The 87,284-nt window shown below is 66.8% G+C and carries 79 protein-coding genes and 3 tRNA genes (1 of these 82 only partly in view); 53 read left to right on the top strand and 29 right to left on the bottom strand.

The window, feature by feature from the left end:
- The 5 genes from ACE3RQ_RS09125 to ACE3RQ_RS09105 form a co-directional block, all read right to left on the bottom strand.
- Positions 1 to 100 (bottom strand): CoA-transferase (locus ACE3RQ_RS09125; protein ID WP_374521659.1); only part of this gene is annotated, 100 nt, incomplete at its 3' end.
- Positions 101 to 183: 83 nt separating this feature from the next.
- Positions 184 to 1,098, bottom strand: a complete 915-nt coding sequence (locus ACE3RQ_RS09120) for a dioxygenase (protein ID WP_374521654.1) — start codon at positions 1,096 to 1,098, stop codon at positions 184 to 186.
- 34 nt (positions 1,099 to 1,132) lie between these two features.
- Positions 1,133 to 2,125, bottom strand: coding sequence for a tripartite tricarboxylate transporter substrate binding protein (locus ACE3RQ_RS09115; RefSeq protein ID WP_374521653.1), 993 nt, complete (start codon positions 2,123 to 2,125; stop codon positions 1,133 to 1,135).
- 40 nt (positions 2,126 to 2,165) lie between these two features.
- Positions 2,166 to 2,444, bottom strand: a complete 279-nt coding sequence (catC, locus tag ACE3RQ_RS09110) for a muconolactone Delta-isomerase (RefSeq protein ID WP_374521652.1) — start codon at positions 2,442 to 2,444, stop codon at positions 2,166 to 2,168.
- A 25-nt stretch (positions 2,445 to 2,469) separates the two neighbouring features.
- Positions 2,470 to 3,654, bottom strand: coding sequence for a muconate cycloisomerase family protein (locus tag ACE3RQ_RS09105; RefSeq protein WP_374521651.1), 1,185 nt, complete (start codon positions 3,652 to 3,654; stop codon positions 2,470 to 2,472).
- A gap of 129 nt (positions 3,655 to 3,783) precedes the next feature.
- Between ACE3RQ_RS09105 and cynR the strand changes: the two genes are divergently transcribed.
- Positions 3,784 to 4,704, top strand: a complete 921-nt coding sequence (gene cynR, locus ACE3RQ_RS09100) for a transcriptional regulator CynR (protein WP_374521650.1) — start codon at positions 3,784 to 3,786, stop codon at positions 4,702 to 4,704.
- Here the strand turns inward: cynR and ACE3RQ_RS09095 are convergent.
- Positions 4,673 to 5,446: an alpha/beta fold hydrolase gene (locus tag ACE3RQ_RS09095; RefSeq protein WP_374521649.1), complete on the bottom strand. Its 774-nt coding sequence runs from the start codon at positions 5,444 to 5,446 to the stop codon at positions 4,673 to 4,675. The genes cynR and ACE3RQ_RS09095 overlap by 32 nt on opposite strands.
- 201 nt (positions 5,447 to 5,647) lie before the next feature.
- Here ACE3RQ_RS09095 and ACE3RQ_RS09090 point away from each other — a divergent pair, with 201 nt between their 5' ends.
- Entirely contained in the window at positions 5,648 to 6,502 is an 855-nt protein-coding gene (locus ACE3RQ_RS09090; protein ID WP_374521648.1) for an NAD(P)-dependent oxidoreductase, read from the top strand.
- A 10-nt stretch (positions 6,503 to 6,512) separates the two neighbouring features.
- Here the strand turns inward: ACE3RQ_RS09090 and ACE3RQ_RS09085 are convergent, their stop codons facing one another.
- Both ACE3RQ_RS09085 and hpnC read right to left on the bottom strand, forming a co-directional pair.
- Positions 6,513 to 7,271, bottom strand: coding sequence for a YoaK family protein (locus ACE3RQ_RS09085; protein ID WP_374521647.1), 759 nt, complete (start codon positions 7,269 to 7,271; stop codon positions 6,513 to 6,515).
- Between the two features lie 27 nt (positions 7,272 to 7,298).
- Positions 7,299 to 8,207, bottom strand: coding sequence for a squalene synthase HpnC (gene hpnC, locus ACE3RQ_RS09080; RefSeq protein ID WP_374521646.1), 909 nt, complete (start codon positions 8,205 to 8,207; stop codon positions 7,299 to 7,301).
- Between the two features lie 84 nt (positions 8,208 to 8,291).
- Here hpnC and ACE3RQ_RS09075 point away from each other — a divergent pair, with 84 nt between their 5' ends.
- From ACE3RQ_RS09075 to ACE3RQ_RS09065, 3 genes are all read left to right on the top strand, one after another.
- Complete coding sequence (locus ACE3RQ_RS09075; RefSeq protein ID WP_374521645.1) at positions 8,292 to 9,392, top strand: efflux RND transporter periplasmic adaptor subunit; 1,101 nt, start codon at positions 8,292 to 8,294, stop codon at positions 9,390 to 9,392.
- A 7-nt stretch (positions 9,393 to 9,399) separates the two neighbouring features.
- Entirely contained in the window at positions 9,400 to 12,543 is a 3,144-nt protein-coding gene (locus tag ACE3RQ_RS09070) for an efflux RND transporter permease subunit (RefSeq protein ID WP_374521644.1), read from the top strand.
- Between the two features lie 136 nt (positions 12,544 to 12,679).
- The gene (locus tag ACE3RQ_RS09065; protein WP_374521643.1) at positions 12,680 to 13,579 is read left to right on the top strand and encodes a LysR family transcriptional regulator; all 900 of its coding nucleotides are present in this window, start codon (positions 12,680 to 12,682) and stop codon (positions 13,577 to 13,579) included.
- On the opposite strand, the gene ACE3RQ_RS09060 is transcribed toward ACE3RQ_RS09065, so the two are convergent.
- The gene (locus tag ACE3RQ_RS09060; RefSeq protein WP_374521642.1) at positions 13,539 to 14,834 is read right to left on the bottom strand and encodes a D-amino acid dehydrogenase; all 1,296 of its coding nucleotides are present in this window, start codon (positions 14,832 to 14,834) and stop codon (positions 13,539 to 13,541) included. The genes ACE3RQ_RS09065 and ACE3RQ_RS09060 overlap by 41 nt on opposite strands.
- A 154-nt stretch (positions 14,835 to 14,988) precedes the next feature.
- Between ACE3RQ_RS09060 and ACE3RQ_RS09055 the strand changes: the two genes are divergently transcribed.
- From ACE3RQ_RS09055 to ACE3RQ_RS09010, 10 genes are all read left to right on the top strand, one after another.
- A complete protein-coding gene (locus ACE3RQ_RS09055; protein WP_374521641.1) occupies positions 14,989 to 16,341 on the top strand; it encodes an aspartate aminotransferase family protein in 1,353 nt (450 codons plus the stop codon).
- A gap of 147 nt (positions 16,342 to 16,488) precedes the next feature.
- Positions 16,489 to 17,466 (top strand): TAXI family TRAP transporter solute-binding subunit, encoded by a 978-nt coding sequence (locus ACE3RQ_RS09050; protein ID WP_374521640.1) that lies wholly within the window; start codon positions 16,489 to 16,491, stop codon positions 17,464 to 17,466.
- Positions 17,467 to 17,579: 113 nt separating this feature from the next.
- A complete protein-coding gene (locus ACE3RQ_RS09045; protein ID WP_374521639.1) occupies positions 17,580 to 20,159 on the top strand; it encodes a TRAP transporter permease in 2,580 nt (859 codons plus the stop codon).
- A 121-nt stretch (positions 20,160 to 20,280) separates the two neighbouring features.
- A tRNA-Leu gene (locus ACE3RQ_RS09040) sits at positions 20,281 to 20,367 on the top strand.
- Between the two features lie 65 nt (positions 20,368 to 20,432).
- Positions 20,433 to 21,743, top strand: coding sequence for a trigger factor (gene tig / locus ACE3RQ_RS09035; RefSeq protein ID WP_374521638.1), 1,311 nt, complete (start codon positions 20,433 to 20,435; stop codon positions 21,741 to 21,743).
- A 144-nt stretch (positions 21,744 to 21,887) separates the two neighbouring features.
- Positions 21,888 to 22,505 carry an ATP-dependent Clp endopeptidase proteolytic subunit ClpP gene (clpP, locus tag ACE3RQ_RS09030; protein ID WP_374521637.1) on the top strand — a complete coding sequence of 206 codons (618 nt, stop codon included), beginning with the start codon at positions 21,888 to 21,890 and terminating at the stop codon, positions 22,503 to 22,505.
- Positions 22,506 to 22,636: 131 nt separating this feature from the next.
- Entirely contained in the window at positions 22,637 to 23,902 is a 1,266-nt protein-coding gene (clpX, locus tag ACE3RQ_RS09025) for an ATP-dependent Clp protease ATP-binding subunit ClpX (RefSeq protein ID WP_374521636.1), read from the top strand.
- Positions 23,903 to 23,995: 93 nt separating this feature from the next.
- Positions 23,996 to 26,428, top strand: coding sequence for an endopeptidase La (gene lon / locus ACE3RQ_RS09020; protein ID WP_374521635.1), 2,433 nt, complete (start codon positions 23,996 to 23,998; stop codon positions 26,426 to 26,428).
- 82 nt (positions 26,429 to 26,510) lie between these two features.
- Positions 26,511 to 26,586 (top strand) — tRNA-Gly (locus ACE3RQ_RS09015).
- A 49-nt stretch (positions 26,587 to 26,635) separates the two neighbouring features.
- A tRNA-Cys gene (locus tag ACE3RQ_RS09010) sits at positions 26,636 to 26,709 on the top strand.
- Positions 26,710 to 26,921: 212 nt separating this feature from the next.
- Here the strand turns inward: ACE3RQ_RS09010 and ACE3RQ_RS09005 are convergent.
- Complete coding sequence (locus ACE3RQ_RS09005; protein WP_374521634.1) at positions 26,922 to 27,479, bottom strand: C40 family peptidase; 558 nt, start codon at positions 27,477 to 27,479, stop codon at positions 26,922 to 26,924.
- 213 nt (positions 27,480 to 27,692) lie between these two features.
- Here ACE3RQ_RS09005 and ACE3RQ_RS09000 point away from each other — a divergent pair, with 213 nt between their 5' ends.
- The 7 genes from ACE3RQ_RS09000 to zapE all read left to right on the top strand — a co-directional run bounded on the left by ACE3RQ_RS09000 (position 27,693) and on the right by zapE (position 37,743).
- The gene (locus ACE3RQ_RS09000; protein ID WP_374521633.1) at positions 27,693 to 28,292 is read left to right on the top strand and encodes an isochorismatase family protein; all 600 of its coding nucleotides are present in this window, start codon (positions 27,693 to 27,695) and stop codon (positions 28,290 to 28,292) included.
- A gap of 108 nt (positions 28,293 to 28,400) precedes the next feature.
- Positions 28,401 to 30,302, top strand: a complete 1,902-nt coding sequence (locus ACE3RQ_RS08995; RefSeq protein ID WP_374521632.1) for a propionate--CoA ligase — start codon at positions 28,401 to 28,403, stop codon at positions 30,300 to 30,302.
- A gap of 67 nt (positions 30,303 to 30,369) precedes the next feature.
- Positions 30,370 to 30,744 (top strand): ArsR/SmtB family transcription factor, encoded by a 375-nt coding sequence (locus tag ACE3RQ_RS08990; protein ID WP_374521631.1) that lies wholly within the window; start codon positions 30,370 to 30,372, stop codon positions 30,742 to 30,744.
- Between the two features lie 159 nt (positions 30,745 to 30,903).
- Positions 30,904 to 33,795 (top strand): 2-oxoglutarate dehydrogenase E1 component, encoded by a 2,892-nt coding sequence (locus ACE3RQ_RS08985; RefSeq protein ID WP_374521630.1) that lies wholly within the window; start codon positions 30,904 to 30,906, stop codon positions 33,793 to 33,795.
- Between the two features lie 90 nt (positions 33,796 to 33,885).
- A complete protein-coding gene (gene odhB / locus ACE3RQ_RS08980; RefSeq protein ID WP_374521629.1) occupies positions 33,886 to 35,139 on the top strand; it encodes a 2-oxoglutarate dehydrogenase complex dihydrolipoyllysine-residue succinyltransferase in 1,254 nt (417 codons plus the stop codon).
- A gap of 68 nt (positions 35,140 to 35,207) precedes the next feature.
- Positions 35,208 to 36,635: a dihydrolipoyl dehydrogenase gene (gene lpdA, locus ACE3RQ_RS08975; RefSeq protein WP_374521628.1), complete on the top strand. Its 1,428-nt coding sequence runs from the start codon at positions 35,208 to 35,210 to the stop codon at positions 36,633 to 36,635.
- Between the two features lie 4 nt (positions 36,636 to 36,639).
- Positions 36,640 to 37,743, top strand: a complete 1,104-nt coding sequence (gene zapE, locus ACE3RQ_RS08970; protein ID WP_374521658.1) for a cell division protein ZapE — start codon at positions 36,640 to 36,642, stop codon at positions 37,741 to 37,743.
- 44 nt (positions 37,744 to 37,787) lie between these two features.
- Here zapE and ACE3RQ_RS08965 read toward each other — a convergent pair whose 3' ends face one another.
- Positions 37,788 to 38,546, bottom strand: a complete 759-nt coding sequence (locus tag ACE3RQ_RS08965) for a PP2C family serine/threonine-protein phosphatase (RefSeq protein ID WP_374521627.1) — start codon at positions 38,544 to 38,546, stop codon at positions 37,788 to 37,790.
- Positions 38,547 to 38,619: 73 nt separating this feature from the next.
- Between ACE3RQ_RS08965 and ACE3RQ_RS08960 the strand changes: the two genes are divergently transcribed.
- Entirely contained in the window at positions 38,620 to 40,644 is a 2,025-nt protein-coding gene (locus ACE3RQ_RS08960; protein ID WP_374521626.1) for an ATP-dependent DNA helicase, read from the top strand.
- Here ACE3RQ_RS08960 and ACE3RQ_RS08955 read toward each other — a convergent pair.
- The gene (locus ACE3RQ_RS08955; protein ID WP_374521625.1) at positions 40,607 to 41,416 is read right to left on the bottom strand and encodes an outer membrane protein assembly factor BamD; all 810 of its coding nucleotides are present in this window, start codon (positions 41,414 to 41,416) and stop codon (positions 40,607 to 40,609) included. The two genes, ACE3RQ_RS08960 and ACE3RQ_RS08955, sit on opposite strands and share 38 nt — an antisense overlap.
- A 28-nt stretch (positions 41,417 to 41,444) precedes the next feature.
- Here ACE3RQ_RS08955 and ACE3RQ_RS08950 point away from each other — a divergent pair, with 28 nt between their 5' ends.
- The 22 genes from ACE3RQ_RS08950 (at position 41,445) to ACE3RQ_RS08845 (ending at position 62,559) form a co-directional block, all read left to right on the top strand.
- Complete coding sequence (locus ACE3RQ_RS08950) at positions 41,445 to 42,470, top strand: RluA family pseudouridine synthase (RefSeq protein WP_374521624.1); 1,026 nt, start codon at positions 41,445 to 41,447, stop codon at positions 42,468 to 42,470.
- 112 nt (positions 42,471 to 42,582) lie between these two features.
- A complete protein-coding gene (gene scpB, locus ACE3RQ_RS08945) occupies positions 42,583 to 43,290 on the top strand; it encodes an SMC-Scp complex subunit ScpB (protein WP_374521623.1) in 708 nt (235 codons plus the stop codon).
- Positions 43,247 to 44,485 (top strand): pseudouridine synthase, encoded by a 1,239-nt coding sequence (locus ACE3RQ_RS08940; protein ID WP_374521622.1) that lies wholly within the window; start codon positions 43,247 to 43,249, stop codon positions 44,483 to 44,485. The genes scpB and ACE3RQ_RS08940 overlap by 44 nt, the downstream gene beginning before the upstream one ends.
- A gap of 83 nt (positions 44,486 to 44,568) precedes the next feature.
- Positions 44,569 to 44,994, top strand: a complete 426-nt coding sequence (ndk, locus tag ACE3RQ_RS08935; protein ID WP_374521621.1) for a nucleoside-diphosphate kinase — start codon at positions 44,569 to 44,571, stop codon at positions 44,992 to 44,994.
- A 23-nt stretch (positions 44,995 to 45,017) separates the two neighbouring features.
- Complete coding sequence (rlmN, locus tag ACE3RQ_RS08930; RefSeq protein ID WP_374521620.1) at positions 45,018 to 46,154, top strand: 23S rRNA (adenine(2503)-C(2))-methyltransferase RlmN; 1,137 nt, start codon at positions 45,018 to 45,020, stop codon at positions 46,152 to 46,154.
- Positions 46,151 to 47,005, top strand: a complete 855-nt coding sequence (gene pilW / locus ACE3RQ_RS08925; RefSeq protein WP_374521619.1) for a type IV pilus biogenesis/stability protein PilW — start codon at positions 46,151 to 46,153, stop codon at positions 47,003 to 47,005. Before rlmN ends, pilW begins: the two co-directional genes overlap by 4 nt.
- Positions 46,998 to 47,927 (top strand): helix-turn-helix domain-containing protein, encoded by a 930-nt coding sequence (locus ACE3RQ_RS08920; RefSeq protein WP_374521618.1) that lies wholly within the window; start codon positions 46,998 to 47,000, stop codon positions 47,925 to 47,927. Before pilW ends, ACE3RQ_RS08920 begins: the two co-directional genes overlap by 8 nt.
- Before the next feature lie 2 nt (positions 47,928 to 47,929).
- Positions 47,930 to 49,210 carry a flavodoxin-dependent (E)-4-hydroxy-3-methylbut-2-enyl-diphosphate synthase gene (gene ispG, locus ACE3RQ_RS08915; RefSeq protein ID WP_374521617.1) on the top strand — a complete coding sequence of 427 codons (1,281 nt, stop codon included), beginning with the start codon at positions 47,930 to 47,932 and terminating at the stop codon, positions 49,208 to 49,210.
- Between the two features lie 13 nt (positions 49,211 to 49,223).
- Positions 49,224 to 50,516 (top strand): histidine--tRNA ligase, encoded by a 1,293-nt coding sequence (gene hisS, locus ACE3RQ_RS08910; RefSeq protein WP_374521616.1) that lies wholly within the window; start codon positions 49,224 to 49,226, stop codon positions 50,514 to 50,516.
- Between the two features lie 61 nt (positions 50,517 to 50,577).
- Positions 50,578 to 51,237 carry a YfgM family protein gene (locus ACE3RQ_RS08905; protein WP_374521615.1) on the top strand — a complete coding sequence of 220 codons (660 nt, stop codon included), beginning with the start codon at positions 50,578 to 50,580 and terminating at the stop codon, positions 51,235 to 51,237.
- Positions 51,234 to 52,361: an outer membrane protein assembly factor BamB gene (gene bamB / locus ACE3RQ_RS08900; protein ID WP_374521614.1), complete on the top strand. Its 1,128-nt coding sequence runs from the start codon at positions 51,234 to 51,236 to the stop codon at positions 52,359 to 52,361. Before ACE3RQ_RS08905 ends, bamB begins: the two co-directional genes overlap by 4 nt.
- Before the next feature lie 25 nt (positions 52,362 to 52,386).
- The gene (gene der, locus ACE3RQ_RS08895) at positions 52,387 to 53,724 is read left to right on the top strand and encodes a ribosome biogenesis GTPase Der (protein WP_374521613.1); all 1,338 of its coding nucleotides are present in this window, start codon (positions 52,387 to 52,389) and stop codon (positions 53,722 to 53,724) included.
- Between the two features lie 61 nt (positions 53,725 to 53,785).
- Positions 53,786 to 54,052 carry an RNA chaperone Hfq gene (hfq, locus tag ACE3RQ_RS08890; protein ID WP_374521612.1) on the top strand — a complete coding sequence of 89 codons (267 nt, stop codon included), beginning with the start codon at positions 53,786 to 53,788 and terminating at the stop codon, positions 54,050 to 54,052.
- 82 nt (positions 54,053 to 54,134) lie between these two features.
- On the top strand, positions 54,135 to 55,310 hold the full coding sequence (gene hflX / locus ACE3RQ_RS08885) for a GTPase HflX (protein WP_374521657.1): 1,176 nt from the start codon (positions 54,135 to 54,137) through the stop codon (positions 55,308 to 55,310).
- Positions 55,311 to 55,439: 129 nt separating this feature from the next.
- Complete coding sequence (gene hflK / locus ACE3RQ_RS08880) at positions 55,440 to 56,735, top strand: FtsH protease activity modulator HflK (RefSeq protein ID WP_374521611.1); 1,296 nt, start codon at positions 55,440 to 55,442, stop codon at positions 56,733 to 56,735.
- A gap of 30 nt (positions 56,736 to 56,765) precedes the next feature.
- Positions 56,766 to 57,659 carry a protease modulator HflC gene (hflC, locus tag ACE3RQ_RS08875; RefSeq protein ID WP_374521610.1) on the top strand — a complete coding sequence of 298 codons (894 nt, stop codon included), beginning with the start codon at positions 56,766 to 56,768 and terminating at the stop codon, positions 57,657 to 57,659.
- A 14-nt stretch (positions 57,660 to 57,673) separates the two neighbouring features.
- Positions 57,674 to 57,859 (top strand): DUF2065 domain-containing protein, encoded by a 186-nt coding sequence (locus tag ACE3RQ_RS08870; RefSeq protein ID WP_374521609.1) that lies wholly within the window; start codon positions 57,674 to 57,676, stop codon positions 57,857 to 57,859.
- A gap of 75 nt (positions 57,860 to 57,934) precedes the next feature.
- Positions 57,935 to 59,098 carry an ATP phosphoribosyltransferase regulatory subunit gene (locus ACE3RQ_RS08865; protein ID WP_374521608.1) on the top strand — a complete coding sequence of 388 codons (1,164 nt, stop codon included), beginning with the start codon at positions 57,935 to 57,937 and terminating at the stop codon, positions 59,096 to 59,098.
- A gap of 14 nt (positions 59,099 to 59,112) precedes the next feature.
- Positions 59,113 to 60,501: an adenylosuccinate synthase gene (locus tag ACE3RQ_RS08860; RefSeq protein WP_374521607.1), complete on the top strand. Its 1,389-nt coding sequence runs from the start codon at positions 59,113 to 59,115 to the stop codon at positions 60,499 to 60,501.
- Positions 60,502 to 60,564: 63 nt separating this feature from the next.
- A complete protein-coding gene (locus ACE3RQ_RS08855; protein ID WP_374521606.1) occupies positions 60,565 to 61,089 on the top strand; it encodes a phosphoribosyltransferase in 525 nt (174 codons plus the stop codon).
- 66 nt (positions 61,090 to 61,155) lie between these two features.
- Entirely contained in the window at positions 61,156 to 62,340 is a 1,185-nt protein-coding gene (locus tag ACE3RQ_RS08850) for a PLP-dependent transferase (protein ID WP_374521605.1), read from the top strand.
- A gap of 30 nt (positions 62,341 to 62,370) precedes the next feature.
- A complete protein-coding gene (locus ACE3RQ_RS08845; protein WP_374521604.1) occupies positions 62,371 to 62,559 on the top strand; it encodes a hypothetical protein in 189 nt (62 codons plus the stop codon).
- Positions 62,560 to 62,584: 25 nt separating this feature from the next.
- Here ACE3RQ_RS08845 and mnmH read toward each other — a convergent pair whose 3' ends face one another.
- Positions 62,585 to 63,646, bottom strand: coding sequence for a tRNA 2-selenouridine(34) synthase MnmH (gene mnmH / locus ACE3RQ_RS08840; RefSeq protein ID WP_374521603.1), 1,062 nt, complete (start codon positions 63,644 to 63,646; stop codon positions 62,585 to 62,587).
- Positions 63,647 to 63,652: 6 nt separating this feature from the next.
- Positions 63,653 to 64,264 carry an arylesterase gene (locus tag ACE3RQ_RS08835; RefSeq protein WP_374521602.1) on the bottom strand — a complete coding sequence of 204 codons (612 nt, stop codon included), beginning with the start codon at positions 64,262 to 64,264 and terminating at the stop codon, positions 63,653 to 63,655.
- Between the two features lie 49 nt (positions 64,265 to 64,313).
- Here ACE3RQ_RS08835 and ACE3RQ_RS08830 point away from each other — a divergent pair, with 49 nt between their 5' ends.
- Genes ACE3RQ_RS08830 through ACE3RQ_RS08815 form a run of 4 tightly spaced genes read left to right on the top strand, consistent with a single transcriptional unit; the run spans position 64,314 to position 66,858 of the window.
- Positions 64,314 to 65,006, top strand: a complete 693-nt coding sequence (locus ACE3RQ_RS08830) for an ABC transporter ATP-binding protein (RefSeq protein ID WP_374521601.1) — start codon at positions 64,314 to 64,316, stop codon at positions 65,004 to 65,006.
- A 29-nt stretch (positions 65,007 to 65,035) separates the two neighbouring features.
- Entirely contained in the window at positions 65,036 to 65,797 is a 762-nt protein-coding gene (gene rlmB / locus ACE3RQ_RS08825) for a 23S rRNA (guanosine(2251)-2'-O)-methyltransferase RlmB (protein ID WP_374521600.1), read from the top strand.
- A gap of 5 nt (positions 65,798 to 65,802) precedes the next feature.
- On the top strand, positions 65,803 to 66,522 hold the full coding sequence (locus ACE3RQ_RS08820; RefSeq protein ID WP_374521599.1) for an NAD-dependent deacetylase: 720 nt from the start codon (positions 65,803 to 65,805) through the stop codon (positions 66,520 to 66,522).
- Entirely contained in the window at positions 66,523 to 66,858 is a 336-nt protein-coding gene (locus ACE3RQ_RS08815) for a hypothetical protein (RefSeq protein WP_374521598.1), read from the top strand. It begins immediately after the preceding gene.
- Positions 66,859 to 66,861: 3 nt separating this feature from the next.
- Here the strand turns inward: ACE3RQ_RS08815 and ACE3RQ_RS08810 are convergent, their stop codons facing one another.
- The 7 genes from ACE3RQ_RS08810 to ACE3RQ_RS08780 form a co-directional block, all read right to left on the bottom strand.
- Positions 66,862 to 67,452, bottom strand: a complete 591-nt coding sequence (locus ACE3RQ_RS08810) for a chromate transporter (protein ID WP_374521597.1) — start codon at positions 67,450 to 67,452, stop codon at positions 66,862 to 66,864.
- Positions 67,453 to 67,460: 8 nt separating this feature from the next.
- Positions 67,461 to 68,075, bottom strand: coding sequence for a chromate transporter (locus ACE3RQ_RS08805; protein ID WP_374521596.1), 615 nt, complete (start codon positions 68,073 to 68,075; stop codon positions 67,461 to 67,463).
- Position 68,076: 1 nt separating this feature from the next.
- A complete protein-coding gene (locus ACE3RQ_RS08800; protein ID WP_374521595.1) occupies positions 68,077 to 68,469 on the bottom strand; it encodes a response regulator in 393 nt (130 codons plus the stop codon).
- Complete coding sequence (locus ACE3RQ_RS08795; protein WP_374521594.1) at positions 68,466 to 70,076, bottom strand: ATP-binding protein; 1,611 nt, start codon at positions 70,074 to 70,076, stop codon at positions 68,466 to 68,468. The genes ACE3RQ_RS08800 and ACE3RQ_RS08795 overlap by 4 nt, the downstream gene beginning before the upstream one ends.
- Positions 70,077 to 70,171: 95 nt before the next feature.
- Positions 70,172 to 70,915 (bottom strand): 3-oxoacyl-ACP reductase FabG, encoded by a 744-nt coding sequence (gene fabG, locus ACE3RQ_RS08790; RefSeq protein ID WP_374521593.1) that lies wholly within the window; start codon positions 70,913 to 70,915, stop codon positions 70,172 to 70,174.
- A 19-nt stretch (positions 70,916 to 70,934) separates the two neighbouring features.
- Complete coding sequence (locus tag ACE3RQ_RS08785; protein WP_374521592.1) at positions 70,935 to 73,076, bottom strand: 3-hydroxyacyl-CoA dehydrogenase NAD-binding domain-containing protein; 2,142 nt, start codon at positions 73,074 to 73,076, stop codon at positions 70,935 to 70,937.
- Between the two features lie 13 nt (positions 73,077 to 73,089).
- Positions 73,090 to 74,295: an acetyl-CoA C-acetyltransferase gene (locus ACE3RQ_RS08780; RefSeq protein ID WP_374521591.1), complete on the bottom strand. Its 1,206-nt coding sequence runs from the start codon at positions 74,293 to 74,295 to the stop codon at positions 73,090 to 73,092.
- 127 nt (positions 74,296 to 74,422) lie between these two features.
- Here ACE3RQ_RS08780 and ACE3RQ_RS08775 point away from each other — a divergent pair, with 127 nt between their 5' ends.
- The gene (locus tag ACE3RQ_RS08775) at positions 74,423 to 75,172 is read left to right on the top strand and encodes a metallophosphoesterase (RefSeq protein ID WP_374521590.1); all 750 of its coding nucleotides are present in this window, start codon (positions 74,423 to 74,425) and stop codon (positions 75,170 to 75,172) included.
- A gap of 39 nt (positions 75,173 to 75,211) precedes the next feature.
- A complete protein-coding gene (locus tag ACE3RQ_RS08770; protein WP_374521589.1) occupies positions 75,212 to 76,378 on the top strand; it encodes an acyl-CoA dehydrogenase family protein in 1,167 nt (388 codons plus the stop codon).
- A gap of 18 nt (positions 76,379 to 76,396) precedes the next feature.
- Here ACE3RQ_RS08770 and ACE3RQ_RS08765 read toward each other — a convergent pair whose 3' ends face one another.
- The 5 genes from ACE3RQ_RS08765 to ACE3RQ_RS08745 all read right to left on the bottom strand — a co-directional run bounded on the left by ACE3RQ_RS08765 (position 76,397) and on the right by ACE3RQ_RS08745 (position 81,112).
- Positions 76,397 to 77,026, bottom strand: a complete 630-nt coding sequence (locus ACE3RQ_RS08765) for an ATP-binding cassette domain-containing protein (protein ID WP_374521588.1) — start codon at positions 77,024 to 77,026, stop codon at positions 76,397 to 76,399.
- An 8-nt stretch (positions 77,027 to 77,034) separates the two neighbouring features.
- On the bottom strand, positions 77,035 to 77,760 hold the full coding sequence (locus ACE3RQ_RS08760; protein ID WP_374521587.1) for a general secretion pathway protein GspB: 726 nt from the start codon (positions 77,758 to 77,760) through the stop codon (positions 77,035 to 77,037).
- Positions 77,761 to 77,772: 12 nt separating this feature from the next.
- Positions 77,773 to 79,470 (bottom strand): ExeA family protein, encoded by a 1,698-nt coding sequence (locus tag ACE3RQ_RS08755; RefSeq protein WP_374521586.1) that lies wholly within the window; start codon positions 79,468 to 79,470, stop codon positions 77,773 to 77,775.
- 68 nt (positions 79,471 to 79,538) lie between these two features.
- Complete coding sequence (locus ACE3RQ_RS08750) at positions 79,539 to 80,078, bottom strand: polymer-forming cytoskeletal protein (RefSeq protein ID WP_374521585.1); 540 nt, start codon at positions 80,076 to 80,078, stop codon at positions 79,539 to 79,541.
- Positions 80,079 to 80,197: 119 nt separating this feature from the next.
- Positions 80,198 to 81,112, bottom strand: coding sequence for a crotonase/enoyl-CoA hydratase family protein (locus ACE3RQ_RS08745; protein WP_374521584.1), 915 nt, complete (start codon positions 81,110 to 81,112; stop codon positions 80,198 to 80,200).
- A gap of 197 nt (positions 81,113 to 81,309) precedes the next feature.
- Here ACE3RQ_RS08745 and ACE3RQ_RS08740 point away from each other — a divergent pair, with 197 nt between their 5' ends.
- On the top strand, positions 81,310 to 83,679 hold the full coding sequence (locus ACE3RQ_RS08740) for a YgiQ family radical SAM protein (protein ID WP_374521583.1): 2,370 nt from the start codon (positions 81,310 to 81,312) through the stop codon (positions 83,677 to 83,679).
- A 34-nt stretch (positions 83,680 to 83,713) separates the two neighbouring features.
- Here the strand turns inward: ACE3RQ_RS08740 and ACE3RQ_RS08735 are convergent, their stop codons facing one another.
- Both ACE3RQ_RS08735 and pobA read right to left on the bottom strand, forming a co-directional pair.
- Positions 83,714 to 84,598 (bottom strand): CoA transferase, encoded by an 885-nt coding sequence (locus tag ACE3RQ_RS08735; RefSeq protein WP_374521582.1) that lies wholly within the window; start codon positions 84,596 to 84,598, stop codon positions 83,714 to 83,716.
- 105 nt (positions 84,599 to 84,703) lie between these two features.
- Positions 84,704 to 85,891, bottom strand: a complete 1,188-nt coding sequence (gene pobA / locus ACE3RQ_RS08730) for a 4-hydroxybenzoate 3-monooxygenase (RefSeq protein WP_374521581.1) — start codon at positions 85,889 to 85,891, stop codon at positions 84,704 to 84,706.
- 176 nt (positions 85,892 to 86,067) lie between these two features.
- On the opposite strand from pobA, the gene ACE3RQ_RS08725 reads away from it, so the two are divergent.
- On the top strand, positions 86,068 to 86,850 hold the full coding sequence (locus ACE3RQ_RS08725; RefSeq protein WP_374521580.1) for an IclR family transcriptional regulator C-terminal domain-containing protein: 783 nt from the start codon (positions 86,068 to 86,070) through the stop codon (positions 86,848 to 86,850).
- A 3-nt stretch (positions 86,851 to 86,853) separates the two neighbouring features.
- Here the strand turns inward: ACE3RQ_RS08725 and ACE3RQ_RS08720 are convergent, their stop codons facing one another.
- Positions 86,854 to 87,284, bottom strand: partial view of a flavodoxin domain-containing protein gene (locus ACE3RQ_RS08720; RefSeq protein WP_374521579.1) — the 3' portion only. It continues 46 nt past the right edge of the window; only the last 431 of its 477 coding nucleotides appear in the window; its start codon lies beyond the right edge, outside the window; the stop codon is at positions 86,854 to 86,856.

Genomic DNA, 87,284 nt, shown 5'->3' with positions numbered 1-87,284 from the left:
TGGGAATGCCCGCGGTGCCGAAGCCGCCGATGAGCACGGTGGCGCCGTCTTGCAGCCCGGCCAGGGCGGCCGATACCGAGGGCGCAATTTTGTCGATCATGAGCCATCTCCAAGAAGCGCAGCCGCTCGGGGCGGCTGCGTGAGGGGCCGGCCGCAGCGCGAGCCGGCCAAAGGGGCAGGGCCTCAGGCCTTGACGCGCTCCATGCGGGTCAGGGGCAGGGCCTCGTCTTCGGTCACTGCGTTCTGTAGCACGAAATTGAATCGCGAGCGAACGAATGGCTGGGTGATGCCAAGCGATTCGTAGCCAGCGGGCGCCACGTCGCGCTCGAGTTCCACCACCAGGCCGTCGCGGGTGGCGAAGGCGAAATCGTCGTCGATGTAGGTGTCGCCAGGGATGTTCACCTGCGTGGTCAGCGTGCGCTTGCCCGGGGCCACCACCAGGAAGTGGATGTGCGCGGGGCGGTGGCCGTGGCGGCCCAGGGCCTCGAACAGCTCAGACGTGGGGCTGTTGGGCGGAATGGAATAGCCCGGGGGCAGGGCGGTGCGGAAGCGGTACTGGCCTTGCGCGTCGGTCTCGATGCGGCGGCGCAGTTCGTAGGGCTTCATGCCAGGGAAGAAGTGCGAGTAGCCGCCCTGTTCGTTGGCGTGCCACACGTCCACCATGGCGTGGGGCACGGGCTGGCCGGCCAGGTCCAGCACCTGGCCTTCCATCACGAACACCTCGCCCTTGGGCTCGCCTTCGTCCACGCGCACCTCGGCTTTGGCGGTGGGGGCGCCGGCCACGAACAGCGGGCCTTCGATGGCGCGCGGCGTGCCGCCCACGCGGCCGGCCTTCTGGTCGGCCTCGTCGGCGCGGATGTCGAGCAGGCGGTCAAAGCCCAGGCCGGCGGTGATCAGGCCGGTCTGGCCACTGGCGCCCAGGCGGCTGAGCCAGTCGACGGCGGACCAGAACTCGTCGGCGCTCACGTCCATCTCGTCGATGGTCTTGAACAGGTCGCTCACGATGCGCTGGGTGAGGGCGCGCACGCGGGCATTGCCCGGGGCCACCTGCACGGTGTTCACCAGGTCCAGCAGCTGTTGTTGGGTGTATTCGGCCATGGGGTATCTCCTCGTTCTGGGGTGGCGGGAGGGGTCAGTCGAGCTTGATGCCGCGCTCGGTGATGAGCTTGGTCCACATGGCGGTTTCGCGCGCCAGGTGGGCGGCCATTTCCTCGGGGGTGGAGCCCACGGGCTCGGCGCCGATGGCGTCCAGGCGCTCGATCACGTCGGGCTGCTTCATGGCATCGAGCAGGGCCTTGTTGATCTTGGCCACCACCGCCTTGGGCGTGCCGGCCGGGGCGAACACGGCGAACCAGGGCGACACGTCGTAGCCGGCCACGCCGGCCTCGGCCATGGTGGGCACGTTGGGCAGGGCCTTGGAGCGCTTGGCGGTGGTCACGGCCAGGGCACGCAGCTTGCCCGACTGCAGGTGCGGCTTGGCCGAGGTGATGCTGTCGAACATGTAGTTCACCTGGCCGCCCAGCAGGTCGCTCACGGCCGGGCCGCTGCCCTTGTAGGGCACGTGCAGCATTTCCACCTTGGCCAGCGAGGTGAACATCTCGCCCGCCAGGTGAATGGATGTGCCGTTGCCGGCCGAGGCGTAGGCCAGCTTGCCGGGTTCCTTGCGGGCGGCGGCGATCACGTCGGCCACGCTCTTCACGTTGGGCTGGGTCTGGTTGGTGACCAGCACGTTGGGCACCACGGCCAGCAGGCTCACCGGGGCGAAGTCTTTCACCGGGTCGTAGCTGAGCTTGCCGTACAGCGGCTTGTTGGTGGCCATGCCGATCGACGTGATCATGATGGTGTGGCCATCGGCCGGGGCCTTGGCCACCAGGTCGGCGCCGATGTTGCCGCCCGCGCCGGGCTTGTTCTCGATCACGAAGCTCTGGCCCAGGGTCTTGCCGGCCTTCTCGCCCAGGATGCGGGCGATGGCGTCCATGGCGCCACCGGGCGGGAAGGGCACCACCCAGCGCACCGGCTTGGTGGGCCAGTCGGTGGACTGGGCTTGCGCGGCGAAGGGAGCAAAGGCGCCGGTGGCGGCGGTGGTGGCAACGAGGGCGGCGAGCAGGTGGCGGCGCGAGGTCATGGGGGTTGTCTCCGGGAGCGGGAAAAAGGCAAGGCGGCCGTCAGGCGATGGCCGAGGGGTGCTGGGCCAGCGGCGTGACCGAGATCTTCATGTAGGGGAACAGCGGCAGCTGCGACAGCAGGGTGTGCAGCTCGTCGTTGGAGGCCACGTCGAACACGCTGTAGTTGGCGTATTCGCCCACCACGCGCCACAAGTGGCGCCAGCGGCCGTCGCGCTGCAGGTCTTGCGCGTAGGCCTTCTCGCGGGCCTTGATCTCGTTGGCCTGCTCGGCGGGCATGTCGTTGGGGATGTTCACGTCCATGCGAACGAGGTAGAGCATGTCGGTCCTTTCGGTAGAGGAGGGGTCAGGCCTTGGCGGTGGCCTGGCCCAGGTCGATGTGGGTGGCTTGCAGGCCGGCGCGGCGGCGGTCAAAGCGCTCGAGCTGCGCCAGGTCAATCTCCACGCCGAAGCCCGGGCCGTCGGGCAGTTGCAGTTCAAAGTCGGCAATGGCCATGCGCTCGGTGACGATGTCGTCCACCAGCAGTTGCGGGCCGAACAGCTCGCAGCCGTGGTGCTGGGCGCCCAGGGTGGCGAACACGTGGGCCGAGGCGGCGCTGCCCAGCGAGGTCTCCAGCATGGTGCCGCCGTACCAGCCGATGTCGGCGGCCTCGGCCACCGCGGCCACGGCGCGGGTGCGCAGCAGGCCGCCATGCTTGGCCACCTTCAGCGAGAACACGTGGCTGGCCTGCTCGCGCGCCAGGCGCATGGCGTCTTGCGGGGTGCACACGGTTTCATCCGCCATGATGCTGGCGCGGTCGCCCAGGGTGGCGGTCAGGGTCTTGAGCGCCTCCACGTTCCACTTGGCCACGGGCTGTTCGATCAGCGTGACGCCGGCGTCGATCATTTGGGGCAGGAAGCGGCGCGCGGTGTTGCCGTCCCAGGCCTGGTTCACGTCCACCGTGAGCGTCGCCTTGCCTTGCAGGCTGCGGGCGATCTCGCTCACGTGGGCCACGTCATCGGCCGGGCGGCGCGCGCCGATCTTCATCTTGAAGATGCGGTGGCGCTTTTGCTCCAGGCGCAGGTGGGCTTCTTCAATGTCGCGCTCGATGTGGCCGCTGGCCAGCGTCCAGGCCAGGGGCAGGCTCTCATGGCGCTTGCCGCCCAGCAGCTGCCAGGCCGGCACGCCCAGGGTGCGCGCCACGGCGTCGATCAGGGCCATTTCCACCGCGCTCTTGGCGAAGGCGTTGCCCTTGCACCAGGCGTCCATGCGGGCCAGGGCCGCTTCAATGCGGCGGCCGTCCTGGCCGATCAGGGCCGGGGCCAGGTAGGCCTCGATCGCGTGCTGAATGCTCTCGGGCGATTCTTCGTTCCACGAAGGGCCGCCGATGGTGGCGGCCTCGCCGAAGCCGGTGGCCCCGTTGGCCAGCCAGAGCTGCACGATCACCGGGCTCTGGCGGCTGATGGCGCCGAACGACAGCTTGTGCGGCCGGATGGTGGGGATGTCGAGGATGCGGGCCTCGATGCGTTCGATGAGGAGAGGGCCAGTCATGGGGGCGCGGTGGGGTTGAATCACAAAGCCTGGGCAGGTTAATGACAAGCGAATACCGTTTCCAATGATTTATTCGGCACATACCATTCGATACCATCGAACAGTCTTGCCCACCCACCGGAGCCCGCCATGGAGATGCGCCAACTGCGTTACTTCCTCGACATCGCCCACACCGAGCACCTCACCCTGTCGGCGCGCAACCTCTTTGTCACCCAGTCCACGCTCTCGCACGGCCTGCGCCAACTGGAGCAAGAGCTGGGCGTGAGCCTGTTTGACCGCGTGGGCCGAGGCCTGAAGCTCTCGCAGGCCGGGCTGGCCTTTCGTGACCACGCGCTGCGCGCCCTCAAAGAGCTGGAGGCCGGGCGCATGGCCCTGTCTGAGCTGAACGGCCTGCAAAGTGGGCGGCTTACGGTGGGCGTGTTCCCCACCTTCCTCAACACCCTGGTGCCGGCCACGGTGGCCGCCTTCAGCCAGGCCTACCCGGGCGTCACGGTGGAGGTGCGCGACCTGCGCGCCGGCCCGATCGAAGAGCAGGTGCTCAGCGGCGAGCTGGACCTGGGCATCGCCTTCCACCCCGCGCGCCACGAAGACATCGACACCGAGCACCTGTTCGACGAGCGCCTGCTGCTGGTGCTCAGCCCCGCCCACCCCTGGGCCAAGCGCCGCTCGGTGGAACTGCGCCAGTTGGCCGAGCTGCCGCTGGCCCTGTTGCCGCGCAGCTTCGCCACGCGCCGCCTGATCGATGACCACTTCGCGCAGGCCGGTGTGAAGCCCCTGGTGCGGGTGGAGATGGAATCGGTGGAGGCGCTCATCGGCGTGTGCCGCTGGAGCGAGTTGGCCACCATCGCGCCCGAGCGGGCGGCGGCCCAGGCGCCCGACCTGGTGGCGCTGGCGCTGAAGGCGCCGGTGATCGTGCGCCACGCCGGCGTGCTGTGGCGCCGGGGTTCGTCGCGCAGCGCGGCCGCGCGCGAATTCGCGGCGCTGCTGCGCCCCACCACGCAGCGCGCCGCGGCCAGCCTCAAGCCGGCAGGCCCGCCCAGAACTCGGTGAGCAGGGCCGCGAAGGCCTGGGGTTGCTCGATGGCGCTCAGGTGCGAGGCCGCCAGGTGGCGCAGGCGGGCGCCCGGAATGGTGGCGGCCATGGCTTCGGACATGGCCATGGGCGTGGCGTCGTCGCGCGTGCCACCGATCACCAGCGTGGGGCGGTTGATGCGCGCATTGCCAGCGGCCAGGTCGATCGCGCCCACCGCCAGGCAGGCCTGCACGTAGGCCTCGGGGTCGTTGGCCAGCAGCACGGCGCGCTGCTGCGCCACCAGTGCTGCGCCCTGCGCGTCGGCGCGGAACTCGGGCGTGAACCAGCGCGCCATGGCGCCGTCGGCAATGGCGGCCATGCCCTGGCCGCGCACCGTGTCCACGCGCAACTGCCAGCCGGCGCGGGCGGCCTCGTCGTACTGCTGGGCCGAGTTGGCGATCACCAGGCTGCGCACGGCCGCCGGGTGGCGCGCGGCCAGGGCCTGGGCGGTCATGCCGCCCATCGACAGGCCCACAAAGTGCACCGGGCCCAGGTTCAGGCCGGCGATCAGCTCGGCCGCGTCGTCGGCCATGTCGTCCATGGAGAAAGCGCCCGGCACGATGGGCGAGCGGCCGTGGCCACGGTGGTCGTAGCGCACCACGGTGAAGCGCTCGCGCAGCGCGGCGGCCACGCCGTCCCACATGGACAGGTCACAGCCCAGCGCGTGGCTGAGCACGACGGCGGGGCCTTGGCCCTCGCGAACGGTGTGAAGTTGGGGCATGGGTTGGGTCCTCAGGCGTTGAACGTGGCGCCCGGGGTGGGCGCCCAAAACGGCGGCATTGTGCCCGCAGCCTCGCGCGCACGCGGGGCCGCACGCGAGCGCGATGCGCCCGCGCCACGCCGCGCTGGCGACGCGTCGCCGGACCGCCTACGATGGTCCCCGGGGTATTTGCCCCACACCGCCCACCACCGGGAGCCCTCCATGAACGTGCACCTGATCGGCCTTGGCCACCTCGGCCTGCCCCTGGCCCGTCACCTGGCGGCGCAGGGCCATGAGGTCACCGTGTCAGACACCAGCGCCGCGCGCCAGAACCTCGCGGCTCAGGCCGGTTTGCGGGCGGCCGACACCACCGAGGCCTTGCCCGAATCGCAGGCGGTGGTCACCTGCCTCAGCGACGACGCGGCCCTGCGCGCCGTGTCGTGGAACCTGGCCCGGCAGGCCAGCCCCGGCACCCTGATGCTGGACACCAGCACGGTCTCGCCCGAGGGGTCGGCCGCGGTGGCCGAGCGCCTGGCCCAGGCCCGGTTGCCCTACCTGCGCTGCGCGCTTTCGGGCACCCGCGCCATGGCCGACGCCGGGCGCCTGACGGTGCTGGCCTCCGGCCCGCAGAGCGCCTTCGAGCGGGCGCGGCCCCTGCTGCGCGCCTGGGGGCCCAATGCCTTCTACCTGGGCGATGCCGAGCAGGCGCGCTGGATGAAGCTGGTGCTGGGCCTGATGCAGGCCCACACCCTGGCCATGCTGGCCGAGGGCCTGGCGTTGGGGCAGACGGGCGGCCTCGCTTGGGAAGACATGTGCGACGTGCTGGCCAGCAGCACCGTGGCCTCGCCCCTGGTGCAAGCGCGCCTGCCGGCCCTGCGCGGGCACGATTTCTCGCCCGTGTTCAGCGTGGCCCAAGCCCAGAAAGACCTGGCGCTGGCCTTGGCCGCCGCCCAGGCCAGTGGGGTGGCCACGCCGCATGCGGCCTTGGTGGCCCAGGCCCTGCAGGCCGCCGCCGACGCGGGTTGGGAAGCCGAAGACCAGACCGCCATCGTGAAGCTGGCGGCCAAGGGTGGGTGAGCGCTGAGGCCTAGCCGCGCTGGCGCCAGGGCCGGCGCCGCCAGTCGTCTGCCAGCGGCACGGCGGCCAGGGCCGCCAGCATCAGCGCCAGCGGCACGCTGGACACGTAGCCCAGCTTCTGAAAGCCAAACGCCCCCGCGATGGCACCCGCCGTGAAAGACGCCAGCAGGCCACCCAGCACCACGAAGCGCTGGCGGTTGGCGCGCACGGGCGGTGTGTCGCGCTGGGTGCGGTTCCAGTAGACGAGCTTGCCCAGTTCGATGCCCAGGTCGGTCACCACGCCGGTCATGTGGGTGGTGCGGATCACCGCGCCCGACAGCTTGGTGACCACCGCGTTCTGCAGGCCCATCACGAAGCACAGCAACACCACCGTGGCCGGCAGCAGCAGCACGCCTTCCACCTGCGACAGCCGCGCGCCCATGAGGCCGAACACCAGGATCAGCGCGGCTTCCAGCATCAGCGGCAAGGCGTAGGTGCTGCTCAGGTGGCGCCGCCGCGCGAAGTTCACCAGGAGGGCGCAGGCCATGGCGCCCAGCACGAAGGCCGCCACGCCCACGATCGCGTCCACCACCAGGTTCAGGTGGCCCAGCGCCAGCTCGTCGGCCAGCGACGACAGCCTGCCCGTGACGTGCGAGGTGTAGGTCTGCACCGCCAGAAACCCCCCGGCGTTCAAGGCGCCGGCCACGAAGGCGAGCGTCCAGCCCAGTTGGCGATTGGCGGTGATGGTGCGGTGGCGACCGACGAGAAAGCGCGCGTAATGGACCGGCATGGCCCGAGTGTAAGAACCCGGCCCGATTCAGTGGACCCGGCTCGTGGGCACCGGCTGCCGCCAGGCGCGCCACAGCAGGCGCGGCGCGTCGGCCGGGCTCAGCTTGACGCGCTGTTGCCAGCTGCGGTGGCCCATGGCCGCGATGCGCTCCAGCACCCGCAGCCCGCCGTGCACCACCAGGCGCAGTTCCCAGCCAGCGCGCCCGGGCACCTGGCGCACCAGCGGCGCGCCGGCCAGCATCAGCTCGCGGGCTTGCCCGCACAGCTCGCGCACCAAAGCGGCGCGCGGCACGTCCAGCGCCGGGTCGTCGCGCGAGAAGTCTTCCACCGTGAGGCCATGTGTGGCCAGTGCATCGGCTGGCAGGTAATGGCGCTGGCGCGGCAGGTCCACACTGATGTCTTGCCAGAAGTTGATGAGCTGCAGCGCGCTGCAAATCTGGTCGCTCTGGTGCAGGGCCTGGGCATCGTGCACGCCGTACAGGTGCAACAACAAGCGGCCCACCGGGTTGGCCGAGAGCCGGCAATAGGTCAGCAGCTCGGCGTGGTCGGCGTAGCGGTGGCCACTGGCGGTGTGGCGCACGTCTTGCTCGAAGGCGCTGATCAGGTCGTGCAGCAGGGCGGGGGGCAGGGCGTGTTGCCGCACCGCCTGGGCCAGCGGGCCGAAGAGGTTGGCCCAGCGCGCCGTGGGCTGCCCGGCCAGGGCGGCGTCCAGCGCGGCGCGGTAGGCGGCCAGGTCGGCCAGGCGCTGGGGGGCGTCGGCAGTGCCTTCGTCGGCGATGTCGTCGGCCGTGCGGGCGAAGTGGTACAGCGCGGCCACCGCAGGGCGAAGCCGGGGCGGGCAGAGCACCGATGCCACCGGAAAATTCTCGTAATGGCCCACCTCGCCGCCCAGGGGCATGCGGGTGTTGGCAGAGGGGGAATGGGCCGTTTGGGGCATGGCGGCTAGTCTACAATTTGGCGCTTACTAACCGGTCAGTCAGTAACTGAGCCGCCCTGGGCTGGCTCCCTTTAGAGGTCGCACATGAAAGCACCGTCGCTGTTTTTGCTGTTGAGTGTGTCGTTGGCCCTGGTGGCCTGTTCGCGGCCCGAACCGCCGGCCGAGCCGGTGCGGGCGGTGAAGCTGTTGACGGTGGGCGCAGAGGGCCTGAGCGCCCGCGCCGAGCTGCCGGGCGAGGTGCGCGCGCGCATCGAGTCGCGCCTGGGCTTCCGCGTGGGCGGCAAGCTGGTGCAGCGCCCCGCCCAACTGGGCCAGCGCGTGGCCGCTGGCGAGCTGCTGGCCAGCCTGGACCCGAGCGACCTGGCCCTGGGCAGCCAGGCCGCGCAAGCCGCCGTGGCCGCCGCCCAGACCCAGCGCGACCTGGCCGCCGCCGACCTGAAGCGTTACCAGGAACTGCAGGCCCAGGGCTTTGTGAGCGGGGCCGAGATCGACCGCCGCCAGGCCACCTTGCGCGCGGCCGAGGCCACGCTCAAGCAGGCGCAGGCGCAAAGCGCGGTGCAGGGCAACCAGGCCACCTACGCCCGGCTGATGGCCGACGCCCCGGGCGTGGTGGTGGGCGTGGAGGCCGAGGTGGGGCAGGTGGTGTCCACCGGCGCCACGGTGGTGCGCGTGGCGCGCGACGGCGCCCGCGATGTGGTGATTGCCGTGCCCGAAGACCGGGTGGCCCTGCTGCGCCCGGGCCAGGGCGCCCAGGTGCGCCTGTGGGCAGCGGGCGAGCAGGCCGCGCCGGTGCCGGGCACCGTGCGCGAAGTGGCCGCCAGCGCCGACCCCGTGACCCGCACTTACCAGGTGAAGGTGGGCCTGCCCGATGGGTTGGCCGCGCCACTGGGCGCCACGGCGGTGGTGACGCTGTCGTGGGGCCAGGAAAAGATGCCGCCGGTCATCAAGCTGCCTGGGGCGGCGGTGATGGCCAGCAACGAAGGCGACCGCCAGGGCAGCATGGTGTGGGTGTTTGACCCGGCCACCAGCACGGTGCAGCCGCGCCCGGTGAAGGTGGCCACGGTGGACGGCAACGCCATGGTCATCGCCGAGGGCCTGAAGCTGGGCGAAGAGGTGGTGGCCGCGGGCGGGCACGTGCTCACGCCGGGGCAGAAGGTCACGCGCTTCCAGGCCTCGGGCAAGTGAGGCGGGCATGAGCGTCAATCAACCCTCCACAGGCGACGGCGGCTGGATCTCGCGCTTCAACCTCTCGCAGTGGGCGCTGGACCACCAGGCCCTCACGCGCTACCTCATGATCGTGCTGATGGTGCTGGGCGTGGCCAGCTACTTCCAGCTCGGGCAGGACGAAGACCCACCGTTCACTTTCCGCGCCATGGTGGTGCGGGTGTTCTGGCCTGGCGCCACGGCGCAGCAGGTGGCCGAACAGGTGGCCGACCGCATTGAGCGCACCTTGCAAGAGGTGCCCTATGCCGACAAGATTCGCAGCTACAGCAAGCCCGGCGAGGCGCTGATCATCTTCCAGCTCAAGGACAATTCGCCCCCGGGCGAGGTCCCGCAGCTCTGGTACACGGTGCGCAAGAAGGTGGGCGACATCCGCTCGCAACTGCCCTCGGGCGTGCAGGGGCCGTTTTTCAACGACGAGTTTGGCGACGTGTACGGCGTGATCTACGCCCTGCAAGGCCCGGGCTTCTCGCCGCCTGAACTGAAGCAGGCCGCTGATGACGTGCGCCAGCGCCTGCTGCGCGTGCGCGACGTGAGCAAGGTCGAGCTCTTTGGCGTGCAGCCCGAGAAGGTGTTTGTCGAGATTTCGCAGCAGCGCCTGGCCACCCTGGGCCTGAACCTGCCGCAGGTGCTGGAGCAGCTCGGCCAGCAGAACGCGGTGGCCTCGGCCGGCGCGGTGCAGTCGCCGCAAGACGTGGTGCAGGTGCGCGTGGCCGGCCAGTTCCATTCGGTGCAAGAGCTGCGCTCGCTGCCCATTCGCGCGGGCAACGGCCGCCAGCTTCGCCTGGGCGACATCGCCGAGGTGGTGCGCGGCACCATCGACCCGCCCGAGGTGCTGGTGCGCCACGACGGGCAAGACAGCATCGCCCTGGGCATTTCCATGGCCAAGGGTGGCGACATCATCGCCCTGGGCAAGGCCTTGCAAGGCGCCGTGACCGACATCGAGCGCACCCTGCCGGCCGGCATGAAGCTGGTGCAGGTGCAAGACCAGCCGCGCGCGGTGGCCACCTCGGTGAACGAGTTCGTGAAAGTGCTGATCGAGGCGGTGGTGATCGTGCTGGCGGTGAGCTTTCTCTCGCTGGGCCTGCACCGCCGACCGGGCGGCACCGGCCTGCGCCGCTACATCCTGGACGTGCGCCCCGGCATGGTGGTGTTCATCACCATTCCGCTGGTGCTGGCCATCACCTTCCTGGTGATGCATTACTGGGGCATCGGCCTGCACAAGGTCTCGCTGGGCTCGCTCATCATCGCCCTGGGCCTGCTGGTGGACGACGCCATCATCGCGGTGGAAATGATGGTGCGAAAGCTCGAAGAAGGGCACGACATCTGGCGCGCCGCCACCTTCACCTGGGACGTGACCGCCATGCCCATGCTCACCGGCACGCTCATCACGGCCGCGGGTTTCCTGCCCATCGGCATGGCCAAGTCGAGCACGGGCGAATACACCTTCGCCATCTTCGGCGTCACCGTGGTGGCGCTGGTGGTGTCGTGGCTGGTGGCGGTGATGTTTGTGCCCTACCTGGGCGTGAAGCTGCTGAAGGTGAAGCCGCACACCGGCGCCATTCAAGAGGTGTACGACGGCCCCTTCTACGACCGCTTCCGCGCGCTGGTGGACTGGTGCGTTAAGCACCGCTGGCTCACCATCGGGGCCACCATCCTCACCTTTGTGCTGGGCCTGGCGGGCATGGGCAAAGTGCAGCAGCAGTTTTTCCCTGACTCCAGTCGCCCCGAGATTCTGGTGGACCTGTGGCTGCCAGAAGGCACGCCCGTGCTGGCGGTGGACGAGGTGACGCGCCGCGTGGAAAAGCGCCTGGCGCAAGAGGCCAGCGTGCAGAGCGTGACCACCTGGGTGGGCTCTGGCGTGCCGCGCTTCTACCTGCCGCTGGACCAGATCTTTCCGCAGACCAACGTGGCGCAGCTCATCGTGCTGCCGCATTCCCTGGCTGAGCGCGAGCAATTGCGCAAGGCCTTGCCGCAACTGCTGGCCACCGAGTTCCCCGAGGTGCGTGGGCGCGTGAAGCTGCTGCCCAACGGGCCACCGGTGCCGTACCCGGTGCAGTTCCGCGTGATGGGCCCCGAGCCCGCCACGCTGCGCCTGCTGGCCGACGAGGTGAAGCAGGTGATGCGCCAGAGCCCCAACACCCGCGGCGTGAACGACAACTGGAACGAGCCGGTCAAGCAGTTGCGCCTGGAGATCGACCAGACCAAGGCCCGCGCCCTGGGCGTGAGCAGCCAGAGCATCGCCGAGGCGGCGCGCACCATCCTGAGCGGCACCAACATCGGCCAGTACCGCGAAGGCGACGAACTCATCGACATCGTGCTGCGCCAGCCCCTGAGCGAGCGCGACGCCATCACCGACCTGGCCAACGCCAACCTGGCCACCGCCAGCGGCCAGACCGTGCCGCTGCTGCAGATCGCCCGCCCGGTGCTGGGCTGGGAGCCCGGTGTGCTGTGGCGCGAGAACCGCGAATACGCCATCACCGTGCAGGGCGACGTGGTGGAAGGCATGCAGGGCGCCACCGTCACGGCCGAGCTGTTGCCCGCGCTCCAGACCTTGCAGGCGCGCTGGGCCAGCGAAGGCCGCCTGGGCTACCACATCGAGGTGGCGGGCGCGGTGGAGGAAAGCAGCAAGGGCTCGTCGTCGATTGCCGCTGGCGTGCCGCTGATGCTGTTCATCGTGTTCACCCTGCTGATGCTGCAGTTGCAGAGCTTCAGCCGCGCCATGCTGGTCTTCCTCACCGGCCCGCTGGGCCTGGCGGGTGTGGCCGGTGCGCTGCTGCTGCTCAACCGCCCCTTCGGCTTCGTGGCGCTGCTGGGCGTGATCGCCCTCATGGGCATGATCCAGCGCAACTCGGTGATCCTGATCGACCAGATTGAGCAAGACCGCGCGCGCGGCGTGCCGGCCTGGGACGCCATCGTCGAGGCCGCCGTGCGCCGCATGCGCCCCATCGTGCTGACCGCGGCCGCCGCCGTGCTGGCCATGATCCCGCTGTCTCGCAGCGTGTTCTGGGGCCCGATGGCGGTGGCCATCATGGGCGGGCTGATCGTGGCCACGGTGCTGACCTTGCTGGCGCTGCCGGCGATGTACGCGGCGTGGTTCAGGATTAAACGGTAACCCCCCCGCGCCGCCTTCGGCGTCACCCCCCTCGGGGGGCAACACCCTGCGGCCCGGCGGAGCCGGTTCCGCGGTGTTACTCGACGGCGCGCGCCACCCGGCGCGCGCAAGACGGTTTTGCGCGACACAATTCCGCATGCGCCTGCGTCACATCGAAGTCTTCAACGCCGTCATGCTCACCGGCAGCGTGAGCGCGGCGGCCCGCATGATCAACGTCACCCAGCCGGCGGTGAGTCGCACCTTGCAGCACGCGGAGTTGCAGTTGGGGTTTGCTTTGTTTCACCGGGTGGGCGGGCGGCTGCAGCCCACGGTGGAGGCGCAGACGCTGTACCCGCTGGTGGAGCGCTTGTTCAACCAGTTGGATGAGGTGCAGCGGCTCTCGGCCAGCCTGCGCGGCGGGCGCCGGCAGGGCGAGTTGCGGGTGCTGACCGTGCTGGCCTTGAGCTACGAGGTGTTGCCGCGCGCGGTGCGGCTGTTTCGGGCCAAGTACCCCTCGGTGCACGTGCACCACCAAGGCCTGCACTCGCCGCAGATCGTCTCGGCCCTGCTGCTGCAAGAGGCCGACGTGGGCTATGTGTTCACCACCAGCGCGCACCCCGCGCTGGTCCAAGAGCGCCTGGGCGAACGGCCGGTGGTGGCGGTGGTGCCCAAGGGCCTGCTGACGCCGCGCCAGCGCCAGGCCGGTTCACTGAAGCTGGCCGACCTGGCGGCCTTGCCGGTGATTGGCATCGACGGCCAAGACCCGCTGGGTATGCTGCTGGCGCACGCGCTGCGCGACGTGTCAGACCAGCTCAACACCGTGATGACGGTGCAGACCTACCACGTGGCCCTGGCCCTGGCGCACCACGGCGTGGGCGTGGCCCTGGTGGAAGGCTGTACCGCCGCCTCGGCCCAGGCCGACAAGGTGGACGTGCTGCCGCTGGACCCCGCGCTCAGCACGCCCGTGCAGGCCCTGCGCTCCAGCGCGCGGGCGCAGTCGGTGCACTCGCGGGCTTTTACGCGCTGCATGCAGCAGGCGCTGCAGCAACTGGGCTGACATCGCTGGCACCGCGCCCGTGCAGCAGCGCGCTCAGGCGCGTGGCGCTGCCGGCGGCCAGGGTGAAGCCCAGTGCGCCGTGGCCCACGTTGAACAGCAGGTTGGCCGGGGCCTGGGGCAGGGTGCCCACGATGGGCCGCGCCGTGGGCGTGGCCGGGCGCAGGCCGGCCCAGGGCTGCACCTCGGTGCCGATGTGGGCCTGCGGGAACACCTCGCGCGTTTGCTGAATGAGGCGATCGATGCGGCCTGGCGGAATGTCGCGGTTCTCGCCCACCAACTCGGCCATGCCCGCCACGCGCAGGCGGTCGCCCAGGCGGGCGAACACCAGCTTGCGCTTGGCGTCGGTCACGTTCACCGTGGGCGCGCCCGTGCCCTGGCCGGGCAGGGTGATGCTGTAGCCCTTGAGCGGGTAGATCGGCAGGCGCACGCCCAGTGTGCGGGCCAGCGCCACCGAGCCGGTGCCCAGTGCCAGCACCACGGCATCGGTGTCGATGAAACCCTTGGCCGTCTGCACCGCCGCCACCTGGCCCTGGCGCACCACCAGGCCATCAATGGCCGTGTCCAGCACGAATCGCACGCCGCGCGTGGCCAGCCACCGGTGCAGCGAGCGGCAGACCTGCCCGGCGTCGGCCGCGCATTCGCCAGGGGTGTGAATGCCGCCCGCGTACTGGCTGAGGCTGTCGGCCAGGGCCGGCTCCACCGCCAGGCAGTCGGCCGGGCTGAGTGCATGTTGCTCGGTGCCCAGGGCCTGTTGCAGCGCCAGTTGCTGGCGGGCCGCGGCAAACGACTCGGCCGTGCTGTACATCACCAGCTTGCCGGTGGCGCTGAACTGGCCGTCGCTCAGGCCAGCGGCCAGCAGGTCGGCGCGCAGGGCATCAAAGGCGATTCGGCTCTCGGCCGCCAGGGCCAGCAACTGCGCGGTGGTTTCGCGCGAGACCGAGGCGCGGCAGGCCGCCAGGAACTGCAGGCCCCAGGCCCACTGGGCCGGGTCTAGCTTGATGCGCAGGCTCAAGGGCGAATCCTTGGCCAGCAGCAGCGTGGGCAGCTGGGCCCAGATCGACGGGTCGGCCAGGGGCTGCACGTAGGCGTAGCTCAGTTGCGCGCCGTTGGCCGCGCTGGCGCCGCTGCCGGGCTGGGCACGGTCGATCACGGTGACCTCGTGGCCATCGCGGTGCAGGCGCCAGGCCGTGGCCAGGCCCACGATGCCGGCGCCCAGAACGGCCACGCGGCGGGGAATGCGGTTCGGGTTTTCCATGAGAAAGAACTGTAGGCCGCGCCCACGCTGGGCGGGCATGAGAACTGCGCCGCCGCCCATGCCCGAAAGTTATGGGCTGGCCAGAAAAAAGCATGTGCGCCGCCACGGTGCCTGCATAGACTGCGGCTTTCTTCCCTTGCCCCGTCTTGTTGCCATGACCACGCCCCCCTCCCATGTGTTCCACCGCCAGTTGCGCCATGCCTTGCCCGTTGCCGTGAGCGGGCAGGGCGTCACCCTCACCGATGCGCAGGGCAAGACGTACATCGACGCCTCGGGCGGCGCGGCCGTGTCTTGCCTGGGCCATGGCCACCCCGACGTGGTGGCCGCCATGCACCGCCAGATCGACCAACTGGCCTACGCGCACACCAGCTTCTTCACCACCCAGGTGGCCGAAGAGCTGGCCGACCTGCTCATCGAGACCGCGCCCCAGGGCATGAGCCACGTGTACTTTGTGAGCGGCGGCTCCGAGGCGGTGGAGGCCGCGCTGAAGATGGCGCGCCAGTACTTTGTGGAAATTGGCCAGCCGCAGCGGCGCCATTTCATTGCCCGCCGGCAGAGCTACCACGGCAACACCCTGGGCGCGCTGGCCGTGGGCGGCAACGAATGGCGGCGCGAGCAGTTCAAGCCCCTGCTGATCGACGTGACCCATGTGTCGCCCTGCTACGAATACCGCGACCGCCGCGCCGACGAGACCCCCGAGCAATATGGCCAGCGCCTGGTGCACGAACTGGAACAAGCCATCGAGCAGCTCGGCCCACAGAACGTGATGGCCTTCGTGGCCGAAACCGTGGGTGGCGCCACGGCCGGCGTGCTCACCCCGGTGCCGGGTTACTTCCGCGGCGTGCGCGAGCTGTGCGACCGCCACGGCATCCTGCTCATCCTCGACGAGGTGATGTGCGGCATGGGCCGCACCGGCACCCTGCACGCCTGCGAACAAGACGGCGTGGTGCCCGACCTGCTCACCATTGCCAAGGGCCTGGGTGGCGGTTACCAGCCCATTGGCGCGGTGCTGGCGCAAGGCCGCGTCGTGGAGGCCTTCCGACAGGGCAGTGGCCTGTTCCAGCATGGCCACACCTACCTGGGGCACGCCGTGGCCTGTGCCGCGGCGCTGGCCGTGCAGCGCGTGATTCAGCGCGACGGCCTGCTGGCCCAGGTGCGTGAGCGTGGCGCCCAACTGCAAGCCGCCTTGCAGCGCACCTTTGGCGTGCACCCGAACGTGGGCGACATCCGCGGCCGTGGCCTGTTCTGGGGCATGGAGTTCGTGGCCGATCGCGATTCCAAGCAGTGGTTTGACCCGGCCCTGAAGCTGCACACCCGCCTGAAGGCCGCCGCCATGCGCGAAGGCCTGATGGTCTACCCCATGGGCGGCACGGTGGACGGCCGCTGCGGCGACCACGTGCTCTTGGCCCCCCCGTTCATCAGCACCCCCGAAGACATCGAGCAAATCGTGCAGCGCCTGGAACGCGCCTTGCATGCCACGCTGGCCGAGGTGAAGGCACCGGCTTGAGATGGCCCTTTCAAGCCCGGGTTAAACCCGGGACGATTGGTGCCCTGTGCATGGTGTACTTCGATTAGCATTCGCCCCCTCGTGGCCGGCCCTGATCGGGCGCCCGAATTTCCCAACCCAAGCAGAACCCTGCAGGAGACCCCCAGCATGAAAAAAATCCATGTCGGTTTGAGCGCCCTGGCCGCCGCCGCGGCCCTGATGGCACCGGTGACCCCGGTGCATGCCCAGCAAAAGTTCATCACCATCGGCACCGGTGGCGTCACGGGCGTGTATTACGCCGCGGGCGGCGCCATCTGCCGCCTGGTCAACAAAGACCGCGCCAAGCACGGCATCCGCTGCTCGGTGGAATCCACCGGCGGTTCGGTCTTTAACGTGAACACCATCAAGGCAGGCGAACTCGACATGGGTTTCACCCAGTCCGACGTGCAGTTCAACGCCACCAAGGGCGTGGGCCAGTTCAAGGACGCAGGTGCCTATCCCGACCTGCGCGCCGTTTTTGCCGTGCACCCCGAGCCCTTCACCGTGGTGGCCCGCAAGGAAGCCAACATCACCAAGTTTGAAGACTTCAAGGGCAAGCGCTTCAACGTGGGCAACCCCGGTTCGGGCACCCGCTCGTCCGTGGACGAGCTGCTGGCCACCATGGGCTGGAAGGTCAGCGACTTCTCGCTGGCCTCCGAGCTGAAGGCCGACGAGCACGGCCCGGCCCTGTGCGACGGCAAGATCGACGGCTTCTTCTACGCCGTGGGCCACCCCAGCGCCAACATCCAAGACCCCACCACCTCCTGCGGCGCCAAGCTGGTCTCGCTCACCGGCCCGGCCGTGGACAAGCTGGTGAAGGAAAAGCCGTACTACGCCAAGGTCACGCTGCCTGGTGGCCTGTACCCCAACAACCCGCAACCCACCACCACCTATGGCGTGATGGCCACCGTGGTGTCCTCCACCAAGGTGCCGGCCGACACGGTGTACGCCGTGGTGAAAGCGGTGTTCGACAACTTCGATGAGTTCAAGAAGCTGCACCCGGCCCTGGCCAACCTGCAGCCCGAGAACATGGTGAAAGACGGCCTGAGCGCCCCGCTGCACGAAGGCGCGGCCCGCTACTACAAGGAAAAAGGCTGGATCAAGTGATCGGGCAGGCCCCTCGGGGCCTTCCGGTCTGAGCGTGGCGAAGACTTCTTCGCCATTTTTTTTAGCGCTCCGTTCACGCCTTTCCCCCTTCGCTCAACCAGAGGAGTACTCCCATGAGCACCGACATCGAAAAAGCCCCCGAGGCGCTGCAGCAACTCGTGGCCGACAGCGACACCGGCGGGCGCAAGCCCACTGGCCTGACCGCGGGCATCGTCTTCGCCGCCTCCCTGTTGTGGGCCCTGTTCCAGTTCTGGTACGCCTCGCCGCTGCCCTTTGAACTGGGCTTTGGCATCCTCAACGACACCGAGGCCCGCGCCATTCACCTCGCTTTTGCGCTGTTCCTGGCCTTCCTGGCCTGGCCCGCGTTCAAAGGCTCGCCGCGCCGCTACGTGCCCGTGGCCGACTGGGTGCTGGCCCTGCTGGCGGCCTTCGCCGGCGCCTACATCATGTTGTTCTACGCCGAGCTGGCCACCCGGCCCGGCCAACCCAATACCGTCGACATCGCCGTGGCCTTCGCTGGCCTGGTGCTGCTGCTCGAGGCCACCCGCCGTGCCGTGGGCTGGCCCATGGCCGCGCTGGCCACCATCTTCCTGGCCTACTGCCTGCTCGGGCCCTGGCTGCCCGAGGTGCTGGCGCACAAAGGCGCTTCGGTCAACCGCCTGCTCTCGCACATGTGGCTCACCACCGAAGGCGTGTACGGCATTGCCCTGGGCGTGTCGGCCGGCACCATCTTCGTCTACGTGCTGTTCGGCGCCTTGCTGGACCGCGCCGGTGGCGGCAACTACATGATGCAGGTCAGCTTCGCGGCCCTGGGCCACCTGCGCGGCGGCCCGGCCAAGGTGGCGGTGGTGTCGTCCGCGTTGAACGGCATGATCTCTGGCTCGTCCGTCTCCAACGTGGTGTCCGGCGGCATCTTCACCATCCCCCTGATGAAGAAGGCCGGCTACGGCGGCGTGAAGGCCGGTGCCATCGAGACCATGAGCTCGGTCAACGGCCAGATCATGCCGCCCGTGATGGGCGCGGCCGCCTTCCTGATGGTGGAGTACGTGGGCATCCCGTATTCCGACATCGTCAAGCACGCCTTCCTGCCCGCCACACTGTCCTACATCGGGCTGCTCTACATCGTGCACCTGGAGGCGCTCAAGCTGGGCATGAACCCCATCGTGAACGCCGAGCCCAAGCCCTGGCGCGTGCGCATCATGCGCAACCTGATCGGCATCGCCGGCAGCATCGCGGTGGTGTGCGCCCTGTACTACCTGCTGCAGGGCATTGACGCCGTGCTGGGCGCCGCCGCGCCGTACGCCACCGCTGCCGTGGTGGTGGGCCTGTACCTGTTCTCCATCTTCCAGGCCGCGCGCAGCCCCGACCTGCCCGACGACATCGACGTGGACAACCCCAAGCCGCTGCAGACCTGGCCCACCGTGCGAGCCGGCCTGCACTACCTCATGCCCATCGGCGTGCTGATCTGGTGCCTGATGGTTGAGGAAATGTCGCCCGCGCTCTCGGCCTTCTGGGCCGTGGTGGTGCTGGTGGTGCTCATGGCCACCCAGCGCCCGCTGATCGAGATGTTCCGTGGCCAGCGCAGCGAAGGCGCCTGGACCTCGGGCCTGCGCTCGGTGGTGGACGGCTTCAACGACGGCTCGCGCAACATGATCGGCATCGGTGTGGCCACCGCCACCGCCGGCATCATCGTGGGCGCCATCACGCTCACCGGCCTGGGCTTGCGCATGACCGAGTTCGTGGAGTTCGTGGCCCAGGGCAACGTGATGGCCATGCTGCTGTTCATTGCCTTCGTCTGCCTGGTGCTGGGCCTGGGCGTGCCCACCACCGCCAACTACGTGCTGGTGGCCACGCTCATGGCGCCCGTGGTGGTGGAACTGGGCGCGCAAAGCGGTCTCATCATCCCGCTGATCGCTGTGCACCTGTTCGTCTTTTATTACGGAATCATGGGCGACATCACGCCGCCCGTGGGCCTGGCCACCTTCGCGGCGGCGGCGATTTCGGGCGAAGACTCCATCAAGACCGGCATCCAGGGTTCTGTGTACGCGCTGCGCACCGTGATCCTGCCCTTCATCTGGATCTTCAACCCGCAACTGCTGCTCATCAACGTGCACACCACGGGCGAACTCATCCGCGTGGTGTTGGCCTGCACATTGGCCACGCTGGTGTTTGCGGCGGTCACGATGAACTGGTTCCGCGTGAAGAACCGCTGGTGGGAGGCCCTGGCACTGGCCGTTGCCGTGGTGCTGCTGTTCCGCCCCGACTTCTTCATGGACCGCCTCCACCCCGAGTACCGCGACGTGCCGGCCGCCCAGGTGTTCGACGTGGCGCGAGATCGACCATCGAATGACCGCGTGGTGATGGTCATCAAAGGCACCACCATCGAGGGCGACGACGTCACCAAGACCGTCGCCTTGCAACTGGGCGAGGCCGGCCCCGATGGCCGTAAGCGCCTGATGGACGCCGGCCTGCAACTGGTGCCCCTGGGCGACACGGTGCAGATCGGTGCCATCAAGTTCGGCACCGCCGCTGCCAAGTCGGGCTTCGAACAAGGCTGGGACGTGAGCGCCATCAAGGTGCCCACCGATCGGCCCACGCCGCACTGGTTCTACCTGCCGGCGCTGCTGCTGGTGGCCCTGGTGTGGTGGTCGCAAGGACGGCGCCTTCCCGCAACGCATCGGGCCAGCGCCTGATGCCCCCTGGCGGTGCCCGCCCTGCGGCTACAATCTTGGGTTGCCGTGAGGTGGGCCACCGGCCCCGTGGCGTGCTCTGTTTGACACAAAGCGCGCCACGGTCGGAACAGCACAAACCGGCGCGCGGGTGGCGAAATTGGTAGACGCACCAGGTTTAGGTCCTGACGCCAGCAATGGTGTGGGGGTTCGAGTCCCCCCCCGCGCACCACATCACATGCGAACAGATTCCCCGGGTCGGTCTGCGGGCCGACCTTTTCCCATTTGGAGAAAACCATGACCGTGACCGTTGAAACCCTGGAGAAGCTGGAGCGCAAGATCACGCTGACGCTTCCGGCCGACGTGATCCAGACCGAGGTGAGCAACCGCCTCAAGCGCCTGGCCCGTGGCGTCAAGATGGACGGTTTCCGTCCTGGCAAGGTGCCGATGAACGTGGTGGCCCAGCGCTACGGCTACTCGGTGCACTACGAAGTCATGAACGACAAGGTCGGCGAAGCCTTCGCCGTGGCCGCCAACGAAGCCAAGCTGCGCGTGGCCGGCCAACCCAAGATCACCGAGAAGGAAGGCGCTCCTGAGGGCCAGCTGGCCTTCGACGCCGTGTTCGAGGTGTACCCCGAAGTCAAGATCAACGATCTGACCACCGCCGAGGTGGAAAAGGTCTCGGCCGAGGTGGACGAAGCCGCCATCGACCGCACCGTGGAAATCCTGCGCAAGCAGCGCCGCACCTTCGCCCAGCGCGCCCAAGACCAGGCCGCTCAAGACGGTGACCGCGTCACCATCAACTTCGAAGGCAAGATCGACGGCGAGCCCTTCGAGGGCGGCAAGGCCGAAGGCTTCCAGTTCATCGTCGGCGATGGCCAGATGCTCAAGGAATTCGAAGACGCCGTGCGCGGCATGAAGTCGGGCGAGAGCAAGACCTTCCCGCTGGCCTTCCCGGCCGACTACCACGGCAAGGACGTGGCCGGCAAGACCGCTGACTTCCTGGTCACCGTCAACAAGATCGAAGCCGCCAACCTGCCCGAGATCAACGCCGATTTCGCCAAGTCCCTGGGCATCACTGAGGGCACCGTGGAAGGCCTGCGCGCCGACATCCGCAAGAACCTCGAGCGCGAAGTGAAGTTCCGTCTGCAGGCCCGCAACAAGGCCGCCGTGATGGACGCCCTGATCGCAGCGGCCGAACTCGACCTGCCCAAGTCGGTGGTGCAAGCCGAACTCGACCGCATGGTCGAAGGCGCTCGCGCCGACCTGAAGCAGCGCGGCGTGAAAGACGCCGACAAGGCCCCCATCCCCGAAGAGCTGTTCCGCCCGCAAGCCGAGCGCCGTGTGCGCCTGGGCCTGATCGTGGCCGAGCTGGTGCGCGCCAACGAGCTGTACGCCAAGCCCGAGCAAATCAAGGCCCACATCGACGAACTGGCCGCTTCCTACGAGAAGCCCGCCGACGTGGTGCGCTGGTACCAGGGCGACAACCGCCGCATGGCCGAAGTCGAGGCCATCGTGGTGGAGAACAACGTGGCCGAGTTCGTGCTGTCCAAGGCCAAGATCACCGACAAGGCCCTGGCCTTCGACGAACTGATGGCCCAGGCCTGATCCCGCGCGGTTGCCCCGGGCAACCCGTGACACAGGGCGGAGCGATCCGCCCTTTTTTTTGCCGCTTTGCCCCCCATGTGCGGAGGGCCCCGGGCCGTTGGTTACAGTAGCCCCGTGGCAATACATCAATCGATGGAGAAACGCATGAGCGCAATGGACATTCAGGGCCTGGGCATGGTGCCCATGGTCATCGAGCAGTCGGGCCGGGGCGAGCGCGCCTACGACATTTACTCCCGTCTGCTCAAGGAGCGCGTGGTCTTTCTGGTGGGGCCGGTCAACGACCAGTCGGCCAACCTCGTGGTGGCCCAGCTGCTGTTCCTGGAAAGCGAAAACCCCGACAAGGACATTTCCTTCTACATCAACTCGCCCGGCGGGTCGGTGAGCGCCGGCATGGCGATCTTCGACACCATGAACTTCATCAAGCCCGACGTGTCGACCCTGTGCATCGGCATGGCCGCCAGCATGGGCGCCTTCCTGCTGGCTGCTGGCGCCAAGGGCAAGCGTTTCGCGCTGCCCAACAGCAAGGTCATGATCCACCAGCCGCTGGGCGGCACCCAGGGCCAGGCCACCGAAATCGAGATCCACGCCCGCGAGATCCTCAAGACCCGCGAGCAGCTCAACAAGATCCTGGCCGAGCGCACTGGCCAGCCGCTGGAAAAGATCGAGCGCGACACCGAGCGCGATTACTACCTGAGTGCCGCCGAATCGGCCGAATATGGCCTGATCGACAAAGTCATCGACAAGCGCGGCGCCGCCGCCTGATTCAGGCCTTTTCCCCGGGCAGGGCCCCGGGCCGAAGGCGGAAGACTGCACCGGCGTCGGTGTTTTTCTTCCGTTTCCGGCCCTGGGCCCTGAACTATCATTGCCGTCATCCGTTTACGTTCTTCTCTCCCATGGCCGACAAAAAAGCTGCCTCCAGTGAAAAAGCGCTCTACTGCTCGTTTTGTGGCAAGAGCCAGCACGAGGTCAAGAAGCTGATCGCCGGCCCGTCGGTGTTCATCTGCGACGAGTGCATCGACCTGTGCAACGACATCATCCGGGACGAGCTGCCCGGTCTGGACGCTGCCAAGCCGTCCGCCGATGACCTGCCCACCCCCGCGCAGCTCAAGTCCAACCTTGACCATTACGTGATCGGCCAGGAAGCCGCCAAGCGCGCCCTGGCCGTGGCCGTCTACAACCATTACAAGCGCCTGCGCCACAAGCAGGCCGCTCGCAAGGACGACGTGGAACTGGCCAAGAGCAACATCCTGCTCATCGGCCCCACGGGTTCGGGCAAGACCTTGCTGGCCCAGACCATGGCCCGCATGCTCAACGTGCCTTTCGTCATGGCGGACGCCACCACCCTCACCGAGGCGGGTTACGTGGGCGAAGACGTCGAGAACATCATCGCCAAGCTGCTGCAGAGCTGCAATTACGACGTTGAGCGCGCCCAGCAGGGCATCGTCTACATCGACGAGATCGACAAGATCACCCGCAAGTCCGACAACCCCTCCATCACCCGTGACGTGTCGGGCGAGGGCGTGCAGCAGGCCTTGCTCAAGCTCGTCGAAGGCACCATGGCCAGCGTGCCGCCGCAGGGCGGGCGCAAGCACCCCAACCAAGATTTCCTGCAGGTCGACACCACCAACATCCTGTTCATCTGCGGCGGCGCATTCGCCGGTCTGGAAAAGATCATCGAGAACCGCACCGAGGCGTCCGGCATGGGCTTCGGCGCGGTGGTCAAGAGCAAGAAGCAGCGCTCGCTGACCGAGGCCTTCCGCGAGATCGAGCCCGAAGACCTCATCAAGTTCGGCCTCATTCCCGAACTGGTGGGCCGCCTGCCGGTGATCGCCAGCCTGGCCGAGCTCACCGAAGACGCGCTGGTGCAAATCCTCACCGAGCCCAAGAACGCGGTGGTGAAGCAGTTTGCCCGCCTGCTGTCGATGGAAGGTGCCGAGCTTGAGGTGCGTCCGGCGGCGCTCAAGGCCATTGCACGCAAGGCATTGGCGCGCAAAACCGGTGCTCGCGGTTTGCGCTCCATTCTGGAAAACGCCCTGATCGACACCATGTTCGAACTGCCCGGCATGACGAACGTGGAGAAGGTGGTGGTGGACGAAACCACCATCGACGAAAACAAGCCACCGTTGCTGGTTTACCGCGAAGCGGCCAAACAGGCCTGAGGCCTTGGCATTTCGGCGAAACCTCAACCCCACGGCGCGCGAGCTTGAAGTCTCGCGCGTCCGCCCCATCTGTCCGTTTTCACGAGGTTGATCATGTCCGGACAAACTCCCCTGCCCAGCACCCCGGTGGACCTGCCGCTGTTGCCCCTGCGTGACGTGGTCGTGTTCCCGCACATGGTGATTCCCCTTTTCGTGGGGCGTCCCAAGAGCATCAAGGCCCTGGAATCTGCCATGGAGGCCGAGCGCCGGATCATGCTCGTGGCCCAGAAGGCCGCCGCCAAAGACGAGCCCTCCACCGACGACATGTTCGAGATGGGCTGCGTGGCCACCATCCTGCAGATGCTGAAACTGCCCGATGGCACCGTGAAGGTGCTGGTGGAGGGCGGGCAGCGCGCCAAGGTGCTGAGCATCCGCGAGGGCGAGAGCCACTTCATCGCGCACGTGGCGCCGATTGACCCCGCGCAAGAACGCGAGGCGGCCCAGGCCATTGAGCTCGAAGCCCTGCGCCGCGCGGTGATGCAGCAGTTCGACCAGTACGTCAAGCTCAACAAGAAGATCCCGTCCGAGATCCTCACCTCGATTTCCAGCATCGACGACGCGGGGCGCCTGGCCGACACCATCGCCGCCCACCTCCCGCTCAAGCTGGAATCCAAGCAGGTGGTGCTCGACCTGGACAGCGTCGCCAAGCGCCTGGAAAACCTTTTCGAGCAGCTCGAGCGCGAGGTGGACATTCTCAATGTCGACAAGAAGATTCGCGGGCGCGTGAAGCGCCAGATGGAAAAGAACCAGCGCGACTTCTACCTCAACGAGCAAGTCAAGGCCATCCAGAAGGAACTGGGCGAGGGCGAAGAGGGCGCCGACATCGAAGAGATCGAGAAGAAGATCAAGGCGGCCAAGATGCCCGCCGATGCGCGCAAGAAGGCCGATGCCGAGCTCAAGAAGCTCAAGCTCATGTCGCCCATGTCGGCCGAGGCCACGGTGGTGCGCAACTACATTGACGCGCTCGTGGCGCTGCCCTGGAGCAAGAAGACCAAGATCAAGCACGATCTTTCTTTCGCTGAGGGCGTGTTGAACGAAGACCACTATGGTCTGGAGAAGGTCAAGGACCGCATCCTGGAATACCTCGCGGTGCAACAGCGGGTAGACAAGGTAAAGGCCCCCATCCTCTGCCTGGTGGGCCCACCGGGCGTGGGCAAGACCTCGCTGGGGCAGTCCATCGCCAAGGCCACCGGTCGTAAGTACGTGCGCATGGCCCTGGGCGGCATGCGCGACGAAGCGGAGATTCGCGGGCACCGCCGCACCTACATCGGCGCCATGCCAGGCAAGGTGCTGCAAAGCCTGTCCAAAGTGGGCACGCGCAACCCGCTGTTCCTGCTCGACGAGATCGACAAGCTCGGCACCGACTTCCGCGGTGACCCTTCCAGCGCCTTGCTGGAGGTGCTGGATCCCGAGCAGAACCACACCTTCGGTGACCACTACGTGGAGGTTGATTTCGACCTGTCCGACGTGATGTTCGTGGCGACCTCCAACTCCATGAACATCCCGCCGGCCCTGTTGGACCGCATGGAGGTGATTCGCCTCTCGGGTTACACCGAAGACGAGAAAACCAACATAGCCGTGCGTTACCTGCTGCCCAAGCAGATCAAGAACAACGGCATCAAGGACGGCGAACTCGACGTGCGCGAAGACGCTGTGCGTGACATCGTGCGCTACTACACCCGTGAAGCCGGCGTGCGCTCGCTGGAGCGCGAGCTGTCCAAGATCTGCCGCAAGGTGGTCAAGGGGTTGCTGCTCAAAAAGTACGAGCCCACCGTGGTGGTGACGGCTGAGAACCTCAGCGATTTCCTGGGCGTGCGCAAGTACAGCTACGGCCGCGCCGAGCAGCAGAACCAGGTGGGTCAGGTCGTGGGCCTGGCCTGGACTGAGGTGGGCGGCGACTTGCTGACCATTGAGGTCGCCACCATGCCGGGCAAGGGTGCCACCACGCGCACTGGCTCGCTGGGTGACGTGATGAAAGAGTCGGTCGAGGCCGCTCGCACGGTTGTGCGCAGCCGCTCGCGAGTGCTGGGCATCAAGGACGAGATGTTCGAGAAGCGTGACATCCACATCCACGTGCCTGACGGCGCCACGCCAAAGGATGGCCCGAGTGCGGGCATCGCCATGACAACGGCGCTGGTGTCGGCCCTCACCGGCATTCCGGTGCGCGCCGATGTGGCCATGACGGGCGAAATCACCTTGCGTGGCGAGGTGACGGCCATTGGCGGTCTGAAGGAGAAGCTGCTGGCTGCTCTGCGTGGCGGCATCAAGACGGTGGTCATCCCCGAAGAGAACGTGAAAGACCTGGCGGAGATTCCCGACAACGTCAAGCAGGGCTTGGAGATCGTGCCGGTGAAATGGATCGACAAGGTGCTCGCCATTGCGCTGGAGCGGCAGCCCGTGGCCTTGACGGAAGAGGAAGTGGCGGCCCAGGTGGCCGCAGCCGCGACCCGAGCCGTCCCGGCCGATGCCGATGCGGTGAAGCACTAAAAAATCGCGCGCCCTTGCGGGAGGCGCGATTTTTACGCTATAATTTCAGCTTCTAACGAACACTGCAGTGCAGTTAGAAAACGCGGGAATAGCTCAGTTGGTAGAGCGCAACCTTGCCAAGGTTGAGGTCGCGAGTTCGAGCCTCGTTTCCCGCTCCAATCAAGTTAAAAAAGGGAAGCTAAGCTTCCCTTTTTTACGCAGGTCAGCGGCGCGATAGCAAAGCGGTTATGCCCCGGATTGCAAATCCGGTTAGTCCGGTTCGACTCCGGATCGCGCCTCCAGACAATGCCCATCGAATTGGGCGCCAAGAAGCCCTTCGGGGCTTTTTGTTTTTGGGCGTCGAGCGCGCTATCTGTGCACACCTGGTTTGCCGTTGTTCGGTCTTGACTGCACAAGGCAGGCACCTCAGCGGCGTTGATGGGTATTTGCTGCGCGAACAAAAAAGGACTCTCGATGGAGTCCTTTTTTGGGGAGGGGGCGTGGCCGGCGAGGGTCAGGGCTTGTTGGCTTCGGCGCTCATTGGCACCCGTCTGGCGCCATTAAAACGCGTTTGCCAGTAGCTTTGGCGCATGTCTTCCACACGAACGTGGGAGCCGGCTCGAGGGGAGTGGATGAACTTGCCATCTCCCACGTAAATGCCCACGTGGCTAAAGGCGCGCCGCATGGTGTTGAAGAAGACCAGATCGCCGGGCTTGAGTTCGTTGCGATCGATCACTTCCGTGGCTGCGGCTTGTTCGTCGGACCGGCGTGGCAGCACCTTGCCCACCGACTGTTCAAACACAGCGCGCACGAAGCCGCTGCAATCGAATCCGGTTTCGCTGGAATTGCCGCCGTACCGGTAGGGAACGCCGAGGAAGGCCATGGCGTTGATGACGAGGCTGGATGCCTGTTCGCTCATGGAGTCGCGAGCCTGCTGCACCTGCTCGCCCAAGCGGGTCATGAGGCCTTTTTCTGCCAACAGCGCGTCCATGTCTTCGAAGCGATTGCCGTTGCCTGGTGCAGCCATGGCTTGGGCGACTGACAGGGACAGGACGAGGGCAATCAAACGCATAGGGGAGGAGGGTACCGGCGCAGGCATGCCTCGTCAAGCCCGAAAAGCGGTGCAACACCTTGATTTTTCGAGGGATTTTGCATTCCTTGGCTGGAAGGCCCGTCGAAGCGGATGGGTGGTAGACCTTGGGCGGTTCTCAGCGCTGGCTGCGCCCAAGGGTGTCCGACAGCACGCGACACTGCGACAATGCGGCGTTCATCATCGCCAATGCCTATGTTGCTCGACGTTTCCGAATCTCAGTTGGTCCTGGTTGACTACCAGTCCCGCCTCATGCCGGCCATCGCGGATGCGCCCTTCGTTCTGGCCAATACCCTGCGCTTGGCCCGCATTGCCAAGCTGATGCAAGTGCCCGTGTGGGGCACCGAACAATGCCCTGACAAGCTGGGCAGCAACCCGCCCGAGTTGCGCGATTTGTGCCGAAAAACCCTGGCGAAGCAGCATTTCAGTGCTGTGGCCGATGGCCTGGGCGACTGGCTGCGGCCGCCGGCCCGGCCCGCGGGCAACGCGCGCAGCCTGCCCAAGCACCTGCAGAAACCCGTGAGCCCCATCAATGAGCGCGGCACCATTGTGGTGGCGGGTTGTGAGGCGCATGTGTGTCTGTTGCAGACCGCCCTTGAGCTGCTGGAAGAGGAGTTTGACGTTTGGGTGGTGACCGATGCCTGCGGGTCGCGCACCGAGCGCAACCGCGACGCGGCATTTGATCGCCTGGCTGGTGCTGGGGCCGAGCTGGTGACCACGGAAATGGTGGCCTTTGAATGGATGCGCAGCGCCGATCACCCGGCTTTCCGTGAGGTGCAGGCCTTGATCAAGTGACGGGGCGCGGCGGGCCTGCATGAGGGCCTGCGTCAGCCAGAAGAAAGCCGGGTCACCATAATTATGAATTCACTTTAAATTGACCCGTTGATAGCTCAGGAGACACGCATGGCTTTGCCCTCGACGTACGCCGATTTTTACCGCCGGTCCATCGATGATCGAGACGCGTTCTGGGCCGAGCAAGCGCAGTTGGTGGACTGGCACAAGCCATTCGACCGGGTGTGCAACTACGACAAAGCGCCTTTTGCGCGCTGGTTCGAAGGCGGTCTGACCAACCTGTGTCACAACGCGGTCGACCGCCACCTGAAGGACCGGGCAGATCAGAATGCCTTGATCTTCGTGTCCACCGAGACAGACACCGAAACGGTGTATTCCTACCGCGAGCTGCACGCCGAGGTGCAGCGGATGGCGGCCATTCTGCGCTCCCTCGGCGTGGGCAAAGGCGATCGCGTGCTGATCTACATGCCCATGATCGCTGAGGCATGCTTTGCCATGCTGGCGTGCGCGCGGATCGGCGCCATTCACTCGGTGGTGTTCGGGGGTTTTGCCAGCCACAGCTTGGCCAGCCGCATCGACGACGCACAGCCCAAGCTGGTGATCAGCGCCGATGCTGGCATGCGAAGCGGCAAGGTGGTGCCCTACAAGCACCTGCTCGACGAGGCCATTTCCCTGGCCGTCCACAAGCCCCAGCATGTGCTGATGGTCAACCGTGGTCTCGCGGATTTGGCGCCCGTGGCTGGCCGCGATGTGGACTACGCCAGCCTGCGCCAGCAGCACCTGGGCGCGCAGGTGCCGTGCGAGTGGGTGGACAGCACCCACCCCAGCTACATCCTGTACACCAGTGGCACCACCGGCAAGCCCAAAGGGGTGCAGCGCGACACGGGCGGCTATGCCGTGGCCTTGGCGGCGTCCATGCGCCACATCTACATGGCGCAGCCCGGCGAAACCTACTTCTCCACCAGCGACATCGGATGGGTGGTGGGGCACAGCTACATCATCTACGGGCCGCTGATTAATGGCATGGCCACCATCATGTACGAGGGTCTGCCCACCCGGCCGGATGCCGGCATTTGGTGGAGCTTGGTCGAGAAGTACAAGGTGTCGGTGATGTTCTCGGCCCCCACAGCCGCGCGCGTGCTCAAGAAGCAAGACCCGGCCTACCTCAGTAAGTACGACCTCTCCAGCCTCAAGGCCTTGTTTCTGGCGGGTGAGCCGCTTGATGAGCCCACGGCGACGTGGATCGCCAACGCCATCCAGAAGCCCATCATCGACAACTACTGGCAGACCGAAACGGGCTGGCCGATCATGGCCGTGTGCAATGGCATTGAGCCGGCGCCGACCAAATTCGGCTCGCCCGGCAAGGCGGTGTATGGCTATGACGTGCGCCTGATCGATGAATCCACCGGCGAGGAAATCACCGAGCCCAACAAGAAGGGTGTGATCGCGGTGGAGGGGCCTCTGCCGCCCGGCTGCCTGCAGACGGTTTGGGGTGACGACGCCCGTTATGTGAAGACCTACTGGTCGAGCATACACGGCCGGACCATGTACAGCACCTTCGACTGGGGGGTGCGCGATGCGGACGGCTACTTCTTCATCCTGGGCCGTACCGACGACGTGATCAACGTGGCGGGGCACCGCCTGGGCACGCGCGAGATTGAGGAGAGCATCTCCAGCCACCCGGCGGTGGCTGAGGTGGCGGTGGTAGGCGTGGCCGATCAGCTCAAGGGGCAGGTGGCGGTGGCCTTCGCGGTGCTGAAGGACCCGGCCCTGGCCGCTAGCGAGGCCGATGCGCTCAAGCTAGAGGGCGCGGTCATGAAGGTGGTGGACGAGCAATTGGGCGCAGTGGCTCGGCCTGCGCACGTGCGCTTCGTGTCGGTGTTGCCCAAGACGCGCAGTGGCAAGTTGCTGCGCCGCGCCATTCAGGCGGTGTGTGAAGGGCGCGACCCCGGTGACCTGACCACCATGGACGACCCGACCGCCCTGCAACAGATTCGCGAACTGGTGTCCTGAATTTGTCCCGTCCTTGGGTGACGGTGTCGATATCATTCATGCTTATTCGCTTAAGCATGAGGGGACCATGGACAAAATGATCGGCGCCGACGGGCAGGTGGAAAAAGTGCGGGTTTTTGAGCTGGCCGCCGAGTTGTTTGGCGTGCTGGCCACCCCGATGCGGCTGCGCATCCTGAGCGCCTTGTGCGACCAGGAAAAGTCGGTCTCGCAGTTGCTGCAAGAGATCGACACCACCCAGCCCAATCTTTCGCAGCACCTCAACTTGCTCTACCGCGCCGGGGTGTTGGCCAAGCGCAAAGAGGGCACCCAGGTCATCTATCGCGTGCAGAGCGAGAAGGCCGTGACGCTGTGTCGCACGGTGTGCACGCAGATCGCCATCGAACTGGACGAGCCGACCTCGGTGCCGGCCAGCGAGCGGCTCTCGCCACGCGTCGCTTCGTGAATTAATTTCCCACGGGCTTTGCCCAAGCTGGCACAATGCCGGGCTTGCAGCCAGTCCCTTCCACAGTCACTGTCGCATCCGCCATCCGGTTCAGCCGTGTCGCGGAAGGTTTCTTAACCAGCTAATGCTTCCTTCAGGGAAGCGGAGGTCAGCGGATTCATGAGCGATTCCCAAAGCAACGGGGGCAGCGTCTACGTTGCCTACAACAGCAACTCGTATCTCTTCGGCGGCAACGCGCCCTATGTGGAAGAGATGTACGAGAACTACCTGCAGAACCCGGGCAGCGTGCCCGACAACTGGCGCAGCTACTTTGACGCCCTGCAAAACGTCCCTGCCGCCGACGGCACCGACGCCCGCGATGTGCCCCACCTGCCGGTGGTCAACGCCTTCGCCGAGCGCGCCAAGAAGGGCGGTACCCAGGTGGTCGTGGCCTCTGGCGCCGACTCCGATCTGGGCCGCAAGCGCGTGTCCACCCAACAGCTCATCGCCGCCTACCGCAACGTTGGCCAGCGCTGGGCCGACCTTGACCCCCTGAAGCGCACCGAGCGCCCCGCGATTCCCGAGCTTGAGCCGTCGTTCTATGGCTTCACCGATGCTGACCTGGAGACGGTGTTCAACACGAGCAACACCTTCTTCGGCAAGGAAACGATGCCGCTGCGCGAGTTGCTCAACGCGCTGCGCGAAACCTACTGCGGCACCATCGGCGCCGAGTACATGTACATCAGCGACCAGACGCAAAAGCGCTGGTGGCAGGAGAAGCTGGAAAGCATCCGCAGCAAGCCCGCCTTCACTGCCGACAAGAAGAAGCACATCCTGGATCGCCTGACGGCAGCCGAAGGCCTGGAGCGCTATCTGCACACCAAGTACGTGGGCCAGAAGCGCTTCTCGCTGGAAGGTGGCGAGAGCTTCATCGCGGCCATGGACGAACTGATCCAGCAGGCTGGTGCCAAGGGCATTCAGGAAATCGTGATCGGCATGGCCCACCGCGGTCGCCTGAACGTGCTGGTCAACACCCTGGGCAAGATGCCCAAGGATCTGTTCGCCGAGTTCGACCACACCGCCCCTGAAGACCTGCCCGCTGGTGACGTGAAGTACCACCAGGGCTTCAGCTCCGACGTGTCCACCTCGGGTGGCCCGGTGCACCTGAGCCTGGCTTTCAACCCCTCGCACCTGGAAATCGTGAACCCGGTGGTTGAGGGCTCGGTGCGTGCTCGCATGGACCGCCGTGGTGACGTGCGTGGCAGCCAGGTGTTGCCGGTGCTGGTGCACGGCGATGCCGCTTTTGCCGGCCAGGGTGTCAACCAGGAAACACTGGCGCTGGCCCAGACCCGCGGTTACACCACCGGCGGCACGGTGCACATCATCATCAACAACCAGATCGGCTTCACCACCTCCGATCCGCGCGACCTGCGTTCCACCCTGTACTGCACCGACATCGTCAAGGGCGTGGAAGCGCCGGTGCTGCACGTCAACGGTGACGATCCCGAGGCCGTGGTGCTGGCCACCCAGCTCGCCCTGGAATACCGCCTGGAATTCCGCAAGGACGTGGTGGTGGACATCATCTGCTTCCGCAAGCTGGGCCACAACGAGCAGGACACCCCCAGCCTGACCCAGCCGCTGATGTACAAGAAGATCGGCGCGCACCCTGGCACCCGCAAGCTGTATGCCGACAAGCTGGCGGCGCAAGGCCTGGGCCCCACGCTGGGCGACGACATGGTCAAGGCCTACCGCGCTGCGCTGGACGAAGGCCGCCACACGATCGACCCGGTGCTGACCAACTTCAAGAGCCAGTACGCGGTGGACTGGGCGCCCTATGTGGGCAAGAAGTGGACCGATGCCGCCGAGACCGCCATTCCGCTGACCGAGTGGAAGCGCCTGGCCGAGAAGATCACCACCATCCCTGAGTCGGTGAACCCGCACCAGCTGGTGAAGAAGGTGTACGCCGACCGTGCGGCCATGGGCCGTGGCGAGATCAACGTGGACTGGGGCATGGGCGAGCACATGGCCTTCGCCTCTCTGGTGGCCAGCGGTTATGCCGTGCGCCTGTCGGGCGAGGACAGCGGCCGTGGCACCTTCACGCACCGCCACGCCGTCATCCACGACCAGAACCGCGAGAAGTGGGACGTGGGCACCTATATCCCGCTGCAGAACGTGGCCGAGAACCAGGCCCCGTTCGTGGTGATCGACTCCATCCTGTCGGAAGAGGCGGTGCTGGGCTTCGAGTACGGCTACGCCGGCTCTGACCCGAACAGCCTGGTGATCTGGGAAGCCCAGTTCGGTGACTTCGCCAACGGCGCCCAGGTGGTGATCGACCAGTTCATCGCCTCGGGTGAGGTGAAGTGGGGCCGCCTGAACGGCCTGGTGATGATGCTGCCGCACGGCTACGAAGGGCAGGGCCCTGAGCACAGCTCGGCGCGCGTGGAGCGCTTCATGCAGTTGGCCGCTGACACCAACATGCAGATCGTGCAGCCGACCACGGCCAGCCAGATCTTCCACGTGCTGCGTCGCCAGATGGTTCGCAACCTGCGCAAGCCTCTGGTCATCTTCACGCCCAAGTCGCTGCTGCGCAACAAGGACGCCACCTCGCCGCTGTCCGAGTTCACCAAGGGCGGTTTCCAGACCGTCATCGGCGAACTCAACGAGAACGTGGTGAAGAACGCGGCCAAGGTCAAGCGCGTGATCGCCTGCTCGGGCAAGGTCTACTACGACCTGGTGAAAAAGCGCGAAGAGAAGGGTGCCGACGACGTGGCCATCATCCGCGTCGAGCAGCTCTACCCGTTCCCGCACAAGGCGTTCAGCGCCGAGATGAAGCGTTTCCCCAACGCCACCGATGTGGTGTGGTGCCAGGACGAGCCGCAGAACCAGGGTGCCTGGTTCTTCATTCAGCATCAGATCCACGAGAACATGCTCGATGGTCAGAAGCTGGGCTACGCCGGTCGTGCCGCCTCGGCCTCGCCGGCCGTGGGTTACGCCCACCTGCACCAGGAACAGCAGAAGAACCTGATCGAGGCGGCCTTCGCCAAGCTCAAGGGCTTCATCCTCACCAAGTAATTCCCAGACCCCGTGAGTGCCACAGCGCAGGGGCGGCCCAGGCCGCCCCCGGTGGCCCGCGACGCTGAACGCACCTACCAGGAAAAGAAAATGGCAATCGTTGAAGTGAAAGTCCCGCAGCTCTCCGAGTCGGTGGCCGAGGCCACCCTGCTGCAGTGGAAGAAGAAGGTCGGTGAAGCCGTTACCGCCGACGAAATCCTGATCGAGATCGAGACCGACAAGGTCGTGCTGGAGTGCCCCGCACCCGCTGGCGGCGTGCTGGTGGAAATCCTGCAGGGCGACGGCGCTACCGTGGCCGCCGAGCAGCCCATCGCCCGCATCGACACCGCCGCCGTCGCTGGTGCCGCTGCGGCCGCGCCCGCCGCCGCCCCGGCGCCTGCTGCTGCTCCGGCCCCTGCCGCCGCCGCGGCCGAAGTCTCCAACAGCAAGGCTGGCGTGGCCATGCCTGCTGCCGCCAAGCTCATGGCCGACAACAACCTGGCCGCGGGTTCCGTGGCCGGCACCGGCAAAGACGGTCGCGTGACCAAGGGTGACGTGCTCGCCGCCGTGGCGGCACCGAAGGCCGCTGCCCCTGTGGCCATCCCCACCGGCGCCCCGACCAAGGCCCTGCCGCAGGTCAGCGTGGCCGCTCCGGATCTGGGCAACCGCCCCGAAGAGCGCGTGCCCATGACCCGCCTGCGTGCCCGCGTGGCCGAGCGCCTGCTGCAATCGCAAGCCACCAACGCCATCCTGACCACCTTCAACGAGGTGAACATGGCCCCGGTGATGGAGATGCGCAAGAAGTTCCAGGAGAAGTTCGAGAAAGAGCACGGCGTGAAGCTGGGCTTCATGAGCTTCTTCGTGAAGGCGGCCGTGCACGCGCTCAAGAAGTTCCCCATCTTGAACGCCTCGGTTGACGGCAACGACATCGTCTATCACGGCTACTTCGACATCGGCATCGCCGTGGGTTCGCCCCGCGGCCTGGTGGTGCCCATCATCCGCAACGCCGATCAGCTCAGCTTTGCTGACATCGAGAAGAAGATCGCCGAGTTCGGTCAGAAGGCCAAGGACGGCAAGATCGGTCTGGACGACCTCTCTGGCGGCACCTTCTCCATCTCCAACGGCGGTACCTTCGGCTCGATGCTGTCCACCCCCATCATCAACCCGCCGCAGTCGGCCATCCTGGGCGTGCACGCCACCAAGGACCGCGCCGTGGTGGAGAACGGTCAGATCGTGATCCGCCCGATGAACTACCTGGCCATGTCCTACGACCACCGCATCATCGATGGTCGCGAGGCCGTGCTGGGTCTGGTGGCGATGAAGGAAGCGCTGGAAGACCCGGCTCGCCTGCTGTTCGACATCTGATCCCCGATCACTCACCTTTTGCCAGCGCCCCGTCAGGGGCGTTGGCCCATTGATTCCAGGAATTCACCATGTCCCAAGCATTTGACGTCGTCGTGATCGGTGCCGGCCCCGGCGGTTACATCGCGGCCATCCGCGCCGCGCAGCTCGGCTTCAAGGTCGCGTGCATCGACGAGTGGAAGAACGCCGCAGGCGGCCCCGCACCGGGTGGCACCTGCACCAACGTCGGCTGCATCCCGTCCAAGGCACTGCTGCAGTCCAGCGAGCACTTCGAGCACGCCAACCACCACTTCGCCGACCACGGCATCACCGCCTCCAACGTGAAGATCGACGTGGCCAAGATGATTGGCCGCAAAGACACGGTGGTGAAGCAGAACAACGACGGCATCCTGTACCTCTTCAAGAAGAACAAGGTCACCTTCTTCCATGGCCGGGGTTCCTTCGTGAAGGCTGCCGAGGGTGGCTTTGAAGTGAAGGTGGCGGGCAAGACCGAAGAGACCATCACCGGCAAGCAGGTGATCGTGGCCACCGGCTCCAACGCCCGCGCGCTGCCTGGCGTGCCCTTTGACGAAGAGACCGTGCTGTCCAACGACGGCGCCCTGCGCATCGGTGCCGTGCCCAAGAAGCTGGCGCTGATCGGCTCGGGCGTGATCGGCCTGGAAATGGGCTCGGTCTGGCGCCGTCTAGGCGCCGAGGTCACCATTCTCGAAGGCCTGCCCACTTTCCTGGGCGCGGTGGACGAGCAGATCGCCAAGGAAGCCAAGAAGGCCTTTGACAAGCAGGGCCTGAAGATCGAACTGGGCGTGAAGGTCGGTGAGGTCAAGACCGGCAAGAAGGGCGTGACCGTGGCCTACACCAACGCCAAGGGCGAAGCCCAGACGCTGGAAGCCGACAAGCTCATCGTGTCGATCGGCCGCGTGCCCAACACCAACGGCCTGAACGCCGAAGCCGTGGGCCTGCAGCTCGACGAGCGCGGCGCCATCGTGGTGGACGCCGACTGCCGCACCAACGTGCCGGGCGTCTGGGCCGTGGGCGACGTGGTGCGTGGCCCCATGCTGGCGCACAAGGCCGAGGAAGAGGGCGTGGCCGTGGCCGAGCGCATTGCCGGCCAGCACGGGCATGTCAACTTCAACACCATCCCCTGGGTCATCTACACCAGCCCCGAGATCGCCTGGGTGGGCCGCACCGAGCAGCAGCTCAAGGCCGATGGCGTCGCCTACAAGGCCGGCACCTTCCCCTTCCTGGCCAACGGCCGCGCTCGCGCCCTGGGCGACACCACCGGCATGGTGAAGTTCCTGGCCGATGCCACCACCGACGAAATCCTGGGCGTGCACATCGTGGGCCCGATGGCCTCTGAGCTGATTTCTGAAGCCGTGGTCGCCATGGAGTTCAAGGCCAGCGCCGAAGACATCGCCCGCATCTGCCACGCGCACCCATCGCTGTCGGAAGCCACCAAGGAAGCCGCGCTGGCCGTGGACAAGCGCACGCTCAACTTCTGAGCCCCTGGCCTTGAGCGTTCGCAGCACCTACGAGGCCGCGCTGATTGAGCGCGGCTACACCACCGACCCCGCCCAGCAGCGTGCCATTGACGCGCTGGAGCGGTGTGCGGCCGAGTGGGCCGCCTACAAGCAGAAGCGCTCCAACGCGGTGAAGAAGCTCTTCAACCGCCCTGACATTCCCCGCGGCGTGTACATGTTCGGGGGCGTGGGGCGGGGCAAGAGCTTCCTGATGGACTGCTTCTACCAGGCGGTGCCGATCAAGCGCAAGACACGACTGCACTTCCACGAGTTCATGCGTGAGGTGCACCGCGAACTGCGCGACCTGCAAGGCACGGTGAACCCGCTGGACGAGCTGGGTGCGCGCATCGCCAAGCGCTACAAGCTCATCTGCTTCGATGAGTTCCACGTGGCCGACGTGACCGACGCCATGATCCTGCACCGCCTGTTGGACGCCTTGTTCAAGGCGGGTGTGGGTTTCGTGACCACGTCGAACTTCCACCCTGACGGGCTCTACCCGGACGGGCTGCACCGCGATCGCATCCTGCCGGCGATTGAGCTGCTGAAAGACCGGTTGGAAGTCATCAACGTGGACAACGGCACCGACTACCGTCGGCGCACGCTTAACCACATCCAGCTCTACCACTGCCCCCTTGGCCCCGAGGCCGATGCGGCGCTGGAGGCCACCTTCAACGAACTCGCTGAAGTGGCTGACCAAGACCCGGTGATGACCATCGAGGCCCGCCAGATACGCGCTGTGCGCCGTGCCGGTGGGGTCATCTGGTTCGATTTCCGCACCCTGTGCGGCGGTCCGCGCTCGCAGAACGACTACTTGGAAATCGCCAGTGAGTTCCACACGGTGTTGCTCTCCAACGTGCCGCAGATGTCGGTGCGGCAGGCATCAGAGGCGCGGCGCTTTACCTGGTTGATCGACGTGCTCTATGACCGCCGATGCAAGCTGGTCATGTCGGCCGCCGTGCCGCCTGAGCAGCTTTACCTGGAAGGGCCCATGTCGCACGAGTTTCCGCGCACCGTGTCTCGCCTCAACGAGATGCAGTCGCAGGAATTCCTTGATTTGGAGCACCGGTTGGTGGACACCGGGCTGACCTGATGCCAAAGGGGTGCTGGGCCTGCCAGGCGCCAGGCCCCTTTCCCTCAAAGGATGGGGTCGAACTTCACGATCACCAGCGACAGGTTGTCACCCGCGCCGCGCGCGCGGGTGCGCGCTTTCTGGATCAGGAATTCGCAGGCCTCGCGCGGGGTGAGCATGGCCACCGTGCTGGCCAGTTCTTCGGGCGAGAAGTAGTGCCACAGACCGTCACTGCAGGCCAGCAAGGTATCGCCCGCTTCCAGCTTCGGCACCATGTGCAAGTCCACCGGTGGGTCGTTCTCAGTGCCCAGGCAACCCATCAGGATGTTGGCGTGGGGGTGGTCCAGTGCCTGTTGTTCGGTGAGCTCGCCCTGGTTGATCAGGCTCTGAACATACGAGTGGTCCAGCGTGCGCTTCACCAGCTTGCCTTGGTGGAAGTGGTAGATGCGCGAATCGCCCGCGTGCGCCCAATGGCTCTCACCACTTGGCATCACGATGAAAGCGGCTATGGTGCTGTGCGGCTCTTGCTCGGCCGACACGGCGGTGAGCTTGATGACAATGTGCGCTTCTTCGACGATGCGCTTGAGCAGGCTGACGGGGTCATCGGTGTCAGGATCGAAGCGGTCGAACAGTTGCTTGGCCGTCATCATCACCTGGTCAGAGGCCTTGCGCCCGCCGCTGCGCCCGCCCATGCCGTCGGCCAGCACCGCGAGCAGGCAGCCCTTGTGGCGAGCGTGGCTCAGCAAGCTGACCTGATCTTGTTGGTAGTCTCGGTCGCCCCGGTGAATGCCGGTGGACGCCTGGATGCGAAAGCCTTTGGCCATGAATGTGCTGTGGTGTTAGGCAGACGGAGAATGCCCGCAATGGTACTCGCCATCATTTCCCCCAGGAATGCCCGTGTCTGAGCTTGGCGATACGGTCTGCCGTGCCTTGTCACCAGGCGGTGCGATGGCGCGCGCCCAGGCGGCGCTCAGGGAGCGGCCTGGCCAGTTGGCCATGGCCCGGGCAGTGGCCCATGTGTTGGAGCAGCGCGGAAGCGTGGCTGTCGAGGCAGGTACCGGCGTTGGCAAGACCTATGCCTACCTCGTGCCCCTCTTGCTCAGCGGCAAGCGCGCTCTGCTGTCCACCGCCACACAGGCGCTGCAAGACCAGCTTTTTCATCGCGATATTCCCGCGGTGACGGCGGCCCTTGGCTTGCCGGTGCGCGTGGCCTTGCTCAAAGGCCGCTCCAGCTACCTTTGTCTGCACCGTTTGGCTCTGTGCCAGCAGAGTGGGGCGGCTGGCCGCGACCCTCGACAGGGTGTGGCACTTGAGCGCCTGCAGCGCTGGGCGGCGGTGACGCGCACGGGCGATCTGGCCGAAGTGCCCGGGCTGGACGAGCGCTCACCCTGGCATCGGATGGTGACCTCCACCCGGGAAAATTGCCTCGGGAGTGCCTGTGCCCAGGCCGCTGGCTGCCACGTCAACCGGGCGCGCGAGCAGGCCCTGCAGGCCGACTGGGTGGTCATCAATCACCACGTTTTCATGGCCGACCTGGAGCTGCGGGAAACCGGCGTGGCCTCGCTGGTGCCCCAGGCCGAGGTAGTGGTCTTCGATGAGGCGCACCACTTGGACGACGCCGCGCAGGGATTTCTGGGGCGGCGGGTGAGCTCGGGGCGTCTGCGGGCGCTGGCCAGTGACCTGGCCACACAGGGGCCACTGCTGGCGTCAGGCTGGCGCCCCTGGTCGGCGCTCGCTCTGGGGCTTGAGCAGGCGGCCCGGGGCATTGCGCAAGCAGGACAGGGCGCCAAGGGCGCCGATGGTCGCGTGCCATGGCGCACCGGCGTGCCAGATGGCGTTGAGGCGCTGTGCTGGCACCCGCTGGCCCTTGGCCTGGACCAGGCCCTGGGTGCAGCCGAAGACGCGCTGGCCGCCATTGCCGAGCACGCGCCAGCTTTGAATCGACTGTGGGCGCGGTGCCAAGCCCTCCGGCGCGATTGGCGGGTGTTGGCGGGCGAGGCCGCCGCACCGGGGTTCGTGCGCTGGGTGTCTTGGGAGGGCGGGCGCCAATGGATGGCGGCCGCCACGCCCGTGAATAGTGCGGCCTTGTTCGCCGAACGCCTGCATGACCAGCAGAATGCCCGGCAATGGGTGTTCACGTCCGCGACGCTGGGGCACGACGACAGCCTGTCGTGGTTTACCCACTCGGTGGGACTCGACACCTGGGCCGGGCTGCAGACCTTGCGCGTGCCGAGTGCCTTCGATCATGCCCGTCAGGCGGCGGTCTATGTGCCCCCTGACTTGCCCGATCCAGCCGATGCTTCGCACACGCCCGCCCTGGCCGCCAAGGTGGCGCAATGGGCGGCGCAACTCCAAGGCCGCACACTGGTGCTGACCACCACCTTGCGGGCGGCTCGGCGAATGGCCGACGCCCTGATGCAGGGCGAAGGGCAGGGGTCTGCTATGCGGGTTCTGGCCCAGGGTATGGCCTCGCGCCGGCAGTTGCTGGAGCGCTTTCGGGACTCCAGCGCAGGCCCGTCTGTGCTCATTGCGTCGGCCTCGTTCTGGGAAGGGGTAGACCTGCCCGGCGATGCCTTGCAGCTATTGGTCATTGACAAGCTGCCCTTCGCTCCGCCAGATGACCCGGTGGTGAGTGGGCGCCTGGAAATGGCAAGCGCACGGGGAGACAACGCCTTTGCCGCGGTGACACTGGCCGACGCCGCGATGGCGCTCAAGCAGGGGGCGGGGCGGTTGATCCGCAGCGAGACTGACCGCGGTGTGTTGGTGATTGGCGACCGGCGATTGCTGTCGCGCTCTTACGGGCCAAGCCTGCTGGCGGCCTTGCCGCCCATGCGTTGGCTGGAAGACGAAGCCGCCTTGGCGGCCGAACTGGACGATCTGGTGCTTACCAGACCTTCCACCACGGCTCGTCTTTTTTCTTGAAGCCCTGTGCCAGGTACTCGCTGTTGGGGTAGCTGGCTTTCATCACGCGCTGGGCGTCGTCGCGCAGTTGGGTCATGCCCAGGGCGTCGTACGACCGCACCAGAATGAACAAGGCCTCTTCCAGCGCGGGTGCGTCCTTGTACTCGGACAGGGCAGACTGAGCGCGGTTGATGGCGGCCAAGTAGGCGCCGCGGCTGAAGTAATAGCGGGCGACGTGCACCTCGTATTGCGCCAGCGAGTTCACGATGTACGTCATGCGCGCCGAAGCGTCGGGGGCGTACTTCGATTCTGGGAAGCGGGTGATGAGCTCGCGAAAAGCCTCGAACGATTCCTTGGCGGCCTTCTGGTCGCGTTCGGACAGGTCTTGGCGGGCCAGCGCGCCGAACAGGCCTAGGTTGTCGTTGAAGTTCACCAGGCCGCGCAGGTAGAGCGCATAGTCCATGGCCGGGCTGGCCGGGTGCAGGCGTTGGAAGCGGTCCAGGGCGGCCAACGCCTGAGCCGGCTCGGAGGCCTTGTAGTGCGTGTAGGCCTTGTCAAGTTGGGCTTGCTGGGCCAGCGGCGTGCCGGCGGCGCGCCCTTCAAGCTTCTCCAGCAGCGTGGCCGAGCGCTCGAAATTGCCGGCATTTCGCTCTTCCGTGGCCTCGGTGTAGAGCTTGTTGGGGCTCCAGCCCGCTGTCTCGTCCACCACGGGAGTGCTGCCACAGCCAGACAGCGTCAGCGCCACGGTCAGGGCACCCAGGGCCACGGCCGATAATCTCAAGCTCAATTTCACAGGCGCACCTCAGCGACGGAACAACGGTTTGGAAACGCAAAGTATATCGACGGGCACGTCAGGCCCCGAGCCCGAGGCGGGCGAAGAGTGGCTGGGCGATGCAGAGGGCGAGGTTCGTTCGTTGCTTGTGCCGGCAGAGATGCACGGCTGGCGCCTGGACCGCGCTCTGGTGGCCCTGGTGCAAGGTTTCTCTCGGTCCTGGCTGCAGCAGCTCGTGGCCGATGGTGCGGTGACGCTGCGCGGACGCGCCTGCACCAAGTCGGCCACCAAGGTGAGCGCCGGCGACGCCTGCGCGGTGGAGTTGCGGCCCACGCCCCAGGCCATGGCCTTCGTGCCCGAGCCAATGGCCCTGGCGGTGGTGCACGAAGACGAGCACTTGCTGGTCATCGACAAGCCCGCAGGCCTGGTGGTGCACCCGGCGGCGGGCCATTGGTCGGGCACGATGCTCAATGGCCTGTTGGCGCACCACGCCGCGGCGGCTCAGCTGCCCCGGGCCGGCATCGTGCACCGGCTGGACAAAGACACCTCGGGCCTGATGCTGGTGGCCAAGAGCCGCGCGGCCATGGATGCCCTGGTGCGTGCCATCGCCGCGCGAGAGGTGAACCGCCAATACTTGGCGCTGGGGCAGGGCGCCTGGCGGGGCGAGGCTCAGCGAGAGGTGGACCTGGCCATCGGTCGCGACCCGCAGAACCGCTTGCGCATGGCGGGCCTGCGCACGGGCGGCAAGCCCGCCCAAAGCACCCTTCGGCTGCTGGATGGCAACGATCAGGCCTGTCTGGTGGCCTGCAAACTGCACACCGGCCGCACGCACCAGATCCGCGTGCACATGGCGTCGCTTGGCCACCCATTGGTGGGGGATGCCGTTTACGGCGGCCGACGCCTTTGGGGCATGCAGCGCCAGGCCCTGCACGCGGCGCATTTGCGTCTGTTGCACCCTGTTGGCGGCCAGCCACTGTCTTTCTGGCGCGAACCACCTGCCGATTTCTCCGAGGCCCTGAAAACAGGGGGGCTCCATTACAATCCGCCCAATCCCGGAGACGGCCTGATCGGCTGACACGCTCGCCGGGCGCTCCCAGCCGGCGGCCACGCTGCCCTTCCGGCCCCCTCTCGGGGCTGCACCCTCTCCCTCGTTCCGGCGTGTCGCCGGCCCTAGACCGAGCCAGACCATGAACACCACGGATGCCAAGCGTGTCCTCGAGACGGCCTTGATCTGCGCCTCCCAGCCACTGACGGTGCGCGAGATGGGGGCGTTGTTCGACGAGGCAGTGTCGGCCGACACCCTCAAGATGCTCCTGGCCGAGCTGCAAAAAGAGTGGACCGGTCGGGGCGTGGAGCTGGTGTCCGTGGCCTCGGGCTGGCGTTTCCAGAGCCGCCCCGAAATGCGCCCCTTCCTTGACCGCCTCCACCCTGAGAAACCGCCGAAGTACTCGCGGGCGGCCATGGAAACACTGGCCATCATCGCGTACCGCCAGCCGGTGACGCGGGGTGACATGGAGGACATCCGTGGTGTCACCATCAACTCGCTCATCCTCAAGCAATTGGAAGACCGGGGCTGGATCGAGGTGATCGGCCATCGCGAGACGGTGGGGCGGCCGGCGCTGTTCGCCACCACCCGCCAGTTCCTGGATGACCTCGGCCTGGCTTCGCTGAACCAGCTCCCGCCACTTGAGGCCAGCGAAGTGCAGGAATCGGCCCTGGGCACGCTGGATTTTGAATCGCTGTCCCAGCGCCTGCAGGGCGAGGGCGAGGTCGCCGACGCCACTGAGCCGGCCAACGAAGCGCCACCCGTGCAGGCCACGCCTGCCGACGACGCAACCCTTACCTTATTTGATGAATCCCATGACAACGGCACCCCGACCCCACCACAACCCTGAGGTGCCTGAAGAGGCACCTGCCGCGGCACACACCGGTGCCGAAGAAGCCCTGCGCTTCGACGACGTCGTCAGCGGCGCCTTCGACGCCGAGCAAGCCGACGAGGCATCGCCCGCATTGCCCACCAAGCGCGTGCTGGCGCCGCAGGCCGATTCGCCCAAGCTGCACAAGGTGCTGGCCCAGGCCGGCATGGGCTCGCGCCTGGAGATGGAGCAACTGATTCTGGAGGGACGCATTTCCGTCAACGGTGAGCCGGCCCACGTGGGCCAGCGCATCCAGTACGGCGACGTGATCAAGGTCAATGGCCAGCCGGTGCGCGTGCGCATGACGCCCCCGCCGCCCCGTGTGCTGGCCTACCACAAGCCCGCGGGCGAAGTGGTCAGCCACGACGATCCCCAAAACCGGCCCACCGTGTTCCGCCGCCTGCCTCGGCTGATGCAGGGCAAGTGGCAGTCGGTGGGTCGACTTGACCTCAACACCGAAGGCCTGCTGCTGCTCACCAACTCGGGTGAGCTGGCCAACCGCCTGATGCACCCGCGCTTTGGGTTGCAGCGCGAATACGCGGTGCGTGTGCTTGGCGCCCTGTCCAAGGAAGAAAAACAGCGCCTGCTGGATGGTGTACAGCTCGACGATGGCCCGGCGCAATTCGCGTCCATCGAAGACGGCGGTGGCGAGGGGGCCAACTGCTGGTACCGCGTCACCATTGCCGAGGGCCGCAACCGCGAAGTGCGCCGCATGTTCGAAGCCGTCGGGCACGCCGTTAGCCGCCTGATCCGCATCCGCTACGGGGCCGTGATGCTGCCGCGTGGGCTCAAGCGGGGCGCTTGGCTGGAGTTGGACGAGCGCGACATTGCCCGTCTGACCGCGGCGGCCGGCATGGCGGCGCTGGATGAGCAGCGCACCAGGGGGCCGCGCAGCGGCCCGGCCGCGCGCCAGCCCGTGGGCCGCGGCAAGGGGGGCGCCAAGGTGGGGCGCGGTCCCGCCCGCCCGCGACTGGTGGATGAGGCGCCAGCGCCCCGGCGTGGCAAGGGCCCAGGCAAGCCGGGAACTTCCGCGGGCCAGCCTGACCCGATGAAGACCAGTTACGGCTACATCGGTCAGGACGCGCTTCAGCGCCAGCGCAAGCAGGAAGGTGCGCCCGGGGGGCGGCGGCGCGGTGGCAGCGGTGGGGGTGGCGGACGCGGCGGTAGCCGGTAAGCGCCTCACTCGCGTTGTAGAATTGCGGGCTCTGCGCAATCGTGCGCAACCCATTGAATTTCCATCAAAACTTCAGGACCAACATGGCCATCGAACGCACCCTCTCGATCATCAAACCCGACGCCGTCGCCAAGAACGTGATTGGCCAGATTTACGCCCGCTTCGAGGCCGCCGGCCTGAAGATCGTGGCCGCCAAGATGGCCCACCTGTCGCGCGCCGAAGCCGAGCAGTTCTACGCCGTGCACAAAGAGCGTCCTTTCTTCAAGGACCTGGTGGATTTCATGGTCAGCGGCCCGGTGATGATCCAAGCCCTGGAAGGTGAGGGCGCCATTGCCAAGAACCGCGAGCTGATGGGCGCCACCGATCCCAAGAAGGCCGACAAGGGCACCATCCGCGCCGACTTCGCCGACAGCATCGACGCCAACGCCGTGCACGGTTCGGATTCTGCTGAAAACGCGGCTGTGGAAGTGGCCTTCTTCTTCCCCGGCATGAACGTTTACTCGCGCTGAAACAGCGCGCCGGTCACGGCCCCATGACGGTCAACCTCTTTGATTTCGACCTTGATGGCCTGACCGCGTTTTGCGAGCAGTTGGGCGAGAAGCGCTTTCGCGCCGTCCAACTGTTTCGCTGGATTCACCAGAAGGGCGAATCCGACTTTTCCCGCATGACGGACCTCGCGCGCAGCCTGCGTGAGAAGCTGCCGTCTGCTGCCACCCTCAACACTTTGCCTGTGTTGTCGCGCCAGGATTCGGCCGACGGCACCATCAAGTGGCTGTTTGATGTGGGTGGGGGCAACGCCGTGGAATCGGTGTTCATTCCCGAAGACGACCGGGGCACGCTTTGCGTGTCCTCCCAGGCGGGCTGTGCCGTGGGCTGCCGTTTCTGCTCCACCGGGCACCAAGGCTTTTCGCGCAACCTCACCACGGGTGAAATCCTGGCCCAGCTGTGGCAAGCCGAATTTTTCCTGCGCCAACACCTCAAGCGAACTGACCGCGTCATCACCAACGTGGTGATGATGGGCATGGGTGAGCCGCTGCAGAACTACAGTGCCCTGGTACCGGCGCTGCGCGTCATGCTGGATGACCACGGTTATGGTCTTTCGCGCCGTCGCGTGACGGTCTCCACCTCGGGCGTGGTTCCCATGATGGACCGCCTGGCCCAGGACTGCCCGGTGGCCCTGGCCGTGTCCTTGCATGCGCCCAATGACCCGCTTCGGGACCAGCTGGTGCCGCTGAACCGCAAGTACCCGCTCGCCGAGCTGCTCGACGCCTGCGTGCGCTACCTGCCACACGCCCCGCGCGACTTCATCACCTTCGAGTACTGCATGCTTGACGGTGTGAACGACACGCCAGAGCACGCCCGAGAGCTTTTGCACCTGGTCAAGACCCATGGCGGCCGCGGCGTGCCGTGCAAGATCAACCTCATTCCCTTCAACCCGTTCCCCGACTCCGGTCTGAAGTGCTCCCCCCGCGCGGTGGTGCAGCGTTTCGGCCAGATCTTGAACGAGGGTGGGGTGGTGACCACCATCCGCAAGACCCGGGGTGACGACATTGATGCCGCCTGCGGCCAGTTGGCCGGCGATGTGCTTGATCGCACCAATGCCGCTCAGCGCATGGCCCAGCGCCGCGAAGCACCGATCCGAATCATCCGACCAGAAAGGCCTGCATGACGACACCTCTGTGCGAGCAGCAGACGCGGCACTCGACCGTGCAGCGGTTCGTTCCCTGGGCGGCCCTGGGGTCGGTGGCAATGGCGGTCCTGATGACCGGTTGCGCGCAACAGCCGGTGGCCACATCCGCCACCAACACCTCGCGCGGTGAGCCCATCACCGCCTCGGACGAGCCCGATGCCCGTCGCCGTGCGCGCATTCGCCTGGAGTTGGCGGCCAGTTATTTCGAGCAGGGCCAAACCACGGTGGCGCTGGATGAGATCAAGCTGTCGCTGGCGGCCGATCCCACCTACCCGATGGCTTATGTGCTTCGCGGTTTGGTCTACATGCGCCTGAACGACAGCCGCCTGGCCGAAGAGAGCTTTCAGCGTGCCATCGCACTCAACCCGCGAGACCCGGACGCCCTGCACAACTACGGACTCTTCGCCTGTGAGCAGGGGCGCTATGCGCAGGCGATCGAGCAATTCGATCGTGCCCTGGCCACCGCCACGTACGGCGGCCAAAGCCGAACCTTGCTGGCCAAAGGTGTCTGCCAGGTTCGGGCGGGCCGGCTGGAAGACGCTGAGGCCAGCCTGGCCCGCTCATACGAGCTTGACCCCGGCAACCCGATCACCGCGTACAACCTGGCCAGCCTCCAGTTCCGCCGCGGCGAGCTCACCCGCTCCCAGTTCACCATTCGCCGGGTGAACAACTCGCAGTTCGCCAACGCTGAGACCCTTTGGCTGGGCATCCGGGTGGAGCGCCGACTGGGCAACCAGGCCGTGGTGCAACAGCTTGCCGACCAACTGAGCCGCCGTTTCCCCGATTCCCAAGAGTGGGCCGCCTACCAACGAGGCGCTTTCAATGACTGACGTGACCCCCCAGCCAGAGGCTTTTCCCGTCGCCCCTGAGCTACTTCGCCAAGCCCGCGAGGCGGCTGGCCTGCACATTGCGGCCCTTGCCGCGTCGCTCAAGGTGCCTGTGCGCAAGCTTGAAGCCCTGGAGGCCGGCCGATACGACGAGTTGCCAGACCTTACCTTTGCGCGGGCGCTGGCCTCCAGTGCCTGCCGTCACCTGAAGGTGGACCCGGCACCGGTGCTGGCCCAGATTCCCCACAAGACGGTGGCCGCCCTTGACCAGGTGGGCGCCATCAACGCCCCGTTCAAACCCGGCAATGACGAACCCGCTTCATCGCCGTGGGGCTGGCTGTCCCGTCCGGCCGTGCTGGTGGCCATTGCCCTGTTGCTGGGGGCGGTGGTGATCGTGTTCATGCCCAGCATCGGCTCCCAGACCACCACCCCGGTCATGCCACCTGTCGCCGTTGCAGAAGAGCCCGCGCCCTCGCAGGAGCCCGTGCCCGCCGCCGCGCCCGGCACCGTCACGGAAACGCTGCCGATGGCGGCTTCGCCTGTGTCAGCCACCGTTCCCATTGAGCCCACCCAGCCGCCTGCTTCGCAGCCGGCCACGGCTGTGGTGCCGGCTGCGCCCGCTGCCATTGCTGCGCCTGCGCCTGCGGTAACCACGCCGGTGACCCCGCCTGCCGCCGCAGCCAGTGGCACGCCTACCTTGCTCATCTCCACCAAGGCCGACACTTGGCTTGAAGTCACCAGCCCGGGGGGCGTGGTGCTGACCAAGCGCATGCTCAAGGCCGGCGAATCGGCGGAGTTTGCCGAACCGGCCACGTATTCGGTGTTGCTGGGGCGCGCCGACGGCGCCGAGGTGAAGGTGCGTGGCCGCGCGTTCGACCTCACCCCTTACGTACGCAACAGCGTGGCCCGCTTCGAGGTGAAGTGACCATGAGCGATACCCTTGTCACGCCTGTCGGCTGCACGCCTGTGCCCCTGTTCGAGACGCCGGTGCGCCGCACCCGCCAGGGGGTGATCCGCTGGGGCAGCCACGAGGTCACCGTGGGCGGCAACGCCCCGGTGCGCGTGCAGTCCATGACCAACACCGACACGGCCGACGCCGTGGCCACCGCCATCCAGGTCAAAGAGTTGGCCCAAGCCGGCTCCGAGATGGTGCGCATCACGGTGAACAACGACGAAGCGGCCAAGGCCGTGCCCTACATCCGCGAGCAACTTGACCGCATGGGCGTGCCGGTGCCGCTGATTGGCGACTTCCACTACAACGGTCATCGCCTGCTCACCGACCACCCGGCCTGCGCTGAGGCGCTGTCCAAGTACCGCATCAACCCCGGCAACGTGGGGCGCGGTGAGAAGGGCGATCGGCAGTTTGCGCAGATGGTCGAGATTGCGGCCAGGCATGGCAAGCACGTTCGCATCGGCGTGAACTGGGGCAGCCTTGACCAAGACCTGCTCGCGCGCCTGATGGACGAAAACGCCCAGCGCGCCCAGCCCTGGGACGCCAAGCAGGTGATGTACGAGGCGCTCATTACGTCTGCCGTCGGTTCGGCGCAACGTGCCGAGCAACTTGGTCTGCCGGGCGAGAACATCATCCTCTCTTGCAAGGTGAGCGCCGTGCAGGACCTGATCGCTGTGTACCAGGCCCTGGCCCAGCGCTGCGATTACGCCTTGCACCTCGGTCTCACCGAGGCTGGCATGGGCACCAAGGGTGCCGTGGCGTCCACTGCCGCGCTCTCGGTGCTGCTGCAGCAAGGCATTGGCGACACCATTCGCATCTCGCTTACGCCTCAGCCGGGCGAGTCTCGTACCCAGGAAGTGGTGGTGGGCCTCGAAATTCTGCAGGCCCTGGGCTTGCGCACCTTTGTGCCGGCCGTGACGGCTTGCCCGGGTTGTGGCCGCACCACCAGCACCACCTTCCAGGAGCTCGCCAAGCAGATCGACGACTACCTGCGCGCCTCCATGCCGGCATGGCGTGAGCGCTACCCCGGTGTCGAGGGCCTGAAGGTCGCCGTCATGGGCTGCATCGTGAACGGCCCAGGCGAAAGCAAACACGCCGACATTGGCATCAGCCTGCCCGGCACCGGTGAGGCCCCTGCCGCACCGGTGTTCATCGATGGCCAGAAGGCCATGACGCTGCGTGGCGAGGGCATCGCCCGCGAATTCCAGACCATCGTCGACAACTACATCCAAAAGCGGTTCGGCGCCAACGCCTGAACCCGACGTTTCCATGGCCGACAAACTCACCGCCGTCAAAGGCATGAACGACATTGCCCCTCCGCAGTCTGCGAACTGGGAGTGGCTCGAAGACAAGCTGCGCACGCTGATGCAGCGCTACTGTTACCGCAACCTGCGCACGCCCATCGTGGAGCCCACCGCGCTCTTTGTGCGTGGTCTGGGCGAGGTGACCGATATCGTCGAGAAGGAGATGTACTCCTTCGAAGACCGTCTCAATGGTGAGCAGCTCACGCTGCGCCCGGAGAACACCGCCGGCGTGGTGCGCGCTGCCCTTGAGCACTCGCTGCTGTACGACGGGCCCAAGCGCCTCTATTACATGGGCCCGATGTTCCGGCACGAACGCCCGCAGCGCGGCCGCTACCGCCAGTTCCACCAGTTTGGCGCCGAGGCGCTGGGCTTTGCTGGCCCCGATGTGGATGCCGAACTGATCGTGATGGCCAGTGATCTCTGGGCGGAATTGGGCCTGCAAGGCATCGAATTGGAAATCAACAGCCTGGGCCAGCCGGCCGAGCGCCTGGCCCACCGCCAGGCACTCATCGCCTACCTGGAGGCCCACGCCGAGCAGCTCGACGAAGACGCCAAGCGCCGCCTGCACAGCAACCCGCTGCGCATCCTGGACACCAAGAACCCGGCGATGCAAGACCTGGTCAACGAGGCCCCGCGCCTGATGGACCACCTGGGCGCCGAGTCGCTGGCGCACTTCGAGCGCCTGAAGGCCCTGCTCGATGCCCACGGCATCGGCTACCGCATCAACCCGCGCCTGGTGCGCGGCATGGACTACTACAACCTCACGGTGTTCGAGTTCGTCACCACCCAATTGGGCTCACAGGGCACGGTGTGCGCCGGCGGGCGCTATGACGGCCTGTTCGAGCAGATCGGTGGCAAGGCATCGCCGGCGGTGGGTTGGGCGCTGGGCATGGAGCGAATCCTGGAACTGCTCAAGGAGCAAGGCCTCTTGCCGGAGGCCCCCGCTCCTGATGCCTACGCGGTGGTGCCCGACGTGGCCGCGGTGCCGCAGGTAATGCCGGTGTTGCGCGGCCTGCGCCAGCGAGGTGTGCAGGTGCTGATGCACGCGGCGGGCGCCGAGGGCATGGGCAGCATGAAGTCCCAGTTCAAGAAAGCCGATGGCAGCGGTGCGCGTTTTGCCCTGATTTTTGGCGAGCAAGAGCTGGCCCAGGGAGCGGTGGCGGTGAAGCCCCTGCGGGGTGACCGCGGCGGCAGCGAGCAGGCCATTTGCCCCCTGGCCGATCTTGAAGCCATTGCGGCGCGCCTCTTGTCTCGTTGAGCCCGGCTCGGCCAATGGGCCGGCCCCTACAATCCCCGTTCCTTTTTAGTCTGCACTTTCCATGGCCACCCATCTCGACCTTGAAGAGCAGGAACAGCTCGACCAGTTCAAACATTTCTGGGCCAAGTACGGCAATCTCATCAGTTGGGTGTTGATAGTGGTCTTCGGTGCCATTGCCGCCTGGAACGGGTGGAACTATTGGCAGCGAACCCAGGCCGCCAAGGCGGCGGCCCTGTATGACGCCGTCGAGCAGGCCGCCAGCGCCAAGGACAGCAACCGGCTCGAACAAACGCTGAGCGACATGCAGACGGGCTTTGGCGGCACCACCTACGCGGCGCAGAGCGCCTTGCTGGCGGCCAAGGTGCACATGGAAGCCGGCCAGGCCGACAAGGCCAAGGCCGCGTTGTCCTGGGTGTTGGCCAACAGCAAAGACGACGCCTACGTGGCGGTGGCCCGCCTGCGCCTGGCGGCGTTGGAGCTTGACGCCAAGAACCCAGAGCAAGCCCTGAAGGCGCTTGATGGCAAGGTGCCCGCGTCCTTCGAGCCCCTGGTGGCCGATCGCCGTGGCGATGTCCTCATGGTGCAGGGCAAGGCCGATGAGGCCAAGGCCCAGTACGAAAAAGCCTGGTCAGGGCTGACGCCCGACAATGAGTACCGCCGCCTGGTCGAGGTGAAGCTGGCCTCGCTCGGCGTGAACAAGTCTGTGGGAGATAAGCAATGATCGCCCGTCGCGCGGTGGGCGCCTTCGTGATGGCCGCAGCCGTTGGCGCGCTGGCGGCTTGCTCTTCCTCTCCCAAGGCGCCGCAGCCGGCGCCGCTTGCACCAGTGGCCAACCTCATGGGCACGAGCCTTATCTGGTCTGCCCAGGTGGGCGCCGGCCATGCCGGCCTGCAACCTCTGGTGGCGGGTGGTCGCGTTTGGGCTGCTTCGGCTTCGGGCTCGGTCGTGGCGCTAGACGCAAGCTCGGGCGTGGTGGCCTGGCGCGCCGAGCTAAACACGCCCTTGGCGGCCGGTGTGGGCAGCGATGGCGAAACCGCTGCCGTGGTGACCCGCGAGAACCAATTGGTGGCCCTTCGCGACGGACGTGAAGTGTGGCGAGTTCGCTTGAACGCCCGCAGCTTCACCGCGCCCCTGGTCGCCGGCAAGCGTGTGTTCGTGCTCACGGCCGATCGGTCAATTTCGGCCTACGACAGCGCCAACGGTGCTCGTCTGTGGACCACCACGCGCCCGGCCGATCCGTTGGTGCTCAACCAGCCAGGTGCCTTGCTGGCCGTTGGCGACTCGCTGGTGGCTGGCGTGTCCGGTCGACTGGCGGGCTTCAACCCCGACAACGGTGCCGTGCGCTGGGAGGTGCCGGTGGCCAGCCCGCGCGGCACCAACGAAATCGAGCGCCTGGTCGACATCGTCGGCCCCTTGGCCCGCCTGGGCGCCAGCGTCTGTGCCCGCGCTTATGGGGCCGTGGTGGGCTGCGTGGATGCCTCGCGCGGTACCCCCGTGTGGACCAAGCCCGCACAGGGCACCACCGGTGTGCACGGCGACGACCGCTTGCTGTTCGGCAGCGAAAGCGATGGCCGCTTCGTGGCTTGGCGCCGTGACAGCGGCGAGTCGGCCTGGACCATCGAGCGCCTCAAGCACCGCGAGTTGTCCGCGCCTCTGGCGCTGGGGCGCGTGGTCGCCGTGGGTGACAACACAGGCCTGGTGCACCTTGTTTCGCGCGAGGATGGCAGCGAAATGACCCGACTGAGCACCGATGGCTCTCCCGTGCTGGTCCAGCCTGTGCTGGCCGGCGATGCGTTGGTGGTGCAGACCCGCAATGGTGGGCTGTACGCTTGGCGCCCACAGTGATTCGACAAAAGAAAGACCCGCAATCGTGAAACCCGTCATCGCCCTGGTGGGCCGGCCCAACGTGGGCAAGTCCACCCTGTTCAATCGGCTGACGGGCTCGCGCGATGCCATCGTGGCCGACTTCGCTGGCCTCACCCGAGACCGGCACTATGGCAACGGCCGGGTCGGCCGTCGCGAGTACATCGTCATCGACACCGGCGGTTTTGAGCCCGACGCCAGCGAGGGCATCTACCGCGAAATGGCCAAGCAGACTCGCCAGGCCGTTGCCGAGTCGGATGTGGTCATCTTCGTGGTCGATGCTCGCGCCGGCCTGAGCGCGCAAGACCACGAGATCGCGCAATACCTGCGTCGCCTGGGCAAGCCCTGCGTGCTCGTGGCCAACAAGGCCGAGGGCATGACGCAAGGCCTGCAGTTGGTCGAATTTTTTGAACTGGGCCTGGGCGAGGTGTTGCCGGTGTCCAGCGCCCATGGCCAGGGCGTGCGCTCCATGCTGGAGAAGGCGCTGGAGGCCATTCCCGGTTTGCCGCCCGAAGACGAAGAAGAAGAGCCGGCGCCCAACGACGTGATTCGCTTGGCCGTGGCGGGGCGGCCCAACGTGGGCAAGTCCACGCTCATCAACGCCTGGCTGGGCGAAGAGCGCCTGGTGGCCTTCGACATGCCGGGTACCACCCGCGATGCCATTTCGGTGCCCTTCGAGCGCAACGGTCAGAAGTTCGAGCTGATTGACACTGCGGGCATTCGGCGCAAGGGCCGTGTGTTTGAGGCGATCGAGAAGTTCTCGGTGGTGAAGACGCTGCAGGCCATTGAAAACGCCCATGTGGTGCTGCTGCTGCTCGATGCGACCCAGGGCGTCACCGATCAAGACGCCCACATCGCTGGCTACATTCTGGAGAGCGGCCGCGCCGTGGTGCTGGCCGTGAACAAGTGGGACGCGGTGGACGCCTACCAGCGCCAACAGGTGGAGCGCCAGATCGAAACTCGGCTCGCTTTCCTGAAATTCGCCTCTCTGCACCTGATCTCGGCGGCCAAGCGCCAGGGTCTGGGGCCGCTGTGGAAATCGATCGCGGAAGCCCATGCCTCGGCCATGCGCAAGATGCCCACGCCCTTGCTCACTCGCCTGTTGCAGGAGTCGGTGGCATTCCAGGCGCCGCCCAAGGGCGGCATGTATCGTCCGAAGATGCGGTACGCCCACCAAGGTGGCATGAATCCCCCCGTGATCGTGATCCACGGCAATTCGCTGGAGCACGTGCCCGAGGTCTATCGCCGCTTCCTGGAAGGGCGCTTCCGCAAGGCTTTCAATTTGGTGGGCACGCCCCTGCGCATCGAGTTCCGCACCTCCGAGAATCCCTACAAGGACGAATGAATCGCCCTGTCAGGTCCTCGGAGGCGACGGTGTGGTAAGGTCTGCCCCTCATCAACTTCCATTGAACACGGAGCATATCGTGAGCAATAACAAAGGCCAGCTTTTGCAGGATCCGTTTCTGAACCAACTGCGTCGCGAGCATGTGCCGGTGTCGATCTACCTGGTCAACGGCATCAAGCTGCAGGGCCAAATCGAGTCTTTCGACCAGTACGTGGTGCTGCTGCGCAACACGGTCACCCAGATGGTCTACAAGCACGCCATCTCCACCATCGTCCCGGGCCGTCCGGTGCAGTTCTCGGCCAATCCGCCCGAGGAATCTGCCAGTTGAGTCCTGTTTCCTCCTCCCCGGTGAATCGCCGGGTCTTCGCGGCGCCTGATGGCGCCGCTCACGTCTCTGCCCTTTGAATTCCATCGTCACCCAATCCCGAACCCCACCGTCTGTCGTCTTGGTCGGGGTCGATTTCGGCGTGCCCCATTTCGACGGCGAATTGCTCGAACTGGGCCTCTTGGCGGAAACCGCCGGTTATCGCGTGGCGGGCAGGGTGACCTGTAAGCGCCGCGCTCCCGATCCAGCACTTTTCGTGGGTTCCGGTAAAGCCGACGAAATCCAGCTGTTGGCCCAAAGCACTGGCGCCACCGAGGTGCTGTTCGATCAGGCCCTGAGCCCCGCGCAGCAGCGCAACCTGGAACGCCAGTTGGGTTTGCCTGTCAATGACCGCACCCTGCTGATCCTCGAAATCTTTGCTCAGCGAGCGCGCAGCCACGAGGGCAAGCTCCAGGTCGAGCTGGCCCGCCTGCAATACCTCTCCACCCGCCTGGTGCGCCGCTGGTCTCACCTGGAGCGCCAAAGCGGTGGCATCGGCATGCGTGGCGGCCCTGGCGAGACCCAGATCGAGCTGGACCGTCGCATGATTGGCGAGGCCATCAAGCGGACCAAAGAGCGCCTGGAAAAGGTGAAGAAGCAGCGTGCCACCCAGCGCCGTCAACGCGAGCGCCGTGACGCCTTCAACATCTCCTTGGTGGGCTACACCAACGCCGGCAAGAGTTCGCTGTTCAATGCGCTGGTCAAGGCGCGCACTTATGCGGCTGACCAATTGTTCGCCACCCTGGACACCACCACCCGCCAGCTTTACCTCGGTGAAGCCGGGCGCTCCGTGTCCCTCTCTGACACGGTGGGTTTCATCCGGGATCTACCCCACGGCCTGGTTGACGCTTTCGCCGCCACTTTGCAAGAGGCCGCTGACGCTGATCTGCTTTTGCACGTGGTCGATGCCTCAAACCCCGACCACCCGGAGCAGATCCAGTCGGTGATGCAGGTCTTGCACGAGATCGGCGCAGACCATGTGCCGCAGATCCTGGTGTTCAACAAGCTGGACGCCATGGAGGCTGAGCGCAGGCCGGTGCGCACGCAAGACACGCTGGAGGTCGATGGTGTTGCGGTACCTCGTCTCTACCTCAGTGCCCATACCGGTGAGGGATTGCCCGCACTGCGCGCCCTGCTGGCGCAGCGCGTGGTGCAGACTTTGCCACCAATCGATGCCAATGGCCCCACGGTTGACCCTGAGCAGGGGAACCCTTTGGTCTGATTGGGCACAATGTCGTTTTGAATTGAAAAGAGCCGTCTACCCATGGATGTGAATTGGCAAAATCCCGCTCGACCGGCCGGCGCGACGAATCGTTCGCACAAGGCGCGCAGTTGGCGCAATGCGTTCGGCGTGTTCAACCTGAACGATCCGCGCTGGGGGCGTGGCGATGAGCCGCCTCGCAACGAGGGTCAGGGCGATGACAACCGCTCGCAGCAGCGCCCGCCCCGAGGCCAGGGCCCCAACCAGGGGCCGCCAGACCTGGACGAGCTCTGGCGCGACTTCAACCGCAAGCTCGGTGGCCTGTTCGGCAACAAGGGCCGCGGCGGGCAGGGCGGCGGCAATGGGGGCGGACAAGGCGGCATGCCCAGCTTCAACCCCAACCCCAAGGCCACCGGCGTGGGGGTGGGACTGATTGCCGGCGTGGCTTTGCTCATTTGGCTGGGCACCGGCTTTTTCATCGTGCAGGAAGGCCAGCAGGCCGTCATCACCCAGTTCGGCCGCTACCACAGCACCGTGGGGGCAGGCTTCAACTGGCGTCTGCCGTACCCGGTGCAACGCCACGAAACCGTGTTCGTCACCCAGATTCGTTCGGTGGACGTTGGGCGTGACAACGTGGTGCCGGCCACCGGCCTGCGCGAGTCGGCCATGCTCACCGAAGACGAGAACATCGTGGAGATCAAGTTCGCGGTTCAGTACCGCCTGAACGACGCGCGCGCTTTCCTCTTCGAAAGCCGTGACCCGGACCTGGCGGTGGTGAAAGCCGCTGAAACCGCCGTGCGCGAGGTGGTGGGCAAGATGAAGATGGACGCAGCCCTGGCCGAAGAACGCGACCAGATTGCCCCGCGCGTGCGCACCCTGATGCAGAACATCCTTGACCGCTACAAGGTGGGCATTGAGGTGGTGGGCATCAACCTCCAGCAAGGCGGTGTGCGTCCGCCCGAGCAGGTGCAGGCCGCTTTTGACGACGTGCTCAAGGCCGGACAAGAGCGCGAGCGCGCCAAGAACGAGGCCGAGGCTTATGCGAACGACGTGGTGCCCCGCGCCCGCGGCGCGGCGTCGCGCCTGATGGAAGAGGCCGAAGGCTACCGGGCGCGCATCGTGGCGCAGGCCGAAGGTGATGCCCAGCGCTTCAGCTCGGTGCTGGCCGAGTACAAGAAGGCGCCTCAGGTCACGCGCGATCGCATGTACACCGACGCCATGGCCTCGATCTACTCCAACGTGACCAAGGTATTGGTCGACACCAAGGCGGGCTCCAACCTGCTGTACCTGCCGCTGGACAAGCTGATGCAGATGACGGCCCAGGAAGGCGCCGCGAAGGCACCCACCGCGTCGACGGGTGCCGCACCGGCGGCCCCCATCACCGCCCCGACACCGGCCCGCAGCGCCAACGACAGCGCCCGTTCGCGTGAGCGCGAATCCCGCTGATCGACCTAGCCGAGCCAGAGAGCAGTGCACATGAACAAACTGGGTTTCACCATTACCTCCGTGATCGTGGCGCTGGCCATTGCCAGTTCCATGCTATTCGTGGTCGATCAGCGCCAGTTCGGCGTGGTCTTCCAACTCGGGCAGATCAAACAGGTGGTCACCGAGCCGGGCCTGAACTTCAAGTTGCCGCCCCCTTTTCAGAACGTTTCCTACATTGACAAGCGCCTGCTGACGCTGGAGAGCGTGGACACCGATCCCATGCTCACCGCCGAAAAGCAGCGTGTCGTCATCGACTGGTACGTTCGCTGGCGCATCAGCGACCCGCAGGCGTATATCCGCAACGTGGGCGTGAACGAGCGCGCTGGCGCCCTGCAGCTCAACCGCGTGGTGCGCAACTCGTTCCAGCAAGAGGTGAACAAGCGCACCCTTAAGGAACTCCTGTCTGCCCGTCGGGAAGAGGTGATGGAAGCGGTCAAGAGAGAGGTGCTGTCGGCCGTGAACAGCGCCAATCAGCCCTGGGGCATGGACGTGGTCGATGTGCGGGTGACCCGGGTGGACTACGCAGAGTCCATCACGGCCTCGGTGTACCAGCGCATGGAGGCCGAGCGCAAGCGCGTGGCCAACGAGCTTCGTTCCACCGGCTTTGCCGAAGGCGAAAAAATTCGTGCCGACGCCGACCGTCAGCGCGAGGTCATCATTTCGCAGGCTTACCGGGATGCCCAGCGCGTGAAGGGCGAGGGCGACGCCAAGGCGGCGGCCGCCTTCTCGGCCGCCTTCGGTCAAGACCCGGCATTTGCCCAGTTCTACCGCAGCCTCGACGCCTACAAGGCCACCTTCAATGGCAAGGGCGACGTGATGGTGGTAGACCCGTCGTCTGACTTCTTCAAGGCCATGCGCAGCAGCGGTGCTGCCGCGGGCCGCTGAACGCCTCAGGCGCCATGTCCGACGCCTGGTGGCTGGCACTGGGGCTGGTCCTCGTCTTCGAGGGCTTTTTGCCCCTGGTGTCGCCGCGCGGCTGGCGCCACGTGTTCTCCCAGATCCTGCAATTGCAGGACGGCCAGATTCGCTTTTTTGGCCTGATGAGCGTGGCCTTTGGCCTGCTTGTCGTCTGGTTCTTCGCCTGATCGGTCGAGGCCCATTCACGGGGCCGTCAGCCGGTCCCGGTAGAATCGCGTTTTTAACAGCCTCCCCCGAATCCCATGTCTGCCTGGGTCCTTCCGGATCACATCGCCGATGTCTTGCCGTCTGAAGCGCGGCACATCGAAGAACTTCGTCGGAGCTTGCTCGATACCGCCCGGGGCTACGGCTACGAGTTGGTGATGCCGCCTCTGCTGGAGCACCTGGAATCGCTGCTCACCGGCACGGGCGAAGCGTTGGGTCTTCACACCTTCAAGCTGGTCGACCAACTCTCTGGCCGTACCCTTGGCCTGCGCGCCGACAGCACCCCGCAGGTCGCTCGCATTGACGCACACCTGCTCAACCGCCAGGGCGTGGCCCGACTGAGCTACTGCGGCCCGGTGGTCCACACCCGCACCGACCGTCCCGGCGCGAGCCGTGAGCCCCTGCAGTTTGGCGCCGAGATTTACGGCCACGCCGGGTTGGAGGCCGATCTGGAAATCATCGAGCTGGCCCAAGCCTGTGTGGCCGTGGCCGGCGTCCAGCAGGTACAGCTCGATTTGGCCGACGTGCGCGTGATCGATGCCGTGCTGGCGCCGGTGAAGCTGCCATCTGCCACGGTGTCTCGCATTCACACGGCCCTGGCCTGCAAAGACGTGCCCGAGCTGAAGTCGCTCGCCAGCGACTTGCCCGAGGCCGTGCGCCGTGACCTGGTGGCCCTGCCGCGCCTGTTCGGTGACCTGTCGGTGCTGGACGAGGCCCGTCGCACCCTCACGCCATCGCCCGCCTTGCACAGCGCTCTGGACAATCTGGCCTGGCTGGCTGCCCATGTCTCGGGCATGAACGTGTCCATCGACCTGGCCGACCTGCGCGGCTATGCCTATTACACCGGCATGCGCTTTGCGCTGTTTGCGCAATGTGGTGGTCGGTCGATCGACCTGGCCCGCGGTGGTCGCTACGACGAGGTGGGTGCGGTGTTTGGCCGCAAGCGCCCCGCCGTTGGCTTCAGCCTGGACTTGAAGGAACTGGTTGCTGCCGTGGCCCCGCGCCCGTTGGTGGCGGCCATTCGCGCCCCTTGGGGCACGGACGCGGGCCTGCGTGAGGCCATTGCCGCGCTGCGCGCACAGGGCCACGCCGTGGTTTGTGCCTTGCCCGGCCACGACCATCAGGTCGATGAATTCCATTGCGACCGGGAACTGGTGCCTGATGTGGCCCGCTCCGGCGCCTGGACGGTACGAAAACTCTGAACGGAACTTCGCACATGACGAACAAGAGCAGCGCCGCAACCCCCGGGCGCAACGTGGTGGTGGTCGGCACCCAGTGGGGTGACGAAGGCAAGGGCAAGCTGGTGGACTGGCTGACCGAAACCGCCCAGGGCGTGGTGCGTTTCCAAGGTGGACACAACGCGGGCCACACCCTGGTGATCAATGGCGTGAAGACCGCGCTGCACCTGATTCCCAGCGGCATCATGCGCGCCGGTGTGAAGTGCTACATCGGCAACGGCGTCGTGCTGTCGGTGGGCAAGCTGTTTGAAGAGATCGCCGGTTTGGAAAAGGCCGGGGTCGAGGTGCGTTCGCGCCTGCGGGTGAGCGAAGGTTGCCCGCTGATCTTGCCCTTCCACGCCGCCATCGACATCGCCCGCGAGGCGGCCAAGGTGAAGGCCGGTACCGAGAAGATCGGCACCACCGGTCGCGGCATCGGCCCGGCCTACGAGGACAAGATCGCCCGCCGCGCCCTGCGCGTGCAAGACCTGAAGTACCCCGAGCGTTTCGCGGCCAAGCTGCGCGAGCTGCTGTCGCTGCACAACCACCTGCTCACCACCTACCTGCACTCGGCCGACATGGCGTGGGACGACAAGATCGCGCCGTACATGAAAGACGGCGCCATCCAGTTTGAGCCGGTGTACGCCGAGGCGATGGCCCAGGCCGAGCAGCTCAAGCCCATGATCGCCGACGTCTCGCGCGAGTTGAACGAGGCCCACAAGGCTGGCGTCAATCTGCTGTTCGAAGGCGCGCAAGGCACGCTGCTCGACGTGGACCACGGTACCTATCCCTTCGTCACCTCCAGCAACTGCGTGGCCGGCAACGCCGCCGCTGGTGCGGGTGTGGGCCCGAGCTTGCTGCACTACGTGCTGGGCATCACCAAGGCCTACTGCACCCGCGTGGGTGGCGGCCCCTTCCCGACCGAACTGGAATGGGAAAAGGAAGGCACCCCGGGCTGGCACATGTCCACCGTGGGCGCCGAGAAGGGCGTGACCACCGGCCGTTCGCGCCGCTGTGGGTGGTTTGACGCCGCGCTGCTCAAGCGCTCGGCGCAGGTGAACGGCCTGTCGGGTCTGTGCATCACCAAGCTGGACGTGCTCGATGGTCTGGAAGAGCTCAAGCTGTGCACGGGCTACAAGCTCGATGGCGAAGTCATTGACATCCTGCCGATGGGTGCTGACGAGATCGCCCGCTGCGAACCGATTTACGAAACCCTGCCGGGCTGGACCGAGTCGTCGGTGGGCGTGACGCGCTATGAAGACTTGCCGGCCAATGCCCGGCGCTACCTCCAGCGCATCGAGGAAACCACCGGCGTGCCGATCCACGTGGTGTCCACCAGCCCCGATCGCGATCACACGATTTTGTTGCACCACCCGTACCACGGGTAATTCCGTAAGGGCCCCGCGACCTGCTGGGGCACCATTGAACGACATTCCCGACCCGGAGTCTGCATGCTCACCGAAGACGGCAAACACCTCTACGTCTCGTACGACGAGTACCACAACCTGATCGAGAAACTCGCCATCAAGGTGCACCAGTCTGGCTGGGCCTTTGACACCATTCTGTGCCTGGCACGTGGTGGCATGCGCCCGGGCGACATCCTCTCGCGCATTTTCGACAAGCCCCTGGCCATCATGTCCACCAGCTCGTATCGGGCCGAGGCGGGCAAGGTGCAGGGCACCCTGGACATTGCGCGCTACATCACCACGCCCAAGGGCGAAATCGCCGGCCGCGTGCTGCTGGTGGACGACCTGGCCGATTCCGGCCACACGCTCAAGGCGGTGATTGATCTGCTCAAGAACAACTACCCGCCCATCACCGAGCTGCGCAGCGCAGTGATTTGGACCAAGGCGGTGTCGGTCTTCACGCCCGACTACTCGGTGGAGTTCCTGCCCACCAACCCCTGGATCCACCAGCCCTTCGAAAGCTACGACAGCATGCGCCCGGCGCAATTGCTGGACAAGTGGAAAGTCTGAACTGACGATTCACCCGGGCTGCGGTCGGGCCCCGTGGCGTGACCCCAAGCTGGCGGGCCACGCACCATGACCGACATCTCAACGCAGCTCATCCACCACCCCTACCGCCCGCCAGAGGGCTTTGAGGCCATGGCGCCGGGGGTGCACAAGGCGTCCACCGTCTTCTTCCCCAACGTCCAGGCCCTGCGCACGCAGGAGTGGATGGACAAGAGTGGGTACACCTACGGGCTGCACGGCACGCCCACCACCTTCACGCTGGAGGAGCGCATCGCCACGCTGGAGGGCGGTCGCTTCTGCGTGCTGGCGCCCAGCGGACTGTCGGCATTGACGCTGGTGGACATGGCCTTTCTGCGCGCGGGCGATCAGGTGCTGTTGCCCGACAACGCCTACGGCCCAGGCAAGGCGTTTGCCGTGAAAGAGCTGGCCCAATGGGGCATTGCCCACGCCTTCTACGACCCGCTGAACCCGGCCGATCTGGCCGCCCGCATCGGCCCGTCCACACGGCTCGTCTGGATTGAGGCGCCGGGCTCCATTACGTTGGAGTTCCCTGACATGCCCGCTCTGGTGGGGGTGGTGCGACAAGCCAATGCCGGCCGCGAGCGACCCGTCGTCACTGCGCTGGACAACACCTGGGGCGCGGGCCTGGCCTTCAATGCGTTTGATCTCGGCGTGGACGTGTCCATGCAGGCCCTGACCAAATACCCCAGCGGCGGCGCCGATGTGCTGATGGGGTCTGTCGTCACCCGCGACGAATCGCTGCACCGCGATGTGTTGCTGGCGCACATGCGCCTGGGGCTGGGCGTGGGCGCCAACGACGCCGAGTTGGTGTTGCGCGGTCTGGGCAGCATGGCCTTGCGCTACGCCGCGCAGGACACGGCGACGCGCGAGTTGGCCGCCTGGGCACAGACTCAGCCGGGCGTTGAATGCGTGCTGCACCCGGCCTTGCCCGGCTCTCCCGGCCACGACGCGTGGCGCCGCGACGCGCGGGCCGCTGCCTGCCTGTTCAGCGTGTTGTTCCAGGATCACATTCCTCAGGCTCGCATCGACGCCTTTCTGGATGCCCTTCATTGCTTCCGGCTGGGTTGGAGCTGGGCGGGCCCGATCAGTCTGTGCGCGCCCTATGACGTGGCGGCCATTCGCACCCGCACTTGGCCGCATCGGGGGGGTCTGGTACGCTTCGCCGTCGGACTTGAGGCGCTTGCCGATCTCAAGGCCGATCTGTTACAGGCCTGGCCCAATCTGGGCGCCTGATTCCCTGTCGTTTCCTAACAAAGGATCCCCTTGGCCACCCCCAATTACGGATATGAAAAGCGCCAGCGCGAGCTGGCCAAAAAACAGAAGAAAGAAGAAAAGTTGCGCGCCAAGGCCGCGCGCAAGCACGATGACCCAGAACCGGGCCAGGCCGATGCCGGCGACCAGCCGGCCGGCGCCTCGGAATCGGCCGGCAGCGCCGACGGCAGCAGCGACTGACCGACCTGATCCCGTGCTTGCCGCCTCAGGTGGCGGGCCGCAAAAGCTGCGCGGCCGCCTCGGCCAGTGCCTGGGCCGAACGGTCGGGCAGGGTGCAGGGCAGGGCCTTGTCGTATTGGGTGAAGTTGCGGCGGATCGAGGCCGCATACACCGGGTCGTAGTGCAGCGTGAGCAGCTCGCGCACCACATCGGCCACGCGGCCGGCCTGCACTGAGGCGATCCAGCCATTCACCACCTCGTGTCCGCGCAGCTCAACCAATGCCTTCAGGCGCTGGCAAAACAGTTCCGGGTCGCGCACGAAGTAGTCGTAGTCTTCCATCAGCAAGGCCACGCGCTCGTCCTCGGGCAGTTGCAGATCGATGCAGGGGCTTTGTCGCATGGCCTCGATCAAGGCGTCGGGCACGCGCACATTGCCCACCTTTTTGCTCTCACTCTCCACGAACACGGGCCTGGCCGGGTCAAAAGCGCGCAGCGCTTCCCAGATCAGCGAATCAAAGCGCTTTTGGCTGGGTTGTTCCAGGCCCGGCAGGTGGCCCAGCACCGAACTGCGGTGATTGGCTAGGTCTTCCAGGTCCAACACCTGTGCACCCTGCGCGCGAAGCGCCTGCAGCAAGCGGGTCTTGCCGCTGCCCGTGGGGCCGCACACCACGCGGTAATGCAGACGCGCGGCCTGGGCAGGCAAGTCATCGACCAGCGCAGCGCGCCAGGCCTTGTAGCCGCCCTCGACCAGGGTGACGTGAAACCCAATGGCACCCAGGATGGTGGCCAGTGCCCCGCTGCGGTTGCCGCCTCGCCAGCAGTACACCAGCGGGCGCCACGATTTGGGCTTGTCGATGACCTCGCGCTCGATGTGCGCCGCGATGTTGCGCGCCGACAGGGCCGCGCCGCGCTTCTTGGCCTCGAAGGGGTTGACCTGCTTGTAGAGCGTGCCAATGGTGATGCGCTCGGCGTTGTTCAGCGTGGGCCAGTTGATTGCGCCGGGCACGTGGTCCAGCGCGTATTCGTCTTCGGTGCGGGCGTCGATGACGGTGTCGAATTCGCCCAGGCGGGCCAGCGCGTCTGGGGCGCTGAGGGTGTGAACAGGCATGGCCGATTATCGTTTCCCAATCAGGGGCCGCAGCGCGGGCCAGACGTTGTCCAGCATGATCGGCTGGGCTTGCTCATTGGGGTGGATGCGGTCGTTCTGGAAAAGCTTGGTGGGGTCGGGCAAGTCGGCCACACCCTTCAGGAAGAAGGGCACCAGCGAGGCCTTGCCCTGCTTCGCGACACTGGTGAACACGTCACGAAATTCCTGGGCATAGCGCGCGCCATAGTTCGGCGGCATTTCCATGCCCAGCAGCAGCACACGAGCGCCGGCCGTGGTGCTGGCCTGCACCATGGCGGCGAGGTTGTCGCGGGTGGTGCTCATGGGCAGGCCGCGCAAGGCATCGTTGCCGCCCAGTTCGATGATGACCACGCTGGGCTGGTGTTGGCGAAGCAGTGCGGGCAGCCGCGACCGCCCGCCCGAGGTGGTGTCGCCGCTGACGCTGGCGTTCACCACGCGGGCTTGAACTTTTTCGCGGTTCAGTCGCTCTTGCAGCAGGGCTGCCCAGCCGCTGCCGCGCTGCAGGCCGTACTCGGCGCTGAGCGAGTCGCCCACCACGAGCACCACCGGAGGTGCAGCGGAGGCGGCCGGTACCGGCCCAGCCAGGGCAAGGGCACCCATCAACAAGAGGGCGCTACAGTGGCGTCGATTCAACCTGAAGAAGCTGTTCATGACCGATGTGATGATTGCCGTGCAGCATGTGTTCAAGTCGGTGACCGACTCGACTGGCACGCTCACGATTCTGCGAGATATCGATTTCACCCTGCGGCGCGGGGAAACCGCCGCCATTGTGGGTGCATCGGGTTCGGGCAAGAGCACGCTCTTGTCCATCATTGCCGGCTTGGACACGCCGACCCGGGGCACGGTTCACATCGACGGGGTCGATTTGTTCGCGCTGGACGAAGACCAGCGGGCTGCGCTGCGCGCCCAGAAGGTGGGATTCGTGTTCCAGAGCTTTCAGCTGCTGGGTAACCTCACCGCGCTGGAAAACGTGATGCTGCCACTGGAACTGGCCGGCAGGCGCGATGCCCGGCTGGCCGCCACGCAGATGCTGCAGCGCGTGGGGCTGGGCGAGCGACTGGCCAGTTACCCCAAGGTCTTGTCGGGGGGCGAGCAGCAGCGCGTGGCATTGGCCCGGGCCTTTGTGGTGCACCCCACGGTGCTGCTGGCAGACGAGCCCACGGGCAGCCTCGATTTCGCCACCGGCAACACCATCATGGAACTGATGTTCGAACTCAATCGCGAGCAGGGCACGACGCTGGTGCTGGTCACGCACGACCGGGGCATTGCCGATCGCTGCGAACGGCGCATCACCATCGCGGCGGGCAAGGTGGCCGACATCAGCCCGTCCGCTGTTGCCTGAGGGGCGCGGGCTGCGGGGATAATCCGCGCATGTCATCGCCCAAAAACCCGTCTGCGTCCAAGGTCCTGTTCGGCTTTCATGCCGTGGGCGTGCGCGTCAAGACCAGCCCCGCCTCCGTCATTGAAATTTATGTGGACCCTAGCCGGCGGGACGCCCGCATGCGGCAGTTCCTCGACCGCGCTCGCGAGGCTGGCGTTCGCCTGATTGAAGCCGACAGCCTGCGCATCGCCAAGCTGGCGGGCAGCCACGGCCACCAGGGCGTGGCCGCACTGGTGCACCCCATCGAGCAGGCGCGTTCGCTGGATGACCTGTTGGACCAGCTCGAGCCCACCGGCCACGCGCCCTTGCTGCTGGTGCTGGATGGCGTGACCGACCCGCACAACCTGGGCGCCTGCCTGCGCGTGGCCGATGGCGCCGGTGCGCACGCGGTCATCGCGCCGAAGGACCACGCCGCTGGCATCAACGCCACCGTGGCCAAGGTGGCCAGTGGCGCTGCCGAGACCATGCCTTACTTCATGGTGACGAACCTGGCGCGCACGCTCAACGAACTCAAGGAGCGCAACATCTGGATCATCGGCACCAGCGACGACGCGCCCAAAACCCTTTACCAAGTGGACCTTCGCGGCCCGGTGGCACTGGTGCTGGGCGCTGAAGGGCAGGGCATGCGCCAACTCACGCGCAAGACCTGCGACGAGCTGGTCAGCATTCCCATGCGAGGCGCAGTGGAGAGCCTGAACGTGTCGGTGGCCAGCGGTGTGTGTCTTTACGAGGCGCTGCGCCAGCGCAGCTGACCACCATGGACGTTGTGCGCCAGTGGATCCGCGAGGCCCGTTCCATCGCGGTGCTCACCGGTGCCGGGGTCAGCGCCGAGTCTGGCGTGCCCACCTTTCGCGATGCCCTCACGGGCCTTTGGGCTCGCTTCGATCCCCGCGAGCTGGCCACCGAAGACGCCTTTCGCGCGCACCCGCAGCGGGTGTGGGACTGGTACGCCGAGCGGCGGCAGGCGCTGGCTGGCGTTGAGCCCAATGCAGGGCACAGGGCACTGGCTGCCTTTCAGGCCCGCCACCCCGGGCGCATGACCCTGATCACCCAGAATGTGGATGGCCTGCACCAGCGCGCCGGCAGCACCGTGTTGGCCCTGCATGGCGACTTGTGCACTGACCGTTGGTTGGACGATCCGAAGCCATGTTGCAACAGGCGGCCACCCCAGCCGGGGCGACCGCCGCGATGCGCCACCTGCGGCAACTGGTGCCGCCCCGCTGTGGTGTGGTTTGGCGAGGCCTTGCCCGAGACCGAGTTGATGGCCGCCGAGGCGGCCGCCGAATCTTGTGACTTGATGCTGGTGGTGGGCACCTCGGGCGAGGTGTACCCGGCGGCAGGTCTGGTTCACCAGGCGCATTTGGCCGGTAGCCGCGTCGTCATCGTCAACCCGGAACCGAGTGCCCTAGATGGTTTGGCCGATGCTCAGGTGCGCGAACGTGCGGCCCAATGTTTGCCTTTGTTGCTGGAGGACTGAATGGTGTTTCGTTTGACGTTGGCCGCCATAGGCCTGGCCCTGTTGGCCGCCTGCACCCAGGAGCAACAGAACAAACTTGGGCGTGAGATCCAGAACTGGACCGGCACCGATGGTGTGCTTGAGGTGTACGCCGGCGACAAGCTGGTGCGCCGCTTCCTGAAGATCGACAAGATCAGCACCGCCCTGGGCACCGACGACGGCAAGCCGCGCGCTTACCGGTACGGCTATGGCGTGCTCGACGAGAACCTCAACTTCGTGGCCGACCCGGGCGAAAAGAGGGTGTATTTCGAGATCAGCGACTACACCAACGCGCTGTTCTTCCAGAACCCTCGCTGAGGGTCACACCCAACCCATTGCGCCCAGCAGCGCGCCAGCGCCGATCAGCCACAGCAGGTGCAGGCGGGTGCGCCAGGCCAGCACCGCGCTGCCTGCGGTGAGCAGCCAAAGCGGCCAGTCGGTGGCCGGCTGATCGTGGGCCGAGGCCAGCAACCAGCCGGTGGACAAAATCAGGGCCACCACGATGGGGGCCATCCCTTGTTTGAAGGCGCGAACGGCTCGACGGTGCTGGTTGCGGTGGGCCCATCGGGTGATGGTGTGGTTCAGCAGCGATGAGGGGAGGAGGATGGCGAAGAGCGTCAGCAGCGATCCTGCCAGGGCCTGGGCCCAGGAAACATAGGCGGGCACCAACCCGGCGTTGGCGTTCAGGCCCACCTGAAAACCCAGCAGTGCCACGAACAGCACATTGGGCCCAGGGGCTGCCTGAGACAGGGCAATGGACGAATTGAACTGCGCATCGGAGAGCCAGCCATGCTCTGTGACGAGGTAGCGGTGCATGTCTGGCGCCACGGTGATGGCGCCACCGATGCTCAGCAGTGACAGGGACAAAAACTGCCCGGTCAGGGACAGCCAATCAACTGATATGGGGGGCACGGGTCTTCTCAGGGCTTGGAGGGGGTGTCGGGCAGGCCGCGCCAGGCCCACCAGACCGCGACGGTGCCCACGGCGGGCAAGACGGTGGTCATGGGCCAGCGCAGCCAGGCAATGGCCACGGCGGTGACGGTGCCCAGTGCAGCGCAGGCCAGAGCCCCCATTGGGTTGTGGCGCAGCGCGCCCAAGAGCTTCAGGCCGGTGCCGATCACCAGGCCGGCCGCCACCGCACCCATGCCGCGCAGAGCGCCCTGGGCCGTGGGGTGATGGGCCACCGAACCATACAGCGCCGCCAACAGCAGCACCACGACCAACGGGGCCAGCAGCATGCCGGCCAGTGCGCTCAGGGCGCCACGCCAACCGAAGTGGCGCTCGCCGATCACCATGGACAGGTTGATCACGTTGGGGCCGGGCATCAGTTGCGCCACGGCCCAGTCTTCAATGAACTGTTCCTGGGTGAGCCAGCGACGTCGCTCGACCAACTCACGTTGCACAACCGCCATGACCCCGCCGAACCCTTGCAGAGCGAGGACCGTAAACGCCAGGAAAAGCTCCCGGCAGGAGCGCGGAGCGGTGGAGGAAGGGGTGGGGGAAGAAGTGGAGGGGGAAGAGGGCTGAGACGTCACGTCACGAAGGATGCAGCATTTGGCGCACCAATGCCACCGTGAGGGGCTTGCTGACGTAGCCCTGAATGATCTCGATGCTTTGCGCTCGTGCCTTGTCTTCGGGTGAATGCGACGAGGTCAGCATCACCACCACCATCGTTGGCTTGCCCTTGAGCAGCGGCGTGGCTTCTTCTGCCAGCTCAAACCCGTTGAGCACGGGCATGTTGATGTCTAGCAGGATGCAAGTGGGCACCGGTTCGGCATCGGTCCGAAGGAAGTTGAGTGCCTTTTTGCTGTCTTCAAATATCAGGATCTCGCCGCCGAAGCCGGCTCGCTGGATCATGATCTTGTGGAACAGGTTGTCGGCTTCGCTGTCATCGATGAGGATGAAGCGATGAGGGGCGGATGTTGTCATTCGATGCTCCTCCTGGCAAAGGCTGGCTCGGGAAGGTGGATGGAAAAACGGCTGCCCTGTCCGGGGTTGGAGGTCAGCAGCAATCGGCCCTGGTGCAGGTCAACAATGCGTCGACAGATGGAGAGGCCCAGGCCAGATCCGTCGAATTGGCGGCGGGAGTGCAGTCGGGTGAACACGCCAAAAATGGCCTGGTGGTGTTCGGGCGCAATGCCGATGCCGTTGTCCTGGACGTGAATGGCGTGCTCACCGTCAGTGAAGCTGGCGCTCACGCAGACGCGCGGCTGCACACCCTCGGCAACGAACTTGAGGGCGTTGGCCACCAGGTTCTGCAGTGCCAGCCGCATGAGGGTGGGGTCGGCCTGTACCGTGGGCATTGGTCCAACCTCGACGATCGCGTTTCTTCGCTTGATGGCCGAGTCGAGGTCGGCGATCACGGCGGCCATCAAGCCATTGAGGTCAACCGGCATCGATTTGGGCTGGTGGTTGTCCAGGTGCACGTAGTGCAGCAGGTCATCCAGCAGGTCTCGCATTCGCAGCACGCCGCTTCGGACGAAGTCCAGGTAGCGTTGCCCGTCATCGGGCAACAAGGGGCGGTACAACTCGTCCAGTAGCTGGCTGAAGTTGTTGATGGAGTTGATGGGTTCGCGCAGGTCGTGCGAAATGATCTGGATGAATCGCTGTTGCTCCAGTGTCTTTTGTTCCATCTGCCGCACGACCAGTCCCAGGCGTTCCTCTTTTTGTTTGAGGTCTTCAATGTCATGGGCTCGCATGACAATGCCGCAGATGGCGCCAGTGGAGTCCCTCATGGGCAGCATGGCCACTTCGATGTGTCGCAGGCCTCGGCCCTTGAAGAAGGCCTTGCGGTCGTAAAGCACCCGTTGACCACTTAGCGCCCGCTCCAGGTGATGGCGAACCATGGTTTCGTATGGTTCTGCGCCGATGTGTTCGGCCACCGTCTTTTGGATCACGTCTTCTCGTCGGCAGCCGTTGTAGTCAAGGAAGGTCTGGTTGACGTGGCGGTAGGTCTGGTCGCAATCGATGAAGGCGAGCATGTCCAGGCCTGCGGTGACCATGGCCAGGAGTTCTTCGTTGGCCTGGCGGCTGCTTTGGGCCTTGGCGTGGGCCTGGGCGATGAGGTGTCCCACCAGGGATGCCAATCGCCGAAGCGTGTCGGCCTGCTCTGCTGACAGGCGACGGGGTTGTACGTCCATCACGCTGATGGCACCTAGCGCGATGTCGCCGTCCACCACGATAGGCGCGCCGGCATAGAACCGAACGCTGGGCGGGCCGGCCACCAGTGGGGTGTCGGCGAATCGGGGATCCAGGTGGGCGTCGGCGACCTCGAACACGCCGTCTGGTGCCTGGATGGCGTGAGCACAGAAGGACTGGTGGCGGGCCAGGCTGTCGATCTCAAGTCCCCGCTGGGCCCTGAACCATTGGTGATGGCTGTCGACGAAGCCGATCAGGGCGATGGGCGCCTGGCAGACCTGTTGGGCCAGGGCCGCGACTTCGTCGAAGGCTGCCTGGGGCAGGCTGTCAAAAAGGCCAAGCCCGTGCAAGAAGGCCAGGCGCCGCTCCTCGTGCTTTGGATCGAGAGGGGAGTGCATGGGAATCCAAAAAATGGATTCCTTTTTATCACATCGAAATCAAAAGTAGTTCCTAAGAAATACAAAAATTCAAGGGTGCTGTTCTGGTGATTGGCTTACACCACCAGGCCTCCCGACACCTCCAGCACGGCGCCATTCACGTAGCTGGCGTCGTCGCTGGCGAGGAAAGCGTAGACGCTGGCGATTTCTTCGGGCTGGCCCAGGCGGCCCAGGGGCACGCGGTGTTCGAGTTCGGCGATCACTTTGTCGGGGATGGTGCCCAGGATGGGGGTGGCCACGAAGCCGGGCGCGACGGCGTTGACGCGGATGCCCTTGGGGCCGAGTTCGCGGCTCCAGGTCTTGGTGAAGCCGATCACGCCGAACTTGGAGGCGGCGTAGTTGGTCTGACCGAAGTTGCCGTACACGCCCACCACCGACGAGGCGTTGAGGATCACGCCGCTGCCTTGGCGCACCATGGCGTCGGCCACGGCTTGTGAGCAATGGAAGACGCCGCGCAGGTTCACGTCGATCACGCGATCGAATTGCTCCAGCGTCATCTTCTGTAGCCGCGCGTCTTGCGTAATGCCGGCGTTGTTCACCAGCACGTCGATGCGGCCAAAGCGATCCAGCACCTGTTTCACCACCTCGTCCACACGGGCGCGGTCGGTCACGTCGAGCACGAAGCCTGCTGCCTGGGCGCCCAGGGCTTGGCACTGGCGGGTGGCGTCTTCTACCGCCTCGGGTTTGATGTCACAGACGATGACGATGGCGCCTTCTTGCGCGAAGCGGCGGGCGGTGGCCAGGCCGATGCCTTGTGCGGCACCGGTGATGAGGCTGACTTTGTTCTGGAGACGGGGCATGGTGAAGTGATGGGGTGGGTCAGTAAACGGGTTGGTGTTGGCGCAGCGCGTCGATCACGGCAGGCGTCAAGGCGAAGCCCTGGCCGTGGGCGCTGGCGAGTTCGGCGCAGCGGCGCTCGAACGCGTCGATGCCCTGGCCGTAGATGAACTGCAGTGCCCCGCCGGTCCAGGCCGGGAAGCCTATGCCGAAGATGGAGCCGATGTTGCCGTCGTGCACCGTGGTCAGCACGCCCTCGGCCAGGCAGCGGGCGGTCTCCACGGCCTGGCGGTAGAGCAGGCGGTCTTTGAGGGTCTGCACGTCCCAGGCCACACCGGGTTTCTCAAACAGGGGTTTGAGCTGGGGCCACAGGTGCTTGGGCGCACCGGCAGGGTAGTCGTAGAAGCCGCCACCACCGGCACGGCCTGGGCGCTTGAGTTCTTTGACCATGCGCTCCACCAGCAGTTCACCGGGTGTGGCCTGGTGGGTTTTGCCCTCGGCGGCCAGGTCGGCGCGGGTCTGGTCGAGCACGTGCACGGCCAGCGAAAGGGCGGTTTCGTCCAGCACCGCCAGCGGGCCCACCGGCATGCCAGCCTGTACACCCGCGTTTTCGATGGCGGCGGCGGGGATGCCTTCGCCCAGCATGGCCACGCCTTCCATCACGAAGGTGCCGAAGGTGCGGCTGGTGTAGAAGCCGCGCGAGTCGTTCACCACGATGGGCAGCTTGCCCAGGGCCTGCACGTAATCGAAGGCGCGGGCGATGGTCTCGTCGTCGGTTTGCGCGCCGCGGATGATCTCCACCAGTTGCATCTTGTCCACCGGGCTGAAGAAGTGGATGCCGACGAACTTCTGCGGGGCGCGGCTGGCCTGGGCCAGGCCCGAGATGGGCAGGGTGGAGGTGTTGCTGGCGAAGAAGCCGCCGGGGGCGAGTTGCGCCTCGGCCTCTTGGGTGACGCGGGCCTTGAGTTCGCGGTTTTCGAACACGGCCTCGATGATGAGGTCACAGCCGGCCAGGGCGGCGGCATCGGCCGTGGGCGTGATGCGCGAGAGCAGCGCCGCCTGGTCGGCGGGGCTCATCTTGCCCTTGTCCACCCGCGGCTGGGTGATCTTGGCGCTGTAGGCGCGGCCCTTCTCGGCGGCCTCCTGGCTCACGTCCTTGAGCACGGTGGCGATGCCGCGGCTGGCCTGGGCGTAGGCGATGCCCGAGCCCATCATGCCCGCGCCCAGGATGCCCACCTTCTGCGGTTTGTACTTCGCCACCCCCGCCGGCCGCGAGCTGCCGCTCTTGATGGCGTTCAGGTTGAAGAAGAAGGTGTTGATCATGTTGCGCGCCACCGGGCTCACGATGATCTCGGCCAGGTAGCGGCTTTCGATGCGCAGCGCGGTGTCGTAGTCCACCTGGGCGCCTTCCACCATGGCGGCCAAGGCGGCCTCGGGGGCTGGGTAGAGGCCGCGCGTCTTTTGCTTGAGCACGGCGGGCGCCACGCTGAGCATGCCGGCGATCTTGGGGTTGGACGGCGTGCCGCCCGGCATCTTGTAGTCTTTGGCGTCCCAGGGCTGCTGGGCCTTGGGGTGGGTGGCGATCCAGGCCAGGGCGGCGGCGCGCAGGGCGGCGGCGTCGGGCACCAGCTCGTGCACCAGGCCCAGGTCAAGCGCCTGGCGCGGGTTGAACAGCTTGCCTTCCAGCACATAGGGCTGGGCGCCCATCAGGCCCAGCAGGCGCGTCATCTTGGTGATGCCGGTGGCGCCGGGGATCAGGCCCAGCGTCACCTCGGGCAGGCCGAGCTGGATCTTGGGGTTGTCGATGGCGATGCGGTGATGGCCCACCAGGGCCAGCTCCCAGCCGCCGCCCAGGGCCGCGCCGTTGAGGCAGGTGACCACGGGCAGGCCCAGGGTTTCCAGGGTGCGGAAGTTCTTTTTGGTCTGCTCGATGCCGGCGTAGACGTCGCTGGCGTCGGCCTGGCGCAGGCGCATGGTGGCCTTGAGGTCGGCACCGGCGAAGAAGGTGCTCTTGGCCGAGGCCAGCACGATGCCCCGGATCTGCGTCTGCTCGGCCACCACGCGGGCCGTGACCTCGGTGAGGTCTTGCTGCCACTGGGCGCACATGGTGTTCACTGGCGAGCCGGGCTCGTCGAAGGTGAGGGTGGCGATGCCGTCTTGCAGTTCGTAGCGGATGGTGTTCATGCGGGCTCCCGGATCAGACGCGTTCAACGATGGTGGCAATGCCCATGCCGCCGCCCACGCACAGGGTGGCCAGGCCGTAGCGCAGTTGCCGGCGGTGCAGCTCGTCGATCAGGGTGCCCAAGATCATGGCGCCGGTGGCGCCCAGCGGGTGGCCCATGGCAATGGCGCCGCCGTTCACGTTCACCTTCTCGTGCGGCACGCCCATTTCCTGCATGAACTTCATGGGCACGGCGGCGAAGGCCTCGTTCACCTCGAACAGGTCGATCTGGTCAATGGTGAGGCCGGCCTTGGCCAGCACCTTGCGCGTGGCCGGCATGGGGCCGGTGAGCATGATGGTCGGGTCGGCGCCCGACAAGGCCACCGCCACGATGCGCGCACGCGGCGTGAGGCCGTGGGTTTTGCCGGCGGCCTCGCTGCCGATCAGCACGGCGGTGGCGCCGTCCACGATGCCCGAGGAGTTGCCCGCGTGGTGCACGTGGTGGATGCGCTCCACCTGCGGGTAGCGCTGCAGCGCCACCGAGTCGAAGCCCATGGCGCCGAGCTGCTCGAACGAGGGCTTGAGCGCGGCCAGCGTCTGCACCGTGGTGTGGGGTTTGATGAACTCGTCTTCGGCCAGGATGGTCTGGCCCAGGCGGTCTTTCACCGGCACGATGGAGCGCTGGAAGCGGCCCTCTGCGCGGGCAGCGGCCGCACGGCGCTGCGATTCCACGGCGAAGGCGTCCACGTCTTCGCGGCTGAAGCCCGAGAGCGTGGCGATCAGGTCGGCGCCAATGCCCTGGGGCACGAAAAGGGTGGCGCTGTTGGTGGCCGGGTCTTGTGCCCAGGCGCCGCCGTCCGAGCCAATGGGCACGCGGCTCATGCTCTCCACACCACCGGCCACCACCAGGTCTTCCCAGCCGCTCTTCACCTTCATGGCGGCCATGTTCACGGCCTCCAGGCCCGAGGCGCAGAAGCGGTTGAGCTGCACGCCCGCGCACTGCCAGTCCCAGCCGGCTTTCAGCGCCGCCACCTTGGCGATCACCGAGCCTTGCTCGCCCACCGGCGAGACCACGCCCATCACCACGTCGTCCACGGCGGCGGTGTCAAACCCGTTGCGAGCCTGCAGGGCGGTGAGCACACCGGCCAGCAGGTCGATGGGCTTGACCTCGTGCAGGCTGCCGTCTTTTTTGCCCTTGCCGCGCGGGGTGCGCACGGTGTCGAATACAAACGCCTCGCTCATCGCCTTGTCTCCTGTGTCACGGGGTCACTGGCCTCGTGTTCGCCGGCAGTATAGACTTTTGCCGAGCAATTGCTTGGTGAAATTCCCCTGGCCCGTCAAGCGGGCGACACCCCGCTGGAGACCCTTCATGCGCCTGGCCGTTTTGTCTGATATCCACGGCAACCTGCCCGCCCTGGAGGCGGTGCTGGCCGATGCCCGTGCGCGCGGCGCCAGCGCCTTTGTGAACCTGGGGGACATCCTCAGCGGCCCTTTGTGGCCGCGCGAGACGGCGCACTGTCTGATGCCGCTGGGCTGGCCCACCATCGCTGGCAACCACGAGCGCCAATTGCTGGCTTGCGAGCACCAGGCCGGGGGCTTTTCGGATGCCTGGGCCTACGCCCAAACCACGCCCGAGCAGCGGGCCTGGCTGGCCAGCTTGCCGGCGTCGCTTGATCTGCCAGGCGGCGTGCACCTGTGTCACGGCCACCCCGGCAGCGATCTGGAGTATTTGCTGGAAACTGTGCGGCCCTCCGGCTCGCGCCCGGCCACGGCCGATGAGGTCTCGGCCCGGCTGGGCGACGGGGCGGCCCGACGCGCCGCCTTGCTGCTCTGTGGCCACAGCCACCTGCCGCGCCTGCTGTGGCCCGGTGCCGGGGCACCGCTGTGCGTCAACCCCGGCAGCGTGGGCCTGCCGGCGTTTGACGACGACCACATTGCCTTTCACGTGCACCAGACCGGCAGCCCGCACGCCCGCTATGCCCTGTGCGAACGCTCGGCCAGTGGCGACTGGACGGTGGCTCAGGTGGCGGTGGCCTACGACTGGCCCGCTGCGGTGGCCCGAGCGCGCGAGCAGGGCGCGCACGACTGGGCCGGCTGGCTGGCCACCGGCCTGGCCTGACCCGATTTCCCTTTCCCCTTCATCACCACAGGAGACAACATGATCGAACGCACCCTCTTCAACGCCGACCACGAGTCCTTCCGCGACGCCTTCCGCCGCTTCATGGAAAAAGAGATCGCGCCCTTCCACGAGGACTGGGAAGAGCAGGGCTATGTGGACCGCGAGGTCTGGCGCAAGGCCGGTGAGAACGGCTTTCTGTGCATGACCATGCCCGAGGCCTACGGTGGCTCGGGGGCTGACCGGCTGTACGCCGTGGCGCAGATGGAAGAGCTGGCCCGTGGCGGCTATTCGGGCATCGGCTTTGGGTTGCACAGCGAGATCGTGGCGCCGTACATCCTGCACTACGGCACCGAGGAGCAGAAGCAGAAGTACCTGCCCAAGCTGGCCAGCGGCGAGATGGTGGGCGCCATCGCCATGAGCGAGCCGGCCGCCGGCAGTGACTTGCAAGGCGTGAAGACCACTGCCATCAAAAGTGCCGATGGCTCGCACTACGTGCTCAACGGCAGCAAGACCTTCATCACCAACGGCTGGCACGCCGACCTGGTGATCGTGGTGGCCAAGACCGACCCCGCCGCTGGCGCCAAGGGCACCAGCCTGTTCCTGATCGAACGCGGCATGCCCGGTTTCGAGAAGGGCAAGCGCCTGAAGAAGCTGGGCATGAAGGCGCAAGACACCTCCGAGCTGTTCTTCGACAACGTGAAGGTGCCGGCCGAGCAGCTGCTGGGTGGCGCCGCCTTTGAGGGGCGCGGCTTCATCTGCCTGATGGAGCAGCTGCCCTGGGAGCGTGTGCAGATCGCCATCGGCGCGGTGTCGGCCGCGCAGGCCGCCATCGACTGGACGGTGCAGTACGTGAAAGACCGCAAGGTCTTCGGCCAGCCCGTGGCCAGCTACCAGAACACCCGCTACACCCTGGCCGAGCTGCAGACCGAGGTGCAGGTGGCGCGCGTGTTCGTGGACAAATGCTGTGAGCTGGTGGTGAAGGGCGAGCTGGACACCGCCACCGCCAGCATGGCCAAGTACTGGTGCTCTGATTTGCAGTGCAAGGTGATGGACGAGTGCGTGCAGTTGCACGGCGGCTACGGCTACATGTGGGAATACCCCATCACCCGCGCCTATGCCGACGCACGCGTGCAGCGCATCTACGGCGGCACCAACGAGATCATGAAAGAGGTGATCTCGCGCCAGATGGGCCTGGGCGCGCGCTGAGCCCGGCACCCGCCTGGCTCAGCGGCCGGGCAGGTGAATGGTGCTGGCCGCCCCGGCCGGCGCCTCGAAGTCGGCCACCACCCAGGTGCGGGTGGGGTGGTCAGCCAGGTCGGCGAACACCTCGCGCAGGAAGCGGATCGAGCCGCCGTCCAGCGCGGCAAAGGGCTGGTCGATCAGCGTGAGCGGCTGGCCCGAGGCCAGCGCCGCCGCCAGCGCCACCTTGCGCCGGCTGCCGGTGGAGAGCATGTACAGGGGCTTGTCCAGGTGCGGCGCCAAGGCCAGGCCGTCCACCATGTCGGCCAGGGCCTCGGCCGAAAAGCGCGGGAAATGGCTGGCCATGCTGTCCAGAAAAGCGGCCGCGCTGATGGCGTCGTGCGCCTCGCCTTGCACGTTCACCCAGGCCACCTGTGCCCGGTAGTCGGTCGGCGATGCGTCGAGCCAGTGGCCGTTGGCGCACAGCCGCCCGCCACCGGGCACGAGCTCGCCCCCCAGCAGGCGCAACAAGGTGGTCTTGCCGCAGCCCTCGTCGCCCACCAGCCAGTGCAGCCCGGGGCCAAGGTCAAACGAGAGGTCTGGAATGAGCGGTGCCTGGCCGGGCCAGGCGAAGTGCAGGTGCTCGGCGATCAGGTGGCAGGGGGCGGTGGCCATGGCTTGGTTCAGTACGGCACGCGAAAGCGCGTGCCCCGGTGGTTCAGCACGGCGCTGCGCGGGCCGATGGATTCGAGCACCACGCCCGGCGCGGCCTCTTGACCTTCTTGTACCACCCGGCCGTTGGCGATGAGCATGCGCAGGGCCGGGTTCTCGGCGTAGGTGGCGCCACTGAGGTTGAGCGCGGGCAGTTGGGCGCGCTGTTCGGCGGGCAGGTCGGCCAGGCGGGGCAGGGTCTCGGCTGGCTCGGCGCCCTTGGCGCTGTTGGCGCTGTTACCGGTTTTGGCGTGGCTGGGAGCGGCGGTGGCCTGGCCCGTGGCCGGTGCGCTGGCTTCGGCGCTGGGCGTGGCGGGTTTGGTTGGGGCCGGCGGCGGGGGCGGCGCCAGCAGGGGCACCACCGCCGTGGCCTGCGGGGCGGGGGGCGGCGCCACGTCGGCCGGTGGGGCTGGCGGGGCAGGTGGCACAGGCACTGTGTTGGCCGGGGCCGGTGCGGCGCTGGTGGGGGCGTTAGTGGGGGTGTCGGTGGGGGTGTCGGCCGGCCAGGCCCACCAAACCACCACGCCCGCCACGGCCACGCCGGCCAGCCAGGCGGCCAGGCGCACGGCCCTGCGGCGGGCCTGGTCCTGGGGGCGGCGCTCGGGAGCGCTGGCCACGGTGGGCGAGTTCAGCTTGGGCACGCGGCCGAGTTCGCGTTCGGCGTCGGCGCGGCGCAGGGCGTCAAGGATGTAGGACATCGGGGCTCGGCCTCAGGATCGCGGGGCGCTCAGGCGCGGCTCGTCCACGCCGCTGGCCAGGTTGAGTTGCATCAGGGTGATGGGGCCGGCCACGCCCTCGGCGTCGATGCCCTGGCTGCGCTGGAAGGCCTGCACGCGCGCGGTGAGCTGGGCAGCCGAACTGGGCACGGTGCCCTTGGCCTGCAGGGCGGCGATGCGCTCGCCCACCCAGGTGGCGGCGGCGGTCTGGCGGGCGTCGGCCACCCGGGCGCGCAGGCCTGGCGGCAGGCGCCAGAGGGTTTCGTAGCTGCCGTCCCAGGCATCGGCCAGTTGGGTCAGGGGCAGTTGCCAGCGCTGCCCGCCGGCCTGCAGCCACGCGGCGTCGGCGCTCATGGCGGTGAGCAGCACGCGCCCCCGCGAGCGGTCGGGCAGTTGAAGGTCGAGGACAGCCGGGCGGTCAAGCTGGCGCAGGCCGTGCAGGGTCATGCGCTGGGTGCGGTAACACTGCACGCCTTGGCGGGGTGCCTGGTTGCAGGGCGCGGCGCCACTGAGCGGGGTGCCCCACAGCGTGGACAGCTCGGCCCAGGCGGCATCGGCAGAGGCGATCAGCGCGCTGCCGGGCGGAAGGCCTGGCGTGGCAGCGGGGGCTTCTGGCGTGGGCGGGGCTTTTGGCGGCGGGGGCGCTTGTGGTTCGGCCGCAGGGGCGTTGGCCGGGGCTTGCGCGGCAGCCGCGCTGCTCTCTGGCGCGAGCGAGGCCACGGGCGTGGCAGGTGCCGCCACGGGCCGCTGGCCCTGCCACCAGGCCCAGGCGGCGCCGGCCACCAGCACCGCACCGGCCGCCGCGCCCAGGCCCAGGTACAGCGCGCGCTCGGGCAGCGGCGAGGGGCCTGTCTCGGCGGGCCCTTTGGTCGGGGTGTCAAACACCTCTTGGGCGGCCTTGTCCACCGTGGCGCGCTCCACCCGGGCTTGCCCCGTGGCGTAGGTGCCGAGCAGGGCGCGGTCGCACAGCAGGTTGATGCGCCGTGGCACGCCGGCGGTGAGGGCGTGCACCCGCTGGATGGCGGCATCGGAAAAGGGCAGGGGGCCTTTGAGGCCGGCCACGTCCAGGCGGTGCTGGATGTATTGGCGGGTCTCGGCGGGCGTGAGCGCGTCCAGGTGGTAGCGCGCCACGATGCGCTGGGCCAGTTGCTCCAGCTCGGGGCGGGCCACCAGGCCGCGCAATTCGGGCTGCCCGATCAGGATGACCTGCAGCAGCTTGTGTTCGTTGGTTTCCAGGTTCGTGAGCAGGCGCAACTGCTCCAGCACATGGGGGCTGAGGTTCTGCGCCTCGTCGATCACCAGCACGTTGCGCAGGCCCTGGGCATGGCTGCGCAAGAGGTGGTCATTGAGCGGGTCGAGGTGGTCTTTGATCGTGGCCGGGCCGGGGCCGGGGGCTTTCACCTCAATCTGGAACTCCTGGCAGATGCTGCGCAGCAGATCGCCCACGGTGAGCTTGGGGTTGAAGAGGTAGGCCACCCGGCAGGGCTCGGGCAGTTGCTCCAGGAAGCAGCGGCAGATGGTGGTCTTGCCGGCCCCGATTTCGCCGGTGAGCAGCACGAAGCCGCCCCCGCCACGCACGCCGTACAGCAAATGGGCCAAGGCCTCGCGGTGGCGCTCGCTCATGAAGAGGAAGCGCGGGTCCGGGGCGATGGAGAAGGGTTCCTGTTGAAGGCCAAAGTACTCAGCGTACATGGCCCCGAGCATACCGGGTAGGGTAGGGGTGGGCAAACGCCGCGGGGCGCACCCGCGGCGCTGACGCCTCAGGCCGCCAGGGCCATGGACTTGGGCGCGGCCGCCTTGCTGGTGCTGACCGGGCCGCAGGCGATTTCACCAGCGATCTGGCCGCCTTCCTCGATCACCAGCTTGCCGTAGCGCACATGGCCCGTCACCTTGCCGGTGGCGTGGATCACCAGCTTCTGGCGCACGGTGAGGTTGCCCTCGAAGGTGCCGCGGATTTCGGCAATGTCGATCTCGGCCGAGCCCTTGAAGGCGCCCTGCTCGGCGATCTGGATCACGCGCGAGTCCATGGTGGCCTCCACCGTGCCTTCCACCACCAGGGTGTCGCAGTCGGTGATTTCCACGCCCTTGAGCTTGATGTTGGGGCCCACGGTCAGCTTGCTGCCGCCTTCGGGCGTGGTGGTGCTGGCGGCCGGGGTGGCGGTTGCCGGCTCAGGCTCGGCCGCCGGCGGGGTGATGGGGGGCGGGGTCACCGCGGCGGCCTGGCCGTAGCGCGGGGTGGCCATGCCGCTGTTCAGGGGCTTGGGTTGTTCGAATTCGCGTTTGCCGAAGTGCAGTGCCATGGGTGCTCCTGTTGTGTGGTGTTGACAGAGCCCCTCATGCTAGGGAACCAATGGCTTACATCCCGCGCGATCACGTAAGAGGGGTAACGAGGTGAACCGTACCCCTGCTTGCGTGTGTTTCATTCGGGCGCAAGGCCGGCGCGGCGCGCGTCCATCTCGCGGATGAGCGCGCGCGCCTCGTCGCCCTCGGGAATGGGGCGGCCGCTGTCGCGCCATTGCACGGCGGCCTTGAAGCCGGCCTCTTGCGCATAGCGGCGGAACCACAGGCCTTCGGGGTTGTGGCGGGTGATGCCGTCGAACACCGTGGCCAGCGACTGGGTTTGCTCCAGCCCCATGGTGAGCATCACCTGGTTGATCACCATCTTGTGCATCGCCAGGTGGCCGCGCGGCACCCCCGCGATGCGGCTGGCCAGGCGCAGGGTGGCGGCCTCCAGCTCGGCCAGGGGCACGGTCTCGTTGGCCAGGCCCCAGGCGGCGGCGGTGCGGCCGTCGATCACGTCGCCGGTGAACATGAGCTGTTTGGCGCGGGTGGGGCCCAGGCGGTACGTCCACATGGCGGTGGTGGGGCAGCCCCACACGCGGGTGGGCATGTAGCCGATGCGGGCGTCTTCGGCCATCACCAGCAGGTCGCAGCACAGGGCGATGTCGCTGCCCCCGGCCACGGCCGCGCCGTGTACCTTGGCGATGGTGGGCTTGGCGCAGCGCCACAGGCTCATGAAGTCGTCGGTGTTGCGCTTCATGTAAGCGTAGTCAACCATCGGGTCCCAGGGCGTTTTTTCCTGCTGGCAAGGGTGTTCGATGTGTTGCTCGGCGGTGTCGGCCAGGTCGTAGCCGCCGCAAAAACCCTTGCCCGCGCCTTCCACCACGATCACGTGCACCTCGTCGTCGCGCTCGGCCCATTCCACGGCGGCGCGGATCTCGCGCGGCGTGTCGTCGTTGATGGCGTTCAGCCGCTCGGGGCGGTTGAGCAGCAGGCGGGCCACGCGGGGCTGCTGGGGGTCTTTGTCGATGCGAAGGGTGCTGAAAACGGGCATGTGGTCTCCTCTGGGTGGTGGGGTGGCTCTGGGGCCGGCTGCAGCATAGGCCGGGTGCCAAGGGTTCGCACCCAGGGGAATCCGCCACATGCCCCTGTGCAGCGCGGGTTGAACCCGGCGCGCCTGGCGCCCAAGGGGGTGGCGACTTAAAATCGCGCGTTTTCCTCGCTGCCCGCGCCACGGGTCTGGACCAGCCCATGAACGCCCCCCTCGACGTCTCCTTTTTCGCGCGCGCGGCCAAGCCGATCACCAGCTACCGCCCGTATTGGGCCAAGCGGTTTGGCACGGCCCCCTTCCTGCCCATGAGCCGCGCCGAGATGGACCAGCTTGGCTGGGACAGCTGCGACATCATCCTGGTCACGGGCGACGCCTATGTGGACCACCCCAGCTTCGGCATGGCCGTGATCGGCCGCGTGCTCGAATCGCAAGGCTTTCGCGTGGGCATCATTGCCCAGCCCGACTGGCACAGCGCCGAGCCCTTCAAGGTGCTGGGCAAGCCCAACCTGTTCTGGGGCGTGACGGCCGGCAACATGGATTCCATGATCAACCGGTACACCGCCGACCGGAAGATCCGCAGCGACGACGCCTACACCCCTGGCGACATCGGCGGCAAGCGCCCCGACCGCGCCGCCATCGTTTACAGCCAGCGCTGCCGCGAGGCCTTCAAGGACGTGCCCATCGTGCTGGGCGGCATCGAAGGCAGCCTGCGCCGCATCGCCCACTACGACTACTGGAGCGACAAGGTGCGCCGCTCCATCGTGGTGGACAGCAAGTGCGACCTGCTGCTCTACGGCAACGCCGAGCGCGCCCTGGTGGAGGTGGCCCACCGCATCGCCGCCCGCGAACCGGTGGAGAACATCACCGACGTGCGCGGCACCGCCTTCATTCGCCGCCCGCACGACCCCAGTGCCGAGGGCTGGTTCGAGATCGATTCCACCGAGGTGGACACCCCGGGGCGCGTGGACGAGCACATCAACCCCTACCTCACCACCAGCGAGCAGGCGCAGGCCCAAGGTGCCAGTTGCGCCAAGGAAGACGGCGAGGCTGAGGCCGCACCGGCGGATGCACAAGGCGCCAGCGTGAAGCCGCTCACCTTTGTGCCCAACCCGGCGCTGCAAGGCAAGGGCAAGCGCCCACCGCGTGAGCGCACCGTGATTCGCCTGCCCAGCTACGAGCAGGTCAAGAGCGATGCCGTGCTCTACGCCCACGCCAACCGCGTGCTGCACCTTGAAACCAACCCCGGCAATGCCCGCGCCCTGGTGCAGGCCCACGGTGAGGGCGCGACCGCCCGCGACGTGTGGATCAACCCGCCGCCCATTCCGCTGACCACGGCCGAGATGGACCACGTGTTCGACTTGCCGTATGCCCGCAGCCCGCACCCGGCCTACGCCGACGAGCACGGCCGCCACGACGGCGCCACCAAGATTCCGGCGTGGGAGATGATCCGCTTCAGCGTGAACATCATGCGCGGCTGCTTCGGCGGCTGCACCTTCTGCTCCATCACCGAGCACGAGGGCCGCATCATCCAGAGCCGCTCAGAGGAATCCATCATCAAAGAGGTGGAGGACATCCGCGACAAGGTCGAGGGTTTCACCGGCGTCATCTCCGACCTGGGCGGCCCCACCGCCAACATGTACCGCCTGGGCTGCCGCAGCCCCGAGATCGAGGCCGCCTGCCGCAAGCCCAGTTGCGTGTACCCCGGCCTGTGCCAGAACCTCACCACCGACCACGGCCCGCTGGTCAAGATCTACCGCCGCGCCCGCGCGCTGCGCGGCATCAAGAAGATCCTGATCGGCTCGGGCCTGCGCTACGACCTGGCGGTGAAGAGCCCCGAGTACGTGAAAGAGCTGGTGCAGCACCACGTGGGTGGCTACCTGAAGATCGCGCCCGAGCACACCGAGCAGGGGCCGCTGTCCAAGATGATGAAGCCCGGCATCGGCAGCTACGACCGCTTCAAGACCATGTTCGAGAAGTACAGCGAAGAGGCCGGCAAGAAGCAGTTCCTCATCCCGTATTTCATCGCGGCCCACCCTGGCACCAGCGACGAGGACATGATGAACCTCGCCCTGTGGCTGAAGAAAAACGGCTTCCGGGCCGACCAGGTGCAGACCTTCTACCCCAGCCCCATGGCCACCGCCACGGCCATGTACCACAGCGGCCTGAACCCGCTCAAGGGCATCCACCGCGATAACGGGCCGGGTGGGCGCGGCGAGCGGGTGGACATCGTGCGCGGCGAGAAGCGCCGGCGCCTGCACAAGGCCTTCCTTCGCTACCACGACCCGAACAACTGGCCGCTGCTGCGCGAGGCGCTCAAGGCCATGGGCCGCGCCGACCTGATCGGCAACGGCAAGCAGCACCTCATCCCCACCTTCCAGCCGCTCACCGACGGCGGCTACCAGAGCGCCCGGCGCAAGAACAGCACCCCCGTGGGCAAGCCCAGCGCCCGTGCCGCGGCGGTGGTGAAACCCGGCACGCCCGCGCCGCGCAAGGGCCAGGTGCTGACCCAGCACACCGGCCTGCCGCCCCGCGCGGGCACGGCCGGCGCCAAGGCGCGCAAACCTCGTTGAGTTTGAGCGGAGAGATCGCGCGGCGGGCGCTGGCTCAGGCCAGCGTGTGCAGCGGGATGTCGCGCTCGCTGGCGAGCTGGTCCAGTTCGCGGCGGCTCTTGCCGGCCAGGAAGCGGGCCACGGCTTGGTGGGTGGCGGGCAGCATCATGGTGGCCATGCCCTTCATGGCAATGCCGGCGGCCTCGCACAGGCGCGCGGCGAAGTGCGGCTCCAGCGCCGCCACGGCCACGCGGCCATCACGGCAGGGGTAGACGCGGTAGCCCGCGTGGGCGCCGCCCACCGCGCCGTGGGGCTGGGTCAGGCCCCATTGGCGGGGCAGGGCCAGCCAGGCGGCCGCGTCCGACAGCGCGACCGACTGCACCGAGCCCTTGCCCTTGGCGCGCTGCACCAGCACGGCTTGCAACACCGCTTCGCTGGTCATGAGCGCGCCGCCCATGTCGGCAAACAGGGTGGCCGGCAGGTCCAGCCCGGTGACCAGGCCCGCGTCGGCCAGGTAGGTGAGGTCATGGCCGGGTTCTTCGGCGCGCTCGCCCGGCGCGCCCAGCACGCACACCATCGACAGCTTGGGGTACTGCTTGTGCAGCGCTTTCCACTCCAGGCCCAGCTTGCGCAGGGCCGAGGGCCGGAACGACACGATCAGCACATCGGTGCGCGCCAGCTCTTTGTGCAGCCCGGCCTGGCCCTTGTCGGTCTTCAGGTCCAGCGTGCGCAGCTTGATGCCCTCGTGCATCTGCGCGTAGGCGGTGGGGTTGTACTGGCCCATCGGGTCGCCGCTGGCGCCGCCGGGGCCAGGCGGCTCGATCTTCAGGCAGGTGGCGCCCATGGCGCGCAGGCGCATGAGGGCGCCCGGGCCGGGCAGGTTCAGGGCGAGGCTGAGCACGCGCACGCCGCGCAGGGGCTTGAGGGGGGAGGGGAGCATGGGGAGGGCGTCGTCGGTTGTCGAAGCCCACACTGTAGCCAGCCACCCTGGCCCTGAAACGCAAACGGGCGACAGCGTCGCCCGTTGCGGTGAAGGCAAGCCCGATCAGGCTTCGCCGAAGTTCAGGGGCAGGCCCACGTAGTTTTCGGCGATGGTGCGCAGGCCCGACTCGGAGTGCATCAGGTAGTCCAGCTCGGCCTGCTGCAGCTTCGTGTTGATGTCGCCCAGCTCGGTGAAGTTGTGCATGATGGACGTGAACCACCACGAGAAGCGCTCGGCGCGCCAGATGCGCTTGAGGCAGCGCTCGGAGTAGCTGTCGATGCCGGCCTCGCTCTTGTCCTTGTAGAACTCGATGAAGGCGGTGGACAGGTACTTCACGTCGGTGGCGGCCAGGTTCAAGCCCTTGGCGCCGGTGGGCGGCACGATGTGGCCGGCGTCACCGGCCAGGAACATGCGGCCAAAGCGCAGCGGCTCGGTCACGAAGCTGCGCAGCGGCGCAATGCTTTTCTCGATGCTGGGGCCGGTCACCAGCTTTTCGGCGGCTTCCGGGTCCAGGCGCAGCTTGAGCTCGTCCCAGAAGGCCTGGTCGCTCCACTGTTCCACCTTGTCGGTCAGCGGCACTTGCAGGTAGTAGCGGCTGCGGGTTTCGCTGCGCTGCGAACACAGGGCGAAGCCACGGTCGCTGTTCACGTAGATCAGTTCGTGGTGCACCGGCGGCGTGTCCGACAGCAGGCCCAGCCAGCCGAAGGGGTACACCTTCTCGAATTCCTTGATGGACGAGCGCGGCACGCTGGCGCGGCACACGCCGTGAAAGCCGTCGCAGCCGGCGATGAAGTCGCACTCGATGGTGTGCGTCTGGCCGTCTTTCTCATAGGTGACGCGGGGCTTGGCGGTGTCGTAGTCGTGCACCTGCACATTGCCGGCTTCGTAGATGGTGGGCAGACCAGCGGCCTGGCGCGCCTCCATCAGGTCTCGGGTGACCTCGGTCTGGCCGTACACCATCACCTTCTTGCCGCCGGTGAGCTTTTCCAGGTCAATGCGGTGGCGCTCGCCGTTGAACAGCATGTCAAAGCCGGTGTGCACCAGGCCTTCGGCGTGCATGCGCTGGCCCACGCCCGCTTCGTCCAGCAGGTCAGTGGTGACCTGCTCCAGCACGCCGGCGCGAATGCGGCCGAGCACGTACTCGGGCGACTGGCGCTCGACGATCACGGCGTCGATGCCCGCCTTGTGCAGAAGTTGACCAAGCAGCAGGCCAGAGGGGCCCGCGCCAACGATGGCGACCTGAGTGCGCATGGGAAGAGTCTCCAGAAGGGGAATGGCAAGGGGTTCCGGCAAGGCGCCGGCAACGGTGGCCGCGAGAATAGGGAGCCCTACGGGGTTGGGCAATGTTGGCGAGGCAACATTGCGCGATTGGTGGTTGTGCTGCGCGATCATCGCGCAGCATTGCCAAACCCCGGATAATGCGCGCCATGTCCACCAGCCACACGCCCATTGCTCGCGTCGATTTCATCGAGGGTCTGGCCAAAGGCCTGTCTGTGCTGGAGAGCTTTGACACCCAGCGCCAGCGCCTGAACGCCACGCAGGCGGCCGAGCGCGCGGGCCTCACCCGGGCGGCCGCGCGGCGCCATCTGCTCACCCTGGCCCACCTGGGCTACCTGGAAACCGATGGCAGCCACTATTGGCTTTCACCCAAGGTATTGCGCTTCTCTGGCAGCTACCTGGCCTCGGCCCGCTTGCCGCGCCTGATTCAGCCCACGCTCAACCGGCTGGCGGCGCTCACGCGCGAGTCGTTCTCGGCCGTGGTGCTGGACGAAGACGAGGTGGTCATCGTCGCGCGCAGCGTCTCACCGGGGGGGCAGCGCCTGATGGCTTATGGCCTGCACCTGGGGGCCCGCCTGCCGGCGCACGCCACCTCCACCGGGCGGGTGCTGCTGGCTGCCAAGTCGCGGGGCGAGTTGTCGGCCTGGCTCAAGGGGCGAGAACTCGCGCGGCTCACGCCGCGCACCACGGTGGACCACAAGGCCTTTCGGGCGGTGATCGATCAGGTGCGCGCCGACGACTTTGCGGTGGCGCGCGAAGAACACGAACTGGGCGTGTTCGCCCTGGCGGTGCCCTTGCGCAATGTGCAGGGCCAAACCCTGGCGGCGCTGAACGTGGTGGCCTCGCCGCAGCGCCTGGAAGAGAGCACCCTCAGGCAAGACCTGCTGCCCTTGTTGCTGGACGCCGCTCGCGAACTGCGTCCCTTGCTCTGAGGCTCAGGCTGGCGCCAGGGCCAGGTCGAGCCAGGGCCGGATAGCCTCCACCGCGGCCTGGTCGGGCTCGTCCACGGTGGCCGCGTCCAAGGCCATCACCTCGCCCACGCGCCGCGCGCCCAGGTCGCTCAGCAGGGCGTCGAAACGCAGCCCGCCGCCCAGGTAGGTGGACGCGTACGAGCTGTCGCCCAGGGCCACCACGCCGTAGCGCACATGGCCCAGGTAGCGAGGCTCGTTGGCCAGCGAGGCCGCCAGCGCCTGGGCGTTGTCGGGCACGTCACCCGAGCCGTGCGTAGCGCAGCAGATCAGGTGGCAGGTGGCGGTGCCGGCGTCAAAGACCGAAATATCCAGGTCGTCCATGCGACGCACCTCGACTTCGTCAAAGCGGTCGCCGGCGTCGAAGGCAATGGCCTGGGCTACCGATTCGGCGTTGC

Origin of the sequence: Hydrogenophaga sp. (genome assembly GCF_041913525.1) — a bacterium.
GTDB lineage: Bacteria > Pseudomonadota > Gammaproteobacteria > Burkholderiales > Burkholderiaceae_C > Hydrogenophaga.
Note: the sequence above shows the minus strand (reverse complement) of the source record. Positions and strands in the feature narration are given on the sequence as shown.

Bases quoted from the DNA above. Each gene is read 5' to 3' on its own strand.
- ACE3RQ_RS08860 (WP_374521607.1), top strand. From the start codon at position 59,113: ATGACGAACAAGAGCAGCGCCGCAACCCCCGGGCGCAACGTGGTGGTG.
- fabG (WP_374521593.1), bottom strand. From the start codon at position 70,915: ATGCCCCGTCTCCAGAACAAAGTCAGCCTCATCACCGGTGCCGCACAA.
- ACE3RQ_RS09060 (WP_374521642.1), bottom strand. From the start codon at position 14,834: ATGGAAAACCCGAACCGCATTCCCCGCCGCGTGGCCGTTCTGGGCGCC.
- ACE3RQ_RS08735 (WP_374521582.1), bottom strand. From the start codon at position 84,598: ATGCTCCCCTCCCCCCTCAAGCCCCTGCGCGGCGTGCGCGTGCTCAGC.
- ACE3RQ_RS08865 (WP_374521608.1), top strand. From the start codon at position 57,935: ATGTCTGCCTGGGTCCTTCCGGATCACATCGCCGATGTCTTGCCGTCT.
- rlmN (WP_374521620.1), top strand. From the start codon at position 45,018: ATGACGGTCAACCTCTTTGATTTCGACCTTGATGGCCTGACCGCGTTT.
- pobA (WP_374521581.1), bottom strand. From the start codon at position 85,891: ATGCGCACTCAGGTCGCCATCGTTGGCGCGGGCCCCTCTGGCCTGCTG.
- scpB (WP_374521623.1), top strand. From the start codon at position 42,583: ATGAACACCACGGATGCCAAGCGTGTCCTCGAGACGGCCTTGATCTGC.
- ACE3RQ_RS08995 (WP_374521632.1), top strand. From the start codon at position 28,401: ATGGCTTTGCCCTCGACGTACGCCGATTTTTACCGCCGGTCCATCGAT.
- ACE3RQ_RS08820 (WP_374521599.1), top strand. From the start codon at position 65,803: ATGGACGTTGTGCGCCAGTGGATCCGCGAGGCCCGTTCCATCGCGGTG.
- ACE3RQ_RS09055 (WP_374521641.1), top strand. From the start codon at position 14,989: ATGACCACGCCCCCCTCCCATGTGTTCCACCGCCAGTTGCGCCATGCC.
- ACE3RQ_RS08740 (WP_374521583.1), top strand. From the start codon at position 81,310: ATGAACGCCCCCCTCGACGTCTCCTTTTTCGCGCGCGCGGCCAAGCCG.
- ACE3RQ_RS09105 (WP_374521651.1), bottom strand. From the start codon at position 3,654: ATGACTGGCCCTCTCCTCATCGAACGCATCGAGGCCCGCATCCTCGAC.
- ndk (WP_374521621.1), top strand. From the start codon at position 44,569: ATGGCCATCGAACGCACCCTCTCGATCATCAAACCCGACGCCGTCGCC.
- ACE3RQ_RS08905 (WP_374521615.1), top strand. From the start codon at position 50,578: ATGGCCACCCATCTCGACCTTGAAGAGCAGGAACAGCTCGACCAGTTC.
- ACE3RQ_RS08985 (WP_374521630.1), top strand. From the start codon at position 30,904: ATGAGCGATTCCCAAAGCAACGGGGGCAGCGTCTACGTTGCCTACAAC.
- ACE3RQ_RS08850 (WP_374521605.1), top strand. From the start codon at position 61,156: ATGACCGACATCTCAACGCAGCTCATCCACCACCCCTACCGCCCGCCA.
- ACE3RQ_RS08855 (WP_374521606.1), top strand. From the start codon at position 60,565: ATGCTCACCGAAGACGGCAAACACCTCTACGTCTCGTACGACGAGTAC.
- hisS (WP_374521616.1), top strand. From the start codon at position 49,224: ATGGCCGACAAACTCACCGCCGTCAAAGGCATGAACGACATTGCCCCT.
- ACE3RQ_RS08770 (WP_374521589.1), top strand. From the start codon at position 75,212: ATGATCGAACGCACCCTCTTCAACGCCGACCACGAGTCCTTCCGCGAC.
- catC (WP_374521652.1), bottom strand. From the start codon at position 2,444: ATGCTCTACCTCGTTCGCATGGACGTGAACATCCCCAACGACATGCCC.
- lpdA (WP_374521628.1), top strand. From the start codon at position 35,208: ATGTCCCAAGCATTTGACGTCGTCGTGATCGGTGCCGGCCCCGGCGGT.
- clpP (WP_374521637.1), top strand. From the start codon at position 21,888: ATGAGCGCAATGGACATTCAGGGCCTGGGCATGGTGCCCATGGTCATC.
- ACE3RQ_RS08800 (WP_374521595.1), bottom strand. From the start codon at position 68,469: ATGACAACATCCGCCCCTCATCGCTTCATCCTCATCGATGACAGCGAA.
- ACE3RQ_RS09075 (WP_374521645.1), top strand. From the start codon at position 8,292: ATGAAAGCACCGTCGCTGTTTTTGCTGTTGAGTGTGTCGTTGGCCCTG.
- ACE3RQ_RS09115 (WP_374521653.1), bottom strand. From the start codon at position 2,125: ATGACCTCGCGCCGCCACCTGCTCGCCGCCCTCGTTGCCACCACCGCC.
- ACE3RQ_RS09000 (WP_374521633.1), top strand. From the start codon at position 27,693: ATGTTGCTCGACGTTTCCGAATCTCAGTTGGTCCTGGTTGACTACCAG.
- pilW (WP_374521619.1), top strand. From the start codon at position 46,151: ATGACGACACCTCTGTGCGAGCAGCAGACGCGGCACTCGACCGTGCAG.
- bamB (WP_374521614.1), top strand. From the start codon at position 51,234: ATGATCGCCCGTCGCGCGGTGGGCGCCTTCGTGATGGCCGCAGCCGTT.
- hpnC (WP_374521646.1), bottom strand. From the start codon at position 8,207: ATGCCCCAAACGGCCCATTCCCCCTCTGCCAACACCCGCATGCCCCTG.
- ACE3RQ_RS08765 (WP_374521588.1), bottom strand. From the start codon at position 77,026: ATGGCCACCGCCCCCTGCCACCTGATCGCCGAGCACCTGCACTTCGCC.
- ACE3RQ_RS08940 (WP_374521622.1), top strand. From the start codon at position 43,247: ATGAATCCCATGACAACGGCACCCCGACCCCACCACAACCCTGAGGTG.
- ACE3RQ_RS08965 (WP_374521627.1), bottom strand. From the start codon at position 38,546: ATGGCCAAAGGCTTTCGCATCCAGGCGTCCACCGGCATTCACCGGGGC.
- odhB (WP_374521629.1), top strand. From the start codon at position 33,886: ATGGCAATCGTTGAAGTGAAAGTCCCGCAGCTCTCCGAGTCGGTGGCC.
- ACE3RQ_RS08830 (WP_374521601.1), top strand. From the start codon at position 64,314: ATGACCGATGTGATGATTGCCGTGCAGCATGTGTTCAAGTCGGTGACC.
- ACE3RQ_RS09120 (WP_374521654.1), bottom strand. From the start codon at position 1,098: ATGGCCGAATACACCCAACAACAGCTGCTGGACCTGGTGAACACCGTG.
- hflC (WP_374521610.1), top strand. From the start codon at position 56,766: ATGAACAAACTGGGTTTCACCATTACCTCCGTGATCGTGGCGCTGGCC.
- ACE3RQ_RS08785 (WP_374521592.1), bottom strand. From the start codon at position 73,076: ATGAACACCATCCGCTACGAACTGCAAGACGGCATCGCCACCCTCACC.
- ACE3RQ_RS08760 (WP_374521587.1), bottom strand. From the start codon at position 77,760: ATGTCCTACATCCTTGACGCCCTGCGCCGCGCCGACGCCGAACGCGAA.
- mnmH (WP_374521603.1), bottom strand. From the start codon at position 63,646: ATGCCTGTTCACACCCTCAGCGCCCCAGACGCGCTGGCCCGCCTGGGC.
- ACE3RQ_RS09065 (WP_374521643.1), top strand. From the start codon at position 12,680: ATGCGCCTGCGTCACATCGAAGTCTTCAACGCCGTCATGCTCACCGGC.
- ACE3RQ_RS09070 (WP_374521644.1), top strand. From the start codon at position 9,400: ATGAGCGTCAATCAACCCTCCACAGGCGACGGCGGCTGGATCTCGCGC.
- ACE3RQ_RS09045 (WP_374521639.1), top strand. From the start codon at position 17,580: ATGAGCACCGACATCGAAAAAGCCCCCGAGGCGCTGCAGCAACTCGTG.
- ACE3RQ_RS09095 (WP_374521649.1), bottom strand. From the start codon at position 5,446: ATGCCCCAACTTCACACCGTTCGCGAGGGCCAAGGCCCCGCCGTCGTG.
- lon (WP_374521635.1), top strand. From the start codon at position 23,996: ATGTCCGGACAAACTCCCCTGCCCAGCACCCCGGTGGACCTGCCGCTG.
- ACE3RQ_RS08780 (WP_374521591.1), bottom strand. From the start codon at position 74,295: ATGAGCGAGGCGTTTGTATTCGACACCGTGCGCACCCCGCGCGGCAAG.
- ACE3RQ_RS09050 (WP_374521640.1), top strand. From the start codon at position 16,489: ATGAAAAAAATCCATGTCGGTTTGAGCGCCCTGGCCGCCGCCGCGGCC.
- ACE3RQ_RS09085 (WP_374521647.1), bottom strand. From the start codon at position 7,271: ATGCCGGTCCATTACGCGCGCTTTCTCGTCGGTCGCCACCGCACCATC.
- ACE3RQ_RS08795 (WP_374521594.1), bottom strand. From the start codon at position 70,076: ATGCACTCCCCTCTCGATCCAAAGCACGAGGAGCGGCGCCTGGCCTTC.
- ACE3RQ_RS08725 (WP_374521580.1), top strand. From the start codon at position 86,068: ATGTCCACCAGCCACACGCCCATTGCTCGCGTCGATTTCATCGAGGGT.
- ACE3RQ_RS09005 (WP_374521634.1), bottom strand. From the start codon at position 27,479: ATGCGTTTGATTGCCCTCGTCCTGTCCCTGTCAGTCGCCCAAGCCATG.
- ACE3RQ_RS08775 (WP_374521590.1), top strand. From the start codon at position 74,423: ATGCGCCTGGCCGTTTTGTCTGATATCCACGGCAACCTGCCCGCCCTG.
- ACE3RQ_RS08835 (WP_374521602.1), bottom strand. From the start codon at position 64,264: ATGGGTGCCCTTGCCCTGGCTGGGCCGGTACCGGCCGCCTCCGCTGCA.
- ACE3RQ_RS08920 (WP_374521618.1), top strand. From the start codon at position 46,998: ATGACTGACGTGACCCCCCAGCCAGAGGCTTTTCCCGTCGCCCCTGAG.
- ACE3RQ_RS08815 (WP_374521598.1), top strand. From the start codon at position 66,523: ATGGTGTTTCGTTTGACGTTGGCCGCCATAGGCCTGGCCCTGTTGGCC.
- rlmB (WP_374521600.1), top strand. From the start codon at position 65,036: ATGTCATCGCCCAAAAACCCGTCTGCGTCCAAGGTCCTGTTCGGCTTT.
- ACE3RQ_RS08745 (WP_374521584.1), bottom strand. From the start codon at position 81,112: ATGCCCGTTTTCAGCACCCTTCGCATCGACAAAGACCCCCAGCAGCCC.
- tig (WP_374521638.1), top strand. From the start codon at position 20,433: ATGACCGTGACCGTTGAAACCCTGGAGAAGCTGGAGCGCAAGATCACG.
- clpX (WP_374521636.1), top strand. From the start codon at position 22,637: ATGGCCGACAAAAAAGCTGCCTCCAGTGAAAAAGCGCTCTACTGCTCG.
- ACE3RQ_RS08870 (WP_374521609.1), top strand. From the start codon at position 57,674: ATGTCCGACGCCTGGTGGCTGGCACTGGGGCTGGTCCTCGTCTTCGAG.
- ACE3RQ_RS08750 (WP_374521585.1), bottom strand. From the start codon at position 80,078: ATGGCACTGCACTTCGGCAAACGCGAATTCGAACAACCCAAGCCCCTG.
- ispG (WP_374521617.1), top strand. From the start codon at position 47,930: ATGAGCGATACCCTTGTCACGCCTGTCGGCTGCACGCCTGTGCCCCTG.
- ACE3RQ_RS09090 (WP_374521648.1), top strand. From the start codon at position 5,648: ATGAACGTGCACCTGATCGGCCTTGGCCACCTCGGCCTGCCCCTGGCC.
- ACE3RQ_RS08990 (WP_374521631.1), top strand. From the start codon at position 30,370: ATGGACAAAATGATCGGCGCCGACGGGCAGGTGGAAAAAGTGCGGGTT.
- cynR (WP_374521650.1), top strand. From the start codon at position 3,784: ATGGAGATGCGCCAACTGCGTTACTTCCTCGACATCGCCCACACCGAG.
- ACE3RQ_RS08755 (WP_374521586.1), bottom strand. From the start codon at position 79,470: ATGTACGCTGAGTACTTTGGCCTTCAACAGGAACCCTTCTCCATCGCC.